Here is a 115343-nt window from a genome sequence, read left to right as displayed (position 1 = left end):
GTTGCCTTTCGTCTGAAGGAAACCTTGCCGCAGGAGAGAAGAACGCCAAGCTCGCTGGGCCATTCCGTCCGTACGATGGGAAGTTTGTTCAAGGATCGTTCCTTTATCGGGTACGCCCTGACGGTGGGTTTCATTCACGGAGGCAGCTTTGCTTACGTTTCGGGAACGCCGTTTGTGTATCAGGGAATTTACGGTGCTTCACCGCAAATGTTTAGCGTACTGTTCGGGATTAACGGGATCGCTATTATTACGGGGAGTTTCATTATTGGACGGTTTGGCGGCATCGTTCATGAACGAAGCTTGCTCCGGGTCGGAGTCATCATGGCGGTGAGCGCAACGTTCCTGTTATTGGTGATGACGATGTTGAAAGGGCCTCTGGCCATCGTTGTTATATTGATATTCATCTACATGATCACCATTGGAATGGTAGCAACAAGCACATTTACGCTGGCCATGGAGAAGCAAGGACACCGCGCAGGAAGTGCAAGTGCTGTCATAGGTTTGCTTCCACTCCTGCTGGGATCCATCGTATCACCGCTTGTCGGTATGGATGAGTCTACAGCCGTGCCGATGGGAGCCATCCTGTTCATCACGTCCGTACTCGGCTCGTTGGCTTTTTTCAAATGGACCAGGAAACATGAAACCGAATCAAAAGACGACATGAGAGGAGCGGGATTGACATGACATCAAACCGAATGGTTCACTCCGTTATTTTTTCATTGAAGCATGAGAAGGGCTCTGCAGAGGAGCTGCGTTTTCTGGAGGATGGGCGATCTGCCCTTAGTACGATTGAAGTGGTTCAGGAGTTCAAGGTGTTCAAGCAGATCAGCCACAAGAATACATACGATTTCGGATTCTCCATGGTATTTGATAGCGAAGCTGATTATGAAGCATACCATGTGCATCCGCAGCATGTTGCCTTTGTAAAGGGTCGCTGGGAGAAGGAAGTCGTACAGTTTTTGGAGATCGACTACAGCGAGGTTTGATATTCGCATCTCGGTGGGTACCGCCGAGGAGAATCAAAATACGGCTTGAGGCATTGGATGGAATTTCACTGCTTATGAAATAAGAGGAAAGTAAAAAAAGGACCGCAAAGGGTCCTTTTTTTATATCTATCATAAATTTTTGAGATTGCCCCGGTTCTCGATTTTGGTCGTGACCTTAAGCTCGAAGTCCAGCTCCGGGTAATATTCGGATCGCCATCTGGACAATTGCTCACGGGTCAGATCGTTTCTGAAAAATTGGCCTAATGCTAATATATCCGCTTCGTCCTGCTGGGTTTGCTTAAATAAGTGCTCTAATCGAGAGGTGAGCAGTTGCTCCAATTTATCTTTAATCTCTTGTTCCGTGGGATGGCCCTTTGAATCCAGAATGGTGACATTCAGCTTCAGATTACTCCTCAAAAAAGCCTGGTCATTCTTCATCCAGCTCTTATGGGTAAGCTTGTTGCTGATAATCTGTACTGTCGCACTGTCCATAACTTCGAGCTTGCCATAGGCGCTTTTTCCATAAAAAGTGTTAGCGACCAGCGTTTCCTCCGGACTGATCTGTCCCGTCATCTTCCCATTCTTGATAATGGCCGAGCCAATGCATTCAATATTCGTTGTCTTTCCTGATCGAATAAGCGGAACGATGACATCATGCGTATAGGAATTAATGCTTCGAAACATTTCCCATACCCGTGTATCGGCTAATTGGGGATTCCATCCGGCGTTTTTTTCGAAAAAATCATAAATGATATTCCCGCTGTTCAGAGTCTTTGCCTTTATCTCGGAGAAGAATTGCTCCAACGGCTGGACACTGATTGCAAACAGCGTTTTGGATGAAATATCACGGGAACGATTAAAGGCCGACACAACGTCCTGCATTCCGCTTTGCGCAAAGTTCTTATCCACAATAACAATTTTCAGATGAAGCAAATCAACTTGAGATTCCATATTCATGCTCATATGATCGATGATCTCGTTAATGGTGTCTCCGGTATCCGATACAATCGTAATGTTGTTGGAATCATCCGCTGACGGGATATCCAAGAAGATTTTGTACTGATTATGCTCGGTCAGGGATATCCCCATGATGACAGGGAGGGCTCGATGGTTAATATCTTTGTTGTCCCAGCAGCCGCTTAATAAAGGGAGAAGGATTATCGAAACCATCAGAAGTTTCATCCTCCAACGAAAAGGGGTTCGTATGATCATCATCAAGATACCTCCGCTTTACGATTGGCTTTGTTCTTGAGCCGCCATCCCATAATGAAAGTGAGCACGGGGATGACAATGAAAATGTATAACCTGAGCGGGATGATCCCGATCTGCAGCTGTTTCAGGAAGTCCCAGTCCGGAATGGCCAATGAGATAACAAATAGGAGAATCGTCAACCCGATTAGCCCGTAAGGATCGGGGATAAAGGGCAGTGCTTTTTTCGTTAAGGTCATTAAAGTCCATAGGGTGACTGCCATGTATAGCAGAGCAAAAGCCATCAAACTGAGCAGGAAGAATATGGTGATCCGGTCAAACATCAGCCAGGTCACGTTCACCGTATCGATTGTCATCAGCATGGGGAATTCATACAGCTCAGCGGTCGATTGGCCAAAGGTCAGCAGGGGAAGATATACCGACAGCAGGTACATTGGGAGCAGCAGCAGTCCGCCGATGGCCATCTTTTTCATGTTGATAGGAATAGAGACGGGGAGTAGTCCCAGAAAAAAGAATCCCCCCGCATACACAAACAGACTGACTTGAAATTCTACATCCGTTATGAAGGTAAACGTTTGTTTATGGCCGACGAACGGCAAAGCGTAATACCAATCGACATTCTGAAAGGATAGATACAGGACAAACAGGAGTGGACCCGAGAACAAGATAGCAAGTAATAAGCCTGTTCTGGCCATACTGCCAATTCCCTGCCAAGCCATTACAAAGGCGACAAGGAACAGGAGCAGCAGGATGGCCCACAGGGGTGTGTTGGATAAGAAAATCAGCGTGAGCATTTCAGAGTAGGCACGAATAGTTACGATAAACGCAACGACCAGGTACAGGAAGGCAGGCAGCAGGACAATCCATGGAACAACCCTGCCTGCACTTCGGAATATATCAATGACCGTTTGATTTTTGGCAAATCGCAAGCCCATGATATATAAGAAAACAACGGTCATCTGTACAGCGTAGCTGAATACAATGCCTATCCAGTGCCCGGTTTGCATAGCAGAAAAAAACCTCGAGGGATATAGAAAAAAGATAAGCCCCATATGACAGACCACGTACATCACGGCTGATTGAAGTCCGCCTTTAGCCATTGGGTTCATCCTTCTGGGTCAATGAGGGCATGGACAAGTAAGGAACACCCATGCTGCTCTGGTTGCCCATGTAGGCGCAGATAAGCACAATCCCCGCGAGCAGACCCAATACCCCGTAAATAGCAGATAAAATAATGAGCAGATACTTGAAGACCCTGATCGGCACAGAGTTCTGAAATCCGACTACCGTCGAAGAGGCAATGGTGGTGCCCGCCAGCACGATGATTAACAGATTGCTGACGAGTTTCGCCGCAACTGCGGCTTGCCCGAGGATAATGCCTCCGACCATCGTAACGGTCGGTCCTATGCTCTTGGGCAGGCGAATGCTGGCTTCCAGTATGAGCTCCAGCACAACCAGAAGCAGTAAAGTTTCCACCATGGCGGGATACGGGACGTCTTGACGGCTGTGGGCAATGGAAAGCGCCAATTGCAGCCTCAATACTTCTGGGTTTACGGACACCAGGGCAACATAGAGACCCGGAATGATGGTGGCAATCAGCGCACCCAGAATGCGAAGTAAGCGGATAAGATACATGAAGGGCAGCGGGAAATTGTGATCATCCTTCATGCAGAACATATCCCAGATCAGACTTGGGATGATGACCGCAAACGGCAGTCGATCAATCATTAACACGACTTTCCCTTGCTGCAGGGAATGTGCCGCATTCTGCGGGAGCTCGGTTGCGTTAAACCGGGCTACCAGCGTCCAGGGGTTTGATCCCAGAATTTTCTCAAGCTGCTGCAGATGCTGGATATCCTTATCCAAACCGGCTTCAATTTTCTTCCGGAGGTTGTCGATAAGCGCGGGCTTAACCCGATCCTCAACGTAGATTAACAAAACGGCTTTGGGATTGCTCTTTCCGACCTTGTAAGTTTCTACTTTCAAGTTGGCGCTTGTGCAGTGTTTCCGAAGGATGCCGATATTGGTGTTGAGATCTTCAAGAAAAGAGCTGCTGGACCCATACAGGGTGTTCTCCGTTTCAGCCGGTCCGATCGATCGGGTAACAACTTTGGATATAGGAAGGACAGCGCAGCATGTTCCTGACAGAGGTTCCAGCACAATCAAGTTGCCCTTTATGATGTCAGGCACAATTGCACCCAGATCGGGGTCCACAAGCTGTCCAATAATCTTGAGCAATGAATCCGGTGACAGCGAGTCATCGACCATGTTTGTTGTCTGCGTCTGGAGCATAGCAATGCTCTGAGGAAGATCGACCAAAGAATCCAAGCCGATCACCTGAACTCGATATTGCAGCAATTGAATTTCTACATTGAAATAATCGGCATTTGCCCTGAAATAATCAGCCAAACGCTGTTTGAGATCCATACACTCACTCCCTAGTCCATGCAATACATGATTTAGTTATCATTTCCATTCTATGTTTTAATTTATGCATGAAAGGAGAATGGGGAGGAGAAGCAACAGTCAAGTACAAGGATTCAACGTCCGGTATTGTTAACACCGATGAGCGATTGTATCTGCTGAAGGACTCGAGACAACACGGGTATCTGCGGCGGCCTTTATCCTGTGTCTCATTCCCTTATGGTTCGAAAATCCGGCAGCTTCCCTTGCTGCAATTGGAATGCAAGAATGGCTTGCGCTCGTATGGTACGTTCCGATCGTAACGGCGCTGGCATTCATTTGGTGGTACGCGGGTATTAAACGATGTCAAGTTGCGACGGCGGCTGCTTTTTCCGGCATGATGCCCTTTACCGCCATAAAAAAAAGGAAACAGCACAGGAGCTGCTTCCTTTTGTAGGAGGAATGCTTTATTGTCGCTTGAGATTAAGGTGCCAGCTGTCAGAACGACTGAGCGAACGCTTGTTACGGGACGTATTGACGGCACTTACCAGTAAGAAGATCAAAACGGATGACCCCGTATTATTATTGAACAATACTTTGTTCGGGTGCAAATCACCAGCGCCACCTCTGGCAATATATACGCCGGGGGATGGCTGTGCCTCAATTTTGATTGCAAAAGCATCATTGTTAAACAAAAAGTTAATATCTTTGAGAACCAGTTTTCTGCCGTTTCTCACGTTGATTACAATTTGCTGCAACAAAATGGTCTTTCCAGCACCTACATCAATAGGATTCTTCCCACCTACAATCCCATTCAACTGTAACGGAGTCATATGCTCACCTCTTTTAATTAAGTCTTACATTCTATTCATCAAAGAGAGAAAAGGATATAGACAGATAGAATAGTTTCAGGAGGTATATTTCCATGAGAGGTTATGGGGACTATAATTATTAGTAAACATAAAGGCAGGGATGACGATGAAAAGAGTGCTGTTGCTGCTGGCCGATGGATTCGAGGCAGTGGAAGCAAGCGTCTTTACCGACGTATTAGGATGGAACATGCTTGAGGGAGACGGCACCACGCAGGTGGTAACGACCGGATTGCACGACCGATTAAAGTGTACCTGGAACTTCACCGTGATTCCTGAAGTGACACTGGATTCAGTCCGGGTTGATGACTATGATGCGCTTGCGATTCCAGGCGGATTTGAGGAAGCCGGGTTTTACAAGGATGCATACGATCCCAGGTTCTCCTCCGTCATTCAGGCATTCCATGCACAAGACAAGTGGATCGCCGCCATATGTGTTGCAGCCCTGACGCTTGGCAAGGCCGGGCTGCTGGAGGGGCGCAGGGCAACAACCTACGATCATCCAACGAGCATCAGAAAGAAACAGCTGCGCGAGTTTGGCGCCATCGTGGTGGACGAACAAGTCGTTGTCGATGGGAATCTGATCACTTCATGTAACCCGGCAACAGCCTTTGAAGTGGCCTTCACTTTGCTGGAAAAGCTGACAACGCGAGAAAATACGTTACATGTGAAAGATTTGATGGGTTTTGCGGAAAAGTAACGGACTAACACGCATATTAAGCAATGAGCATGTCTGAGCTGGACAGTGCTCGTTGCTTTTTTTATTGCGGCCGACGTCAGTATATAAAAGTTAATTATACTCATACCTCCTCTATTTATGGTTTTGGGACGATGTTACGCTTACGTTGAAGCCGTTAAATATCTGAATTAATAGGGCAAGATGCGGTATTTCAAAGGTTTCGAGATAGCCGACAGAATGGGGGAGAACGGATGAGAGTCACGGTGGAGTTAAGTGATGCCTCGACTAAATTTATCATTAATAATATGTATCCGCTGTACCTGCACGATTTGTCAGGAATATGGGGATGGAAGCCGAATCGATATGGCGTGTTTGAAGATGATGATACCAGAACCTTGAATGATCAAATCCAAGTGTTCGATATATGGTGGGATAAGCCAGAGGTGTTATTCTCGTATCTTATTTGGGCCGATGACATTCCAGCGGGCTTTGCATTGGTTGCAACCGCGCCGTATACCTTTGGCAGTGAATTCTACATGAACGAGTTTTTTGTGATGAAGCCCTTCCGTGGCCAGAATATCGCAGAGGCGGCTGCGGCACAGGTATTCAACGAGCATTCAGGCAGCTGGGAGATCCAAACGAACGCCACGGACAGCAATAAGAGGGCACAAGCCTTCTGGAGAAAGACGCTTCATAGTTATAGAGCGGAACGGGGGTTTCAGGAGACTGTCGACGAAATCAAGAATGATCATGTAAAGATCGTCTTTCGATTTTGATCATCATAAAGCAGGGAAATGAAATGGATGTTGAAGGAGCAGATCTCTCTGCTCCTTTTCTATGTATGCAATCATGGGTTTTCGGAAACAAATCCGCTATTTAAGTTCTATACAGGCGGACAGATCCTTGTTCTTCGAGAGGCTTAACAACATGTCATAGAAAACCCTGCGGTCACTCTCGGTAAGGCTGCCGAGGATTTTCTCGGCGATTTCCGTTTGATAGTCCAGTACGGGCCTAATGGTCGCTTGTGCCTGTTCCGTGAGCTGAATCAGGATAGCCCGGCGGTCTTGCGGATCCTGGACACGGACAAGCAGTTGTTCCTTCTCAAGAGCATCCACTAAATCGGTAAGCGTGCGGGCTTTAATGCCCAGCCTTGCTGCTAATTCATTCATTCGAATGCTTCCGGTTTCCAGGACGACAGAGAGCACGCGAAGTCTCGGTCCGGACACTTGATATGGGGTTGGGAACATACCTAGTTGAGCGTCGAATTCTTTTTGGATGGCATGAGTAGTTCTTACAAGCATGTGAATGATATCGATGGATGAGGGTACAGCGTCGTTTGGTTTCATAAGTTCCTCCTTGACAAAAGCAGACTTTATACTTAAGCTCATAATTAGTGAGGTTACTCACTATATAATAAACATATAATGAGTAAACTCATTAAATTATACACTCATTTCCATGCTGCAGCTAGGTGTTTATTATGGACGATTTTATCTTTCAAACACGAGGGAAGGGATAACCATGAAAAATGATACGTATAACAACGGGGACAAACTGCTCCGCGTCCTCGTTGTAACACTCATATTCTCCGTCATGAACGGTACGATGTTCAATGTGGCTTTACCGGCCATCGGTAAAGAATTTGAATTGCTCCCATCTGAAGTAAGCTGGATTATGACCAGTTATATGGCTCTCTATGCAATCGGTTCGGTTGTCTTTGGTAAACTTGCAGACAGCTATAGCCTGAAGAGTCTGATTACGTACGGGCTGCTCTTATTTGCTGTCGGATCGGTTGTCGGGATGCTGGCCGTTGATTTTTGGATGATTATTCTCGGCCGAGTGCTTCAAGCAGCAGGTGCTGCCGTATTGCCAGCCATAGCCATGATTATTCCAATCCGATATTTTGAACCTGAGAGACGCGGGAGAGCGCTCGGTACATCGGCTATTGGCTTGGCACTTGGAGGTGCTCTGGGTCCGATCGTGTCCGGGATGATTATGAGTTTTGGCAGCTGGCGCATCTTGTTCTTGTTCTCATTACTGCCGCTGCTGACCATACCTTTCTTCAGAAGATATCTGAACGATGGGAGAGGGGCAGCCAAGCCGCTGGATGTGATAGGCGGAGGATTCCTTGCGGCAGCGGTGGGCTTGTTCCTGCTAGCCATCACGCAGAGCAGTTGGGCGGCTGCTGTTATCGGGGGGCTATTCCTACTGATGTTTGCGATCCGCATTCGAAAAGCGGTCCATCCGTTTATTCAGCCGGAGCTGTTCATGAATGCCAGATATACCGGTGCGTTGGTCATCGCTTTTATATCGACCTCCATGAATTTTAGCATTACCTTTATTACGCCCCAGTATTTGACGGCACTGAACAATCTGTCTGCAGGGAGCATTGGCTTTGTCCTGGTGCCTGCTGCCATTGCAGCGGCCACGCTTGGCCGTGTCGGGGGTAAACTTGCGGATGAACGCGGGAATTCAACTCTATTTTCCATTGCGGCTGCACTGCTGGTTCTATGCTTCATTCTGACCTCCACTTTCGTTGGCATTTCACCATATGTCATTGCACTGCTGTTAATCATGGGTCAAGTAGGACAAACCTTTATGCAGATTGCGATGTCCAACACGATCTCAAGAACGCTTTCCAAAGAACAGGTCGGTGTCGGCATGGGATTGTTCTCCATGCTGAACTTTATATCCGGCGCGATGGCAATGAGCATTATAGGCAAGGTATTGGATCAGTCGGCAACCTGGCGGTTGAATCCGCTGACAGGTAACGAGTCGGCTTATGTTTACAGCAATATTTTCTTTATAATGACCGCTTTAAGCATCCTGGTATGGGGGCTGTATCAAATGCAGTTTGGTCCCAAGACGGACCGGAGACCGTTCAGGAATACCTGATGACATATGGTCTGATGAATCAGGCTTTTTCGTATGATCGGGTCAGCCAGAATCTACTGGCTGGCCTTTTTTTCGACCGTTTTTATTTTCTTTTTTTCAGAATTCATGTAGCGGAATCGAGAGTTACCCCGTCTATAGGGTATGGAGGTGGTCAACAGATGGCAAGGCCGGCCGGCCCTAACGACAAATCCAGATACCCGTCTGAGCCCTCCCTGGCACTGGAGCAATTCATGACCGAGTATGGCACCTCCATACTGCGTACAGCCTACTTCTATTTGGGCGATCGACATCTAGCAGAGGACGTCAGCCAGGAGGTATTCCTGCGAGCTTTTCGCCACTGGACATCGTTTCGTGGAGATAGCAGCGTGAAGACGTGGCTCACCAAGATTGCAATCCATGCATGCCGGGATAAACAGGGATTAAAAATGATGAAAGAGCAGCCAACAGATCCGCTGCTAATGGAGAATTCCGTTCTCCGCAGCGTGGAGGAGGAGGCTTTAGAGCGCTTGGATCAAACAACCATTCTTAAATATATTGCTGCACTGCCGGTTCATTATCATGAGGTTATCTACTTGTATTACTACCTGGATTTGGGAACCCGTGATATCGCTGAAGCAACCGGCGCACCGGAAGGAACCGTTCGCGGAAGGCTTCACCGGGCAAGGGCGCTTCTGGGCGAATACCTGGCAAAGGAGGGACTCGCGTTATGACATCTCAGGAGGACAAACTTCGAGACCTTGTGAAAAGCGAAGCGGATGAAATGCTGTTCAGCAGCCTTCACTTTGATTCGCATATGTGCGAAAAGGTGAAGCAGCGTATCCAGCATGAAGCGAACCTGCAGGAGGAGAGCCCGGTGCGTAGAACAAGAATGAGAATGAGAAATCATCGGTGGTTCGCCGGAACAACAGTGGCCGCGATATTCATCGGACTATGTCTGTTCCTTGCTGAACCCGATTTCTCCAATTCTCCGGGATCTCCTCCATTAGATCAGGATCCGCCTGTAACCCTAATGGACCCTGACTCTCCAATCGATGATCCGCCAGTTGGCTATAATGATGAGCCGCGAATCCTTGGCAGTTATGAAGAGGCGGGCCAGGCATTTGGCGATAAGCTCCGCGTCCCGTCCTATCTTCCGGAGGGTTTCTCCCTTCAGCAAATTTCAGTGACGGGACCGAACGAAGCGGTAAGAGCGGCCGTATTCAGTTATACAGCAGGCGAGCGTTCCTTCGGTTTATTTGCTGACAAAAGCGCGAATTCAAGCATGCCGCAGCATTTCGATGAAACCGTCGATGTGAACGGTGCCGCTGGTTACCTGATCGCAGGTGAACCGCTGCAGGATGACGGATTAACCACACCGAATGTTGAGCTTCACTGGTACACGGATGATATTCACTTCATGATATCAGGGCTTGTGAGCGCTGAGGAAGCTCTTCGCATTGCACGATCCATGGAGCCTGTTAAGCAGAAAGATCATAGGCCATAAACCAGAGATAATCAGGAGGTAGTGAAAAATGAATAAGGATTATATAAAACAATGGGTTAAGCTCATGATGCTGGGGTGTGTCTTGCTCATGGCAGGGGCAGGCAATGCTGCGGCTGCGCCGAATGGCGTGATGTCCGCGTCCATGCATATCGTGTCCGCCGCTGATGAGAGCCTGGATGATAAACAAGCGGAAATCGATGATTATATTGCCGGAGCAGGCCAAGAGGAGCTTTCACGGGAGGGCTTTACTGTAACCCACACGGTTGCAGCAGGAGATAAGGTGGAAGTTGGCATTACGCCTTACAATGAAGAGCATGCCAACTTCCTCTACGAGAAATTTGGACGTGATCAAGTTCAAGTGGTGGAAGGAGAGCAAGCGATACTCTATGGAGCGAATACGGCCGAAGCCGACGTGGTCGCAGCGGAGGAAGCGGGCATGAATCTGTGGATCTGGATCGGCGCAGCGGTGGTCATCGTGGCTGGTGGACTGGTGCTCGTACGCAGGAAGCTCTTTTCACGGAGTTGATTGTACCTTGAAAAAGGGACCGGGGGCCTGCCGCTGGCGGGTATTTCCGATTAAAAAGAAAATATCGACATTATATGAAAACAATTCATACTTAAGGTATGGATTGTTTTTTATTTTTTGATTGCAGATGTCCCTTTTTCGGCAGGAGGGGTGTTATATAACGTAAATATGGTGTACGCGGGGGTGCGGCTTCGAATTGGATTACATCGAGGAGTGTGTGAGACGCGTTAAGGCCGGTGAGGTAGATTGCTTTGAGCCCATCGTCGAAACGTACAAAAAACAGATCTACATATACTGCTGCCGAATGCTTGGCTGCAAACAGGATGCGCAGGATGCCGTCCAGGATATATTCATCAAGGCTTTCACCAAGCTTCATCTTTATGAAGCGAAGGTATCGTTCTCGTCATGGTTGTACAAAATTGCCTATCATCATTGCCTCAACCTGATTCGCAAGCGACGCGTGCGTTTACGGGTAAGTCGGCTTATGAAACCGGCAGGGCATGCTGATAGCGTGGAGCAAACATTGGAGCGCCGATGGTTCAGCGAACCGCTGGAGTATGCTATGAACAAGCTGTCGGTTGAAGAACGGAATCTGCTGGTGCTGCGGGTGTTTGAAGATAAACCGTTCTCAGAGATCGCTCAGATTCTGGATAAGAATCTTAGTGCAGTGAAGAAAAAATATGCACGCATGAAACAGAAAGTCATCAAGTTGATGGAGGAGAAGGGGGGCACGGAGTTATGCGAGATTACGGACAGTCGGACGAAGATCGAATGCTGAGAAGTTTGGAATTGCAATCGGTAGAGGATGAGATTGACGTAACCCCTGCCATCATGCGCCAGGTTCGTCAAATTCATCAGAAGAAACAGGGAAGGGTATTCCGTAATCGGAGGAAATACTTCATGATGGCCTCACTATCTGCCATATTGATTCTTTCGTCGATGAGTGTCTACGCCAGTCAATACTTCATACAGATCAAAAACAAGGAAGGCGAAATCATACTGACTACCATGAAGCCATGGAAATACACCGAATCGGAATATAATGCCAAACGTGAAAGGGAAACGGAAGAAGAACTGAGCAAGAGGTTAAAGCCGGGAGAACAGGCCGTGTATTATATCAAGGACAGGCACATGACTTCATCCGCCAAGAAATATCCTCTGAACTATTTTTACAAAACGATTCAGCATCCGAATTATAACGATCTGGCCAAGGAAATCGAGGAGAAGGGAGCTCCCCTGTTACAAGAACCGGAATATGTCCCGTCAGGGTACTTCTTTGACCGGGGGCAAATCCAAATTAGGAACGAACCTGTATGGGGCACGCCAGAGTATGAGAGCCTTCTGAATGAACTCAAGGAGCAAGCTGCAAGGTCTGATGAAGAACAGGGGCTGTTTTATAAAAGGGTCTCTTGGTCGAAGATTGCGTCTACGGTGATGGAATACCGAAAAGACGAAAGCCGGATTATTTTCATCGCATTTGCCAGAGAAAAGGGCTCAAAGGCGGGTGTTCCTACAGAGCAAGCTGTAAAACTAACGGTGAATGGAAAAGAAATGATCCTGTCCTCCAACTCTGTTTCCGCGAACCGTAAGTTAACATGGCTCAGCGACAATGAAGAAGTGATGTATGTGATTACGGACGACCCGAAGGATCCGCTGTCCAACGATGATTTTGCGAAAATTGCCGCCGGTCTCCTGCCGGAATAAAGAATCCCCCCTGATTTTTTAACAAAATGTCCCTTTTATTCGCGGCTGGGCGTTATACGAAATGTATTTAAAAACTTAGAAGGCCTAGCCGCCGAAAGGAGCACGAATTGTACCATGATGAAAAACAAGATGAAAGTTGCCTTATTTCTCGCCGCTACGATGATGATCGGATCCGCTAATGCTTATGCAGCAAGCACAACGGTACCGCAGACCAAGATCAAGCCTGCAGCAGCCTCTTCCGTGAAATCAGAGAAGTTGACGTCTTCGCTCGATGATCAAATTTATGAGCTGACCAAAGGACTTAAGCCGGGTCAGATGGTTGCATACTATGCTGCCGACAAAGAATATAATCCATTGGATCAAATTTACTTTGCAAGCAAGGGTTTTGTTTACGATACGTATTCTGATTACTTGAAGAAGGCGAAGGCCATGGACGCCCCCGCGCTGACAAAACCGAATGTATTGCCCAAGGGCTATGTCTTCCAAAATGCCGTTCTATACTTAAAGAGCCCGGAAAAAACATCCGATCTCTATAAAAAGTTAGAGAAGGAACTGAAAGCAGAGGCCGCGAAAGGAAATAAAACGTTATACACCCAAGCAATACCTGACGTGAATGAAGCAACAGCAGTTGTTCTCAATTATGAGAAAGGCAGCGTGAAATTGGATGTCATTGCAAATTATATTCATCCGGCTCCGCCAATGAACGGAACTCCTGTACCGGCTGAGAAGCCAAACGAGAAAACAGAGACCATCGTCATCAACGGAGTGGAGTGCGTGTATACAGATGACTCCAAAGGGAGAGATCATTTGGATTGGGTAGATGAGGAAAGTCAGATTCGCTACACCATCTGGGCAGAAAGCGCCAAGTCGAACGTACTCAGTTTCGCGAAGAAAATGCTGGCGGATTAAGGTTTTTTCATGACATCGGATTTCCTGCCGCTTCCAAAAGCCCGTTTGCTTTATTTTTTTCTCGAGAGTCTAGTCTCTTTGAATTATTGAGCATAGGATATGGTGTTCGGAAAAATAAAGGAGGTTAGACAAATGGGTGAAGTTGCTGGATATGGAGTTGGCGGTTACGGCGGAGGTTACGGATCCGTTGGTGCAGTACTGGTTCTCTTTATTCTCTTGGTAATCATTGTATCTGCATTCGGATTCGGATTCGGCGTTTAATGATTGAATACGGAAACCCACACCGGTTGCTCGGTGTGGGTTTCTTTTGTTATTGTACGGGCTTACATAGCAAGCTGTTTTGGCGTGGCAAACTATTTGGTTCTGTTACAGGAAAACGTTTACGCACCGACGAATATGATTTCTACATGACTTGAATTAGTCAGCTTAAGCTGAAGAACGGGGGCATGCATGAAATATGACGTGATTGTGGTGGGAGCCGGTCTATCCGGTCTGGTAGCAACCGCAGAGATGGCTGAGGCCGGGAAGAAAGTGCTGCTGCTTGATCAGGAGCCGGAAAGCTTCATTGGCGGGCAGGCATGGTGGTCTTTTGGCGGACTATTTCTCGTTGATTCACCAGAACAGCGAAGATTGGGAATCAAGGATTCCCGCGACCTTGCATGGCAGGATTGGGTTGGTTCCGCTGGTTTTGATCAGGATGAAGACGAAGATCTATGGGGTCGAAGGTGGGCGGAGGCTTATGTTCACTTTGCGGCAGGTGAGAAGCGGGCATGGCTTCACTCCCTGGGCGTACGATTCTTTCCGGTTGTAGGATGGGCAGAGCGCGGGGGATATTTGGCAGAGGGACACGGCAACTCCGTTCCCCGTTTTCATATTGTGTGGGGGACCGGTCCGGGAATTGTCAAGCCTTTTGAGTTCAGGGTTCGAGAGGCTATAAGCTCAGGACTGGTTGAATATCGGCCCCGGCATCAGGTGGATGAGCTTATGACGCATGATGGAGCGGTGATGGGTGTCAAAGGCTCGGTGTTAGCCCCAAGCCCGGTGTTGCGTGGCGAAAAAAGCTCGCGGGATGTAATTGGTGAATATGAGTGTTATGCAGAGGCCGTTGTTGTATCCAGTGGAGGAATTGGGGCCAACCATGAGTTGATCAGACAATTATGGCCGTCACGGCTTGGGAAGGCACCTCAAAATATGCTCTCCGGTGTCCCGGCTCATGTTGACGGACGCATGCTGGGAATCGCCGAGCAAGCAGGTGGCCGGATGGTCAACCGGGATCGAATGTGGCATTACACGGAAGGGATCCAGAATTGGGATCCAGTCTGGCCGATGCACGGAATTCGGATCTTGCCGGGTCCTTCATCTCTCTGGCTGGATGCAAGGGGGCAGCGGTTCCCGGCACCGAATTTTCCGGGCTTTGATACACTGGGAACGCTCAAAGCGATCCAGGATACAGGATATGATTACTCCTGGTTCATCTTAACCCGAAAAGTGATTGAGAAAGAATTCGCTCTGTCCGGCTCAGAGCAGAATCCCGATTTGACGGGGAAGAGCATACGTCAAGTGTTGGGAAGAGCAGGGGCCGGTACGCCGGGGCCGGTGCAGGCCTTCCTGGATCGGGGAGAGGATTTTGTCCAAGCGGGAACGTTGCCTGAGCTTGTAAGCAAGATGAACGAGCTTACGGGTCACGGACTCATTCAATTGGCAGATATGGAGAGACAGGTTCTTGCGCGAGATCGGGAGATGGACAATAAATTCACAAAGGATTTGCAGATTACAGCCTTGCGGGGAGCAAGGAACTACATAGGGGATCGTCTGATCCGCGTTGCCAAGCCTCACAAATTTCTGGATCCTGCCAACGGTCCGTTGATTGCGGTGCGTCTGAACATTCTAAGCCGTAAAACCTTAGGTGGACTGCAGACGGATTTATCCGGTCGAGTGTTGAACGCCTCCGGCAAGCCTGTGCCAGGGCTTTATGCGGTCGGAGAAGCGGCGGGATTCGGAGGGGGAGGCTTGCACGGATACCGGGCGCTGGAGGGAACTTTCCTCGGAGGCTGTCTCTTTACGGGCAGACAGGCCGGAAGATCGATTGCGAGGCTGTGATTCGCTCAGAAGATGAAGAACAAGAGGATGGATGCAGTTGATGTAAACAACATGCCGTATTCCGAAGATTGTTCATCTGATTTATTTTAATAAAGCTGTTTGTTCCCTTGAATTGTGATTCAATTGCTTATAGGTTATAGAAAGGAAAGAATACATTAAACTAAAATCAGCTTAGGAGAGGTAGCGTTATCACCATGATACATGAACTTGAACCAGCACAGTTTCATCGATGCCGAAATTTAGTGAATCGGGGGATGAACTTAGAGAGTAAGGCCATCATAGCAGGCATGAATCCGGGGAGGGTATTCGTTGATGACGTGGATCATCCACGGTCAGGCATGATATGGCAGGGTAATTTAGACGGTTTTCATTTTGTTGGGGATTCCGGAAATCCGGCATTCAATTACGAAATTCGGGCTTATATCGATACCATCATTACACCCCAAGCCGTAGAACTCGGTGTCGAGTGGTTTGAATGTCTCGGTGACCATCCGAGCTGGTACCGAGTTTTTCAAGAAGAGCTTTTTGCGGATCGGCATCTGGCGGGCTGGAATCAATATGTGTATAATCTGAATCCTGCAGACTTTCGCTCCATTCGTAGACCCGAGCTCGGAGCGGACTATGAAGTTCAGCAAGTGACTATGGAATTGCTCCGGAATCATCCAATGCAGCATCTTGAGATGATTGAGGCAACCATCGGGGAGTTTTGGCAGAGCCAGGAAGATTTTTTGGAAAACGGCCTGGGTTTCTGTGTGCTTTATCATGGGCAGGTCGTAAGCTTGTGTATGACCGGTTTCAGATATCGGAATATACACGCCCTTGATATCAAGACCATGGAATCACATCGAGGGAACAAACTTGCGCAATGTGCGGTTTATGCTATGGTAGAGCATTGTTTGAGACATGATTTCATCCCTTATTGGGATTGCTCGGAAGGGAACCTGCCTTCAAACGGGATTGCACGTCGCATCGGTTTTCAAATAGAATTTGCTTATGAGGGATATGAATTTAACCTGGTTCCATCATGATTACTTACTAAAGGAGAAATGGGATGACACAAGAATCTTCATCTTCCGAAGCGGGAAATAAGCGAACACCAACGATTCAACGTTATGTGGGTTCTCCGAAGCTGCAGGAGCAGCTATATAAAAAGACACTTATTGTTGTCATTCTATCGCAAATATTCGGTGGTGCAGGGCTTGCGGCAGGCTTAACCGTCGGTGCCCTGCTGGCACAGGATATGCTGAAGACGGACAGCTACGCAGGAATCCCCGTTGCTCTCATTACAGTAGGCTCGGCACTTGGAGCGTGGTTTGTCGGACGCCTAACCCAGCGATGGGGCAGGGGGCCGGCCTTGGCTAGCGGTTTCCTCGCCGGTGGTGTTGCAGCTATCGGCATCATTATCGCGGCTGTTCATCAGAATATTTATCTGCTGTTCGCTTCGCTGCTGATTTATGGAGCAGGTACCGCTACGAATATGCAGGCCCGCTATGCAGGGACTGACCTGGCCAAACCTTCACAGCGGGCTGCAGCAGTCAGTATGGCGATGGTATCGACCACCTTCGGCGCCGTTGCAGGTCCCAATCTGGTCGGCGTCATGGGCAGAGTTGCGGAATCTATCGGTGTCCCTGCATTGGCAGGGCCGTTTATTCTTGCTGCGGGAGCCTTTATTCTTGCAGGTTTGATTCTTCTGTTATTCCTGCGTCCGGACCCGTATGGAATTGCCCAAGCGATAGAAGAGGCGAACATCCGCAACGTCGTTGATTCTTCGAATGAAGCTATGAACAGATCCGAGCGAAATACACGGGGGATCTTGGTTGGAGCCTGTGTGATGATACTGACTCAAGTGGTGATGGTCTCCATTATGACCATGACGCCCGTTCATATGAAACATCACGGCCATGATTTGAATGCCGTCGGGTTAGTGATTGGAATCCATATCGGGGCAATGTATCTGCCCTCGCTGTTCACGGGTTTCCTTGTGGACAAAATCGGCCGGATTGCCATGTCCGTCACTGCCGGAATCGTGATGTTATGTTCGGGGATCCTCGCAGCAGTAGCTCCTGCGGAATCCATGGGACTCATCATAACGGCACTTGCCCTGCTTGGTCTAGGCTGGAACCTTGGCTTCATTAGCGGTACAGCGATGCTCATCGATGCAACGCCTGCTTCCACCCGTGCCAAGACACAAGGAACGGTGGATGTCTTGATTGCCTTAGCCGGAGCATCGGGTGGAGCTTTATCCGGCATGGTGGTAGCGAGCACCAGCTATGGGACACTCTCGATAGCAGGAGGATTGCTTGCGCTAGTGCTGATACCTGTATGTTTAAGCTCGATCAAAGCTCGCAAGGCTGCATCATCCCATAACGCGGCATCATAATAGAAACAGCCTCCTATCGCAGTCGATAGGAGGCTGTTTGGCAATGAATTTATGGCAGAATATTGCCTGCTGCACGGTAAATGGCATACCATTCTTCACGGGTCAATGTCACATCGCCGGCTTTAATGCAGTCCTTTAAACGGTTGATGTTCATTGTACCGATAATGGGCTGCATATGTGCAGGATGGCGGAGCAGCCATGCAATGGCAATCGTTGTGTTGCTTACGCTGTATTTTTCCGCAATTTCATCGATTTTCTGATTAAGCTCAGGGAATTTGTCGCTTCCAAGGAATACACCTTCAAAGAAACCATATTGGAAAGGCGACCAAGGCTGAATCGTTATATCATGAAGTCTGCAGAACTCGAGAATGCTGCCATCGCGGTTTACAGCGGCATCATTCTCCATATTGACGTTGATACCGCTTTGAATCATGGTTGTGTTCGTGATGCTGAGCTGCAGCTGGTTCGCCACGAGCGGCTGCTTCACGGCTTTTTTCAGTAACTGAATTTGCATCGGGTTCTGGTTGGATACACCAAAATGGCGCACTTTGCCGGAGCTTTCGAGTTTGTCAAAGGCTTCAGCAACCTCTTCGGGCTCAACAAGTGTATCCGGACGGTGAAGGAGAAGCACATCAAGATAATCGGTCTTCAGTCTCTTCAAAATTCCATCCACGGAGTCCAGGATATGCTCCTTGGAGAAATCGAACATGCCCTGACGAATCCCGCATTTGGATTGAAGAATGATCTTCTCGCGGATCTCTGCGTTCATATGTATGGCATCTGCAAAAATCTCTTCGCAAGCACCGCTGCCATAGATATCGGCATGATCGAAGAAGTTGGCTCCTTCCTCCAGCGCGCTTTGCACGAAGCGCTCGGCTTCTGCTTTGTCCAATGAATTTATTCGCATGCAACCAACGGCTACAACAGGTACTTCGAGTGAACTGCTTCCAAGCTTAATCGTTTTCATGATGAAATGCCTCCCATTCCTAATCGGTTTGAATATGCTTACACTGCTTATTGTGACATGCTTTGCGGGAAGTGTTCAAGCTTTATTTCAGTGAGTGTTGAGTTTGCGCCCAGGATGTGCAGGATTTCCTTCGATGCTCCCGAATTACATAGTTAATGTCAGAGGGAAACCAAATTCAGGAGGTAGAGGACAGTGGCAGCAGAAGTGACCAGGGTGTACAAAGAACATGTTCCATCAGCACGCTTGATCGGCAAACGGTATGGCGATGAGGACCGAGATGCAGCAGGAAGCTTTGCGGGGCGATGGGCGGAGTGGTTCCTCAATGTCTGGTTCGAAGAAATCGGAAAGCTCGGGGCGCTGCCGGAATCCGAGGGCTCTTCTTACGGCCTTATGCGTATGAATGGGGATCGGTTTGAGTATTGGATCGGCATGCTCTTCCCGACCAACACGGCGGCTCCTGACGGGTACCAGTATGAGGATCTGGCAGAAGGCGATGTAGGCGTGTGCTGGTTATACGGCAATGCAGATAACGGAGAGCTGTACGGCATGGACCCTCATAACTTATGCATGGCCAAAATCGCGGAACAAGGCTGGCAGCAGGGGGCGAATGCATGGTTCTTCGAGCGTTATCATCATCCCCGCTTCACGACACCCGATGAGAAGGGGAATGTGGTATTGGACTATGGTGTTTACGTGAAATAAGGGAAGAAACCCTTGTCCAGAAAAATCACTTGTATTGCGGATCTTTATTGTCTATAATAGACGCTGTGGGTCTATAATTGTCGAACCCAGCATGGCAAGATTCAGAAACAAGCAAGAAGTGGTGACTTCTTGCACTCTAATTATGGATATTAAGAATCCAGGAAGGTGGCGTTACTAGATGAGTGAACCCATGTATGATGCAGTTATTATTGGAGGCGGACCAGCCGGATTAAGCGCGGCATTAGTATTGGGAAGAGCAAGAAAACAGGTGGTAGTGATTGATGAAGGCAGGCCGCGAAACAAGGTTACTCGTGAGACGCATGGTTTTTTGACCCGGGACGGTATTAGTCCAAGCGAGTTTCGGAGAATTGCCAAGGAACAGATTAGCGTTTATCCTTCGGTCCGGTTTGTTGAGGATACAGCTGCAGCCGTTACTGGCGTTGACGGTGATTTTCAGATTACAACGGGACAGGGAACGATATACCGCAGTAAAAAGCTGCTCTTCGCCGTTGGCAAAAAAGATTCCCCACTCGACATCAACGGGTTGGCTGACGTATATGGAAAAAGCGCATTTGTCTGCCCCTATTGTGATGGCTGGGAGCTGCGAGATCAGCCGCTGGTCGTGATTTCCAATGGTGCGGGAGCCTTTCACTTTGCCAAATTGATCGCAGGATGGAGCGAAAGATATACAATTTGCACCAACGGTCCCGATGAATGGACGGAAGAGCAGCGTGAAGAGCTTAAGCAGCATAACATTCCCGTATTCAACGCCCCGATCGAGTCTATTGAATCGAGCGGCGGAATGGTGGAGCAGGTTGTGCTGGAGGACGGAACCCGCATCCCTTGCACAGGCATCTTCTTTGCGCCGAAGCTGGTGTCCGGCTCGGATCTCCCTGCATCCATCGGCTGCGAATTCAATGAAGCCGGAAGCATCGTCGTTGATGCATATGGTAAAACCAGCGTGCCTGGTGTCTATAGTGCCGGAGATGCAGCAACGGAGATGTACCAGGCCATTGCAGCTGCCTCGTCGGGCTCAATAGCCGCCGCTGGCCTGAACGGAGAGCTGCTTGCGGAGCGCTGGAATCGATAGAATTTGAACATACTGAAGCAGGCTTGGGCAGGGATCCAAGCCTGCTTTTTTCTTCCCAGAGGGGATTTTTTAATTATAAATGATTCTTACACTCCGGATTACGGCCGCTTCGGAGTAAGATGGAACTATCAAGTAAAAGGAAGGGTGTTATCGATGAGAAAAACAAAGGACGTCACCATGAATCACATTTGGAGGGGCATGAATAAGTAACCCTCCACTATAATGGAGGAGATGTATTTGAATTCTCGAACCAAGAAATTTTTGTCCTACTATAAACCCTATCTGGGGTTATTGTGTGTTGATTTGGCATGCGCCTTTGTTGTCTCAGCCATAACATTGATGCTTCCACTATGTATAAGATACATCACCATCAACGTGTTAGAAGGAAATTCGCCCCATCCGCTGAACCAAATCTATACGGTGGGGGCTGTCATGCTGGCCATGGTCATCATCCATACCTTATGCGATATGTTCATTTCCTATAAAGGGCATATGATGGGGGCTTATATGGAGAGTGACATGAGAAGGGAACTGTTTGACCATTTTCAGAAGTTGTCGTTTAGCTTTTACGACGAGAACAAAACAGGACAGCTCATGACCCGCACCACCAATGACATTCTGTCGCTTACGGAACTGTACCATCATGGACCTGAAGATATCGTGATCTCCATTCTGAAGTTCCTTGGGGCATTCATCATTCTAATGTATATTGATGTGAAGCTTACCCTGATCGTATTTCTTTTTCTGCCGTTCATGGCTGTGTTTGCTTTTTATTTCAACAAGAAGATGAATATTGCGCTGCGTGTAAGCAAGGATCGTATCGGTGATATCAATGAACAGGTGGAGGATTCCTTATCCGGCATCCGCGTGGTGAAGTCGTTTACGAATGAACTGGTGGAGAAGAAGAAGTTTGCCTATGCGAACGGGCGTTTTGTCGACAGCCGAAGGGAAGGATACAAGAGTGAAACGTACTTTCACGAAGGGTTGGTCGGTTTTACCCAACTCATTACGATAGCTGTCATTGTGTTTGGTGGAGCAGCGATTGTTGATGCCAAGCTAGCGCTTGCCGATTTGCTGACTTTTTTCCTCTGTATCGGCATCCTGATCGAGCCGATCCAGAGATTGGTTAATTTCGCAAGGCTGTATCAGGAGGGAATCACCGGATTTGACCGGTTTATGGAGATTCTGGAGGTGGAGCCGGATATTGAGGATTCCGTTGATGCCGCGGAGATTACGCAAGTTCGGGGGCGTGTGACGTTTCAGGACGTCAGCTTCAAGTACAAAGAGGACTATGGGTACGTGCTGAATCATGTGTCCCTGGATATCGAAGCCGGGGAATACGTTGCATTAGTAGGCCCCTCGGGAGTCGGAAAAACGACGTTATGTTCCTTAATTCCCCGTTTCTATGAAGTGAATGAAGGCCGTATCTTACTGGACGGACGAGATATCCGGGATATCACGCAGCGTTCATTAAGGAAGCATATCGGCATGGTCCAGCAGGATGTGTACTTGTTTGCCGGGTCCGTTTCCGATAATATCCGTTATGGCAGCATGGAGGCCGGCATGGATGAGATCATCGAAGCGGCGAAAAAAGCGAATGCCCATGATTTTATCATGGCATTGCCTGACGGGTATCATACGGATATCGGACAGCGCGGCGTTAAATTGTCCGGCGGACAGAAGCAGCGGCTGAGCATCGCCCGCGTGTTCTTGAAGAACCCGCCGATCCTTATCTTTGATGAAGCGACCAGTTCTCTGGATAATGAAAGCGAGAGAGCGGTTCAGGATTCACTGGAACGACTGAGTGATAACCGAACAACGCTTGTGATTGCACATCGCTTGTCAACTGTCCGGAATGCACAGCGAATCGTGGTATTGTCCCAGAATGGGATTGAAGAGGTGGGCACACATGAAGAGTTAATTGCCCGCAAGGGCGTTTATGCGAGTTTGTCTCATATGCAATTAACCATCTAGGCATGAAAAAAAGGCGATTTGTGAACGGTCAGCACCGTTTGCAAATCGCCTTTTAGGTTTTTCGGGTCTATAATCTTTGGGTTCCTATACTGTAAACGAATTATCCTTGAAATGTTTTTCCAGGTTGTTGGTCTTCCACTTCTTTAATTGCATTATCCTCATCCTGTACTTCTTGTTTCGATGAACCAAACCATCCGATGACGGCAATCAGAACAAGAACAATATAGAACGATGCTTTCCAAATTGAGCTCTCTGGGAAGTGATGATCGATGAGGGCGACATCAGGGTGGGCAAGGGTGATGACAGCCAGCTTGACTCCGACCCAGCCTACAATGAGAAATGCTGCAACTTCAAGTCCCGGGCGCTGCTGAAGCAGCTTGACGAAGTAGGAGGCAGCAAAACGCATAATGATCAAACCGATAAATCCGCCCAGGAAGATGACGATGAATTGACCTCCGTCCAGACCTCCGATATTCGGCAGTCCGCTTGCCGGCAATGCTACAGCCAGTGCGACAGCTGCGAGGATTGAATCGACGGCAAACGCGATATCTGCCACTTCAACCTTGAATACGGTCATCCAGAATCCGGATTGTTTCTTAGGCTTGTCCGGCTTCGGCTTAGCATCTTCTGTCGGTTTCTTACCTTTGATAAAGTGCTTCAGGGTGTGATTGATCGAGATGTAGAGAAGATAAAGTGCGCCGATGGCCTGTACCTGCCATACGTCTACCAGGAACGAGATTAAGAACAGCGATCCTATACGGAATACAAAAGCTCCGAGCAATCCGTAAAACAATGCTTTCTTACGCTGGTCTTCTGGCAAGTGTTTTACCATAATGGCAAGGACAAGCGCATTATCTGCCGCCAGCAATCCTTCCAGTGCGATGAGTACTAACAGTACCCACCCATACTCCAATAAAAGCTCCATGCAACTTCCTCCTTGTTGTAGTATTGAAGGCATAAAAAGACCTCCACCGGCAGGTGAAGGTCTCTAATAATAAAGAGACCTTCACCACAGTGTGTGTGGTAAAGGTCTCGCAAACAACGTAAAGTTGCCAACAAAGCCGGGGAATTATCCCGTAATGACGACTCTGCTGTGACAGCTACTCCCCTTTAATCACGTTCCTGCATAACTGATATCGTCATCAGTTAAGCCGTGATATAAAGATATAGATTTTTGCGTAAGAAGTCAAGGTTTTTTTGCTATTCTATCATGATTGCAACATAAATCAAGAGAGGTCCTTGCTTAAGCGGCAGTGTTTTCTTTCTTAATACGGGGTCTGTTCCTCATGTTGGAACGCTTCAACGTGTTCACTTCAACACTCGCTATGACAACACTAAGAAACACAAGCGCTGCGCCAAAGTACTGAACGGAGTTCATGATCTCATGAGCAAACCAGAATCCGAACATGGCTGCGAACACAGGCTCCAATGAGAATACGAGTCCGGTTCGTGTAGCGGTTGTGTACTTCTGGGCGATAGTCTGGAGGATAAAGCCTAAGGCGCTGCAGACCACACTGAGCACAAGGATAGCGATCCATCCATGGGTTGTGCTTGGCAATACCGGAGTTTCCAAGATAAACGACATGACAAACGCATACAAGCCGGTAAATCCGAGCTGCAGAATGCCAAGGCTAAGTGTATCGACCTTCTGTGCGGCCGAGCTTACCACATTGATGTGAAGGGCATAACATAATGCCGCCGCTATGCAGAACAGGTCTCCGATTTTAAACGTAAAAGGAAGCTGTATCGTCAGGAGGGCAATACCTGTTAAAGCCAACAGGATACTTGCGATCAGTTTCTTCTCTATTTTCTTCTTAAATAGGAACGTATGTATTAAGGGTACAAACACTACCGTTAAGCTGATCAGGAATCCAGCATTGGATGTTGTCGTTGTCTTCAAGCCAAAGGTAAGCGCTGTGAACATAATAAACAAGATAGAGCCCAGAAGCATGGCATAACGAATGGTCCTCAAGTTAACCTGGCGCAAGCGGGGGTAAAAAATGGCTGCTGCAAGTATAAAGGCCAATCCAAATCGCAGGGCAATCAAGTTAAATTCTCCTAGTGTATCCAGTCCCATTTTCATAAAAAGATAGGACGAGCCCCAACAAATGGTGATAAACAAAATCATAAGATCGGCCTTCAGCGGTTTCAAGTCTATTTCCTCCTTCTAATGATTGAACAGAATCAGTATACTCACGTACAATAGACAAGTAAAACGAATGTTTCTTATGATAAACATGAGTAAATCTAATGGAATATCCATCTGGAGGAATCCCCCTTGAGCATGAATAAATTTAAAGTATTGATGAAGGTTGTCGAGCTGGGAAGCCTGACAAAAGCCGCCGAAGCGATGGGATTTACGCAGTCCGGTGTCAGTCATATGATCAACAGCCTGGAGGATGAGTTTGGTTTCACGCTGTTGATTCGCAGCCGTTCTGGAACGAAGCTGACGACCAATGGCGAGGAGATTGTAAAGACGATACGAGAAATATTGAAGTGGAATGAGCATCTGGATCAAAAAGTGGCCTCTATTCATGGAATCGAACTGGGTACCATTCATATAGGAACCTTCACAAGTGTTGCTGTGCACTGGCTGCCGAGTATTATTAAGGATTTTCAACAGGATTATCCCCATATCGAGATTCGTTTGGCAGAAGGAGACTATCGGGAGATTGAGGATTGGATCGCAGAGGGCAGGATTGACTGCGGCTTTCTCTCGCTTCCAACGTGGGATGTATTCGATGCGATGCCGCTGCATCAAGATCCGATGCTGGTGCTGCTGCCCATGGAGCACCCTCTTAGCTCACAGGCCTCGATTCGTTTATCTCAGATTGAGAATGAGCCGTTTATCATGCCCAGCAAAGGCTCCGACGATGATGTGAATCGCGTATTGGAGAGAGCCTCAACGAAGCCGGATATTAAATATACCGTTGGAGATGATTATGCCATTATGGCCATGGTGGAGAAGGGGCTTGGCATCAGTATTCTTCCGGAACTGGTCCTGCGCGGGCAACGACGCAATATACGCCTAGTTGAGCTGCAGGAGCCCTATTTTCGCTCACTGGGGATTGCGGTTAGCTCTATGAGAGAAATGTCCCCGGCTACGAAACGATTCTTAAATTATGTTAAGAATTATCCAAAGCTGTAGCTGTGCTGTCATGCAGAATATGCCCAAAATAGGCTCTAATCCGGCAGGCCCCGTCCATCATATGATGGCGGGTTCATTTTATTGTGACGGATGAATCTATGATCATGCAGCTCATGAATATAAAGTCGTGTCACAAAATAGCAAGTTGGGATTGTTATATAGGTAAACAAAGAAGGAGGTGAGCTCGCTTGCAGCCAACCATCCCCGGGGAAGCGGAAGGAAAACGGAACGCCATTGAAGCGGTCATAGAACAGATCCAAGCAGGAGATAAACAATCCTATCATGCGATCATTATCCAGTTTGAACGGCAGATGTACACATACTGCTACTATATTCTGAAGAATCATGCGGAGACTGAGGATGCCGTACAGGAAATTTTCATTCGTGCCTATGAACATCTTCATCAGTACAAGAGGCAAGTATCCTTCTCTGCATGGCTGTACAAAATGGCCTATCATCATCTAATCAATATCAAGAAGAAGCAGAGCCGTTTTCTCAACCTGATCGAGCATTGTAAAGAGCAGCAGCCGGTTATGCAAATATCTCAGCACGAGTCGGTTGTGTACGAGCTGTTGACTTACCTTACAGCCGAAGAGCGCCATATCTTGCTATTGAAGGCCGTAGAACAGTATACCTTCGAGGAAATAAGCGAGATTATGGGACTCAAATCAGCAACGGTACGGAAGAAGTATGAACGCTTACGCCATAAACTGATGGACCGAATAAGCCAAAAAGGAGCGGTGGCACATGAGACAGTTGCCGGAACAAACGGAATTCGCTGAGATGGATGCAATTGAACAAATGGTTCGTGAATCCAATTTTCCGAAGCAGAGTATGAGTTATCAAATTATGAATCAGATTGGAGATCGTGACATGACAAGAGTATCAACCAAACAAAAACCGAATGTATTAAGAAAGACATTACTCGTTGCATCTGTTACAGCTGTACTAGGGGGGACCGTGATTGGCACGGGGTTCGTATCGCCGGCGATGGCGGCAACCCTTAAGCAAATTCCTATGATTGGCCTGCTTTTTGAAGGAACGAGCCATGAGGCTGTCGATGCAGCTATACAACAAGGGATCATATCGGAGCCTAACCTGAGTGTTACTCACGAGGGTGTAACATTGAAGGTAGCTGACTTACTGTATGATGGCACCCGTCTATCCTTTGTTCTGGAGCGTGATGGGGTAGATTTGCCGAATACAGCTTCGCCGTACTTAGATGAGGGTGCAAAGATCATTGGAAATCCCGATAGCGATTATATCAAGTCGAGGCAGGTTGCTAAGGAAGATCAGATGAAAGGATACATTGAAACACCCAAAATTCTGGTCAACGGACAGGAAGTGAAATCGGGCGAAGGAGTCTTCGGAGACCACCCGAGACTGGAGAATACGTATGTCGTTGAGCTTACTAAAGATCTGCAGCTGCCGGATCAGTTTGAGTTGACCATTCAGACCCGTGTTACCCGGGTAGACGAGAGCTTTGACTTCACAATTCCTGTGAGTGTCACTAATAAATCTGTTGTCCTGAAGCCGAATGTTTCGAAATCAGATGGGCAGTTCAGTTATACCGTCAAGCAGCTGGATATGTCCCCCGTGTCGACTCGCCTGGTGCTGGACAGTAAGGGCGCCGTGCCGGCATCTTCACAGCAGGAGGGCAATTACAGTGCAAGCATGGTCTATTATGAGCTGGTAGATGACCAAGGCAACGTTCTGACTCCTAGAAAATTCGATTACTTTAACAGCAAACCACTAACCGAGTACCATATCGATCAGCTGTTCAGCCCGGTTAAGGGAACTCCTAAATCCATTACCATCAAGCCGTTTACGCTCACCGTAAACAACAAGGACTGGAGCGTTATCGGCCAAGGAGAGAACAGCTATGGCGATAAAACCTATCTGAAGGATCTGGAAATGACAATTCCTCTTAAGCCATAACAACAAAAAGCGAGGCCCGATAAATCCGGGTCTCGCTTTTTACTTCAGGATTAAAGATTAACGCAACGTTTTCAGTGCTCCGCTCCAAGCAAGCACTTGATCCAGCATACCGTTAAGGTTTACGAGATGCAGATCAGCTGGCTTAAAGGCCATTTCAGGTGTAAATGGATTTTCGAAATCAGTGAAGAGGGACAGAGCAGGGTGAACGCGAACATCCGCTACAGACAGCTCGCCCAGGATTCCACGCAAATGTTCGGCAGCACGAGCGCCACCAACAGATCCATAACTTACGATACCTGCAGCCTTGTCGTTCCATGCCTCACGAGCGTAATCGAGCGCATTTTTCAAAGAGGCTGAAATACTGTGATTATATTCTTGGACGATAAATACAAAGCCGTCCAAGCTGGCAAGTTTCGTATTCCAAGCCGTTGCTTGTTCAGTAGCATCCTCTTCGCCCAACAAAGGAAGTTTGTAGTCAGCGATATCCACGATCTCATAATTGGCGTCTCCACGCTGATCCGCGATGTTTTTTACCCACTCACCCACTTGTGGACTTAAACGTCCTTGACGAGTACTACCTAGAATAATACCGATATTTAATTTTGACAATGATCTTACCTCCCGAATTGTTCTTGATTTATTTTTTCGTGATGTGTTTGCTTTTTTGCATGAGCTAATAATAATCTTAGTCGGTTAACTTTGTCAAGTAGCTTACAAAAAGTTTGTTCGAAAAATGATTACTTTAGCTGTCATGAGTATCTTGAAGTAATTCACGATGCTATATTAGTATTATAGAGAATAAGTTTTAAACATATCCACATTATGGATATTATTGCATTTTATTTATACGAAGTTTAGGAGTGGGCCCATGGTAATAAAAGTCGATGATCTTACAGGATCCGCAATTATCCAATTGGTGAGTGAACATCTGCAGGGAATGACAGAGCATTCCCCACCGGAAAGCATACATGCTCTGAATCTTGAGGAATTGAAGCAGCCGGAAATTACGTTCTGGAGCCTGTGGGAGCACGATGAATTAATGGGCTGCGGAGCACTTAAAGAGCTTAATGGTACACATGGCGAAGTCAAATCCATGCGGACGTCAACCTCCCATTTGCGAAAGGGTGTTGCCAGACGACTCCTTGAGCACATCATAGAAGAGGCGGAGCGCCGCGGGTATAAGAGGATCAGTTTGGAAACGGGGTCCATGGATGCATTTGAACCGGCAAGAAGACTTTATGCCAGCTTCGGATTTCAATATGGCGAGCCTTTCTCGGATTATACAGAAGACCCGAACAGTGTGTTTATGACCAAAGAATTGCAAGGCAGGTAGACTGCTAACCAGATTACATAAAATATAATCGGTTGAGGTGAAACTGTGATGGAACTTAGACAATTGAGATCTGACGAATTTGAAATCAGTATGAAATTATCCGAATATGCCTTTCAATATACGCTGACGCCTGAGCAAAGAGAGTCCTCTCTGAAGCATTTTAAGCCTGAACGATTCTGGGGGATCTTTGATGGGGAAGAACTGCAAGCGAAGCTGACCATCATTCCGCTGCAGGTTTATATGCAAGGGAAGATTCTTGATATGGGCGGTATTGCCGGTGTGGCTACATGGCCGGAGAACCGCAGACAGGGACATGTATCTACATTGCTCAAGCATGCATTGCAGGAGATGAAGAACAACGGCCAGACTCTGTCCTTCCTGCATCCGTTCTCAATCCCGTTTTATCGTAAATTCGGATGGGAACTTTTCGCAGAGTATAAGAAGTATGTCATCCCGGCAGCTAAATTCCCGCGCAAAGCGGAGATGCCTGGCCGGATTGTCAGAGGCGTAGACGATATCCCTACGCTGGATGGCATATATCAAGCCTATGTCAGCCGATATCACGGTACCCTTGTGCGCGATGAAGGTTGGTGGAAAAGATTTGTCCTGCAGGGTGATGGACACAGCGTTGTGTATTACTCTGCCGAAGGCAAGCCGACGGGATATGCGTTATATGAGTTAAAAGACAAAGAACTTGTGTGTGACGAGTTTGTTTACCTGAATGAAGAAGCGCGAACCGCGTTATGGACTTTTTTTGCCAACCATGATTCCAGGATTGAACAAGTCAACATGGTGATGGTGCCCATGGATGATCAGCTGCCGTTCATGCTGCCAGATCCGCGGATTACGCAGGAGATTATCCCTTACTTCATGGCGCGTATCGTGGATTTGAAATCCTTCGTGGAGCAGTACGCTTTCGAAGCGCAAGCTCATCATGCAGCTGAGTTGACCGTGGAGGTGGAAGATCCTGCAGCACCTTGGAATGCGGGTCTGTGGAAGCTGTCGGTCAATGAAGAGGGGAGAGCGAAGCTGTTGGAGCTTCCTTCAGATTACGAGGGTCCGGTTGATCTGTCCACTGATATTCAGAGTCTGTCTGCACTCTTTATGGGATACAAAAGGCCACAGGCTTTACATGCCATTCATCGGCTAACTGGAAACCCAGCAGCAGCAGCCCAATTGGAATCGATGATTCCTGCAGGGCAAACCTATCTCCTGGACTTCTTTTGAGACAGGGAGACGACTCAATGATTCGCAGACTTTTCCCTGAAGAACTGGAAATTATCCTGGCATCTATAAATAGAGAACGGCATTTTTTGTATTATTCTTACCTTACGTTCCGGAAAAAGCATACGGTTCATTACGGGCATTTCTCGGAACATGGGGAGCTGCTGGGAGTGGCAGCCTATCTGAAAGGACTGCCTTTCAATGCCTTTTCGGTTTATCCAGTACAGAAATCGTTCCGGCCTCAGCCAGTGTTGGCCCTAATGAAGCAAGAATTGGGTATTCCCGACGGTGCAGTTGGAAGTTTTATTGTGAGTAAGGACAGATGGGCGCTTCTTAGCTTAAAGATGGATGTTACGAAACCTCCCAAGGGAATTTGGTTGATGAAACACCAGCATCCCGGAGATTTGCCGTCACAGGACGAGGCTGTGTTTCGTTTAGGGCCGTCATATTTTGAGCAGATCGAGTCGATAATGACAGAGCTGGACACAATGGCTTTTGCAAGAGAGGAATTGCAGAATCCTTTTTACGGCGTAGTGCATGATCAGGAGCTGATCGCGGTTGGCGGGTACCATATCTACAGCGAGGATTATGTCGAACTGGGAAATATAGGAACGGAACCTGCGTGGAGAAGGCAAGGATACGGGAAAAAGGTATCTGCAGCCTTGACCCGCGAAGGGAGAGCAGTCACCTCAGACGTGTATCTGAATGTTCTGGAGGACAACCTAAACGCGGTGCGGCTATATCGGTCGCTGGGATATGAAGCCATTTGTGAGCAGTACCTTGTTGAATTCGCTTTGTAGCGGGATGGATACAGAGTCGTGGAGGTGCGAGAAAGTCGCTGGATGCAGCGGCTTTTTTTTCATCTAGAGTTACGGCTTCATTTAGGATGAAATTCATTTTTTTCATAAAATTAAGGCTTGAAAGCGACGCGGCGTCATCTTGTAAACTGTATTTGGTTCAAGGAATATGAGGGATCAAATACTTACAAGAGGGAGCTGGAAAGATTGAACAAGGGAGATATCATCATTTACGCATGTGTCATTATCGGGGCTGGTATTGGATTAGCGCTGAGCAGTGCGTTGCCCGGGGTTCTTGTCGGTTTAGGTATTGGATATCTGGTTAAATGGTCAATGAAAAGTGAAAAGTGAATGATTGACAATTGGAAAGAACTGACTTATAGTACTTTACTATCAGCAACCATCAAAGACATGATTCTTGAAACGACCTGCCCAGAGAGAGAAGTGATTGGTGAAAGCTTCTTCCGTGCTTGCTTCATGAATTACCCCTTTGTAGCTGTGTTTTTGAACCCTTAAGTTATAGGTTTACTTATGGACAGGGCAGTAGAAAACACCGAATCATCCCCGTTACCGGATGTCTTAATGAGGATCCGATGAGCACGCGGCCACACAGCGCTGCAGGTCTGGATCAAATGAGGGTGGAACCACGAGCCGAACGCACTCGTCCCTTTGGGGATCGTGTGTTTTTTTGCGTTCAATCTAAATTTGATGGAGGGATAACCATGTCAATCACAGTAACATTAGCAGACGGAAGTAAAAAGGAGTATCCCGCACAAACGACGATGAAACAAATCGCGGAATCCATTCATTCCGGGCTGAGGAAAAGTGCAGTCGCAGGAAAAGTAAATGGCAGGCTCGTGGATTTGAATTACGAACTTTGTGAGGATGCGGAAGTACGTATTGTGACGCTGGATTCAGAGGACGGACTGAACATTTACCGGCACAGCACAGCTCATCTGATGGCTCAGGCGGTTAAACGTTTGTATGGCAGCAAGCCCGTTTACCTCGGAGTGGGACCGGTTGTCGAAGACGGCTTCTATTACGATATGGATCTGGAGCATTCGATCTCAACCGATGATTTGATTGCCATCGAGCGGGAGATTCAGCAGATTGTCCAGGAAGATTTACCGATTATTCGAAGAGAAATTAGCCGTGAAGAAGCGGAACAACTATTCAGTGACGACCCTTACAAACGGGAGCTCATCCTTGGCTTGCCGGAGGAGGAAATCATTTCGGTTTATGAGCAGGGAGAGTTCATTGATCTATGCAGAGGGCCGCATCTGCCCTCGACTGGCAGAATCAAGGCTTTCAAATTGATGAGTGTTGCCGGAGCTTATTGGCGGGGGAACTCGGATCATAAGATGCTGCAGCGAATATATGGAACGGCGTTCCCCAAGCAGGCGCAGCTCGAAGAGCATCTCTTCTTGCTTGAAGAGGCTAAGAAGAGGGATCATCGCAAGCTTGGCAAAGAGCTGGGACTGTTTATGTTCTCGGATGATGCGCCGGGAATGCCCTTCTTTTTACCGAAAGGAACGATTATCCGTAACGAGCTGGAACAATTTGCAAGAGAGCTTCAATTCCACCGCGGTTATGACGAAGTTCGCACTCCGCTGATGATGAACAAGCGCCTGTGGGAGATGTCCGGTCACTGGGACCACTACAAGGATAATATGTACTTTTCGAAGGTGGATGAGCAGGAGTATGTAATGAAACCCATGAACTGTCCGGGTCATATGCTGGTTTACCAAAACTCGCTGCATTCCTACAGAGAGCTTCCCATTCGATTGTCCGAGTTCGGTCAGGTGCATCGCCATGAATATTCAGGAGCGCTGAGTGGCATGATGCGGGTCCGTACGTTCTGTCAGGATGATGCGCATATATTTGTAAGACCTGATCAAATCCATGATGAAATTGGACAGGTGATCGACTTTATTAGTCAGGTATACCGAGTCTTTGGCTTTGATTATACGATTGAACTGTCCACTAGACCGGAAGACTCCATGGGCTCTGATGAGTTATGGGAGCAGGCGGAATCATCCCTGCAGGAGGTATTGGATCAACAGAAGCTGCCTTATCGGATAAATGAAGGGGATGGCGCTTTTTATGGACCGAAGATAGATTTTCACATCCTCGACTCCCTGAAGCGAAGCTGGCAATGCGGCACCATCCAGTTGGATTTTCAATTCCCTGAGAAGTTCGATCTGTCCTACATCGCAGAGGATAACCAGAAGCATCGGCCGGTTGTCATTCACCGCGCGGTATTCGGCTCCATCGAGCGGTTTATCGGGATTCTTACAGAGCATTACGGCGGGGCATTTCCGCTATGGCTCGCTCCCGTGCATGTGATGCTTATTCCGGTGTCAGACCACTATATCGATTTCTCCCTTAAGGTGAAGAAGCGTCTGGAGCATACAGGCGTACGGGTGGAGGTTGACATCAGGAACGAAAAGCTGGGGTATAAAATCCGTGAAGCCGGTCTGCTGAAAACGCCCTACACGTTTGTCCTGGGGGAGAAAGAAATGAACTCGGACCTGGTAGCGGTACGCAAGCGCGGCGAGGGTGAGCTTGGGGAGAGCGCTATCGATGACATGATTGCACGCCTCCGGAAAGAGATTGAATCCAGGGAGTAAGAAACCTGACAGATTGCGTTTAGAACGATTCGAGTCATACATACTCGGATCGTTTTTTTTGTTATGGCCTATAACGATCGGATGTTAAAGCGGCAAAAAGTATAATATATCCAACTCCGGGAACAGTAGAGAAAAAGATTCATGATGGTCGTACGGTCCGAGGTAAGGCAGAGCTCATCTTGAGTACCAAACGAGGAGTCGTGTATAGGATGCAGAACATAACCCGCAAGGAAGGTTTACAAGAAGCGCTGCCGATTCTCATCTCAGAGTTCATAGAAAACATGAAGATCCGGTTCGGGCAGAGCGGGGATATCATCTACCGGGAGCTGATGCTGGGTACTATACCTGCGGTCATCGTTTACATTGAAGGGATGGGAGACCCCCGTTTTTTAATAGAAGCTCTTCATATGGATTCGCCGTTGTTTAAGGAATTGCCGAATCAGTCCCCGGACGATCGCGTGAGGATGCTGAAGGAACTCACGATTACGATGGGGAAGGTGGGGGAAGCCACAACCTATCCTGAGGTTGAGGAGAACGTGTTGTCAGGGAATACGGTGGTTTTTATTGAGGGAACGTCTACCTCACTCTACGTGGGTACTGAAAAGCTGAAGCAGCGCGGGGTTGAAGAAGCCAGCTCGCAATCGGTTGTCAGGGGACCGAGAGAGGGCTTTACGGAATCGCTTCGCGAGAACACGGCTTTGGTTCGGCGGAGAATTCAAAGTCCCAAGCTGCGCATCGAAGAGAGCAAGGTAGGCGAGCATACCCATACTCAGCTGGCTGTCATGTACATGGATGGTTTGGCCGACACCAAGGTACTCGACGAGCTGCGCACACGGCTGAATGGGATCAAGCTGGATAGCGTACTGGAGAGCAACTATATCGAGGAGATGATTCAGGATCATCGATACAGCCCCTTTCCGACGGTGTACAACTCGGAGCGTCCCGATGTCATTGCTTCAGCTATATTGGAAGGTCGAATAGCGATTCTTGTGGAAGGAACCCCATTTGTTCTGGTCGTTCCGGCATTGTTTGTGCAATTTTTTCAATCGAGCGAGGATTATTACCAGCGATGGGATTTTGCCAGCCTGGTTCGCCTGCTCCGATATTTATGTTTCGGTATTGCCCTTCTTACACCCTCGTTGTATATTGCAATCTCCACTTTTCATCAGGAAATGCTGCCGACCAATTTGTTGACTAGCTTGATTGGACAGCGGGAAGGAGTTCCCTTTCCAGCCTTTGTTGAAGCGGTAATTATGGAAATCACATTTGAGATTTTGCGCGAGGCCGGCATTCGGTTACCCAAATCAATCGGCCAGTCTGTCTCGATCGTAGGGACATTGGTTATCGGACAAGCTGCTGTGGAAGCAGGTTTGGTATCGGCCGCCATGGTTATTGTAGTATCCATTACGGCCATAGCCAACTTTGCGCTGCCGGCCTTTAATGTAGGGATTTCTGTCCGGATTTTGCGATTTGGCCTGATGGCGATTGCGGCGTCTTTTGGATTGTATGGCATGATTATCGGCCTGATTGTCCTGGCACTGCACCTGTGCAGCCTGCAGTCGATGGGAGTTCCGTACATGACCTCCTTTGCACCCATACGATGGAGGAGCCAGAAGGATGCACTGCTCCGATTATCCCGTCACAATATGAAGAAGTATATGGGCAAAGCCAAATCTTGATCTGCAGTTAAGAAATGGGCATGGGGATTCTACTTTAAACAGATGGGACAGGTTGTGGATGCTGGGAAGAACAATACTATCAGTCCTGCTTATGACAAGCCTGATCATCACATCGGGATGCTGGAGCCGAAAGGAACTGAATGAGCTGGCTGTTGTTATGGCACTTGGAATCGACACGCATAAGGACGGTTACGCTGTATCCGCGCAAGTGCTCAATTCCAGCGAGCTGGCAACGAAGAGTGGGGGATCCATTGGAAGTCTTCCTGTGGTCACTTACAAGTCTGTAGGAAAAACGGTACCTGACGCCCTTCAGCGGATGTTAAGCATGGCGCCCCGCATGCTGTATCTGTCCCATGTCCGCGTATTGGTCTTGGGGGAAGATCTGGCGCGGCAAGGGGTCAGCGATGTGCTTGATTACATATCCCGAAATCATCAACTGCGAACAGACTTCTTCATGCTGATAGCCAAGAATGGAAATGCCTCTGAGATTTTGGAGGTGGTGACGCCATTCGAATATATCCCTGCGAACTCGCTCTATTCCTCCATTCTGATATCGGAAAAAAAATGGGCGGCCACGGGGAAAGTTACATTGCAGCAGTTTGTTACCGAATTAAAGCAAAGCGGTTCAGATCCGATATTGTCCGGGGTTCAATTAAACGGAAGTTCGGCGGAAGGCCAGTCCGTGGAGAATGTAAAAAAAATCAGTCCCTCTACACTCCTTCAGCATGCGGGATTAGGTGTATTCAAAGGGGATCGGCTGGTGGGATGGCTTGGGGAGCCACCAAGCAAAACGGTGAATTACGTTCTTAACAGAGTCGAGTCCACCGTTGGATATGTGTCATGTCCGAGCGGCGGGATTGTTGGCTTCACGGTAAACCGGGCAGACACATCGCTTGATGTTATGCTGAGCGCTGAGAATATTCCTCGATTTTCCGTCAAAATGGAGATAGAAGCGGATATCAACTCCGTTCAATGTCCAATTGATATCTATCAGCCTTCGGCCATAGAAGCATTGGAGAGGAGCATCGAGGATAAATATAACGAAAACATCGAGAAACATGTTAAGGATGTTCAACAGCGTTATGGAGCCGATATTTTTGCACTTGGTGAAGTCCTGCACCGGAAATATCCCCAGGTATGGAAAACGTACAGAAGTCACTGGGGAGAGAGCTTCCAATCGATGAGCATCGATGTGCACTCCCATGTCGCGATCCGGCGGATCGGGTCCATCATTCAACCCTTAAATCAGGAGGTCGATGAGAAGTGAATTGGCATTTTGTATTGATAACGTTTCTGTTGATTGTTGTGGTCACGGAAACAAGGCATCTGATTCGGCTGCGTTCTCTTCGGGATATGATCGTATTTTATGCCGTATGGGGATTGACGCTGCTTGCGATAATCGGGGACATGCTGGAGCTCACTGAGCTTCGGCCGCTGGATTGGATCAGCATCATGATGCAACCATTGAACAGGCTGATTTCATAACAAGAAGGGTATGGTCGCACGTGATAAAATACAAGGGAATCGCGGCACGGCAGTTTTTTATATTAACCTTCGGCTTGACCATTGGCACCTCGATTCTGGTCACACCCTCTGGTTTAGCGCATACTGCACGGGAGGATGCGTGGATCGCCTCCTTGTGCAGTTTGTTGATAAATATCCTTATGGTTGTGCTGTATATTGCTATCGCAAGGCTATACCCTGGTAAAACGATTTTTCAAATGAATGAGCTGGTTCTGGGCAAAATCCTGGGCAAGGCCATGTCACTGATTTATCTTTTTTATTTTTTGATACTTACGGGAACATTGCTTGGCAATTTAGGTTTTTTTATAACCAGCGAAATGATGCCGGAGACACCAATCGAAGCTATTCAGATTCTGTTCTTGATTGCGGCCATCATGTGCGCCAGAATGGGCATCATCATCCTAGCGCGGGTGGGTGAATTGATGTTTCCGTGGATTGTGTTTCTGTTTATGGTCCTTCTGCTCTCACTTATTCCCCAGATTGATTGGAATCATATCAAGCCTATACTTGAGGATGGATGGATTCCCGTTGCCAATGCCGGATTTCACTCCTCTATGTTTCAGGAGCTGATTGTACTGATGGTGTTCCTCCCTCTGGTCAAGGGTGAGCGGAAGGGGGAGAAGGCATTGCTGTGGGGAGCTGTTGCAGGCGGCATCGTGTTAAGTGTCACGGTCCTGCTCAGCGTGCTCATTCTTGGGATCGAACAAACGGAGAACAGCACGTTCCCGGCCTTTGCATTAGCGAAGACGATTAACGTCGGGAATTTCTTTCAACGCGTGGAAGGTATCTTGATTACGCTTTGGGTGCTTACGTTTTTTATCAAAATCTCGCTGCTGTTCCTCTCCATCCTTCATGGAATAAAAACCGTATTCAGGCTGAAGGAGCAGAACCACTTAATCTATCCGTTATCTGTTCTCTTTATCATTGTGGCCTGGAATACGTATATCAACACCGTTTATGTTGCTAACATCATTCAGCAAGTGTGGGCAAGCTATGCATTTCTTCATTTGCTGGTGATTCCCTTCGGACTCTATTTAATCGGACTGAGCAGAACGAAAATATTAAAATCGAAATAAATATTCCATCTTCCATCGGATGCACTGGATGAGTTAAGCCTGACGAATCAGGCTTTTTTTGTGTATAAAGATAACTTTTTTTGAGAATTTGCTTGAAAGTGACGCAGCGTCATCTTATATAGTTAAGTTCATAAGATGAATGGAGGAAAGCAGGTGTTGAGGTTGAATTCGATTCCTATTCAGGAGTTATCAAAACAGACGGGAATTACGGTGAGAACACTGCGCTATTATGATCAGATTGGTTTATTGATTCCTGCTTCCAAAACACCGGGCAAGCACCGGATATATAGCGATGCGGAGCTGCGGAAACTGCAGCAAATTCAGTTTCTGAAGAAGCTGGGCTTCAGCTTGCAGGAAATATCAGATATGATCTCGAGCCGGGAGTGGAATTGGTCTACCAGTCTCATGAATCAGTTAGACTTTGTTCATAAGGAACAAAGGAAGCTGAGTCAGATGGAATCGGCTTTACGAGCAGTACTCCACAGCATTGCGGTGGAAGGCGAGACGAGCTGGGCGGTTATTCAGAAATTAATCCAGCTATCAGGACAAGATCCATCGCTAAAACAATCGTTCCGCAATCAAATGTTTGATGAACGTGAGGTGGAAATGCTGAGTCTGCTTCCTAACATGAACAGTGCAGATCCCGACTCGCTGGAATGGATCGCTCTGTTAGGTCAGCTCAAAAGGCTGATGGAGGATTCTCCGGATTCGCCCGATGTGCAAAGAATTGTACGGCGCATGGATGAGAAACGCTTGGAGCATTTTGAAGAAGAGGACTCTTTCGTGGACAAGTTGTGGGAGATTCGTAAATCACCGGATCAGTCCGAGCAGATGGGGTTATACCCAATAGAACAAGAGCTTCTTGCATTTATGGAACGGGCATTTGATATTTATGTAACGCGCAAGGAAGAACAACAAACGGAGAGGGGGGAGACATCATGACACTGGAGCTGCTGCTATCCATTGGGGTATTGTCACTATTGGATATGCTAAGCCCGGCCGCGCTGGGGGTAACGGTGTATTTGCTTCTGACCGAGCGCGATCGACTCATCTCCCGTTTAGGTGTTTACTTGGTTACGGTGGCCGGTTTCTACTTCCTGGTTGGAGCTGCGCTCATGCTCGGCTTGGGTGCTGTCATGAAATCGATATCCGATATCTTTCAGAATCGAACGGTCAGCTGGATGATGGCCATTCTCGGTGGAGTCCTGTTTGTTGCGAGTTTTTATGTTCCTACGAAAAAGAAATCCGAACCGCGCCGCCCGAAATCAAAAAGCTTCGGCGCCATGATCGGGCTAGGTTTCACCACTTCACTCATTGAGGTGGCCACCGCGCTTCCTTATTTTGCAGCGATCGGGCTAATGACTACCGCCCAATTGAACACGGTTCAATGGGTTCCGATCCTGGCTGCTTATAATATGGTGATGGTGCTTCCTCCATTGATCTTGCTCGGATTACACCTTGTATTAGGCCGCGTGATGCAGAGACCGCTGGAGAAGCTGCGTGTGAAGATTGCCGAAAGCTCCGGTTCCCTGTTATCGTGGGTATTGTGTATTGCCGGAGTGATTTTGGTGTTAAACAGTATCGATTATTTGTAAATGCTTATGCTTGAAACGAAAGTAACAGAAAGAAAATAACAGAAGGACCTGTCCATAACAGACAGGTCCTTCGATGTTATGCGAGTATAACTAAATCTCGGTGTGATTCAGGATGCGGGGGGAGCGATTATTTGCCGAGGAAATGTTGGGTGAAGAAATCCAGTTGATATTCGAGGCTTAACGGGTCATTGAAGTAGAATGTTTTGGCATCGACTTCGAATACACGGTTGTTTTTGACTGCCGGAATGTTCTTGTACATATCCGTATTTTGGAAGGAAGTGTCTTCCTCTGCGTTTTTACTGAAGATGACATAGTCAGCGAAGTAATCTTTCAGTACTTCGGACGACAAAGTGAAATAGCCGTCTTTTGCTGTAGCTTCCTTTACTTTCTCCGGCATGGCAAGCTTGAATTCGTTATACAGGATCTCTGTTCCGCGACCATAATTAAATCCATAAACGTAGAGCTGTTTATTGAACGTCTCCACGACGGAAACTGTTGCATCTTCACCGATTTTGGCTTTGATTTCTTCTCCGGCTTTTTGAGCACGGACTTTGAAATCGTCAACCCAGGCTTGTGCTTCTTTTTCCTTGTTCAACAGCTTGCCGATTTCGACCTGCTGTGTCAAATAATCAACTTTTCCATAGGTATAGGTTACGGTAGGAGCTATTTCTTGGAATTTATCGATATTTTTAATGCTGGATAGACCGATAATCAGATCCGGCTCCAGTTCGATGATTTTCTCCAGACTTTCGTCGGATACCACCTCAATATCCTTCAGCTTTTCCTCGAACTGAGGATTTGTTTTGGACATTTCGTCTACGCCTACGAGGGGTACTCCAAGGGCCATCACATTCCCCGTCAAGAATCGGGTAAGCACAACGACACGCTGTGGATTGGTTGGAACCTCTACGGGCCCGTTCTCCGATTGATAAGTAAAGGTATCGGATTTCGAAGAGGAGATTTCTTCGGAGGGCTTACTTTCATTACTTTCTGTATTGGTGCTGTTTGCTTGACCGCCACAAGCGCTTAAAAGCAGAAGGGCTAGCAGGATGGACAGTGTGAAATATTTTTTCAAAATGATTCTCCCCCAAAAAAGCTATGTATTTTGAACAATCATCATTTCAATCGAGTGTGTTGGATATAAAATCGATAATGATTATCATTCTCAGGTTATTGTAAGGCTACTCGCGATGCCTGTCAATAGCATTTATATGAATTATGACTCGGGAGATCGGCACAGCACAGAAAACCGCCTATGCTGGACATGGCGGTTTTCTGTCAAAATATATATTGTGCGTAGGAGCTCAGTTCAGTACAGAAGAGCGGCTCGCTTGAATATAGATGGACTCACCGGTAAAACCGGAGACAGCACCGGTCTTATCGCTTCGCACCAAGAAGTAGTGCCGTGCCTCCTCGGAAGCATGAAGCAGCTTCTGCTCCAGTAGAATCTTCTCCTCCTCAGCCAGCCCGGATCGCTCGCACCAGTCGTGGAATTGAAAGGGCTTCTGGAAAGTCACGGCCATTTCTGTGCGGAAGCCAGTGAGCTCCAGAAGATGAATCCATTCCGATTTCTTCCATGCACGGACGTGGCTGTAATCTCTTTGTTTTTCTATTTCATTATAGAATTCATCCAAATTCTCTTTTTCCGGAGCGACATTATCGATAAGCAGGATTTTACCACCGGGTTTGAGCACGCGAAGGGACTCGCGCACGAAAGCAGGTACATCCGGAAAATGATGGGCCGCAATCCTGCAGGTTACCAGATCAAAAGAAGCATCCTCGAAAGGCAGCTGTTCCGCATCCCCTTGCACGAAATCAACGTTGGTATGGCCGTTTCCATGAATGAAAGCAGCGGCGGTTGTCAGCATTTCCTCCGTCAAGTCAAAGGCCGTTACGCGGCGGACAAGTGGAGCGAGGGCATTAGCCACATGTCCACCTCCGGTTGCGATGTCCAGCACCTCCATCGTCTGATCCGCCTGGGAACAAGAGACCAGCAGGGACAGGTCTTCACCTTTGGCATGCCCTTGACTTGTTACATATTTTCCAGCGTTCTTGGCAAATTGCTGCTGCACTTGGCTTTTTATTGAATCTTCGATGGTTATTCCTCCTACATTCAAAATGAGTTCAGAGATTAAAAACAAAGATTAAATTTAGTTTCACTAGATGAAACTATATATTGCTTGGTGAGATATAACTTAATTTATCATACATTTTTTCTGCTGTAAACGGCAGCAACCACTAAATAACCACCGGAGCCCAAACGTCGATCCTTCTATGCACGTTGAGATATACCCGCCTCAGGGGCAGCTACCTAGGGCGGCACCTTAAGCACGATAAATAAAAAGCTAAAGCCTGGTCATATCGACCAGGCTTTAGCTTCTGAAGTGTTAACCGGTAAATTCCTGAACCCATTCGTTATTGTAAAAAGCAATGCCAATCTTGGTATAGCTTTTGTTCAAGATATTGGCTTTATGGCCCGGGCTGTTCATCCAATCTTTCATGACTTGAGAAGGGCTGGTCTGTCCCTTGGCAATATTTTCGCCAGCGGAGTTATAGGTGATTCCATATTCCTTCATCATGTCCATAGGCGACCCGTGCGTCGGGGAATTGTGGTCAAAGTAATTGTTATCATACATGTCCTCAGCCTTCGCCATAGCCATCTTGGACAGCTCTTCATCCATGGTTAAAGAGCCAAGTCCTGCTTTGGATCGTTCTTTGTTAACCAGGTCCAATACCTGCTGAGCGAATTGGGAGGAGTCTTTCTGATTTCCCTTATTGTTTCCTGCACCACTCCTGTCTGACGTTTGTTCTCCATTGTTATTTGCCGGAGCCGGAGCTTGTCCTGCTGGATTATTGGTTCCTGGCTGGAGCAGATCAAGCAGCTCCGATGGGAGCTCGTCCTGGGTTCCTTTAGCCGACAACCTTGAAGCATTCATCCAAAAAGTCGAAGTGGAAGATGCTTGTGTGGTGGTGGAGAGTGGCTTTGGTTGAGCATTGCGTGTATGGGACGATATTTGGACCGGAGCAGGATTCACTTGCTTCTGTGTTAAGGGTTTGTGGCTAACTTGCTGCTGATTTACCTGGTTATTTGGCGTACAGCCTGCAATCAGGATTAAGACAGCCAGTCCGAGCCCGATATCCTTCAAATGTTTGATCATGAACAGATCTCCTCAGTGTTATTTTAATGAAGTTGCCGCGAATTAGGATTTCCTGCCTGGCACTGAATTATTCGTTTTCAGCCAGAATTTATTACCATATATAAACATATGATCCCTAATGTCCTGATCGCCTTAATCGGGTAAGAAAGGGGGATCGCTGAATGCAACTCTTTTTAAGGGTGATTTGAGAACGCTATCATTTGGTTGTGAAGGAGGAATACTCAGGATGCTCGTCAATCGCTTTATGCATCGCAAATCATCATGGATTAAGGCACTGATGGTTATGGTGGTCTTATCGCTTCTTCAGGTAACGGCGATTCATATCCCCAAAGCACACGCGGCTGTGGCAAGTAAAACCCTTGTCGGCTATTGGCATAACTTCGATAACGGATCCGGTTTCATCAAGCTTAGGGACGTATCTCCCAAATTCGACATCATCAACGTATCTTTTGCTGAACCAACATCCGGTGTAACCAACGGAACTATCGGCTTCATTCCTTACAACTATACGGAGGCAGACTTCAAAGCAGATGTTGCATATCTTCAAAGTCAGGGGAAGAAGGTCATCATTTCCATAGGAGGTGCAAACGGGCAGGTACAGCTTCCCAGCACTTCGGCCAGGGATAATTTCGTGAACTCCGTTATCGCAATCATCGAAAAATACGGATTTGATGGACTGGACGTGGACTTCGAAGGCCATTCGCTTTATTTTAATTCGGGGGATAGCGACTTCAAGAACCCGACCACGCCGGTCATCGTCAACTTGATCTCCGCCCTGCGCACAATTAATAACCATTTTGGAACGGGACCGTTTTATTTAACGATGGCGCCTGAAACGTTTTTTGTACAGCTTGGCTATAGCTTCTACGGAGGCAGCTGCATCAGCTGTGACAACCGCGCAGGAGCTTATCTGCCGGTTATTTATGCCACGCGCGATATCCTTGATTGGCTGCAGGTTCAGAACTATAACTCGGGTCCGATTACGGGGCTGGACGATCAGTATCATAATATGGGAAATGCCGATTTTCACGTTGCCATGGCAGATATGATCTTAACCGGATTCCCTGTTGCCAAAAACCCGAATCAGATGTTTCCACCGCTGCGTCCGGACCAAGTCGTGCTCGGGCTGCCGGCCAACGTCAATGCAGGCGGGGGTTTTACTTCGGTTGCGGAAGTACACAAGGCGCTGGATGCACTGATTAAAGGCGTCCAGCTGCCGAGCTATAAAACCCGGGGAAGCGTAAGCGGCTATCCGAATTTCCGCGGTCTTATGACCTGGTCCGTCAACTGGGATAAATTCAACAATTTTGAATTCTCGAACAGTCATCGCGCTTATCTGGATGCTTTAAGTCCGCCGTTGCCGGACACGCAGCCGCCAACGGCTCCGACCCATGTGACCTCCATGTCCAAATCTGCAACGAGCGTAAGCTTAAGCTGGACGGCATCCACGGATAATGTGGGAGTGACAGGTTATATCGTGTACTACGGTTCCCAATCCGTCAGCGTGACCGGGACCAGTACAGTGATTTCAGGTTTAACACCGGACACATCCTATACCTTCACGGTCAAGGCGGTTGACGCGAGAGGCAACCAATCCGCAGCCAGCACGCCGCTTACCGTGACAACCGATCCCCCAAGTACGGGGGGAGATACAACACCTCCGACGGCCCCGGGCAATGTTCAAGTGACAGCCAAGACGGCAACAAGCGTTTCCTTAAGCTGGAATGCTTCCACTGACAATGTCAGTGTAACAGGCTACATAGTCACCTACGGAACCAGCTCCGTTAATACAGCGGGAACGTCCGCTACGATTAACGGGTTGACGGCTAATACGAGCTACTCATTCACCGTGACGGCTAAGGATGCAGCCGGAAATGTGTCGGCAGGTACCATCATCAGTGTGACAACTGCTCCGCAAAGCGGTGCGCAGCCCTGGGCGGCAAATGTCAGCTACAAAGTCAACGACGAAGTGGCCTACGGAGGGAAAACCTACATCTGTCGTCAGCCGCATACATCGCTGACTGGCTGGGAACCGCCCAATGTGCCGGCACTGTGGTTATTGAAATAATGTGTATACACTCTGAATGAACAAAAGAAAGCATCCAGAGGGCAGGAACTGGATGCTTCTTTATCGTGGATCCAGGAAGTTAGCCGAAAGGTTTGGATTAAATTCTATAGAACTGTTCTTGATTGTCCGATATACTGTATAGGCGTTTTAGACAACTAAGGTATTGAATGCGTCAAATTGCCTAACAGCTAAATTGAACGTTGATGCAGCGCTAATGCAGTTCATCGTGGGAGGTACAACATATTGACGATTATTGGAATTGATTTGGGTACAACGAACAGTGTGGTAGCAGTTTATTCTCCGGAAGGTGCCAAAATCTTACCGAACGCACTCGGGCAGCATTTGACCCCCTCCGTAATCAGCGTGGACGAAGATGGACAAATTCTCGTCGGGGAAGCGGCACAGCAGCGAATGATAACCCATCCGCAATTGACTGCCTCGGTGTTTAAGCGGTATATGGGAACAAATAAAACGTTTCTCTTGGGCGAACACCAATTTAGTCCGGAGGATTTGTCATCTTTTGTATTGCGGGCCTTGAAGGAGGATGCAGAGGCGTATCTTGGAACGCCCGTTACGGAAGCCGTTATCAGTGTACCCGCTTATTTTAACGATGCACAGCGCAAAGCGACGAAGCGAGCGGGCCAGTTAGCGGGATTGAAAGTCGAGCGTCTCATTAATGAGCCTACAGCTGCAGCTGTTGCTTATGGCCTCCATTTAGAAGAACCGAGCACACGATTTCTTGTCTTTGACCTGGGTGGAGGGACTTTCGACGTATCGATATTGGAGCGATTCGAAGACCTGATGGAAGTTCAGGCGGTAGCAGGCGATAATTTTCTTGGCGGGGAAGATTTCACGGAACTGCTGATGCAAGAATTCATGATCCGGCAAAAGGAAGGCATGCTTGACCTGGAGGATCCCAAGCTGGCAAACCTGATCCGAAAACAGGCGGAAAAGGCCAAGCATTCCTTATCCAGGGGAAAAGCTGCGGATATGGAAATTGTGAGCAATGAGGAGCTTCTGCGATGCACGATTACTGCGGAGCGATTTGAGCTTTTGGCTAAACCTTTATTAGCCCGTCTTCGTCAGCCGATGGAACGAGCGATAAGAGATGCCGCAATACGTCCCTCTGATTTGGATGCGATTATTTTGGTGGGTGGAGCGACTCGCATGCCTATCATTACTGGATTTGCTGCCAGACTGTTTGGCAGACTGCCATCGGCTCATATCGATCCAGACGAGACAGTGGCTCTTGGTGCAGCCATCCAGGCTGGAATGAAGGCAAGAGATGCCGCTTTACATGATATCGTATTAACCGATGTGTGTCCCTATACATTAGGCATAGGCGTTTCAGTAGAGAATGCCTCCGGGTATTTTGAATCGGGTCATTTCAGTCCAATCATAGATCGTAATACGGTTGTGCCCGTCAGCAGAACAGAGAGCTATAGCACGATCCGTGAGAGTCAGAAAGATATGAGCATTGTTGTATATCAAGGGGAAAGCAGGCTAACGCAAAACAATATCAGACTAGGTGAATTTTCGGTCAAACTTCCAGCTTCGCCTAAAGGGGAAGAGGTGGTCGAGGTACGTTTTACATATGATATTAACGGCATTTTAGAAGTGGAAGCCACCGTAGTAAGTACCGGAGAACAATCCCGAATTGTGATTGAGGAGAATCCTGGCCAGTTCTCCAAGGAGCAGATTGAGCAGCGGTTTAAAGAGCTTTCGGACATTAAAATCCACCCTAGAGACCGAATGGAGAACAGGCTTCTGCTAGCACGCGGGGAACGGCTTTATGAAGAATCGCTCGGATCATCACGTGAACAGATTGCCTCCGTGCTTCGCCAATTCGAGGATATTCTCCGCCGTCAGAACGACAGGGAGATTCGTAAAGCAGCGGAGCATTGCAAGGCCTGGTTGGACGAACTCGAAAGGATGACGGATTTCTAATGACAGATATATGGAGTTTTCTTGGCATCCAGCCTACTGAGGATGCGGTACTTATTAAACGCGCTTATATGGCCCGGCTTAAATTTCATCATCCCGAAGAGGACCCTGAAGGCTTTCAGAAGCTTCGAACAGCCTATGATGCCGCTTTAAAAGAAGCTAAGGACATACAAAGACAAACTCAAGCACCTTCGGCAGTAAACGCAGACACAGATCATCCAGGAGTGTTTGATGATTGGACGGAGGACTCGGTTCATGAGCGGGATTTACCCGATATACAAGAGCAGAATTCCTCTAACAGCCTGCCGGCTGCTTTAGCTAACGAGTTTTTACTTCAAGCTGTCGATCTGTATGATGACATTCAAACGCGAGTGGACGAGGATCGCTGGATTACCCTGCTGGAGGATGAGAAATTCTCGGGCTTCGAAACCAGACAGCGGCTTCAATTCGAGGTATTGCGGCTGTTTGCGGATAGAGCTTGGGCTCCAGGTCCGGTCTGGAGATTGCTGGATGAGACATTCGCGTGGAGCAGCATGGAAATAGAGATGCAGGAGCTGTTTCCCAAGACATATGTGGATTATGTGATGATGCAGCTTGAAGGCTTCTGGGATCTTCGCTATGACTATGTAACAGACAGCATGACCCCGCTGGATGAACTGGAGCAATTTCTGGCTGCCCGATCAAATGCACAGATTTGCTTAGTCCAAGGGAATGTGGAAGGTGCGGAGCACTGGCTTCGGGAAGCCGCTCAGATCATGCCGGAAGAACCTGATCTCAATCGGATGATTGGGGAGCTTTGCTTGCAGTACAGCAATTGGGAGGAAGCCTTCCAAGCCTTCAAGAGGATGGAAGCTTCCGGGAATGCGGAAGTCCATCACAACAGCGACCTGGCTTACTGTATGCTTCAATTAGGAATGCTGGAAGATGCCTATTCCATGTACCAAAAAGTTCTTGTGCATACCCCGGATCATGCCCAGGCTTTGACCGGGGCAGCTCAATGTCTTGAGCAGCTGGGGCGGATCAAGGAGTCAAGAGAGTTATACCTTCGAATCAAGCAGCTATGTCCCTGGGACCTGCATGCTCACACTCAGATAGACACGCTGAATCAGCGACTTGAGCAGCAAATGAAGATGCGCTTGGAGGTTGAAGATCGACCGGATCAAATGAAAACGTTGGATGAATTGGCCGGTCTGTATATGGAGCAGCAGCAGTATGATCAGGCTGTCGGCGTATGGCTTCAGCTCGTGCAGTTCGGCGAGCTTACAGCTAGGCAGAACTATCAACTTGGCTATTCGCTCCATCAAGAGGAACAATACGAGAAAGCAACCCGATACTACGCTGCTGCCGGCAACGCAGAGAATAAGGACGAAGCGTTTCTGTTGGAATTACGCTACCAAACAGGGATAAACGCGTACCAGCAGTCGGATTATCCCGCTGCTATTCAGCAGTTTGAACTGGTGCTGGCACTGGATCCCGGTCATCTGTTATCGCTTCGCTACTTGGCAGTCATGTCAAAAGAAGCTCAGCGGTTTGAAGAAGCGGTTCTTTATTATAAAAAAGCTCTGGACATCGAAGACCTTTGGTTTCTTCATGCAGATCTGGGCAGCTGCTATTATCATCTGGATCAGTATGAGGAAAGTGTGTTTCATTTCGGAAAGGCCAAGCTGGATGATGACAAGGGACAAGAACACTATTTCGAATACGGATCTGCGCTTCGTCTGAACGGCCAGTACCGGGAAGCCGTTCAAATATTCGATGCGGATATAGAGCGGAATAACCATCCCTATGCATATTACAACAGGGCGTTTGCGAGATTCATGCTGAAAGAATTCGAGCTTTGCCGCGCCGATCTGCGGATATTTATGGAGCTTGTTCCTGGTGATTCGCAATTTGATGCCAACTTAATCAGCGGAATCAGCAGCTTTTACCTGAAGGATTGGAATGCTGCGGTCTCTTTTTTTAATGAAATGCTTAAGTATCTGCCATCGGATATGGACAGGGCCCAATACATCAAGCTTTTTGCAGCCGCTCTGCTGGCAGCTCGCAGATTTAAGGAGGTCATCCAGCCATTGGAAGAAGTGCTGCGTCTGGATGATCAGAACGAATGGGCGATGCTGCATACTGTAAGGGTTCATGCCGAATTGCAGAATTGGGACAAGATTGAAGGTAGTCTGGAAATGTATTTTGAGACTTTTGATCTGCAATCCCGCAATCCCTATATCTGGTTTTACGGCGGAGTCTTTTTGTACTATGTCAATAACTATAAGGAAGCAGCGAAGTTTTTTAAACTGGCTTACCAAGGGGGACTCCGCGGAGACACCTGCAGCTATTACAGTCTGGTTCTTTATCAGCTCGGGGAATCGCATGATGCCCTTTCGATGGCTCGCGAAGCGCTTCAGGATCGTCCGGGGCATGGGGAGTACGAGGAGCGTTTGAAGCAAATGGAGGAGCAAATGAATAAACGCAAAAATCTGTTCGCAAGGTTAGGTCTTCTTCCAACGGCAGCAAATAAACCGGTCGTGCAGAATTTGGATTACCCGGATATTCTGGGAGATCCGCAGCTTCAGAATGAATATCCGGGAGTCGTGATAAAACAATGAGCAGTCATTTAAGTAAAAGCCAGCTTTGGGCGCTAGCGCTGGGAGACGTTCTGCTTCATAACAACAGGGTCCATTTTACATGCCAATATGATCTGGCGCGAAGCGGAGCCGAAGGGGATCGGATTAATCAAGAGGTATTGGTCGACGCATGGGACATAAGGGACGAAAGCTCGGCTTGGCGCGTGTTGAATTGGCTCACGGTAGAGGGTGGGCATCGCGTGAAATTTGATCGTCTCCGTAGTGGTTTGCCACTCATGACGCCACAGCAGCAGAACCGTTATATTTCATCCATACAAGATGAATTCAGTGCAGTCGAATTACTCATCATTCAACGTTATCACAGATACCTGCCAACTGCCGGCATTCTGGCCTGGGATTTGGGACGAGCCGCTTTTATTTGTCATTTATGCATGACGTTTGGTCATATTCAGCAGGAAGAAGCTTGGCATTATCTGATGCAAAACGCACAATTGATTCAGCAATCGTACGCGAGCTGGGAGGAATATGGTATGGCTTATATCATCGGCCGCCAGTTCTGGGCCAAAGAGCTTGAGGATGAGGTAACAGCAGGACATATTCGTCATATCCGCCATTCGCTTAATCAGTCAGACAGTCCTTGGAGGATACTGTCATGGAATATGGAGCTGGAGTTTCAAGCTGCTAAAATAGGCCACTAACCGATTCAGAGGGTCAAGTTATATATGTTTACAAGAGCTTGGCTTATCGCCAAGCTCTTTGCATTGGATAACAAAAAATATAAGAACGAAGGCGAATCTGAACCAGGGCCTCTAGACTCTGTCCATGATTCCCATGAGCTAAACCCGCAAAACACACTTGTTATAGCCTTAAGCTATAACTGGATATAGCTTATTCGAGTTACACTATACCGATCAATACATGATATCTTCTTTGTAACAATTTGTATGGGAGTGTTACATAGATGACAAGAAGCAGCGTTTTGGGGTATCCACGAATTGGTGCGGATCGTGAATGGAAGAAAGCGTTAGAAGCGTTCTGGGCGGGGAAGCTTGAAGAATCGGAGTTCCACCAGCAGCTGCAGGAGATTCGACTGAATCATTTACGCAAGCAGCAGGAGAAGGGAATTGATCTCATTGCGGTCAATGACTTCAGTTATTACGATCATGTACTGGATACGGCAACAATGTTTGGCATTATACCGAAGCGTTTTCCCTATAAGGGCGGCGAGGTGCCTTTGTCCGTTTATTATGGCATTGCACGCGGAACCAAGGATGCTACGGCAAGTGAAATGACCAAGTGGTTTAACACCAATTATCATTATATCGTGCCTGAATTGGATGGAGCGACGCCAGTTCTTACGGAGAACAGACCGCTTGCTGCCTATAAAGAGGCGAAGGAAAAGCTCGGGATTGAAGGCAAGCCGGTAATTGTTGGCCCGTTAACCTTCCTGAAATTGTCGAAGGGATATCAGCCCTCGGAGACGGATGCTTGGCTCAAGAAATTGTTACCCCTTTATGTGCAGATTCTTCAGGAATTGGCACAAGAAGGCGTTCAATGGGTACAGATCGACGAGCCGATTCTTGTCACGAAATTAAGCGATGGCGATCTGCAGCGGTTAAGAACGATCTACGAAACATTTGCAGCCTCGGCTCCTGGCTTGAACATCATGCTGCAAACCTATTTTGAAGCTGTAGAAAACTACCAGGACATCATTCAGCTGCCTGTCAGTGGCATAGGCCTTGACTTTGTGCATGGGCAGACTGGTAATGTCCAAGCCATCAAAGAATCAGGATTTCCTTCGAACAAAGTTCTGGGAGCGGGTGTCATCGATGGACGCGGTATCTGGAAGGCGTCACTGCGCGAGAAACTGACACAATTGGAGGAATTGACCAAATACGTGGTTGCTGAGCGTCTCATCGTTCAATCCTCATGCAGTTTGCTCCATGTACCAGTGACAGTGAACAACGAAACGAAACTTCTTCCCGAACTGAAGGGTGCTCTTGCCTTTGCGGATGAGAAGCTGAATGAACTGGTCCTGTTAACTAAAGCGGTCTCTACAGGCGCAGCCCGGATCGCTGAAGAACTGGAGCAGTCCGAGCTTGCAATTCAGGCGCTTAAGCAATCGGGTGAGCGTAACCGCCATGACGTTCAGCAGGCTGTTGCTGCGGTGAGTGCACAGGAGCCGGCTCGCAGTCTGCCGTTCGCTGAGCGTCACGTCGTCCAGCAGAACAAATGGCAGCTGCCGATTTTTCCGACAACTACCATTGGAAGCTTCCCGCAGTCAGCCGAAGTGCGCAAGGCTCGCCAGCAGTGGCGCAAGGGCGAGTGGAATAATGAACAGTACGAGGGCTTTATTCAGGAGCAGATCGATATTTGGATCAAGCTGCAGGAAGAGATCGGTCTGGACGTGCTTGTGCACGGTGAATTTGAACGCACGGACATGGTTGAATTCTTCGGTGAGAAGCTTGAGGGCTTTGCCTTCACACAGTATGGATGGGTTCAATCCTATGGCTCCCGCTGCGTAAAACCACCTGTTATCTTCGGGGATGTTGCCTTCGAGAAAGCGATGACCGTTGAGGAAACGAAGTATGCACAGTCCAAGACCAACCGTCCTGTTAAAGGGATGCTGACCGGACCGATTACGATCATGAACTGGTCGTTCGTCCGTGAAGATATCACTCGCGAACAGATTGCATATCAACTGGCTTATGCCCTAAGACAAGAGGTCGAGGCGCTGGAGCAAGCAGGCATCGGAATGATTCAGGTGGATGAGCCTGCGGTGCGCGAAGGACTTCCGCTTAAGGAAGAAGATCAGGCGGAGTATCTGGCATGGGCCGTTAAAGCCTTCCGCATGACCACATGCACGGTTCAGCCAACGACGCAAATTCATACGCATATGTGTTATTGCGAGTTCCATGACATGATTGATTCGATTGAATCCATGGATGCCGATGTGATCTCCATCGAGACTTCGCGCAGCCATGGCGAACTGATCCATAGCTTTGAAGTCAACACCTACAAGCTGGGAATTGGACTCGGTGTATACGATATCCACAGTCCACGGGTACCGCGAGTCGAAGAGATGACAAGTATGATTGATCGGGCATTGCGTGTGCTGGATCCGAAGCTGTTCTGGATTAATCCGGACTGCGGTCTCAAGACACGCGGTAAGGAAGAGACAGTGGAATCCTTGCGCAACATGGTTCAAGCGACAGAAATCGCTCGCTCGGCTTATTCATTGAACGTATAGTAGTAGAAATGTAGAAACATTCCTGCGATAGCGCAGGAGATACTCGTATAGTTGCGATAGAAGCAGGCTGCCACGGCAGCCTGCTTTTTTTTGTTGTGTCGGAACGTGCGGACTTTAGATGGGATGAAAGGAAACCCAGCCGGACGGCGGAACGATAGATTTGTTTTGGATTTACATCGAGCAGCGCTTTGACACAAGTTGTTGACATCTCGGTAAAATCGTTGTCACATCCAGCGATTATATTCTTCTTATGGAACAAGTCTAGCAAATAAAAAGAGAGGTGTTTCCTGCCATAGTTCCATTAACAAAATATGAACCGATCACCCAGAAGGAGGAGCCATGATCCATCACAAGAAACGTAAAAAACCAGCGAAAGTCTTCTATATTATACTAATCGGAATCATCTTTAGCCTTGGATTCAAATTGGCATGGCACACCGGCTCAGCCACGGTGAAGTTAATACCGGCATCATCAGCTAAACATGGAGAGACCTATAAGACTCTTCCTGATTCACCTAACAATAATCAGACGTATCGAATCGCTATCGATCCTGGTCATGGGGGTAAAGATCCCGGTGCTACCGGTGTAAGCGGCGCATATGAGAAGGAATTCAACCTATCCCTTGCCGGGCGGGTGTTTGATATTCTGGAAGAAGACCCCTTGTTTGAGCCATTTATGACACGTATAGATGATCAATTTGTAGAATTGGAAGACCGGGCAGCTATCGCGAATGATTGGAATGCGGATGTTATGATTTCAATCCATGGCAACACGTATACAGATCCCACAACTTCGGGAACGGAAACCCTATATCGGCACGAGGACAGCATTCCGTTGGCTCAAACCCTTCAGAAGCAGGTAGTGAAGGGGCTTGGACTCCGGGATCGCGGCATAAAAGAGGAACAATTAAAAGTGCTCGCTACCCCCAAGATGCCGGCAGTACTTGTGGAAGTTGGATATCTCACCAATGCGGACGACGAACATTTGCTCCTGAGCAATGAAGGGCTGGAGCGAGCCGCTCAATCTATTGTAGACGGACTCCGAGACTATTTTATGGGAGAGCAGGGACACTCGGCTGGTCAGCAAACAGATGGCAGCCCACACGAGATAAGCTCATCCGGCACGAATCAGAATCAGAATCAGTCGATGGAGAAGAAGGTGTATTTTAACGGATCGGCAAAAGACGGTAAGCAGGTCGCATTAACGTTCGATGATGGTCCGGATGCCATCGTTACGCCGCAGATTTTGGATATATTGAGAGAGAACGATATTAAAGCTACTTTCTTTATTCTGGGAGATCGGGCTGCGTCCCATCCTGAGACCGTGCGGCGGATTGTGGAGGAAGGTCATGCCATAGGGAATCATTCCTGGTCCCATCCCAACTTCAAGGAGATAACCATGGAAGAAGCGATGAAGCAAATCAATGATACGCAGGACAAGCTGAATGATATTATAGGCTACCGCCCCTCCTTGTTTAGACCTCCGTATGGCGCTTTGGATGAGGAAAAAGTAGAGGCCATACAAAGTTTGGATTTAGCCATCGTGAACTGGTCCGTGGACACGATGGACTGGTCAGGCTTGCCTGCCCAGGGGATCATGCAGCGAATACACACGCAGTTAAAGCCGGGAGGCATTATTCTGCAGCATACGGCTAATGGTAAGAATCATCTTGCCAACACAATCGAAGCCCTTAAACAGTTGATTCCTGATTTGAAGGACCAAGGTTATTCATTTGTCACTGTACCAGAGCTGCTGCATTTACCGGATACACAGTAGACTCACAACGCTTGCAGCTTATCTAATTTATCATTTGCAGAAGGTATATGCTAAAATCGATTCATTAACAGGTTTAAGGATTAAGAATGGAGACCTCATGAAAAAAACGAAAATTCTCATTATCGAAGACGAGGGACCGATCGCCGATTTGCTTGCGTATGGGCTGGCTATGGAGGGGTTCGAGACCCGAACGGCAGCCAGCGGAGCCGCAGGTTTTAGGGAACTGGAGGATTTCAGCCCTGACCTGCTCTTGCTGGATTGGATGCTGCCGGATCAAAGCGGACTCGATATTTGCAAAAAAGTAACTGCAGATTACAACATCCCCATATTCATGATTACGGCTAAATCGGATATTACGGATAAAGTGCTTGGGCTTGAGTTTGGTGCGGATGATTATATCACGAAGCCTTTTGATTTGCGGGAGGTCGTTGCGCGAATTCGCACCATCCTTAGGCGGCTGGATCAGGCGAACCATGTTGAGAGAGAAGAGGCACAAGAGGTTGTTATCCGGTTTAAATGCATCGAGATCGTAATGGAGGAGCGTCTGGTCAAGAAAGACGGCAGTTTGATTGATCTCACACCGAAGGAATTCGATCTGCTCATGACCCTGTATCGCCACCGAGGGAAGATTTATACGCGCTCGGAGCTGCTTGATTTGGTTTGGGGTTATGATTTTATGGGGGATACGCGGACGGTGGATACTCATATTCAAAGGCTCCGCAAAAAGCTGGATGCCAGCGATCTCATCACAACCGTATTCGGCATCGGGTACAAATTCGAGAAAGTGGCGGAATAAGGGATGCTTCGGACCATCAGAGCCAAATTTATCGTTGGTTTTTTTCTGATCTTCAGCCTTTCTTTCCTTGTGCTCAATCAGACCGTTAAAGAAGTCATACGGACCAGCAATCAGAAGATTGTAACATCCGATCTGGTCGGGCTTAAAAACAACAGTAATGTCTATGTACGGCAAGCTTTCCTCATCAACCATTTCACAAACAACACACTTTATTTCGGGCAGATGGCCGAGGAAATGGTAAAAGACTTGAACCACGCCACTTCAAGTCATGTCAGTGCATATACCGTTGATGGCACGTTATTGTTCTCATCGGACGAGAAGGAATTCATCGGACAATCGAATGAGGATCTCCAGCAAGCCATTGAGGGTAAAACGGCTGTATACCATCACGTACGGCCGCGACAGCGGAAGTGTTCTTTATTCCTATCCAGTAATTATTGATGGGGTTAAGGTGGGCATTTTGCGCTTTACTAAAGATTTCACCCTCCTCTACGAACAAAGCGGACGCATCATGGATATCATTTTTTACATCGCGCTCGCCATATTCACTGCTGCATTTCTATTCTCCTACATGCTCTCCAGGCATATCACAATTCCGTTGGTGAAGTTAACGCGGGCTTCTACAGATGTTAAGAACGGCAATCTGGATGTCCGAATCCAGTTCCAGCGAAGAGATGAAATTGGCGAACTGGCGTTGAATTTTAATGACATGATAGACCGGATCGGCAGTCAAATTTCCACAATTGAACGAGATCGGGACCGACTGAAGAGTCTGAACGAACAGGAGAAGCGTTTTTTTGACAATGTGACACATGAACTCAAAACACCGCTGACCTCCATTCTTGGTTATGCCGAGATCATCAGGGAAAAGGGGGACGACGACAGAGAGTTCTTTGATAAAGGAATGACGCACATTGTCGAAGAGAGTCGCCGACTGCACAGCATGGTGCTAAAGCTGCTTGAGGTGTCCCAGCACAACGCTCATGATGGCGACCTGGAACTTGTAGATACGGGGGAAATACTCCGCGATGTGATTGACTCGATGTCATTCCGAGCCAAGCGTTACAAGAAGAGCATTACCTGTGAGACGGAAGAAGAGCTGTTTGTGCTTGGTCAGCCGGACAGGCTGCGCCAGCTCTTTATCAATCTTCTGGACAATGCAATCAAATACAGCGCATCTCATTCCGAAATCTCTGTCAAGGCCAAGCATATCAACGGGGGCGTTCACTTCCTATTCGATAACCCGGGAGAACCCATCCCCCCGGACCAGCTTGCGAATTTGTTTCAGCCGTTTTTCTCGGGGCCACAAAGTTCCAAGGAAGAAGGGAGCGTCGGTCTGGGACTCAGCATCGTTAAATCCATCGTTGATGACCACAAGGGAACCATACGCATTGTCAGCGAGAAGTCCCATACCGTCGTCTATGTGGAAATTCCTTATGTAAGGGTGGAGAGATCATGATGACATACAATCGAACCGGGTTATGGTGTGTGACTCTCGCCATCCTGCTCTTGACCGGCTGTGCGAATGGACCGAGATCGGAGACCATCATTATACCGAGCAAGGAAGAGAATCATACGGTGGACGAAGAGAGGCGGCCATTTCAGGTGAAGACGATATACCGTCTTCCCGATTCCATCACAGATCAAGGCGAACTGCTCGGCTGGGCAACACCGGAGTCTGTGATCGGTCTCTTTGAGGAGGCTAGTCGGTCAGAGGGATTAAGTCTGCAGTTTCAGCGTCTCTCCGCCCCGTATGAAAGTGTCGAAACGCTTCAAGCCGTGGGCAACAATGCGATGTATCACCATTTATCTCCGGATGGCAAGACCATTTCAGGGGTAGCCAAATCAGCTGAAGGTGCTTCGTTGAAGTTGATTACGTATCCGAGTGGCGAAGAAGAGATGGTGGAAGCTACGACGGATTCTACGCAGCAGCTATTGTTTGAACAACCCACCTGGTCTGCTGATAGCCAATACGTGAGTTATCTCGTCATGGAAGAAGGCAGAAGGCTGGCGAGCATCGGCGTTTATGATACACAAGCCGAGAAGGCCAAGGTTTATCGATTGAAAGGGTTTGACATGGCAGGGATTCCGATTAAAGCCAAGATTTCGGATGATGGCCGGATGATGCTCATTGTGCTGGATCAGTCCAGCAATGGGCGCATCGTTGCGATGGGGACAATCAATGGAAGCGTGATTGAGTTTCAGTATGAGCATGAAATAGGAAGTGATCAGATCGACTGGCTGAATCATGACCAATTTGTATTCCAGGGAATGGAAGGAACGCTGTACGAATATGATCGCAGAAATCAGGAGCTGTCCATCCTGTTAGAGAGAGCAGACAGTTTCGAGTTCTCCCAGGATCGCAAGTATATTGCCTATTCCCTGAACGGAAAGGATACGCTTTATGCAGGCAAGCTTCAGGGTAAAAACATCCTGCACGCTGAACCCATTTATCATGGGATCATCCCGTCGGACATGTACTGGAGTCCAGACCATAACCGTCTTCTTGTGAATGGCCGGAAGACCTATGTGAAACCACGAGTGGTCAAGGAGGCAAAACCTATGGATCTTCGTCCTTTTATAATAGAATTCGAGTAAGGCAAAGACGGATAGGAATGTAATAGCATCTTCTCCATGCTGCGGAAGACCGAACGATATCGTTCGGTTTTTCGCTTTTTTTCGTTGACAAATTGTTTACAAGTAGATGAAGTTTTGGCGACATGATCGTCCTATATTGATAGGAGTCCGAAGGATTGGGGATTGGGTATGCCATTTGTGGAGTGGAGGAGCGGTCAGTACCTTAGGACAAAGATGGCTTCGATTTATTAAATGAAGAGGGAGAGTTGAGAAGATGAAACAATTTGGATTATGGTTGACGGTATGCTGCATGATTGTTTTCACATTAGCAGCATGCGGAAACGGCGGTTCAAGCCATGGCGGGACAAGTATCGGAAGTAAAACATCAAAGGAATCGAAAGAGACTGTACCAGGTGCCGGAGAAGAGAAAGATTCCGATACAGGAGGCAAGAAGACCATTGTGTTCTCGACTTTTTTTCCGGATGAACGGTTTCAAGCTGCTAAGAAGAAATATGAGAAACTTCATCCGAAGATTGAAATTAAACTGGAATATGTGCAAATCGATGATGCCCATTTGGAAGCTGAGATGGAGAAGTATGTAACAGCGACCAATACGGCGATGCTGGCCGGGAAAGGACCCGATTTAATCCAAATGGATATGCTGCCTACGGACAGTTACGTGAAGAATAAGCTGCTGGCGGATCTTGGTACGATGTTGGATCAAGATCCAACCTTTAAGAAGGAAGAATACTTTATGAATATCCTCGATGCCACTCGGATAGGGGACGGACTTTACAGCATGCCGCTTGCGTATTTTTTAATGGGTTTTGCTGGCGACGGGGAAGCGATAGCCGAATCCGGCATAAAGGTAGACGACAAGACATGGTCATGGGAAGAGTTTACGGAAACCGCGAATCAGCTGGTGGCTGCAAAAACAAACGGTTTTTCAACGGCATTGGTGTATGAGGGCCCTGAATATTTGCTCGCCGATATGATATTGGATAACTACTCCTTATACATAAACCGGGTTACCGGTGAAGCTCATTTTGAGGACGACGCTTTTACATCGCTTATGGATCAGGTCAAGACGATGTTTGATGACAGGATTGTGAATACAGACTTTCGCAGCAAATCTTATTTTAGAAACATCCAAATCAATTCACCGTGGGACTACCTTGTAACCTTACGGGAATATGGCGAAAACATGAAACTGTTCATCAAACCGCATGCCTCGGATACACCGGCGGGAGGTTATTTCCGAACCTATCGGGATGTTGCTATCAACGCGAACTCCAAGGTGCAAGCAGAGGCATGGGATTTCATCAAATTCATGATGTCGGAGCCAACACAGACACCACTGGAGGCGGCAGGTTTTCCAATTAACAAAAAAGCATTCACCCAACGGATCAGCCAGTTGAAGGAACAAGGAAAGGTGCAGGCATACAAGGAAGGGCCTCTGCAAGGAGAAATCTTCGAAGTTGACGGAGCTATGCTCGATCGACTGGAGAGCTTTGTTAACGGCGCCATCCACCAAGTGGATTTCAAGTCGGATAAAGTACGCGATATCATCGTTCAGGATGCCGTTGCCTACTTCACCGGTCAGAAATCGGCCGATGATGTTGCCAGACTTATTCAGAATAAAGTGACTACGTATTTGAATGAATAAGAAAACGGTACGAACGCTGCTGCGGAGCGATGGTTTCAAGGCGATCGGGTTCCTGGCTCCAAGCCTGATCGGCTTCGCGATTTTCTATCTCCTTCCGTTCCTGATGGGCATCTATGAATCCTTTACGGATGGAACGCACGGCGGTGCTTTTGTTGGACTCGATAATTATAAGGAGGTAACGGGAAGCCTTTCTTCTCGCAAAGCCTCCATGAATACGCTGCTCTTTACCGGCGTTGGCGTCCCGCTGCTCATCATGTCCTCACTGGTTCTGGCTTTGCTGTTGAATAAGTCCCTGTACTTGCGCAATTGGCTCCGCAGTTCGTTTATCCTGCCCTTGGTTGTACCGGTCGCCTCCATCGTCATGTTCTGGCAAATTTTCTTCGACTGGAATGGGACGCTGAATGCCTGGCTGCATCATTTCCATAAAGAACGGATCGATTGGATGCAATCGGATGGGGCTATGAGCATCATTGTCCTGATGTATGTATGGAAAAATATCGGCTATAACATGATTTTATTCTTGGCAGGACTCCAAGCCATTCCCAAAGATTACTACGAGACGGCGCAAATCGAAGGTGCAGGAAAATTACGTCAATTGTTCCATATTACGCTTATCTATTTGACGCCAACGATGTTTTTCGTTGTTCTTATCTCAATCATCAATTCTTTTAAAGTCTTTCGAGAGATTTATCTGCTTGCAGGTGAATATCCATATGACCGCATCTATATGATGCAGCATTACATGAACAACATGTTCTTCTCTCTGGATATTCAGAAGCTGACAACTGCTGCTACAGTTATGGTTGCTTGCATCGTGATTCTGGTAACAGGGCTGCTTAGCATAGAACGACGATTTCGCAATAATTTGGGTTGAGCGGGGAGGATCATCATGAATAAAATACAGTGGATGTCCAAGCTGCTGCTGACGCTGCTGCTCGGTGGGACAGCCATCCTGATGCTTGTGCCAATCCAGCTTACCTTGACAAACTCCCTGATGACGGAGCAAGAAATCGGGCGGAATTACGACCTGATCGGTCAGATGATTGACGTTGGCCAAGGCGGCAGAGATCGATTCATCAATCTGAAAATCGTTCCGGATTGGATCTCTCTCGGCCAGTATGCCGAAGTACTGATCTTATCTGCGAAGTTTCTGAACATGTTCTGGAATTCTGTCGGCTTGGTGGTACCGATCGTGGTCGGACAGACAATGGTTGGCTCACTTGCCGCATATGCCTTTGCCAGGCTCCGATTTCCTGGCAGGGACAAGCTGTTCATGATCTATCTGATGACGATGCTCATGCCGTTTCAGGTGACTTTGGTTCCGAATTATATGGTTATAGACAAGCTGGGGCTGATGAATCATACTTCTGCGATCATATTGCCGGGCATCTTTGGAGCGTTTGCTGTCTTTATGATGAGGCAATTTATGGCGCATATCCCGGGAGCTTATTCCGAGGCTGCCATGATGGACGGAGCGGGACAATGGGTTATCTTTTGGCGGATCATTCTGCCACTTGCGAGGCCTGGACTGGCAGCGCTGCTGGTTCTATTATTTGTGGATTACTGGAATATGATCGAGCAGCCGCTTATTTTTCTGCAAGATGCTTATAAACAGCCGCTGTCGCTATATCTTGCACAGATTAATAAAGAGGCGCTTGGCATCGGATTTGCGGCATCGGCATTGTACATGGCCCCCGTGATCCTGCTATTCCTGCATGCGGAGTCCTATTTTATTGAAGGCGTTCAATTGTCTGGCATCAAAGGTTAGTTTAAGTGGCAGGAGTGATTCATATTGGAAAAAGGAACGACTCAAGCGAGAAAACGCAAACTCAGCCTGATTGCCGGTTTGTTTACAGGTCTGCTGCTTGTGCTTACTTTTGCGGGTAACACCATACAGAACTTAACGCTTCCTCATGTAGTGACTGCGGTGATAACCAAGGGCTCGCTGGATCATTCTTATAACAGCCGATCAACGGTACATCCGAAGGAGGTGAGAGAACTCGTAAACCCGTCCGGTTGGAAAGTTGAGAAGGTGCTTGTTACAAAAGGGGAAACCGTGCGCAAAGGCCAGATTCTTGTGCAATATGACGGCAGTGAGGTTAAGCAGCAGCTTGCTGTGGAGCAGTCCGCTCTGAAGAAGCTGGAACTGTCTATCGAACTGCTTGAATACAATATCATGCATGCGATGCAGGAGGAAGATGAAGCTCTTCGTATTAGCGCCTCTACCGCGTTCGAAACAGCAAAGATCGATATAGCAGCGCAAGAGCAGCATATCGAGAACCTTAAGCATACCCTTTCCGTCAATCAGCAGATGGAGGCTCCGTTTGACGGCATTGTTGTAGAAGTCGGTGCAATGGATGGTTTAAATTCCACCGGAGCACCCGATATAACAATGACCAACCTGGCAAAAGGATATGGGCTCGAACTGTCGATCCCGTCGCAAATCGCTTCCTTGTTTGACGTCGGTGATGTTCTGGATCATATCGTGTTGGATAATAAGGAAGAGAGAAGGATTACAGGGGAGATTGAAAGGATAGAGGAGGGGATCAACTCACCACTTGCGAATGCAGACGATGCTGCTGAGGATTCAACCAGTACGATGTCCCGAATGTGGATTAAGCTTGAAGAAGAGGGGTTAACCGGAGGGGAACAAGTGAACGTGAATTTAACGACAACGAGTACGGATCAGTTCCTCATACCGAATCAAGCGGTGCATAAAGATAGCGAAGGCGCTTATGTATTCACCCTAAACGAATCGCAGGGCCCTCTCGGAAATACTTATTATGCTGTACGTACGCCGATTCAGATCTCTGATTACAATGACCATACAACGGCCGTCAGCGAAGGGTTGTTTGATCAGCAGGAAATCGTAGTGGATAGCAGCGGACTCATCATAGATGGGACTCGTGTCAACATGTATAACCAGCCCTAAGAATGGGGGCCTTGCCTATCAATCATAAAAAAAATAAGATTGACAGCGTTACACAGAGATGATAAATTATCCGGCAAAAAGATGGAAAACAGGAGGCTGACGCGCGAATGTCCTTTGATCCGTTGTACCATCCCTATCCCACCTATCGCCTGCCCGTGTATGCTAACCGGGGCATGGTCGCTACTTCACAGCCGCTCGCCGCCGGCGCGGGGCTCGACATTCTTAAGCGCGGCGGCAATGCCATTGACGCAGCTATTGCAACCGCGGCAGCCTTAACGGTCGTTGAGCCATGCTCGAACGGGATTGGCGGAGACGCCTTCGCCCTAGTATGGACGGAAGGCAAGCTGCACGGTTTGAATGGCAGCGGTCCATCGCCTGCCGGGATTTCGATTGATGCCGTGAAGGCGCTTGGACATACCGAAATGCCGCGCTATGGGGCGATTCCTGTCACGGTTCCGGGCGCGCCTGCAGCCTGGGCAGAGCTTTCCCGTACATTCGGCAGGCTGCCGCTGTCCGAGACGCTGGAGCCAGCTATCCGCTATGCGGAGGAAGGGTATCCGGTATCGCCGACGGCAGCCGGCAACTGGAATTCCGCTTTTCGGCGGTACAGCACCGCATTAACTGGTACGGAATTTAAACCTTGGTTTGACTTGTTTGCTCCGAATGGAAGAGCGCCTGAGGCAGGGGAAGTATGGCGTTCGCCTGACCATGCCAACACCTTGCGTCTCATCGGCTCGTCAGAAGCAGAGGAGTTCTATCGGGGCGTGCTGGCTGATACGATCAGCGAGTGCATCTTACGTTCCGGCGGCTTTCTGACAAAGGAAGACCTGGCTGGATATAGACCGGAGTGGGTGGAGCCAATATCGGTATCCTATCGCGGCTACGATGTGTGGGAGATTCCCCCGAACGGCCAAGGACTTATTGCACTTATCGCTTTAAACATGTTGAAAGGCTATCCCGCTAGTTCCCAGGAATCGCCTGAAGCCTATCATCGGCAGATCGAAGCGATGAAGCTGGCGTTTGCTGACGGCAGCCGCTACATTACGGATCCATCCAGGATGTCCTGCGATCCATATGCATTTCTCACCGAGGAATACGCAGAACAGCGCCGCAGGCTGATTGGCAGCGAGGCCTTATGGCCGGAAGCCGGGGAACCCCGAGGCAGTGGAACCGTCTATTTGGCGACTGCGGATGGAGAGGGAAACATGGTTTCCTTCATTCAGAGCAATTATACAGGGTTCGGTTCAGGCTTGGTTGTCCCTGGAACCGGAATTTCATTGCAGAACCGGGGACTGGAGTTCTCTCTGGATGATACCCACGCAAACCGGCTGGAGCCGGGCAAACGTACGTATCATACCATCATCCCGGGGTTTCTTACGAAGAACAGCCAAGCCATTGGAGCATTTGGGGTCATGGGTGGTTATATGCAGCCCCAGGGACATGTGCAGGTTGCCATGAACTTGATTGATTACGGGCTCCATCCGCAGGCGGCATTGGATGCTCCGAGATGGCAGTGGGTGAAGGGGAAGACCGTCATGGTTGAGCCGCATTTTCCGATGCATATGGCTAGAAGGCTTGAGCGGATGGGGCATGAGGTGCAGGTCGCTGCTGATTTCAGTTCTTTTGGCAGAGGACAAATCATCTGGCGAGACGAGAAAACCGGTGTTCTTTGCGGAGGAAGCGACGCCCGAACGGATGGCTTTGTTGCAGGATGGTAGTAAGCTTCATGAACATCGGCGCATGATTGCTTCATTTTACATACCTTAACAATTATGGGCGTTCCTGCTCCTGGATTATGATACAATGATGGAAACAAATGATCCGTATCATGGAGGGAGACATGAGGGATAGATTAAGTGACAGACCACAATGGCTGAGCCATTCAGCAGGGGCTCGTGATGAGTGACAAATCTTGGCGTATTTTTATTATGGTTGTTGCTCTGATTATTTTATCGGGGGTTCTCTACTCAGCACTTCAATCGGTAACTTCTTTTCGGGAGCTGGTGCCTGACCGGTACAGCGATACCCAGAAGATCAGGGATATCAGTATTGAGAAATTCGGTGACCGCTGGGATGACATCCAGAGGGTGGAAATTACGGATCCTGACATGATTGATCGCATCATGAACAATTTTTCCGAAGTGAAATTAATAAGAACAGAGAATTACACGATAGGTACGTATTACTATATCAGGATTAATTACGAACACACTCTCCTTACTATAATGTATACGGAACCTGATAATATGCGGATCGACCTTAATCAAGGCACCCAGCATAAAAGATACTCCTGGACCTATAAGATCGCAAGCCCATTCGATCGTTCCATCATTGAAGACCTGTTCAACTAGCTGAAGAAAGTGCATAGGAACCGCGTAGAATTCGCGGTTTCTCTGTTTGTATACCCAATCTGTCGCTCTATCAAAAAGAAGGGAGCATGTGTGTACGCAGGTTGGTTATCTCTTGGTAAACGAATCACCGAATGGACGTGCCCAAAATTTCGAGGAGGGGTTCAGAACCATGAAGGAGAAGGTTATGCAGGCGTACGAGAAGCTGGCAGGAGATTACGAGAGACATGTCGATAAGCAGAGTGGGCATAATGCATATTATGAGCGGCCCGCGATGATTGAGCTGCTGCCGGGGGACATGAGTCAGATGACGGTTCTTGATGCGGGATGTGCAGCAGGCTGGTATACGGAGCATATGCTCCAGCAAGGGGCCAGGGTGACTGCGATTGATCTGAGCCCGGCCATGGTCGAAGCCTGCAAAAGGCGTGTCGGTGATCAAGCGACGGTATTGACGTGCGATCTAACAGAAGCACTGCCGTTTGAGTTTGAAACCTTTGATCTTATTGTCAGTTCATTGACGCTTCACTATATCGACGATTGGGCACCGACATTTCGTGAATTTGAGCGTGTGTTAAAGCCAGGAGGGACTTTGATTTTCTCCGTCCATCACCCCTTCATGGACTTTCAACATTTTAATCGTCCGGATTACTTTGCCCATGAATTACTGTCAGAGGTTTGGAACAAGCAGGAATCCGGCCCTGTAGAGGTCACTTTCTATAGAAGACCCATGCAGGAAATTATAAACGCTACCTCCTCCAGGTTTGGAATAAAACAAATCGTCGAGCCGCAGCCGAGTCCCGTGTATAAGGATCACCCGGAAGCGAGGGAATGGTATGGCAAATGGTATGATCGCCTTATGGCTAATCCTCATTTTCTAATTGTGAAGGCTGAGAAATCGTCATAGTGCATGAATTGAACCATGATCCTAACGGCTTACCATTCATGGTCATGTAACATACTTGTGTTGCGAGTTTGCGATCGTTTGATTTTGAGTACTGGGTTAACATCGACGCGCTGGATCAAGCGGACAGCAAAATAAATATTTATTTACCCTTGGATGAAGCATGAGTCAGAATTCATCTGAAAACAGCTCCAGATGGGGAGAAACACATATAGATTAATCAGGAACCGCGTAAATCGCGGTTTCTTTTGTTCGAAATATTTTAAACGGAGTCCGTTTTGCATGTGCTGCTTTGTTATATAGGTATTCATGAAAAGAGAGGGGGAAGGGACAATCGACGCGGCCGTATTAGAGGAGTATGTTCACCAGGTTCAGGATGGGGATGCGGAAGCATTTATTCCCATTGCGAGGGAGTACCAACGTCAGTTGTACATATATTGCTGTCGGCTGCTTGGAAGTGAACAGGATGCAGAGGACGCTGTACAGGAGATTTTTCTAAAGGCCTATCAATCAATTTCCGGTTATAAGGCCACTGTCAGCTTTAATGCTTGGTTGTACAAAATCGCGTATCATCATTGTTTAAATCTGCTTCATAGACGGCAGTTATCGGAGAAGCTGGGGAGATTGCTGAAGGGACAAATTTTCGCGGAAAGCGCCGAACAGGAATTTTTAAGAGGGGCATTTAGCGAACCCTTATCCCGAGCGCTTGTCAGTCTGCCCGCAGAAGAAAGAAGTTTATTGGTTCTGTATGTATTTCATGATAAGACCTATGCGGAACTGAGTGAAATCATCGGCAAAACGCCGGAAGCCGTTCGCAAAAAGCTGACCCGAATCAGGAGAAAAGTAAAAGAAACTATGATGAAATGGCAGGGGGAAGAACAATGGGAGCCATCCTTGATCCAATCGAAGAGCTGAAGCAGCATTCTGTAACAGATGATCATTTTCGCGAGATAGATATTACGTCCAGGCTTCAGCAAAATATGGAGATAAACCCGTACAAGAATACTTCAGGTCACCGATCCTTTACACGCAAAACGGTAATGTCGATCGTTATTCCGTGCCTATTATTAGCCTCCTTCACTGCGTATGCAGCATCTGGGCATATCCAGATATTGAACAATAAAGGGGAAGTAGTGGTCAAAACCATCGATCCGCCGGCGAGCCTCCCTGCCAAACTAAGCGGTTTGCTTGAGGAATACAGAGTTCGCGTCATGTCCAATCTGCAGCAAGGAGAGCTCGCTGCCTACTATATCAAGGATGACTACATCAATGAAGGCAATGGCTATGACACCTTGAATCCCGTCAAATTCGAGTATCGACCGACGGACTACCACTCCTATGAAGCTTTTCAAAAAGAGCAGGCTCGAACTTCGGCGCCTCCCATTAAGAAACCCGACAATCTGCCCGACGGGGTGAAGTTTGCATATGGACAAGTCTTTCCTCTAGGGCCGCAGCTTTACGGAGAAGAGCGTGCGCAGTACGATGCCCTGAAGCAAAGATTGATGCATCAAGCCCAGTCATCGACCAGCCAAGAGAAGTTGTTTGTGGAGAAGCTGGCATGGTCCAAGGCTTCCAATTCTGTTGTTTATCTATCTGATGGCAAGAGCAGTACAGCTATTACAATTACCGCGGGTTACGGGAAAAAGGCAAGTTTCACGAAATTACCGGATACCTCCCCCGAGAAGGTCCAATTGAAACATATGGAGGGCATTTACCTTCAACACGAGGCAAACGGCGACCTGGTCTCATGGTATGATCCTAATCGGAGTATTGTATATGCCATTATGGTCAACGTCAAAGGGCTTGTGAATAAAGATGAGCTTCTTCAATTGGCCGAGAGTCTCATTGACGAGTAGGGTGAATGCCGCGGCTGATTATAAAAGGGGTTAGGATGTACCCAAAATTGCAGGTATGATATCAAGCTGCTAATGGAAGGAATATTGTTCCGATAGGTACACTATGGTAACATCGGATTAAGAGTCGATCGGTTGTCATCTGGCCGGTTAACCACATGCAGATTTGGAGCCTACATAAATGGGAACACCTTACTCGGCTATCATTACCCTTATTGTCGCTGCAGGCGTATTGAATATTATTATGAGTCTGTACGCGCTGTCGGGACGTTCGAAGCTGGCAACAGTCAAAACCTTCTTTGTCTTCAGTATGATGGCGGCGATTTATACGTTTGGTGCTGCTCTGGAGTTGGCAAGCGATTCGCTTCAGGAAATTCAATTCTGGATCAAGATTGAATACTTGGGCATGCCATTTCTGCCACCCCTTAATCTGTTAATCATTCTGTCCTATCTGGGCATGGAACGATATTTGAGGCGTGATCTGCAGATTGCCATGTTTGCCATTCCCGTCGTGACGATGCTGCTGGTCATGACAAACGAATGGCATCATCTTTATTACCGAGATATCGTGCTCCGCACAGGTATCTCCGGCCTGAAGGTGGATGTGATCGCAGGGCCTTGGTATATCATCCAGGGCGCATATACTTTCGCTTGTTTGATCGGTGGAGTGATACTGCTGCTGCGCAGCTGGCGCAGGATGCCATCCTACCGGTTACAGCTTGGCACCATGCTCATCGGTCTTATCCTGCCCTTGATCGGCGATTTCCTCTACCTTGGTGGTCTTACGCCAGATGGAATAGACCCGATTCCGGTCATCATGACCATAACTTCCGCACTGTATCTCTGGGCGCTCACCTCTAAAGGTTTGTTTCATGTAGCGCCGATTGCAAGGGACAATCTTTTTGCGAGTATGCGTGACGGTGTGCTCGTATTGGATCTGGACAGCAGATTGGTTGATTTCAATCCTGCGGCAGCATCCATGATGCCTGAACTTAGTGCATCAGCAATCGGCGAGCCTTTACATGATTTATGGCAGCATCACGCAACCGTGGAGCCGGTCTTCTGTTTGGAGGACAGCAGAGTCAGCGACAATGGAGATGCGGATATTCAGGAAATCCAGTGGCAGGTCGGGGGCAAAATGTTCAAGTACCAGATCAGGTCTTCCACTGTACGCAATCAGCGGGGACGGGAGGCAGGACGACTCATTGTCCTCATCGACGTCACGGAAAGGGCGCGGCTCCAGGAGGAGCTCCTGCAGATGGCATATTATGATGGACTAACCCAAATTTATAATCGGGCACACTTCATGAAGCTGAGTCGAGCGATCCTGAGCCGTGCTGTCCTCCATCGGGAGCCATTGGCTTTCCTGCTGTTTGATATCGATTATTTTAAGCGGATTAACGATGTGTTTGGCCATGATATTGGCGATCAGGCGCTGCTGCATGTAGTTATGGTGACCCGGAAGGCACTTCGTCCTGAGGATTTATTCGCCCGTTATGGCGGAGAGGAGTTTGCTATCGCAATGCCGGATATGACACCGTCTGAGGCTGAAGCGGCAGCACAGCGTATTCGTACTAAACTCGTGGCGCAGCCGTTGGTTACACCGGAAGGTCCGCTGCAGATTACAGCCAGCTTTGGCATCGCCTCGGTGAACTCAAGCTCTAGGAGCCGCTCTGGGACCGAGAATGAAGAAGACGGCGGTTCAGAAGCGGTAAGAACGGTTGCTCCATTTAACCTGCAGCGGTCCGTGGAGCTTGAACCTATAGCGACTGATGGCGAAGCAGAGATATGGTGGGATTCAGAGTTGAAGAGACTTTTGAAAATGGCCGACCGGGCGCTCTATGAAGCGAAGCGTTCCGGCCGTGACACGATTCGGGTAGCGGATGAAGAATCATAGCGGATAAGAGTTGTAATTCTGGACAAGAGAGACTGGGCGGTTTATGTTTATAATAGCTTTGGCTATATAATAGAAGAAATACTTGCAAGAATATCATCAAAGGGGAGAATAATACATGCAATGGAATGAAATCACGACACTGGAAGAATGGAATGCGATTCTGGAGAAATCCTCAGAGCGCGGTCAAGTTATTTTGAAGCACAGTACAACTTGTCCGGTTAGCTCCAATGCTCTTGCGGAATACGATTCTTATTTGAAAAAGACACCGAATGGTGATGTCGATTATACTCTGGTTAAAGTCATCGAATCCCGCCCGGTTTCCAATAAAATTGCCGAAGATCTGAACGTAAAGCACGAGTCGCCACAAATTATCTGTGTGAAGGACAAGGCCAAGTATTGGACGGCTTCGCACTGGGCGATTACGACCGAGCATATAACCGCTGTATTGGACTAAATAAGAAGGGCGATACTCCAGAGTCACCATGACTTTGTCGGAGTATCGCCCTTCTTGTTGCCTCATGCGCTCAGGAAGAAGATTTGCTGCGTGCGGTGGAACTGAGATGTTGGATCTGCTCTTCCAATACCGTGCTTGCTTTGCCTAGGAATTGTGTAATGAGGTCAAGCTCCTCTTCCGTATAACTGGAAGCCAGATCCATCATGGACGCATAAAGCTTCAGATAAGTTTCGCTGACGTCTTCTTTATCTTCATATAAGGGAACAATAATCACTTTACGGCGGTCTTTGGGATCATTTTCCCTGCGAACATACCCGCTTTTTTCTAGCCTGTCAATTAATGCAGTTACGCTGCCTGTCGTAAGCCCGGTTAGTTTGGAGAGTTCCCCGGCTGTAATGGGGCCTTTTTCATGAAGGATATCGATGGAGATAAAGTCATTATTGTATAACCCGAGGGAGGAAGCTACCTGCTGCTGGTACAGTACCGTTCGGGTTCCGAGTCTCCGCATGCGCAAGGTGAGATTTTCCTGCAGATCTGTTGGTTGATCTTGCTGTTTGCTTGACAAAAGCCCGAGACCTCCTTCTTAAATGTGGGTATCTTGATTATAAAGATATTCGTTAGGTTACTCAATATGTAAACTTTAAGATATTAATCCCATATGTATACAACCACCACATACCCATGGTTTTTGTGGTGGTTTTTTGTATGCAGGAATTGCGATTGAAGCTTTGTTAGCACAGATTTGCAGGTAGGGTAAACGTTTTAACGATATTGGAGTTTAGAGAATCGGTAGGGTTTGTGATATTAATGATAATGACAATGAATCCGATCATTAGTAATAAGAGTCTCAGATATATATCTAAATAATATTGACCATTGGTATATTTATACATTAAATTATAGATCTGGGGGGATCTTATTGGAACCTACAGACAACAAGACGATTAGTGCAGAATTATTAAGATATTTAAAGCAAGAGAATCTGACAATCTCCTTCTTTGCAGATAAATCGGGAATCAACTCGGGAACACTCAGCAGAATCATAAATGGACAGCAAAAGATTTCTGTATCAAGTCTTGATTTAATAACCAAGGCTATGAATCTTGAAAAAGGATATTTTTATTCATTATATGCGACAGAAAGCTGCAGCTTGTCTTCACTTGACTGGCGACGGCTTGGGCCTTTTATCCAGAGTTGTGCCGAGCTCGGGAAATTACAAATTGTAGACCAAGTCGTCAGCCTCATGATGGACAGTCTTAGTTATGCATCGCATCTTTTTGATTGTGCAGAACATTTATTTGAAGAAGGTTATAAAGATGCTGCAGTGATTATCTACCGGAAAGTGGCTGAAAGTGAAAGGTACCAGCATGCTGAGAGATTAGCCTTATGCCAGTACAGAATCTTTACATGCTCATTAACTAAGAATCAAGAGCATAATTTAGAGTGCGCTTTACAACTTGAATCTTACATTTTACGCTTAGGAGAAGCTGAGCAACTTGATGCCTTAAAGGATCTCGCGAATTTATTTTTATCTTTACGAAAATGGACAAAAGCAAGATATTATGCAAAATTGATGGGTCATGTTTCAAAAAATCTATATGAACAGAAAGTAAACCGAAAGAGCCAGAGAAAGAAGACCATAGAGCCTGCAAAGCCACTATTTGGTTACATTTTATATGCAAACTTAATGCTAGGGGCTATCTCAGCCGAAGAAGCTGATTATGAAAAAGCTCTGTATTACGTTTCCTCTTATGAAGATCTTAGCTGGGTTGTAGAAACGGATGAAGAATCTGAGCAAACCAAGAAACAATTCAAGGACTGGGCCATTGGAAACAAGTATCTCTACCAGTTAATGTCTGGGAATACGGATGTATTGGAAGAGTACGTAGATTATGTTTCGGTTCGCAAGAACGAGGTGCTGATGGCCTTATTTAAAATTGTTCAAGCCGCAAATATTTATCGATTCGATATCGATAAATATCTTGAAGGGTTCAAGAACATCATCATGGATCAGCTCGAAAGAAGTGAGAATGTTGGAAGTTATACGACTCAATTTTTTGATGATCGCTTTGCAAACTTTTTGACAGATGTAGGTTTATATTATCTCCGAAGAAATAATATTCATAATGGCGTTCGATATATATTGGATAGTTTGGCAGTTTCATATAAAATCAATAATACAGCAAATATCGTAAGGTGCTGCAGCACAATCGAGAAAATTCGATCCCAAATAGATTATTCTGATCTTCAAAAATACGCTGCATTCATGAAGGAGGTCTACGATCAAGATGAAGAAAAAGTTAGTGTCACTGTTGTTAATTGCTAGTCTGGTCATTGTTACATTACCCAATGTTATGATTTCAGGGAATGAAGCGAGTCCGATTATTAAGAAGCCTTATACTGCTGCAAGTCCACAGCATGGTGAAGGCGGCTGGTAATACTTAATATTCGTCTATCGAGCATATGCAGGCTATAAAAGGAAAATTGAAAAGAGGATTCCATTCCAAGATTGTAATCCAACACCCGGGACCGCGTATATCGCGGTCTTTTTCTGTTTGCCAGGCAGACGGAGACAGCATGGTTATTTTGAAATAGGAATATCTATAAAATTCGAACCGTTGTCGAGAATAACACTTTTTTTGTAAGTTTATATTACTAAAGTATTAAGATTTTACGCATATAAGCCGATTATTATAGTACAAAAGATGTAAGGTTTATGAGTTTATACGGTAGTACTGTCTATTGAACGGATTTTTCACTTAACACAAATAATGAGTGAAATGTGCAAAGCCAGAAGAACATTGGAGGGAAGTGATCTTTACATATGGCCTTTTATGAAAAATGTAATCAATTCATGAAAAGCACCGAAATTATTCACGATGTCTAGGAAAGTAGGTGGTGAAAAAGCCTGATAGAGAAAGCCCTAGCCAAAATGAAATACATAAGAGATATCAAAGGAGAGACACCGAGTGAGCAAGCCTAAAACGTTCTCAAAAGGATTGAGATTTAAGAATCTTAGTATCGTTACAAGAAATATGTTATGGACGAGTCTCTATATTATTATCACGGGTGCAATCGTTATTGGTTCCAGCTTTTATATTCAGGACAACGTGCTGACTAAGCAGCTCCAGTCAGATTCGGGTAAAATCATGGGCACCTTGGTCAATAAGGTTTCAGTTGAGGATGCAGTGGCGGTAAAAGGGGCAACGGACCGTAATGCCGATATCCAGAAGAAATTAATTAGCATTTTCGACGAATTATCTATACTTTACCCGAACGTTGCGCAGGGCTATATTTTTGGACCGGAGTTAGAGGATGGCAACAAAACTTCGATAGTGGCTATGCCGACAGCGGTTCTCGACATGTTTGCCGAAGAGAATCTGAACCTTGGTGATTTATACGAACAGCCTAAAATCCATGCTGATGCCGTCAGAGAAATGCTGGAGACGAAAAAGCTCGTTCATACCAAAGCGTACACAGACAATTACGGTACCTGGATCACCGTGCTCCATCCTTTCCTGAGCGCCGACGGCGAGGTTTTCGCTTACATGGGTATCGACGTGGATGCAAGCCTGATCTCATCCGGTAAACAGGAATTAATAACGAGAACGGTCATGGCTTTGCTTATTACCTTGCTTGTTGTGTTAGCTTTGCAGTATTTCACGATCAGACGCACCTTCGCTCCGATTCAAGCGCTGATGGGGGCGTTGGACAAGCTGAGCAAAGGCGATTTTACCGTCAAACTGCAAGCCGGAGACGATGAATTGGGGCAAGTGAATGCCAAGTTCAACACCACGGTCAGTCATATCAACGAACTCGTGACAACGATCAAATCCGTATCTGAGCAATCCGCCGAGCAATCCAAGTTCCTCTTCTCTGCTGTGGAGGTCAATAATAACAACTCTTCCGTCATCACCAAGAATATGGAGGAGATGTCTGAACGAGTAGCGCTGCAGAGCACGTCCATTACCGAGAGCGTGGTTTCGCTCGAAGAAATTTCGTCCGGGGTGTCGACCATTGCCGGCAATACGTCGGATCTCTCCGAAATCTCCTTGCAGATGAAGGAACAGTCGGAGCGAGGCAATCAAAATGTAGAGCAGGTTATCGAGCAGATGAATTCGATCGATCATTCGGTCAAAAATTCAGTCCAAATCATTGAGAAGCTGCAAAACCGCTCACATGAGATTGGTCAGATCGTTCAGGTTATCACCGAAATATCTTCGCAGACGAATTTGCTATCACTCAATGCAGGTATTGAGGCGGCAAGAGCGGGTGAAGAGGGGCGCGGCTTTGCGGTTGTAGCGAACGAAGTGAAGAAGCTGTCAGAAGAATCCAGAAAATCGGCAGACCAGATCATCGAGCTGGTCCGTTACATTCAGGAGGAAACGGCATTTGCGGTAGAAGCCATCAGCGAAGGCGAGCATAACGTCGCCAAGGGAATTGAAGTTGTTAAAGAAACCGGCGAGCTGTTTAAAGGAATGCTGCTTGCAACCGATACGGTGACCAGCCAGATCCAAGAGGTGTCTGCCGCTACCCAAGAGATGGTTGCCGAGACCGAACAGATAACCGCTGCCATTAAACAGTTGGCTGAGCTCGCAGAGCGAAACTCGTCTGTGTCCGGCGAGATCCGGATCAGTGCTCAAGAACAGCAGGCGTCCTTTACTAAAATCTTCGAGTCTGCCGAGCAGATCAATCAGGTATCCGCTGAGCTGGAGGTCCTTGTTAACAAATTGCGTGTATAGTGTGATGTAACAGAAAATGTAGAGAAAAAGATGGAGCTGAAACCTTTTGAATACAACATTGATGATCGAACAAGGCAAAGAATATTGGTTGAACGAACTGCAGCTACCTTTACCGGGATTCTATCTGTACACTGATGGTCCAGCGCATCTTCAGCAGCATGAGCTCAATCGCATGGCGATTCATCTTCATATCGAGACCGATAAGATGAGGCTGCTTCGTGATTCTTACAACATCAACACATGGATGCTGACAAGCTATGCGGTTTTTCTATATCGAATGACCCACGATACCGATTTACTGATCGGTGTAAACAATCGGAAGGGGAATCTGCTTCCGCTCAGGATCAACCTAAGCGGGAATGATACATTTACACAAGTTTATAAACAGATCTCAGCCAAAATGGAGCAGATTGAGCTTTCCGATCTATCGCTTCAGGAAATAGAAGGGCTGCACGGTCAGCCGATCAGCCTACAAACGGTTTATGGCCATGCTCATACTCAGGGCCACAGCTGGCTGAACTGGATGGTTCATGAGGAGACCATGAATCAGTGGATACTGCATGTTTCCTATGCTCGGGCATTGTATCAAGAAGAGACGATCCTAAAATTCAGCAGGCATTTCGAGCAGCTTGCCAGCGCTGTTATTGATGACATGGATATGCCGATAAGTCAATTGCCTATGCTGACTGAAGAGGATTGGAACGCCTATACCATTCTCAATGATACGAAGAGGGATCTTCCGGATAACCCGACCATTGTAGCCATGCTGGCTTCCATTGTGGAGAGATTTCCGAAGAGGATCGCATTGTCTTCCGATCAGGATCAAATGACGTATGAACGGCTTGACCATGTCTCCAATCAACTCGCCCATATGCTCATAAGCAAGGGTCTGCGTAAAGGCCAGTTTGTGTCCATCTTTATGAAAAGAGGGCTGGATACGATCGTCAGCATGCTTGGCGTTCTCAAAGCCGGCGGCGCCTACATCCCGCTTGATCCTTCGCATCCTGATGAAAGAAATGCTTATATTATCGAAGATACCAAGTCGGCTATCATTCTGACGCATCAGAACTTTACAGCCAAGCTGGATGGATTATTGGCTGGATTTAATTCGAAGCCGGAATTCTTCTGTTTGGATGACCAGTTCCTTCAGTATCCAACCGATTCCTGCGGCGTCCAGGTTGAAGCTGAAGATTTGGCGTACATCATCTATACATCGGGTTCTACAGGCAAACCGAAGGGCGCACTAATCGCCCACCAGGGCGTTGTGAACCTGGCGCTGGCCAATCAAGAGAAATTACAGATGGATGAACGGGACGTTATTCTGCAGTATTCTACATTCAGCTTTGACGCGTCGGTATATGATATTTTTGGGTCGCTGGCTTGTGGTTCCAGACTGCACCTGCTGTCCGATGAGCAGCGTTTCTCCATCGATGCCTTCACAGAGGCAGTGGAAAATACGAGTGCCACGCGTGTAGCGATACTGCCTACCGTATTTTTCAATCAATTGGCGGCCTATTTGCCTCTGGAGGAGATTCAGAAGTATCGTAACATTAAGAGCATCGTGGTCGGCGGCGAGGCTTTGGCCGGGGAAACCGTCAGGATGTTCCAGAAGAAACTCCAGATTCCTATTGTGAATCTTTACGGTCCTACTGAAATTACGGTAGTGGCAACAGGACATATCGTGGATTATCCGGTCCCTGATGATTTGGCCACGGTGTATATCGGGACGCCGTTTGCGAACTATGAATTGTATATCGTGAATGAACACAACGCATTATGTCCAACCTGTGTAACCGGCGAACTGCTTATCAGCTCGGTAGGTGTAGCCAAAGGGTATTTAAATCAGCCCGAGAAGACAAAGGAAGCCTTCATTCAGGATCCGATAATGCCGGAATCCGGAAAGCAGTTTTACCGTTCTGGCGATTTGGTCCGCCTGCTGCCGAATGGACAAGTGGAATACCGGGGAAGAAAAGATTCCCAGGTGAAGATCAGAGGTTTCCGTATTGAGATCGGTGAAATCGAGGATAACCTGGCTAAACACGAATCGGTGAAGGACATCGCGGTTATCCCGAGAACGGATGAAGACGGAACTAAGATATTGGCGGCTTTCTATACATCGAATGATGGACAGGCAGCTTCCGCTAAAGAGCTGGCGCAGTTCTTAGGTCAGAAGGTGCCAAGTTATATGGTTCCTAAGTATATGTGTTTTCTGGATGAGATGCCGTTATCCCCGACAGGTAAAATCGACCGTAAGAAACTTGCGTTATACGAGTTGTCGATGGATCTGGAAGCGGATGATTCCCAGTATGAAGCACCGGTTAATGAAATACAGCTGAACGTGAGTGCTGCCTGGGAAAAAGCGCTCGGCCAAACCAAAATCAGCATCCACGACGATTTCTTCGATATTGGCGGATATTCATTGAAAATACTGGAGATTCTGGTGCAACTCAAACCGCATTATCCCCATTTAAAAATCAATGACTTCTTTGTCTATCCGACGATTGCTAAATTATCGGAGAGAATTGAGGAATTGGGCAGCGCAGAGACCCCAGCTGAACTTATGGACATTTCAGGTCAGCCCATTCAGGATTTGGCTGAGTATCCGCTCGCTTTCCCTATTCGTAATGCTTCCATAGGCTGCGAGTACACCCAGCAGCACATACTGCTGACCGGCGCGACAGGATATTTGGGCTCACATCTACTGCATGAGTTATTGCGTCAATCCACTGCAACCGTGTATTGCCTGGTTCGTCCTTCGCAGCATATGGAACCTTACGCCCGCCTTGAGCAGATCATGACCGGCTATTTCGGAGAAGGCGTTAAGTCATTGATGGATAAACGGGTTGTGGCTATTCAGGGAGATTTGGAACAAGAACATCTTGGCCTGCGCATAGAAGATTGGGTATGGGCACAGCAGCACATCGATTCCATTATCCACTGCGGAGCAGAAGTGAAGCATTTTGGCGACTCCGACTATTTTGCCAGAGTCAATGTAGAGAGTACGGATCGTCTATTGACATTAGCTCAGAGCAGACCTCACATCCGCTTCCATTTTATATCTACGCTCGGTATCCCTGAGGATTTGGCACTTGGTGGCCAGTGGGATGCTATCGTTGCAGGATCAGGATATGAAGAGTCGTATATCGAGAATGTCTACACGAACAGCAAACTCGAAGCAGAGAAGCTGGTCATTAAAGCGGGTATGGAGAGAGGGATTGCGGCAGCCGTTTATAGAGTCGGTAACTTGTCCTGTAACTCCGAGAGCGGTATGTTCCAAAAGAATATCGATAACAATGCTTTTTACCGAATGCTCAAAGGTATGCTGCTCTTAAAGAAAGCACCTGACGTGCAGTGGCAAGTGGATATTACGCCGATTAATTATGCAGGAGAAGCCATTACCGCGTTGGTTCTGCAGCAGGAAACCGTCGGGCGAGTATTCCATATCTGCAATCCGGTCGCTATCCCTTATGAGGAGATGGTGGAGCACTTTAAGGCCATTGGCTATGATATTTCCCTGATGCATTGGAAGGAATATGAGACATGGCTATTGGATCCACAGCAGCCGAAAAACAAGGAAGGCCTGGAACTGGCAATGGCACAGTTTGAAGGTGATGGGGCGAAGAATTCTGTTTATCGGTATACTTGTCCTCAAACGACGGAGTTCCTGTTACAATCCGGAGTGAAATGCGCTGTGCCAGATCAGCAGTTCTTCAGAAAAATGGTGAATTATGCTTCTGATATCGGATATTTTGTTAAGCCCTAGTATGTAGATACATCCAAGAAAGGAACCGCGAATCCTCTTCGCGGTTCCTTTCTTGATAATATACAAACAGATTGAACGTTTCGACATTTTCCGTGATAATGGAGCTATGTAAACGATGCCACGAAATAAAGGAATGATTCGATGAACTCTTCGTCACAGCCTAATCTCATTACCAAGTTGATCCAGCATACTGCGAAGCTACCAGAACGGCACGGATCGGCAGCCAGTTAGAAATTTTACTTCTCTTGGGACAGGCCTACGCATTACAAGAACTTCCGGATTCTTCCTTGAGTGCTATCGGGAGGGCCATATTGATCGGGCAACCGAGGATTATGTCCGTATCTTTATAGATGAAGGCCGCCCCATGCTCCAATTGCTTCAGTAGTGGACAAAACAGTTTCAGGGAGATCATAAATCGTATGAGTTTGGTTACGCCAATCATTTGCTGGATACGTTTAAACGTGATCCGGAATGCGATGATTTCAAGTCAGTCCATGACCCGGGAGCGGTTATTTCCGAGATTCACTTCACCAAGCGGGAACTGGAATTGCTAGTCCTCATAATGGAAGGAAGCTCCAATGAGGAAATTGCCCAAATGCTCATGATCTCAACCGAAACCGTGAAACGATACATTCATAATATTTATCAAAAGTTAGAGGTTAAAAACAGGGTGCAGGCTGTCAAGAAAATTAAGGAGAACCACTTGATCCGAAGATGTCTTTTATGATGCGAGTATGGTACGATCATACTGATTTTATCCAGTAACGATGAGGTGGCTCATGAGTAACGAACAATGGAAGCAGGCTGAAACCGCATTATCTCGAATGGAGGTTATTAAAAGCGGAGACAATGATCCTGTGACGATTGAAGGAGAATCGGACGATCTGCGCTGTATCGGAATAGGTACAGATGCCGCTGTATTTGTCTACGAACCCTTGCCTTCTTACGCATACAAATTGTATGCAAGTCAGGCGCTTCCCAAGAAGGAAGCGGAGATTGAAGTTTATCATAAGCTTACGGGCAACCCCTATTTTCCGGTGTTTTATGGAGCAGGTGAGCGCTATGTCGTGATTAGCCATGAATCGGGGTTAACCCTGTATGACTGTTTGCTCTATGGTGTATCTATCCCTAAGCAGGCAATTGATGACGTCGAAGCAGCTCGAGCTTTTGTCCGGGACAAAGGTCTTAACCCACGCGATATTCACTTAAAGAATGTATTGCTGCAGGAGGGGAGAGGCAAAGTGCTCGACGTGTCAGAGTATATTCAGGACGGGAACGACAAGAGGTGGGAGCATCTCGTATGGGCGTACGACAATGTCTACCCGCTGCTGGAAGGCAAGAAGCTGCCGCTTTGGGTACTGGAGGCTGTAAAAAACGGATATTACCGTCTGGATCCATCCAGCGTAAATATGCAGGAATTTGCGGATCGAATTGGCAGATTGTTTTTCAGAAAATAACCATGCTAATTCTTATTGTTCATATGGAAACAAACGAATGGGGAGTCGTGTATTTAACGGCTCCCATTCATTTTCTACTAAAGCCATTTAGATGAAGATCATATATTTTGCATATATTTTAAGAAAGCATAGGTTTGATATTCAGTAACCCTAAATCAACGGATGTCTCGATATAACCAATGATCTGATCAAGCGTAAAGACCTGAAGGCTTTCGTTTAAAACTTCTATATCGTACTCCATATCGCCTAATACATAGGGAATGAATTCTTCCACATCACTCGACTTGACTTCTTCCAAATCAAGTATGGCAGAAGGATACCGGAGTATGCTGCCCAATATATCAGTAAAACCGTAATATTCTAATAATTTTCCATTCAGCACATGAAAATCATGATGGTATAAACGATATAATTCCGTATTGGCTTCCATTCGGTTTCTCAACCAGGGGAGATTAAAGCCCTTCAGCCAGATATCATCCGCAATTAAATGTGTAAAATATCCGAGTATATAGGGGCTGTCTGCTTGCGAGCGATATTTATGCAGAAACCCTTTATAATCAATGTGTCTTGAATGATCCAGTACCTCACCTCGAAAGAAATGCGACAAGTCTTTGGGTGAGACGGCGTCCGGAGCAACGCTTCCAAGTAAGAATGCTGTTCTCTCTCCTATCGAAAGGATATCTGCCATTCGATTAGCAATGATCAAGTGCATGATTCTCGAACCCATAGCACTCTCACCCTTTCACAATCTTTTTACTGTGCGGCTCTCTTAGCTAGGACATCCGAGCGTTGAAGATACAAGTTAGAACATACTCCAATCGAGCTCTCGGGAGATCGTCTGCAGCAGGTGGACACCGGCGTAGCTGTTGCCCTTATCGTTAAGTGCCGGGCCTACAACGCCAATGCCATAACGTTCTGGAACCAGGGTTAATATACCGCCCGAGACACCGCTCTTGGCCGGCAATCCGACCTGGATGGCGAACTCCCCGGATGCGTTGTACATTCCGCACGTTGTCATGAACGTCTTGGCGATTTGGACGTATCTTCGAGGGATTAGTTGCTTGCCCGTCAGCGGATCCGTACCATTGGAAGCCAGCACCAACGCCATTCTGGCCAAATCGGCGCAATCGACAACAATCGAGCAGTGACGAAAGTACACATCCAGCACCTCTTCAACATCCCCACTGAGAACCCCGTTCTCCTTCAAGAAAAATGAGATGGAACGGTTCAGATTGCCGGTATCCGATTCCGAACGGTATACCCCCATGTCATAGTCCAGGCGGTCGTTTCCCGCAAGGTCCTTAAAAAAATGAAGGATCCTCTCGGATTTCTCCTCCGGACTGCTTCCGCGGATCAAGGAAGAAACCGTAATCGCACCCGCGTTAATCATCGGATTGAATGGAATGCCTGGTCTCACTAACTCCAGCTTCAGCATGGAATTGAAGTTATCTCCTGTCGGCTCCATGCCGACCTTGCTGAACACTTCATCTTCGCCATTGTCCATCAGAGCCAATATCAGCGTAAACACTTTGGAGATGCTCTGCATCGTAAAGCGCAGCCCGCAATCTCCAGCGGAGGCGGATTCTCCAGTTGCACTCAACAGGGTAATGCCTAAGGCGTTATGGGGAGCTTTAGACAGCTCCGGGATATAGGAGGCGACGTTGCCTCTCGTAGCACAGGGCAAGCTTGTCTCCAGCCAGCGGGGCAGCTGCTGCCGGATGGATTTCATTTCGGGCGATGCCATAAAGTAAGCTCCTTCCTGGAATTCAGAATCAAACCAATTTGTTTCTAACGCTCATTTTTCGGAGCTCGTGCAATCATCACCCGATTCACAGCTGTTCAGGATTAGTCGAGATTATTCTATCCGATCGATTCATCATTCATCAACTGTTTTATTATTCGATTTTCAATGTAGAACATTATGATAAAATGAGACTTAGAAAGAAGAGGTGCAGTAAGCTTAACGTGCCTCTAGAGGACGCTTCCTTTAAGGATCTCGAGCAGGATCATGAGCTACTCCAAGCTGTTGATTACTTATATCAAAGGTTTCAGGATATCGCTCCAGATAGCTTGAAGCGAATCAGTATGTTCATCCGATCGAATCATGAGGACTTTGTCTTGATCGTAGAAGAGTAACGCTGATGTTAGGCATACAGAATTCATATAACGCTGCAACCCGCACAGAACCATACCCTGTGCGGGTTTTTTCGTTTGGTCTGAAGCCTTATATCGTTGAAAGTGTTTGCCCTCACTTTGTTAAGCTTTATGTAAGGTTCGTATAAATATAGTGTAAGGTTCGCCATCTATAATTACATCTGTGCTTAACAATCCACGACTTGAAGGAGAACGTTAGATGACAACTATTTTACAAGCCAAACATGTAGGAAAAACATTCGGATTAAAAGGAAATCAATATACAGCATTGCAGGATATTAATCTTGAGATTCAAGAAGGCGAGTTTGTTGGCATTATGGGTCCTTCCGGGGCAGGCAAATCGACGCTGCTGAATATTTTTTCAACCATTGATACGCCGTCAGCGGGCGAGATCACGATTGCCGGTCAGAATATCGTGACGATGAACGAAGAGCAGCTATCAGATTTTCGCCGGAATAAACTCGGATTTATCTTTCAGGATTATAACTTGCTGGATACACTCACGGTCAAAGAAAATATATTGCTGCCCTTGGCCTTGTCCAAGGTACCCGCAGCCGAGATTGAACGGAGGGTGAACGAAATCGCCGATACGTTCGGCATTCGCGAGATATTAAATAAGTACCCGTACCATATATCAGGCGGTCAGAAGCAGCGAACCGCAGCTTCGCGCGCCATCGTTGCAAATCCTAGCTTAATATTGGCAGACGAACCGACAGGGGCGCTTGATTCCAAATCGGCAACGAGCTTGCTGCAAAGCTTAAGCAAGCTTAATGAGCTTCATCATTCCACGATCATGATGGTCACTCATGATGCTTATGCGGCAAGCTACTGCAAACGCGTCATTTTCATTAAGGACGGTCAATTGTATCAGGAACTTCATAAAGAGAATCCACTGCGCAAAGTGTTTTTTGAACAGATTCTGGAGGTACTGGCTGAACTCGGGGGTGAGCATGATGACGTTGTTTAGCATCGCGAGAAAAAACATCCGCAAGAACTTCACCCATTATTTTCTGTACTTCGCATCGATGATCTTTAGTATAGTCATCTACTTCACATTTGTTTCATTAAAATACGACCATACGATTCAATCCGCATCGGAGGCCTCCACGAAAATCAGCTCAGCCTTTAGCGCAGCCGCAGTGGTGCTTATTATTTTCGTGGCCATCTTTATCTGGTATTCAAACTCATTCTTTACGCGCAAGCGCAAGAAGGAGGTAGGGCTGTATTCTTTGCTCGGTGTGCGCAAGAAACAGATCGGGCGCATGTTATTTTATGAAAATTTTCTGATGGGTGCTCTGGCGTTATTAATAGGAATTGCACTTGGTTCCGTGCTCGCTAGGTTCTTCGTATCACTCTTGATGAAGATAATGGGTTACGATGCGGTTTCGAATTTCTCGATCTCGCCTGCCGCGATCCTCAACACAGCCATTGTGTTCATGATCATAACACTCATTACTTCACTGCAAGGTTACCGCTTGATTTACCGCTTCAAGTTAATTGAATTGTTTCATGCGGATCAGCAAGGGGAGCAAGAACCGAAAGCGTCATGGATCACGGCATTGCTGTCTCTGGTGTTAATCGGTACCGGATACTGGCTTGCCCTGCAGAACCTGCTGCAATCCAGCGTTTGGGCTAAACTCGGATACATGCTCACCCCGCTCGTGATTCTGGTCACGGTCATTATTGGAACGTATTTCTTGTTCAGTACCTTGACCGTTACGCTGTTGAGACTATCCAGAAGAAATAAGAAGCGGTACTGGAACGGGATGAATATCATCGGCATATCCCAGCTTCTATACCGGATTAAAGGCAATGCACGTACGCTTACGATTATAGCGGTGCTCAGTGCTACAACACTGACTGCTGTAGGAACGGCCTACAGCTTCTATTACAGCAATGCAAGCAACGCGCTGCAAGCGAACCCAAACAGCATGATGTTTATCAGTGGGGACAACAGTACAACGAAGCGGGTTGACGAGATGATATCTTCGTCCCCGGACCATAAGCTGTTGTATCACACTACCGTTCCGGTCATTGAAGTGGATGCGGATGTCAGCGGTCTTGGTGATCTGTTTGCTGGTGATATGCAGACATATACCGTGATTTCTAACCGTGATTTTAATGAGCTCGCGAAATTGCAGGGCAGTGAAGACACCATCGAATTAAAGGGGAATGAGGCTGCTGCACTGGAGCCTGTTTATTATGAAGGCATCTCACCCAAGTATGTGGGAGCGGAAGTTCAACTTGAGCAGAACAAGCTCCGGGAGAATATCACCTTTACGGAATTGAAGAAATACAGTGTGCTGAATCCGGCTACTGTCTATTCCAGCATTGTGGTAAGTGATGAGCTGTTCTCCCAATTGGAACGGCAGACCCAATCCATTCAGTTAGAAGCTTACGGGATCACGAATCAGGATAAAACGAAGCAGTTGACGGCGGATATCGAGGCGATATTGCCGGATAGCGCATCACTGTCCAGCTATTATCGCGATTATGCCAGAGGCATGGAGTCTACGGGACTGTTGATTTTTATGGGAGGATTCCTTGGACTCGTCTTCTTGACGGCGACGGGCAGCATCATTTACTTCAAGCAGTTAACGGAAGCGAATTCGGATAAGGCGAGGTATCAGATTCTGAACAAAATCGGTGTGCATAAACGAGAGGTCAGAAAAACGATTGCCCAGCAGGTGATGTTTATTTTTGCTCTGCCGCTGATAGCCGGCATAACCCACTGTGCTGTCGCGCTGTCCGCATTGTCCAAGCTGCTCCATATGGATATTGTGATTCCGGTTGTGATTTGCATGGGCGTGTATACGTGTATTTATCTGGTCTACTACGTTATCACTGTGAATGCCTACTATAAAATCGTAACCAAAAATAAATAAACTTAAATTGCAGAGGAGAATAACCATGAAAAAAGTGATGATTTTCGGAGGCATTTTAGCAGCACTTCTCATTGGATTTATCATTTTTATTCAAAATGTGAACATCAACCGTCTGGGTACGGACCAATATTATGTGCAAATCCAAGAGGGCACCCGAGTGGAAGATAAGTCAGATGATGGTAAAAAGTATATTTATTATGAATATACCCTGGAAGGATTCGATAAAGAGGGAGCAGCCAAAACGCTAACCTTTACGGCGCAAAAAGAGCTCCGCAAGGAAGCTTATCTGCGAGTGTATGTTAAAAAATCGGGTGTTGGCTCCTATCAGGAAGTTCAGGCTAACGAGCTGCCGGAACAAGCCAGGGCAAAGCTTGAAATGTTAGAGAAATAAGACCGTAAAGAATTCAAAACTCAGAGGAGAGAATCATATGAACCCATCCAGAGAAGCTATATCAACCTTATTCAAAAAAACAGTTTTCAGCTCGCTTGCACTGATCTTGACAGCATGCCCACTCATCAATGCGGGCAGCGCTGCGGCGGGCGCAGCGCTTGTTCCGACGATTTCACAGCGTGCAGCGAATGTGGAGGCTCAAGCGCCTGTTCAATACCAAATTCAAGCCCGGTTGAATGAGAAGAAAATGACGATGCAGGGGAGTGAATGGATTACTTATCTGAACACAAGCAAGGATACATTGAAGCAATTGGTTTTTCATACTTATGCCGATGCCAACCGCTCGAAGTCTACTCAGACAACCATGTTCAAGCGATCCAATGAAGAAATCAGCAGTAACAACCCGGACAAGAAGCCGGAAGACTTTCTTGGTGGCATTGATATTGAAGGAGTGACGGCAAACGGCCAAGCTCTTGAGTTTAGGAACAAAGACCAGGCCCTGACGGTGCAATTGAAGCATCCCATTCAGCCGGGAGAATCGGTCTCGGTTCAGATTGACTTCAATCTGAAAATACCTTACGGTTCACAGCGCTTATCGTATTATAAAGATATCATTAACGGAGCCCACGGGTTCCCGGTCATGTCTGTCTATGACGAGGACAAGCATCAGTGGAATACAGCTCCTTACAGCCGTACATTCGAGACGGATTATTACACCTCGGCAGACTATGAGGTTTCGCTAAACGTTCCCGACGATTATCAGGTAGCAATGCCCGGCACGATCTCGGTACGAAATGATGTGGTGAACGGACGCAAAGTGGTGTCCACTGAGGCCCGGAATACAAGAGAGTTCGTATTTTTTGCCAGTCCGAATTTCAAAGTGGACAGTGTTACCCGTGATGGTCTTACGGTGGAATATTATTATTTTGACAATCAGCCAGGGAAGAATAAGCTTGTTGAACGATACATGGATGAGGCATTCAAAGCCATTGATTTTTTCAGTGATAAATACGGTGTTTATCCCTACCCTGAGTTTCGGATTGTCGAATCGTACGTGGAGGGTGTGGCAGTCGAGTACGCACGGGTGATTCAAATGGGGCAGATCAAACGTAATGCCGATCCCGCACAAGACACCGTCTTCGTTCATGAAATCGCACATCAATGGTTCCATGCGTTGATCGGAAATGATTCCGAGACCGAATCCTTCCTGGACGAAGGATTTGCGGACTTTTCCAAGGTATATTTCGCCGAGAAGCAGGGAGATAAGATGAATGGCTTTAAATCCATTCAATTTGACGACTCCTCCATCGATCGCGCCATAGCGTCAACCAATGAAGAGGTGGGAGACTGGGCCAGTCCGGTTTATTATGATAAAGGCCGTCAAGCGATATATCAATTGTACCGAACCGTCGGAGAAGCGAAGTTTGATGAATTTATGAGAGAATATTTCACGCGCTATGTGTATCAGAATGCTACAATGGACGGACTGCTTCAAACCATTGGAGATGTGCTTGGCGAAGAAGCGCGTAATGAAATGAGAACGGCCCTGTATGAACCGAATTTTAAACTGAAGACCGAATATCAAATGTCGGATAAGGAGAAATCTGCATATCTGCACGATCAGTTCCAACTGTTGTATCAATCATCCTTAACCCAGATTCCGGGTTTGGCTTACGAGACCATGAGCCGCGTGATCGACAAAGCGCTTCAGGGTGAAGCGTTAACCATTGTTCTCAGCGATCAAGCAAACAAGTCAGCAAGCAAGCAGCAGGAAGATATGGTAAACCAATTGACGATGTTTCTGGATTTAAGCGGAGTCGACTATGACGTAATCAGGGATCGTCAGATGCTGAAGAGGAAAATGAAGAAGGAACTGGGGACCAGCAACCTGATTGTGATCGGCAATGAGAAGACAAACGGTTTTGTGCAGGCTTTAAGATCCAGCATCATCGAACGGGCCAACAAAATAGGGTTTGCATGGAAAGCGAATATGAATCAACCTTCAGCCGCCGGTGCCTACATTATCAAACATCCATATAATCAGAATCGCTTGATGCTGCACTTCTTCTGGAATGGAGATCAGGTAGCCGACGGAGGATTTGAATCTTACCTGATGAAGATGCAGGAATCCATCGGATTCACGAGTGCTTATTATCAGTATTACGTGTTGGACAAGACGGGCAAGGTGACGTCGGATAAAAAAGTGGAGAACCCTCTTTCCCAATTTTTCGCGGAGGAGTAAGCTGGAGGTTCGGGATCGATTTCTTGGAGCCGCCGCTTGGGTATAGCGGCTTTTAAGGTGGGAAAGATGTTGTTTATAGCAGGGGGTGAACGAAATGGGATTTGATCAGAAGGTACTGATCGTTGATGATGAAGCCGATATTGTCGGACTGCTTCAGACTGTCTTGGTCAAGGAAGGCATAGATCAGGTATATACAGCAGCTACTGCGGAAGCGGCGTGGGATGAGTTCCAGAGATGCCAGCCCGACATCGTCATTTTGGATATCATGCTTCCGGACGGAGAAGGTTACGAGGTATGCAAGAAAATCCGTGCTGTCTCCAATGTCCCCATATTTTTCTTATCGGCCAAGGCGGAGGAGATTGATAAAATCTTGGGTTTTGCCATCGGTGGCGACGATTATATCACCAAACCGTTTAGTCCTAAGGAAGTGGCTTATCGGATTAAGGCACGTTTCCGAAGGGCTGATCCTGTTCAACTGGAGGATAAGGCTAATCGTCTCATTAAAGTAGGCCCTTTTGAGTTAGATGAGGAGAAGGTGGAGCTGAGGAAGAATGGCAAGGTCATTCCGCTTAAACCGAAGGAGCTGGGATTGTTGACACTGCTGCTTAAACATCCGGGTCAGATCATCAGTAAGGAAAGCCTGTATGATCAGGTATGGGGCGAGGAATTCTTCGGATTTGATAATACGGTCATGGTGCACGTAAGGAGGCTGCGGGAGAAGATAGAAGATGATCCTTCAGCACCCCGATATTTGCTGACGGTAAAGGGTCTCGGATATAAGCTTGTCGCAGAGGATGAATAGGGTATGAAATGGAGGTTGACCGGCAGGTATCTGTTCTCCGTTGTTCTGATTGTCGTTATCGTCATTATTATGAATATCATGGTGGTACTCGGGTTATTTGTCTTGCAGGCGATGAACGAGGATTTCCCGCTAGCTGAGAGTGAAACCTCTGCAGAGGCAATAGCCCGATCCTTTAAGGAACATATCCTTATAGCAGAATCAGGTCCGTCAGTTACCGAAAGAGGCAAGGAGATTCTTCGGGATAATCAGGCGTGGGTACAAATATTAGATGAGAACGGCAGGGAAATCTATCGGTATCTCGCACCCGAAGCGGCCAGAACAAAATATACCCCCATCGATATCGTGCAGATCTATAAGTATGTCGAGAAGGAAGTTCTCTCCACCGTCTTCATTGGCGAGAAAACAGTGCCGAACCATCGATACAGCTACTTGGTAGGTTTCACGACTCCATACCTGGAGCGGCAAGTATTAACCTTCGATTCCCGTAATCTAGGACAGGTGCTGAAGGTGTTTAGCCTGACAATCATCGCGGTTGATGGAATTATCGCCTTATGCATCGCCTATATTTTTAGCAAGCGGTTGACCAAACCACTGCATATTCTGATAGACAGCATCAAGAGCCTGGCTAACAAGAATTACAACGTCTACCATAGACCTAAAGGGGTATACAAGGACGTCTTCTCCAACATCAATCATCTATCTCAGGAACTGAAGTCAAGCGAAATGGAAAGAAAGAAATTGGATGCCATGAAGGAAGAATGGATTGGTAATATCTCGCATGATATCAAAACACCTCTCGCTTCGATACAAGGGTATGCCGAGATGATGAAGGATCCGGAGTATCAGTTCTCCGTTGATGAGATGAGGGATTACGCCGAGATCATTGAACGCAAATCCATCTACTTGAAAGACGTCATTGAGGATTTGAATCTGTCCACGCGATTAAAGAATAGGGAGCTGACGTTGAACAAAAACAATATCAATATCGTTCGTCTGGTTCGAAATGTTGTAATTGATACACTCAATGATGCTCGATATTCCAATCGAACCATCGATTTTCAGTGCAGTGACGAGTTCATATCCATCGAGGTTGATGGTATTCTGATTCGCAGAGCCATAAGCAACCTGATCTACAATGCTATCGTCCACAATGAAGAACATATCGTCATTAAGGTCCGGGTGGAGAAGAATGGGCTTCATACCCTGATCCGTGTTGAAGACAATGGGAAGGGCATTAAGCAGGAGGAGCTTGGGCGAATATTCGATCGGTATTTCCGGGGAACGAATACAGGTGAATTGCACAAAGGATCAGGCCTCGGCATGGCGATAACGCATGATATTATTATTGCGCATGGAGGAGATATCCAGGTCAAGAGTGAGGTCGGTCAAGGCACCACGATTGAAATCCGGCTATAGGAATTAATTAGATGCAAGCGGGTTATCCTAACAACAAGGATAGGCAGCGAATCGCGAAGCGAGCGCAAAGAGCGCTGGTAAAGGATTCATGAACGGCATATTAACTAACCGCGAGAATTCGCGGTTTTTTTGTGTTGGTGAACTTAAGGAATTTTTAATATTTTTCACACTTTTTCTTAACAAATGGTCTCTAATCTCTAATCAATGGGAGGAACAGACAGCAGAGGGAGATAGAAATTAAGAGGCTTCACAACTGGTTGATCTTTCGTGAGGGCAAATAACATTGGGTATTGTCAAACTGTACGACTTAGACCAGAATTATAATGGTATCAGCTTTATGATGGAGGCGTTGAAGTTAGCAGCACACTATGCTTGTTATTGTTTGAGTTAATAAATACGTATTGAACGTCAGGTCAGGAGAAATAAGAAAATGAATAAGAAGATATTGATCGTCGAAGACGATATTCACATTTCCAATATCATTAAAATGAATCTCAACATCGTGAACTATGCGACCACGGAGGTATATGATGGATTGGCGGCGCTGGAGGCAATAGAACGTGAGACGTTTGATCTCATTCTGTTAGACGTTATGATTCCCAAGATAGATGGTTTTGAATTGATGTCAAAAATCCAACGCCATCGTATACCCGTTATTTTCCTTACCGCAAAAAACTCGGTATACGACAAAGTCACCGGACTCAAATTAGGGGCGGATGATTACATGGTCAAGCCTTTTGAGGCGATCGAGCTCTTGGCCCGTATTGAAACTGTGCTACGCAGATACGGCAAAGAAGAATCCATGATGCAATTTCAAGACGTTCAAGTCAACATGGACAAAAGGGAAGTGACCATCCATAGCCAACCCGTAGAGCTGACACCGAAGGAATACGATTTGTTAGTTGTGTTGCTGAAAAATAAGAATATCGCCCTCTCACGAGAGCAATTTCTCGATAAAGTATGGGGCGGCGACTATTTCGGTGAAACAAGAACGGTCGATATGCATATCAAATCGCTGCGCAAAAAGCTTCATTTGCAGGAAAATATCAAAACCATATACAAAATCGGCTACCGGCTGGAGGATTGATCGATGAAGTTTTGGCATAAAATTTATTTGTCTTCGATTCTATCCTTCGTTTTTATCTTTAATGCTGCCTGTATCATGGTCATTGAGAGAAATCATAGCAAGATGCTGCAGCAGGAAATCAACAGCGGTATCAGCCAGAACATGAACATTCACTCTAGTGTCAACGCGATCGTTCCGACTCTTCGCATCTATGATTCCATTGATTACGAGAAAACCGTGTTAACGAATATTGCCAAAGAATTTGTCGAGAAAAACGTTGATCAGCACACATACATGGATATTATGAATGACAAGGGGCAGTCTATCTTCAGCAATACGGACTTTAAGATGCCATCGCAGCGCGAGGAATTGGACAAACTGGCCGCGGATGAAATCAAATATATTTTGAGGGATATCGACGGACGTACTTTATTGTTTACAACGAATATTACGGATATCAATCATAAAAATTATGTGTTCACCTATATCAAAGACATTTCTCTTGTGTATCAGGAGCGCCTGGCTCAGTATAGCTTTTTCATTAGAGTGGATATGGCCGCAGTTTTACTCTATATGATTATTATGTTTTTCATAAGCAGAGGACTGACAAAACCGATCAAACAACTTAACCAAACGGCTCAAATCATTGCAAAAGGAAATTTTTCGGAACGTGTGCAGCTGAAATCAAAGGATGAGATTGGCGTTCTGGCACGTAATTTCAATGATATGGCCGCCGTTGTCGAGGATAAAATCAATGAGTTGGAGCTGCATAATCAAGAGAAGCAACGATTCATTAACAATTTTACTCATGAATTAAAAACACCGTTGACATCAATAATCGGATATGCGAATTTTCTTCGGATATCCAAGTACAACAAAGAGCAGCTTCTAGACGGACTGAATGTGATTTACTCTGAAGGAAAACGGTTGGAGTCACTTTCGTTGAAACTGATGGATTTGATCCTGCTTCAGGAGGATCAATATCAATTAGAAAAACATGATCTGGTAGCAATCATTGCTGAGATTAAATCTACGATGGAGTTGAAAGCTAGGGAGAAGCACGTTACGATTGCTATCGATTGCGAAAAAGGCAGTCTGTTGTTGGAAAAGGATTTGATAAAAATCGTGATCTTCAATCTCGTGGACAATGCACTCAAGGCATCTGCTGCAGAACAAATCATTACGATTCGTGCATACTGGCGCGGCAGTCGATACGTGCTGGAAGTCATCGACCAGGGTATCGGGATTCCCAAAGAGCATCAAGACAAAATCTTTGAACCGTTCTATGTGGCGGATAAAAGCAGAACGAGAGGAAACAATGGAGCGGGCTTAGGCCTTTCTATATGTCAAAGCATAGCTCGTATACATCATGCCATCTTTGAAGTGAGTAGTGAAGAGAATCAGGGTACGACATTCAGACTCATCTTCGATCAAGGAGAACGAGAAGGCGGGGGGATACAATGAACAAGCTCAGCTTTCTTATTATTTTCGCTGTGTTCATGATCTTAACGACGGGTTGCGGTGGATTCTATAACAGCATCGAGAAGGACAAGGTCATGGTTAAAAAAATAAGCAATGAGCGAGAAAGCAATGAAGTGAATTACGAAGGCGTGCTTTCACAAGAGGCCGTGAAAACATTAAGCATAAATGCGGTCAACAAGTATTTCAATGAACAATTAACGTTGAACCAAGTTCAATTTGAGCTAATGGCGGCAGATCAAAACAAGTTGAAAGAGCTGGTCGAACAAAACATTGCCTCGCGTGCATCTCAGAAGGATAGGGAGGATGCCAAAACAGAGTTGAATAATATTCCCGATGGCCTGTACTATGTTACGATGACCATAACTCCCACTCGCAAAAAAGGATACGATATCGTATTGAATGCAAGAGATGGCAATGTCCTGAAAATCTCTAATTTCCAGAAATCGGACTATCAAACAACAGTAGATATAAATAAAAATATACCTTCTTCTAAAATAACTGAAACCTCGGGCAAGTTTATTCAAGATAAGGAAGGTTACTCTTTATCAGATTTGAGTGCGGATTTTGGCTCGTTTAGCTCGGCAGATGAAGCAGAGATATATTACAGGAGTAAGAAAGACAATTCATTGAAATATCAAATTACAGTTAATTTAACCAGCATGAAAGTTACAGGCTTCAACAAAGATCTGATGGTAATGCTCAAGAATTATCCGAGATCGCCTGTCAACCTTCAAAACCAAGACTAGCTGCATAAAGCAGCTAGTCTTTTTTTGTGCGTGCGGACTATTTTCAACAATTACAACTTCATTACAACTCCATCTCACTTATCATATATCGCAGTTTTATACTGTCCATATAAGCGAAGTAGTGATAGAGAGGAGATTTAAAAAGTTGTTTAACCTACGGAGAAGTTTTAACCTTCCTCAGACAGCGCTCACCAATGTCAGACTATAAACAATGCTATATGACGGGGATTTGATGTAATCACAAGGACGGTTCTGAGGAAGACGCATCCGCAGATTGCTTCCAGCCATAGGGATCGTTGCTGCCTGCCTATATTTCTTGCATTGACAGGTACCGGGGGATCGACTGCATTTAGTGGAGATATCTGGTCAATTTTAACTTATGGTCCGCAAAGAACAGCGTTCATCTGTAACGAGATGGGCCCAGGCCTATGCTTCATATCTTGCTCAATCTATTCGTAATAGCGATAGATGAGCAAGGGCAGAAACTCACAATATTTTGGAATTTGAAAGGAAGTTTACCCTATGCCCAACTGGATTCGAAAATCGCTGACGGAAATTACTATAATCGGCAGGGTTCAGCGGTCTGATCCGCTCGTTTCATACAACAACATGGCAACACCGACTCCGTTATGGATGAAGAGCGACGTTCGATGTGCTGATTTGGACTATTCAGGGCAACAAGATGGGGTTGCATCTAGGATCACGCTGCCGGAGGAGGAATCATCCGATGGATGGGATTAATTTCGGTCGTCGTCTCCTTCGAGTCTTCCGTTCCGACGGATCATATGCCGCTTTGTTTTTGATTCCGAGCGTAGCGGGAGTGACCTTGTTTTTTTTCCTGCCCTTTGGAATCGGCTTTTATTACTCGCTAGTGGATACGCCGATCGACGGTAAGCTCGTCGGTATCCGCAATTATATCGATCTGCTCAGCAACAATTCGTTCAAACGAGCGTTATGGAATTCGTTTTTATTCACCGCATTATGCGTACCGATCAATATGATGCTCTCCCTTCTGTTGGCAGGCTTGCTGAACGGCAAGGTGTACGGGCAGCGCTGGTTCCGCTTGTCGTTCATCTCGCCGCTCGTCATTCCGGTCGCTTCCGTTGTGCTGATCTGGCAAATTTTTTTCGAACGGAACGGGACGCTGAACGGCTGGCTGGAGGCTTGGGGGATGGAGCCGGTTGATTGGATGGACAGCGAGTCGGCAATGTTCATCGTCATCTTGATCTATATTTGGAAAAATGTCGGTTACAACATGCTGCTGTTTTTGGCGGGCCTGCAGAACATACCGGAGCATCTTTATGAAGCGGCCCGCATCGATGGAGCGGGGCGATGGCGCCAATGGCGCTCGATCACCATCGTTTATCTTACCCCGACGACCTTCTTCGTGTTCGTTATGTCCATCATAAACTCGTTTAAGGTATTCCGAGAAACGTATATGCTTGCAGGGCCTTATCCGCATCAAAGCCTGTACATGCTCCAGCATTTTATGAACAACATGTTCCAGCAGCTAGATTATCAGAAAATGACTTCTGCGGCGTTTCTGATGGCAAGCGCAATTGTTTTGATGGTTCTTGTTTTGTTTACCGTAGAACGCCGATTCAATCGGTGGTTATAAAAGGGCGACTCGATGCCTTGGAAGGAGAGTGGAGCCGAATGAAGTCAGGCGGAATTATGCTGCGCGGGAAATTTGGCAGCAAATTATATAAAGGAGTGTTAACCGCATTCCTGGCGCTGCTTGTCGTCGTCTTTGTTTTCCCAATCGTGATGACAACGATCCATTCCTTCAAAACGCCTAGTGAAATAAAAAGCGAGCTGAAGCCGATTATCAAGAGTTCCGATGAAGAGGAGCAAAACAATCAGCAGTCAATCGGGGAAGAGAACAAGTACGTCCAGCTTAAGCTGATCCCGTCAAAAGCGACGTTGAACGCCTACTACGACATTCTGTTAGCTCAGCCGCAGTTTTTGATGCTGTTCTGGAATTCCATGAGGCTGACGGCGCCGATTGTGGCCGGGCAGGTCATCCTATCGGTGCTAGCCGCATACGCCTTCTCCCAGCTCCGCTTCCGCCTTAGGGAGCCGCTGTTTTTCGCTTATATTGTCGTCATGCTGATGCCGTTCCAGGTTACGCTTGTGCCGAACTATATTATGGCGAATTCACTTGGTTTGCTCAATTCGGAATGGTCGATTATTCTGCCGGGCATGTTCAACGCATTCGGGGTGTTTCTCATGCGGCAGTTCATGCAGGTTGTTCCCTACAGCTACATTGAAGCAGCCCGCATGGACGGAGCCGGGCATTTGAGAATTCTGCTTACGATTGTGCTGCCCATGTGCCGATCCGGAATAGCCGCGCTTGCAGTTCTGGCCTTCATCGACAACTGGAACATGGTCGAACAGCCGCTTATTTTTCTGAAAGATGCCATTAAACAGCCCTTGTCCGTATATCTCGCTTATATCAGCGAGGACGATATAGGCCTCGCGTTCGCGGCATCAGTCATCTACATGCTGCCTGCGATTTTGCTTATGCTTCATGCGGAGAAGGAGCTCGTCGAGGGTGTACAGCTTTCAGGCGTTAAAGGATAGAAAGGAGAATCGATATGGAAGCTGCAGTTTTAACCGAAGAGAGATCCTCCGGCAAATCAAAAAAAAGAAAAACGGGTGGAATCATGGTCGCATTTATTTTAATGATGCTCGTGCTTACGTTATTTTCCAATACGATCCTTGAATACTCTCTACCCCGGGTTTCAGCTGCTAGCCCGACCTTTGGCAGCCTCATCTTCACCGTAAACGGCTCCGGCTCGGTTGAGGCGGCGGAAGAGGTCAAGGTGATATCCGAGAATGGCGCTTGGCCGGTGAAGAAAGTGGAGGTGGAGGTCGGAGACAAGGTCAAAAAGGGCCAGGTGATTGTCCGATTCGATACGTCGGATACGGAAGAGCAGATCGAGACGGAGCATCTGAACTACGAGAAACAGCAGATCACTCTAGAAAAGCTGCAGACCAGCTATAAGGAAGCGAAGCAGGCTGCGGATGACAAGCTGGCAGCCGGATTTGCCCGCGATATCGAGAGCGCCAAGCTCGATCTGGACGCCCAGAAGCGCAAAGTCGACCGCCTGAGAGAGGAAATCAGCAACTACGCGGTGCTGACCTCCTCGCAGGAAGGCGTTGTCTCCGAGGTTCTCGCCACAGTTGGCGCGCTTGTCTCTCCCGGGACTGCTGTTGTTAATCTCCAAGTAGCAACGACAAGCTTCGAGTTCAAAGCCGATGTAACCAATGAACAGGCGAAACGCTTGAAGGCTGGAGATCTCGTTAAAATTACGATTCCAAGTCTGGACGATGCCGAATTCGAGGTCAAAATCCAGTCCATTCAAACAAAAAAGCTCGACCAGCCGGAAGGCCCGCAGAACAACACTCCAGGCGGAGGCCTGCAGCAGACCGCGGATCAGAAGGAAATGGTGGCTGTTATTAAGGACAAGCGACTTGAAGGGGGTGAGGCCGGGGATTTCGAATGGACAAAAAAAGCAGGTTCAGAGGAGGATGGTAAAACACTCGTTCCAAACAGCGCAATTCGGGAGAGCAATGAAGATGGGAAATTTGTCTACCTCGTTTCCGAAAGAAAGGGCTCTCTCGGCAAGGAGTATTTCATTCGCAAGGTCAAGCTGACCATTGAGGAGTCTGATGCGGAATACACCGTGGTCAAGGACGGGATCGGTCCGTCCGATAGGGTAGTCACTTCCAGCAATAAGCCGATTGAGGAAGGCAAGAGGGTGCTGGTATCCAACGGAGACGGAACGGAGTGAGGATAATGCGTTTAGCTACTTTTCTGGTGGCCATCGGCATGTTTCTGATGTGTTTCAGCAGCGTGTTCTCCGAAGCCGCCGTCATGGCATGGCAGCAGTCGGGCGGGACGATCGGCTCCGAGCGGATTAATCTGCAGGTGCAGGCAAGCTCTGTTCCGGGTCAAATCGGGATTGCCGGCTACACCGACCAAGAGGTGAATAAGCTGATCGAGTCCTGGAATGGAAAAGCGGCTTACTCCATAAAAGGAAGTTTCCCTTTGAAGGCGGATAACCGCCAGAAAGAGGTTAACACTGCCGGAATCGGCGGGGATTATAGCGACTTTACGTCCATCTTGCTGGATAGGGGCAGCATGATTTCAAAAGCGTCTATTGAACGCAGGGATCAGGTCGTTGTCATTAGCGACAGCCTGGCCGACTACCTGTTCGGCTCTGCGGATGTTTTGGGCAAAGAGCTTTTTATCCGAGACAAGAAGTTTCGAATCATTGGCATTTACCGTTCCGAAAATAACCTGATGGAATGGATGACCAAGGGTGTCAGGCCGGAGGCGCTGCTGCCGTCAACCGTATTTGCCGATTTAAGCCCGGAATCTCGGGTAGGAACCATTTTGCTTGAAGCGTCCGGGGATGCACTGCTGAACGGGGAGGCGGAAGTCCATAAAGCGTTGATGGATAACAACCTGTCCGTTGAAACTTACAAAATTCGTATCGGCGAAAAAAGCTTAAGGCTGATTCAGCAGCTTCCGCGCTTGCTTCCGGCGCTGACGGGTATTCTCACTCTTGTACTAGGTCTGATGTGGATGCGGAGAATCGCCGGTGGCACATACAGCCGAATGAAGCTGGCGCTGCAGATCGGCGACTCCAACGAGGTAATGAAACGGGAAAGGTTTTATATGCTGAAGCAGATGCTGTCATTTTTTGCAATTGGCGTCAGCACAGCCGTGTTAGTGCTGCTTGCTCGATTTTCTTTTTTCATCCCTGCTGAGTATATTCCCGGCCGATGGATTGATCTGAGCTTTTTCAAAACAAAGCTCTTCCAGCATTGGCAGGAGCAGCCCGCTTTATTCGGACATATGCTTCCCTATCAATTGATGGAGGACCGGCTTAATTCCTATATCCCGGTTGTGGCAGCAATCGGCTTGCTGCTTGGCTTACCCTTATTCCTGCTTGGAATTCGAGAATGGAGAATGATCGCCCTCCCCTCTTCGGATCGATTTATCCGTTTGTTTTACTGCATCGCTGCATGTTATTTGGTGGTGGGTCTAGCCCTGCTGCTGCTTGGCTTGCCACAGCTTATTTCGCCCGGCTTATGGGGTTCACTGTTCGGATTTAGTTTATTCATGGCAGCTTATAGGCAGCCGAATCGAGAGGATGATTATGTTGAGCATTAGATGGAAGATTGGCAAAAAAGGTATAGTCTTATGTATTCTGGCAAGTGCAGTTGCCTTATCGGCCTGCAGCTCGGGATCCAATACCCCGGCAGCGGGCTCTGCCAGCGGTTCTCAAAGCGCGGAGCAGGGTTCAGGCGAGAGCAGCTCGGGATCCAATGTCATTACCGTATCGGTCGTTACGTCCAACCGATTACTGGAGCTGGCGAAAGAGAAATATGAAGCGGCCAATCCCGGCGTTACGATTGAATTGAAACAATCCTACGAAACTCCCAAACCACAAGGCGGGGCTATGGCGCCCTCGCGTCCGGTCGGATACGATCCGGCTGCAGTGGAGAAGCATGTCACTACCGTCAATACGGAGCTGATGAACGGCAATGCTGCCGATCTTATTATGGTTGATTCGCTGGCGTATACCAAATACGCTGATAAAAATCTGCTGGTTGATTTGCAGTCTTATATGACAGAAGAAAAGGGTTTTAACGACGAAGATTATTACATGAACATTTTTGACGCGCTTAAATATAAGGATGGCTTGTATGCGATTGCTCCAAACGTCGTTCCGGATATATGGTTTGGGAATAAAAAACGGATTATTGACTTGGACCTTGATCCGAATTCATGGACCTGGGCTCAATTTTCCGAAAAGCTGGGAGAGCTTGCCAAGCAAGGCAAAGATCCAGTTGTACAATACGTTGTGCCTGAATATTTCACCAGTGAAAGAGTTGGTGAAAATATCGACAAGTTCATGAACCTGAACGAGAAAAAAGCCAGTTTTGACAGCCCTGAATTCATCGGTTTGCTGAACGAAATCAAATCCTATTACGACAACGGGATTCTTCAGGAACCTGAATCATACGGAACCAGATCGGGCAAAGCGGGCGAGAGTCTGAATTTGAAGGAAGCTTTCGTTAAATCCAAGCTGCAACGATTCGAGTCGCTTAACTTTGGGAAAATGCTGTTCGCCGACCCACAGGTGTTCATGCCGCCTATAGAGGACGGCGGCAAAGGTAATTCATTTCGAGTAGGCATGCTGCTTGCGATGAATGAAAAGTCGAATAATAAGGACAAGGCATGGGACTTCCTTAAATTTCTTCTATCGGAAGAGATGCAATCAGAGCAGGATTTGCAAGGTCTGCCGGTCAACAAAAAAACCGCCGAGACGCAAATCAGAGCGCTTGAGACAGCGGGAGAGAATAAGCTGTCAACGGAAGAAGTCGCAAAAGCGAAGGAGATTATACCTCAGTTGGCGCGTTATGGCGGAATCGAACCCAAAATCAACGACCTTGTGATGGAAGAAACAGTACTATTCTTTAAAGGCGAAAAAACTGCTGAGGACGTAGCCAAAACACTACAAAACAAAATTACACTGTACATGGAAGAATAATCATATTGGCCAATGACTTCAATGGGTCACGGGCAAGTCAACACCGGACGGCAATCTATTTAAACGAACAGGTTGATGAATGATGAAGCAGCCCACATCGTGCGCTGCTTCATGTTTCAAGAAGAGGGAAATCGAAAATTGATTTCATTCATTGTTTTCAACTGGAGGTATCTTTATGTACAAGCCAAGAAAGACGTATGTGGCCATTCTGTTTAGCGCTGCGGTATTAATTCCATTCACGGCCAATGGAGTTTACGGGGCATCCATGTCAGCTTCGTCCGTTTCCAAGTCTATTACAGCAGCGTCATTGTTCACGCTGGATGAACTCGCCCCGGTCAGTTTAAAGCGCAATGTCACCGTGAAACTGATGGATATGGACATTTTTGCACAGCCGAGTGGGAATATCCTCATATATACACTTCGTTACAGTAACAGTAGCGGAAGTAATGTGGATCTCATTGATTATTTCTCGGAGGTTACCACGACAGGCGGATCGACCATGCAAGGCAAACCTGTTTCGAGTGACTCAACCCCAAAGATAGTGCCTGCAAAGAGGAGCATATCCATAACGTACTATGTGAATATCGGCAAGTCCACAAAGACAAGCGGAGTGGAGGTGTCCCTATTCGGGTGGGATTTCAGCAGCAGCAATTACCAGAAAAGATTGGGGAGTTTTACGATCCCTAACCAATATTCATCCATCGTTCCAATAGGCCAAAGCAAGAAAATTTCCATGAATAACCTGCCTGTCCTGATCAGGGCGGAAAGTCTGCAGAAAATGGAATACAATGGGAAGGTATACATGAAGGTAGGGGTCAGTCTCACGAACGGGGGGACGAAGGTACTGGAAGATCTCGGTTATAAGGCATACTTGAAATCAGCTGGAGGTTCGGTATTTGAGCTCTTGCCAGATGAAACCAGCAGCCGTTACCAAATTAAGCCTCGGGAGAAGAGAATGATGTACTATTGGACGGAGATTCCTTCCTATGTGAAAACGGATCGTATGATCCTTCAATTTGCCCAGGAAGAGGCAGCCTTGAATATAAATCTCCCGGTCGGATCCTTCAAGCTTCCTGCGGCAGCCCCTGACAATCCTGTAGCCAAAGGCCAGGGCATTAAGATCATGATGGATCAGTTGCCTGTAATGACCAGGGCAGAGAGTTTACAGAGACTGAAACTGAATGGGAAGGTGTACCTGAAGGTAGGGGTTAATCTCTCTAACAGGGGGACGAAGGTGCTCGGTGATCCCGGTCATAAAGCATACCTGAGATCGGCAGGAGGTTCGGTATTCGAACTATTGCCTGAGGATGAAGTTGATACGGAAGGTCTTTATAAGATACAGCCGCAACAAACGAAAACCATCTACTACGTGGCAGAGGTGCCCTCCAATCTGAAAACCGACAATATGATGCTGCAATATACCCGTCAAGACGAAGTCTTGAAGATGAATCTTCCAGTAAAAACCTTTAAGCTCCCGGCAGCAGCATCTTATGTTCCCGTAAACGAATATGGCGTCAAGAAAATTACGATCAACCATCATTCAATCGAAACACAGCTGAAAAACGCCTCGGTCTATACAGAGAACGATTCTGCAAAATGGAGTCTTCAATTCCGTATGAAAAACATCGGTGAAAAATCCATAACGATTCCCGCTTATGAGTTGTCCATCAATGCTTCCGAAGGGTACAGCATTCCAGTAAATAGCAAGGCACTTGCTAACCTTACCTTGAAGCCACTGGAGGAGAAGATCGTTGAATTAAGTGCCGATGTGCCCTTACATCTGAAACAAAATGCGCTGCAGCTGCAATTATCAGAACCTGCTGTGACGGATAAGATTATATTTCCTACTGCGTATTATAAAATTCCTTATGCCCAGGAAGGAAAAAACCATTTAGGATTAGAGAGCATTGTCGAGAACCAGTATGGCACGTTCGGGGTAAAGCTCAGTTCCTATCACCGGCTGCCATGGACGGATGAAGATCAAATTGCAGCTAAAATCAGAATTCGAAATACGACATCATCGTCTGTGCAACTGCCAGTCCTTAAAGCCCAGGTGAACGCGGGAATGCGGGATCTCAGCGGCACTACCCAAATCGTCGCTCCGAACGATATAACGGTACTTGCTCCTAATGAAACGGTGGAACTATATGTGCTGACCAAAGTCCCGTACTCTTACCATTTCAATCAGCTAAGGATTGTACTGCAGGAAAATACGGGAGAGGATGCTGTTAAATTTCTTACTTTGAATGCGAGCGCACTTGATTATGAAATGGCTCAAGTTGCTGCAGGCGAGTCATATCAAATCGATACGATAGGCAGGAAAGCGGAAGTCCGCGAACGTCTAACGACCGTCTACCGTGACGGCAGCTCAAATCTGATATATACGGAATTGGCCATGACCAGCGTAGAAACACGTCAATCCAAGCCATCGCAGCTGGTGGCTTACTACAAAACAACTGAGAATCAATACTATGAAGCCGAAGTTACTCAATCGTCCAACTTAGTAAGCCCTGGCGGAAAAAATTTGGTCACCGTGTGGAGTGAAATTCCGCTGGATGTGAACACTTCACAGCTTGTCTTGCATATTGGGGAAGGCATAGCCGACGGCAAGCTGACGGAACCAGGCAAGGAGTCAACGGGATCTATTAATACGATTGGATTAGCCCTTAGTCCTGGAACGATTCAGCCTGCGACAAATTTAAGGAATGTGGAATTGTTCCCGTATAACCTATCCATTACGAGAGCAGAGGGGACCCTTAGCGAAAGTAAGGTTGCTCTTGATTTTATTTACGACCTGACTCTAAATCGCGAATATAACGTGGGATCGTACGACCATAAACTTATCCTGGAGATGATAGACCCGCTAGGGAAAGCCATGGAAACATCATTAACGCTGGGAACCGACCTTACGATAGGCAACCATAAATCATATTCCATAACGTTCAACAATAGCTTCCACAAGGTGTTGAGCGGAGGGACGATTCGAATGAATCTCTACGATGAGTTCCAAGGCCGTAGAGTACTGCTGGGAAGCCAGTCGTATCCACTAATTACGGAAGCAAATCAAGCCGATAACGATGGGGGTGAGGGACGATTCTAAAAGAGTTATAACATATGCCATAAAAAAATAGCCCCGCTGTTCAATAAGAGCAGCAGGGCTATTATCCATTTAATTAATCAGGGTTTAGCATTCTTCCAATACGTATAAGCATGAACAATGCTTCCGGTATAGGAGGAAGAATCCTTTAATAATTCAGGCAGCTTCGCAAGTTCTGCCTCCATGTAGGCTGCGCCTTCCTCATAGAAGGTAATATGGTCGCCCTCATGGCTCTCTTTGATCTCCACTGAGATCAGGAGCGGCTTGCCGAGTTCATCCGCAAACGCGATTTCTTCTCTGGATACCGCGACGATACCGTTAGACCCTTCGGCTGAATCCCGGAAGGCCATAAGGGATACATGATCCATACGATTTATCATCCATTTGCTGAGGGATATGTCTTGGCCCGTCACTTTATACTTATCCAGCCAAACGGCCATATCCATGCTGGCTTCCAGATTGGAGTCCTTCCTCAATTCCGTAACAAAGGCGTCCAGATTCGCGGTCCATTCGGATATGACCTGCTGCGAATCTTCCTTCCATGCTGGCAGCACATAGGGCTCAATGTCCAGATGAATGCCGTGAAAACGTTCATTGCCTTCCACGGCACGATTATAATTCTTCACGTAATTGACCAGTCTGAGCATTCTGGGCCTGTTCTCTTCAAGCGCCCATATCGGATGGCCGCCCATAGCATGAACCTCGATGCCGGCCTCTGCCGCTTCTTTGACAAAAGAGGAATAAGAGCTGTAGGGCTGCTCCAGATCCAATCGGACATAGAGCCAGTTCAAATTCTTTTCTTTGGCAAAATCAAGAATCTCCCGGCTGTTCTGCACCACTTCATGGGCTTCCCATATGTAAGTGCCTCTTACCACCGGATCCCGGGTAACAGGATCCGCATCCGGGACGCGTTCGCCTTCTCCCGGGTCAGGATCCGGATCAGGTGTTGGGTTTCCTCCTCCAGGGGGGATAACCTCTCCATCCGACATGCTCTGCCAGTTCCGTATATCGTGAATAGCGATTCCACCAAAGGACTCGTAGGAATCGAGCACGCTGGACAGATGCTCCAGCTTTTGATTCATTCTCTCTTTTCCATGTCCATAAAAGGTAGTATGGGCCTGACCGGGCATCTCTTTGGTATTAACCCCAATGAGAAGCTGCTTCCCAAGCCTGCCGGCAAGCTCAAGCTCCTCCCGCGTCAGGTCGAGGATACCGTGCTCGGATTCCACCTGATTCCGGTACGCCATCACTGTCACATGGTCAAATGCACCGATCAGCCATTCATTAAAGCCGACTCCGTTTGGCAAAGTATAATGATCAAACCAGAAGGGGATATCGATTCCAAGCTCTAATCCCATTCCGGAAGCCTGGCTTAGGAACAGCGTTAAGTTTTGTTCCCAGGCCGCGATAATCTGATCCTGCGCGGTTCCCCACTCAGCAAGCACATAGGGTTCGATATCCAGATGAATTCCGTCAAATCGGGCGCTGGTTGAAACTTTATTATTATAGTCGTTAACCCAAGTAACAAGACCGAGCATATCGTTGCGATATTCGGTCAATGCCCATCGGGGGTCTCCTCCCAAGGCATGCACCGCAATCTGCGCGTCATGCGCACGCTGTATAAACGCTTCATATGTTTCTGCTGGCATCTGACGATTGATCTGCAGGTATATCAGATTTATTCCTTCTTCACGGGAAAAATCCAGCAGTTCTTCTCCGCCATCCTTGATCAGATCGGTTTGCCATATCCAAGTTGCTTTTACCGTAGTACTATCTCCGTATGCCGGGGTTTGAAGCCCCACCAGAAGCATGACAACCAACAGGCCGGCAAGATTCTGGTAACCTTTCACCTTCATGTTTTCCCTCCGTTTCTCTGTGAGAACTCCACCCATTCTCTATTTAGTAAACGGAGTTATTATAGCATTGATGTTTCAAAAAAAGATGAGCCCTTGTTCTTACGGGACAAGCTGAATTCCACGCATCGAACGGATGATCGGTATAAAAGGAACTACTTCTTATTTGGAATTATCTTACTAAATGATATAAATTATATGAATATTAACGATTTTAAGGCTAACTGCTCAGGAATAAAGTTGCGGTTTGCAGTCTTGGTCTGCCCTGGTATCACAATTTGCAGTAAAAAATTTCATGCTGCCTTGAATATTATGGTTTACGATCGATTCCATAGAATTTGGCTTGTAATAAAAGGGAGACGACAATCCTGCTTTATAAGATTGTGCCCTGCTTACCGAAGTAATGTCCTTGGCGTTTCACATAGATGATGATGGTGATGAGCATGACGAATTCCGAGATCGGAACAGCCAGCCACGCCGCTTGAATCCCGAATAAGGCGGGAAGGATCGATAAGAAGATAAGCAGGAAAAAGATTTCTCTGCCCGCCGTGATCCATGCTGCCATTTTCACCTTGCCGATCGATTGGAAATAGGTCATCATAATAAAGTTTATTCCCATAACAAGATAAGCAATGAAGAAAATACGAATCCCTGAAGTGGCCATATTTTGAATATCGGCTGAGAAATCGCCGAAGATATTCACAATGGGGGCTGCGGCTATTTGACCGATCATCGTAAAGGCTGCCCCCGTACCTATGGCAGTCCAGGTCGCAATTCGAACCGTTTCCCGCTTTCGATCATGCTTCTGACCACCATGATAATAACTGACAAGCGGCTGAATGGCAGAACCCATGCCAAGGAACAGCAGAAGCATAATTCCGTGCACATAATTAACAATCGAGAAAGCGGCAACACCCTCGGTTCCGGCAAGTCTGGAGAAAACAATGTTGTGGGCTATGGTGAAGACGGAAATACCCAATTCCGCAAGAAAACTCGGGAAACCGAAAGTGAGCGTTAGGATAAACAGCTTTTTATCGAAGCGGAATTTCTGGAGCTTCAAATTGCTGCTCTTTTTGAAAAAATGAGTGCCTAACACCAAAAGCCCCAAGAAGGCTGCGGCGATGGTGCCGAAAGCAATCTCGCGAATGCCAAGCTCAAGCACGTACAGAATGACAAAGTTAAAGATAACATTGGAGACGGCCGTAACGATAAGGGCCAGCATGGCGAGTGTTGGATTCCCGTCGTTACGGATGAAAATGCTCAAGGCATTTTCCAATGTGAAGATAAATCCGAGTGTAAGAAAGACATTCATATAGTCCGATGCGAATGGAGCCGTTTCCGCGTTGGCTCCCAGTAGATAAACGAGCTGACCATGGAATAAAAACGCGATGCCACCAACAACGATGGTAAACAATAAGATGAGCGTAACGGAATGGGTAAAAATGAAGCGGGCCCGATCCGGGTTCCTTGCGCCCATGCTCTGGGAATAAAGGGTTGCTCCCCCGATCCCGATCAATATCGACATCGCGACGAAGATTGTATATACCGGCCCGGAAATATTGACTCCTGCAAGAGCCGCGGCACCAAGCTTGTTTCCAACCATGATGCCGTCCACAACGATGTTAACGGCCATTAATACCATCCCGACTAAAGAGGGGATCAGATAACGCAGGAATACCTTCCCTGTTGACTGTGTATCAAGAATATTCTGTTGCTGTTGCTCCGTGGTTGACATGATGTACTCTCCTAATTCATTGCGAATAACAATTTGATTTATTTTGAAATGCCCCGCCAAAAGACGGTCCAAGCCGATTCTAGCTTCTCATTAATTCGCTCCGGGCTTGAATCATATACCAATTCAATCATCAGAGCGTCGACAATGCCCATAAATGCACTGGCGGGAATGCGGGGTTTCTCCACAAATATTTGCTCTTTGCTCATCCATTCTGCGAACTTCGCCTCCAGCATCTTCCGCACTTGATCCTCAATGGCGAGGACTTCATTTCCGATCAGGTGATAGAGGTGTTCCGGAGGAAAGAAGGAGATGCGCAGCCAGAATTTCATGCGCTCATCCAGCTGAAACAGCTCCTTGACCATAACCAAAAACGCATACAACGATTTTTCTGGTGACGGGTCCTGCCGATTGTTGAAAAACGTTAGCTTTGTTTGCAGTTCAACTTCGCCCGCATCTCGCAGAACCTGCAGAAACAAATCATCCTTGTTTTTAAAATGAGAATACAGGGACTGTTTTTTCAGTCCAACTTCCTCAGCTATTTTTGAGAGAGAAGCTCCTTCATAACCGTGAGTCGAGAAATGCTTGAGCGCTGCTTGCTTAATATCGTCACTTTTCAATCGTATCACCTTCCCTTACGAACGTTCGTCAGTAATCATAACAAGTGTGGGATGAAAAAGCAAGAATGACCCAGGGGCGCTCCGTATAAAGCCTGGAATTCACGTCCATCCTAGAACTAAAACCGGAAGGTGAGGTAAGCGATTTGATTAATTTGGAATCGAGGCTTGAGAATATCGAAGACCGTTTTGTGAATATCGACACCTATTTATGCAAGCATGATTTTACATTGGCCGGGAATTGGGATTACAAGCATGGCTATCTGGACAAGAGGCTGGATCAGGACCGGATGGTGTGGCTTCGGATTCCATTTCGCGTAACGAAGGGGAGTCTGGATGGTGAATGCGGAGGATGTCACGCGACCATCAAACTCGGACGACCGTTCGTATTCCGTCATATTTACAATAAAGGCACCGATAAGCATGCAGCACCTCATCTGTTAGGTGCTCTATTTGATCAATTCCAATCACCGATCGACCCTGACGCGACTGTGGATGATATGTGGGTGGAGCAGGCTCGAAATGTGCTGAACGAGGTAGAAACAGGGTATCTGCATTAATGTAAGGTTATGCTAAGAGATCAAACTTGCTTGGTCTCTTTTGTTCGTTTGAAGCTGTTGCCGGTGACTTCGATCTTCAAATATGATAAACTCCGTACAGATAAGTTCGATTATCCGTTCGTATATATAAGGATTTAGTGATAAGGTGAGGCTTATTATACAGAGGTGGTGGGAGCTTGAATTATCGGAAAGCAAGCATGGATGAAATCCATCAATTGATCGAATTAAGGAAAAAGCAGTTAATTGATGAGGGGATAGAGCCTTATCAGAATATCGATGCAGAATTGCTATCTTTTTTTAACCATAAAATGAGTGATGGTTCTTTGATAGAGTGGGTCGTAGAGGATAACGAAGAGATCATTGCTACGGGGGCCGTCATGTTCTATGACTTCCCGCCTTCATACTCGAATAAGAGCGGCAAGAAGGCTTATATTACGAATATGTATACGAGAGAAGATTACCGCGGACAGGGGATTGCAACCAGGATGTTATCTATACTAGTGGATGAGGCGAGAACAGCGGGGATTTCGAAAATATGGCTTGGCGCTTCCAAATTAGGTAGGCCGGTATATAAGAAGTTTGGTTTTCAAGATACGGATGAATGGCTGGAACTCAATCTGCAGCCTGATAATTCTTCGAGATCATAACCGCCATCATGTACATTATAGGCCTTTCTCTTTGCAGTTATGGGAAAACCGCTCCATGGTCATGGAGTGGTTTTTTTGCGTTCCATGAATGGGTACAGTCTGCATCTCTTCGATAGAGGAATTCATTGACTTACTAAAGGCCTGGAACTACAATGAACATATAAATGATAACGATTCTCAGTCAAAAATGTTGGAGAAATAGGGATATGAAATCATCAGGTCATCATAAAGAACGATTGCAAGTTCCAATCCTTAAAAAAGATCATGTACATATTCGGTAGATAGTTTACAATGATAATGATTATTATTATCATAGTGGGTACGAATCGATCAATGTGGACGGAGAGAAGGGGTTCAAATCTATTGTTATGAGTGGAAGTAGACATATCATCTTTATCTTGCTGTTATTCGCTGCATTGCTGGGCTTGGGGCTTACCCTGTTCATGTCTGTCTCCTATGGCGCTAAAGATCTCACCATGGGCACGGTATGGTCTGCCGTCATGCATTACGATGCGGAATTGACGGCGCATCAGATCGTTCATGAGATCCGATTGCCACGCGTATTAGGCGCAGCAATAACCGGAATGGCATTCGCCGTGGCTGGAGCAATCATGCAGGGGGTAACCCGCAATCCCATGGCCGACACCGGCATTCTGGGCATCAACGCGGGTTCTACCTTCATGGTGGCGTTATGCTTTGCATTTTTACCGAATTTGTCTTATTCGGCCTTGATGGCTATTTCATTTGCAGGGGCAGCTATGACTACTGTTTTTATCGTGCTGCTGGGTTCGCTAACGCCAGGCGGCCTGAACTCTATTCGGTTAACGATAGCGGGAGCTGTCGTTGCCGCTATACTCCAGTCGTTAAGCACGGGCATTGCGATTTATTTCGCTTTGAGTCAGGACCTGGCTTTCTGGTATGCAGGAGGTGTAGCCGGTGTAACCTGGTCCCATCTCAAGCTGCTGGTACCTATCATTTTGATTGCAACGATATGGGCCTGCATGATGGGGCGATCCATCAGCTTTTTGTCACTAGGGGATGAATCCGCGACCAATTTGGGCGTACGAGCCAGCAGGGTTCGTTTTCTCGGAATGACTGCTGCAGTTGTACTAGCAGGAGCTTCTGTGTCAGTCGCGGGATCGATCGGATTCGTGGGCTTAATTGTCCCCCATATCGCCCGCAGGCTTGTGGGAGCGGATTACAGGAAGATCATCATGCTCTCGGCCATTCTGGGCTCCATATTGCTGGTATGGGCTGATTTTGCCGCACGTATGGTCAATCCGCCAAGAGAATTCGCAATCGGGGCCATGGTGGCCATGGTCGGCGTTCCTTTCTTTCTTTATCTTGCGCGTAAAGAGAGGAGTGATCTGTAGTCATGGATGAAAAGACCATATTCCTCTTAAGAAGAAAAAGAACAATCCGTGTTGCGATTGTCTTGCTTGGTGTAGCCTTAACCGTCATCTTGATCAGCTTGAACACGGGGACCATCCGGCTGTCGCCTACCAGTGTTCTGAAGGCTTTAATTGGTTATGGCACGGCGGAGGAGAGCATGATTCTGTACGAATACCGTCTGCCTCGAATTATCATTACGATGCTGGGTGGAGCCGGTCTTGGCATTGCCGGTGCGGTATTTCAAGGTGTTTCGCGGAATACGCTGGCTGATCCGGGTATTCTAGGGATTAATGCCGGGGCGGCATTTGGTTTGATTGCCTATATCTCATTCTTCCGTTCACTGGATGGACCTGCCGCACTGATGATTCCGCTGTTTACGTTTGCGGGAGGAGCCGTCATTGCACTGGTAATATTTTTATTTGCATACGACCGCTATAGGGGGCTGCTGCCCATTCGGCTGATACTGGTCGGAATCGCCGTGTCTGCAGGTGTTAGTGCGATGACGCTGCTGCTCTCTCTTCGATTAGATGAAGATACATATGCCTTTGCTGCCCGCTGGCTGGCAGGCAGCGTCTGGAGCAGAGATTGGGTAAACGTCTGGGGATTATTTCCATGGATCGTTGTACTAATTCCAATCATATATTATCGTTCCGCGACGCTTGATCTGTTTACATTGGGCGATGAAACGGCAGCAAGCCTCGGAAGTGCCGTTACCCGAAGCCGGTTGATCCTGCTTGCGCTTGCCGTGGCTTTGTCCTGTGCCAGCGTATCGATGGCCGGTGGCATTGGCTTTATCGGTTTAGCAGCGCCGCATATAGCCAAGCGGCTCGTAGGTCCGCAGCACCGACATTTTCTGCCCATAGCGGCCATGACAGGGCTTGTGATCTTGGTCGCTGCTGATACGATCGGCCGCTCCCTGTTTCAGCCTAATGCGGTGCCGGCAGGGGTTGTCGTAGCCGCAGTCGGGGGACCTTATTTTCTATATTTATTGTTCACAACAAAATAAGTACAACTATAACTAACATTGCATACGGAGGTATAGATTGATGATGAAGAAATGGTGCGGGACCCTTGCTATTATACTGTGTATAGGAATATTGTCTGCCTGCGGCGGACAAGCGTCAGAGGCAGTGAATACCTCAGCCAGCTCATCTTCGGCGCAAGAAACTGGGGATAGCGGTAAAGCCGGGGAGAAGGATTCGGTCACGCAGGTTGATCCGAATGCCAAAATCGCTTCGATGTCGATACACATGACGAATAATTTGCTGGCGTTAGGAATTAAGCCTGCCGGATCTGCCATTGGAGGCGGAGTAGGGGGCTTTCTGCCGCATGTGGCGCATCTTCTTGAAGGCAGTGCGAAGCTTGGCGTAGTCGGGGATTCCGATATGGAGGCTGTGCTGGGATTGAAACCGGATTACATCTTTATCGATGAGCATTTCGGCGGTGAGGAACGCTCGAAGCTGGAGAAAATCGCGCCGGTGGTTAGCACCAATCTGGATGAAGGGACATGGCGGAATCATCTGAAGCGCGTTGCGGCCGTTGTTGGGCGTGATAAAGAAGCGGAAGCTTTCATTAAAGAATACGAAGAGAAGGCGGATCGGGTTAGTAAATTGATAGCAAGCGAATTGGGAGAAGGTGCTACAGCGATGGCAATCCGGGTATCTGCCAAGGAGATCCGGGTGCAAAGTGCGGGCAGGCCGGTTGGACCTATTATGTTCCAGGATTTGAAGCTGAAGCCAGCCAACGGCGTTGAGAAGATTTCTGCCTCAGAGCCGTACGCTGTCATATCCAAGGAAGTGCTCCCCGACTTTGATGCCGATGCGATTTTCCTTATCGTAAACAATGATGATAATGCCAAAAAGGTTTATGCCGAGCTGGAAAATAACCCGCTCTGGAAAAATCTGAAGGCCGTAAAAAACAATCATGTGTATACGCTTGACGGTCAAAAATGGTTGGACTACTCTTCACTAGGTCAGAGCATGGCCATGGACGATGCAGAGCAATTGTTTACGAAGTAATAATTCCAGTGGAACCTATACTTTACGGGGGTAATGAATTCGTATAAGCTTTTATAGGTAGATAGAAATGACACGTGTAGCGCAGAGCGCGGGAGCCATCCCGCTCTCTTTTTGTTGTTGCGAGGGGCAAATGAGTGATTATGAGAGGAGTTACTAGATTTTGGCGGCTATTCTGGAAATTCAACGGTTAGCAAAACATTCCTGGAACCAAGACAACAGGGAATCCCCTTATCTGTTTGAAGAAGTGTCTGCTGTCATTCAGCAGCCGGAGTGCATCTCTGTCATCGGCCCATCAGGGCAAGGAAAAAGCACCTTGCTGCGGACGTTAGCACTGCTGGATATGCCGAATCAGGGCGATATATCTTATGCGGGGATCTCCTATCGGGAGAAGGATCCCAGGTTGTGGAGAAAAGAAATTTGTTACGTTGCTCAGCAAGCGGTTATGCTGCCAGGCAGCGTCGAGGATAATTTGCGAACGGCAAGTCGTCTTCATGGAGAGGTGTATGATGTGCAGCTTGCCGAGCAATTGCTGGAAGAGACATTACTTGCTGGACTGGATCGCAAGAAGAATGCCAGCGAGCTGTCCGGTGGAGAAAAGCAGCGGATTGCGCTCATTCGATCGCTGCTGCTGCGGCCAGCCGTGCTGCTTCTTGATGAGGTTACCGCATCGCTGGATAATATTAGCGCAAGAGCAGTGGAGCACATGCTGCAACAATGGCAGGCGAGGGAAGGAACAACCATGATCTGGGTTACGCATGATTTGGAGCAGGCAGCACGGACCAGCAGCAGGACCTGGTTCATGTCCGGGGGCACATTATTGGAAGATCAGCAAACGATTGATTTTTTTCGTCAGCCGGCAACAGAAGCGGGAAGGCAATTTGTGCGTTTCCTGGCTAGCGAGGCTGCACTATGACATTACTGGCGCTTAGTTTTACACTTCTCTTTGTCATCGCGACCATGCTCATTTCCGTATGGCAGAAGCTTGGTTTGGAGAAAGAGATTGCGACGGGTACGATACGTTCAGCCATTCAGCTCCTGGCTATCGGATATGTGCTTCAGTATATTTTCCGGACGGAGCATGTGATTTATTTGGTTATGATCATCTCGGTGATGATTGGGGTGGCGGCATGGAATGCGGCTCGGCGGGCTCCGGGGATGCGAGGGATCGTGTGGAGGATTGCACTGTCGATACTGACAACCGAACTGCTGATGATGGGGATGCTGCTTGGCTTGAACATTATTGAACCGACACCCCAGTACATCATTCCGCTTAGCGGGATGACGATCGGGAACGCCATGGTCGTAGCCGGGTTATACGTGAATCAGATGCGGCGGGAGGTTCAATCCTCCAAGGGTGAGATTGAAGTCCTGCTCTCGCTTGGAGCCACAGCGTCGCAGGCCATGCAGGATGTGAGGAAGCGGGCTGTTAAATTCAGCATGATTCCAACAATCGACAGTATGAAAACAGTCGGACTCGTCCAATTACCGGGTATGATGACAGGTATGATTGTAGCCGGGGCAGATCCGGTGGAAGCCGTTCGCTATCAAATTCTGATCGTATTCTCCTTCACGGGTTCAGCTGCCATAACGAGTATGCTCTTGAGCATATTAAGTTATCGATTGATGCTTACAAAAGAATTGCAGTTGAGGCCGATACCTGAAGGAACCCGATGAGTCAACTGCACTGATTCCTATTGGGAAGCAATACATAGGAACAACCATGGAGCTCTGCTGCTGATTGCAGCGGGGTTTCTTTTGTTGCGTTAAAGGCCAGGAATATTCTTGCTTAAAGAAAATCCTTTGAAAACTTTAGAACTTATCAGATACGGGTTCTGATAATAGAACAACATGATATAGTAGAATCAACTGCCTTAATTAGCTAATATGTTTTCTCATCATCACAATAAATGAAGAAAGTGAGTACAGCATCCATGAATAAAAAAGCCTTGTTCAATGACGGATGGACGTTTGCCAAAAGCGGTCTGGACGTAACGGATTCGGATAATCTGATCTTTAAACCTGTGGATGTACCCCACGACTGGCTGATCTATAACACCATGGATTTATATGAGAACAGCATCGGGTGGTACCGGAAGTTATGGTCGTGGGATAGCAAAGAGAACCAGCAGGTGCTATTGTGTTTTGATGGCGTTTACATGGATTCTTCCGTCTATGTTAATGGTCAATTGGTGGGAGAATGGAAGTACGGATATTCTTCCTTCGAACACGAGATCACGGAGGCGCTCGTTGAAGGGGAGAACGTCATTACCGTGAAGGTTGTGCATCAAAGCCCGAACAGCCGTTGGTATTCAGGAGCGGGCATCTATCGTAACGTGTGGCTCAAAACCAGGGATCAGAGCCATATCGTGACGGACGGCATTTATATCACGACCAAGCAGCACGAAAGCGGATGGCAGGTCGAAGTCGACACGGAAGTGAACACCATGGCTGATGTGTTTATCAAGCATACCATCATAAAGGAAGGTCAGAAGATAGCTGAGGGATCCGAGAAGGTTGCAGCGGCCGTCCATTGCATATCGACGAACCGGCAATCCTTAGTCGTGGAGAATCCGCTGTTATGGAGCCCGGATGAACCCAGCCTGTATCAATTGATTACCGAAATGAGGCTTGCTGGAACAGATCAGGAATCAGAATCAGAACCAGATTGTCAGCATGAAGTTATTGAAAGCATATCCCACAACATCGGATTTCGGCATATTCAGCTTGATCCGAATCAAGGCTTTCTTCTAAACGGCCGTAAATTGAAATTGAACGGGGTTTGCGAGCATCATGATCTAGGAGCCTTGGGAGCCGCGTTTAACAAAACGGCCTTAGCCAGAAGGCTTGTCATTCTGAAAGACATGGGCGCTAACGCGATACGCACAGCACACAACATGCCTGCAAAGGAACTGATGGACCTGGCGGATGAGATGGGGATGCTCATCGTCTCGGAAGCTTTTGATATGTGGGAACGCTCGAAAACGTCTTATGACTATGCCCGGTTCTTCCAAGAATGGTTTCCACGCGATGTGAAGAGCTGGGTTCAACGTGATCGGAACCATCCAAGCCTCATCATGTGGAGCATTGGCAACGAAATCTATGATACCCACGCAGGCGAGAGAGGGCAGGAAGTAACAAGGATGCTGATGGAGGAAGTTCTGAAATATGATCCCAAGCAAAATGCAAGCGTTACCATTGGTTCGAATTATATGCCTTGGGAGAATGCTCGGAAATGCGCCGATATCGTGAAGGTGGCAGGTTACAATTATGCCGAGAAATATTACGAGAAGCATCATGAGGAGCATCCGGATTGGATCATCTATGGAAGTGAGACCGCGTCTGTTGTACAAAGCAGGGGCATCTATCATTTCCCGTTCGAAAAATCCATCCTGGCAGACGATGACGAGCAGTGTTCTTCCCTGGGTAACAGCTCAACGAGCTGGGGAGCAAAATCGGCTGAGGCGTGCATCCTGGCTGAGCGGGACATGCCGTTCTCACTCGGACAATTTCTATGGACCGGATTCGACTATATCGGTGAACCTACGCCGTATCATACCAAAAACTCTTATTTCGGGCAGATCGATACAGCGACTTTCAAGAAGGACTCCTATTATATCTATCAAGCGGCATGGACGGATTACAGGACTAAACCGATGGTACATCTGTTACCTTATTGGGATTTTAACAACGGTC

At 47.2% G+C, this 115343-nt stretch carries 99 protein-coding genes and 1 pseudogene (2 of these 100 cut by a window edge); 82 read left to right on the top strand and 18 right to left on the bottom strand.

The window, feature by feature from the left end:
* Both M2277_RS14100 and M2277_RS14095 read left to right on the top strand, forming a co-directional pair.
* Positions 1-684, top strand: partial view of a Bcr/CflA family efflux MFS transporter gene (locus tag M2277_RS14100; protein WP_280754999.1) — the 3' portion only. Its footprint begins 552 nt before the window's first position; only the last 684 of its 1236 coding nucleotides appear in the window; its start codon lies beyond the left edge, outside the window; it ends in the stop codon at positions 682-684.
* Positions 681-986 (top strand): Dabb family protein, encoded by a 306-nt coding sequence (locus M2277_RS14095; RefSeq protein WP_280754998.1) that lies wholly within the window; start codon positions 681-683, stop codon positions 984-986. The genes M2277_RS14100 and M2277_RS14095 overlap by 4 nt, the downstream gene beginning before the upstream one ends.
* A 129-nt stretch (positions 987-1115) precedes the next feature.
* Here the strand turns inward: M2277_RS14095 and M2277_RS14090 are convergent, their stop codons facing one another.
* From M2277_RS14090 to M2277_RS14075, 4 genes are all read right to left on the bottom strand, one after another.
* Positions 1116-2156 carry a Ger(x)C family spore germination protein gene (locus tag M2277_RS14090; protein ID WP_280754997.1) on the bottom strand — a complete coding sequence of 347 codons (1041 nt, stop codon included), beginning with the start codon at positions 2154-2156 and terminating at the stop codon, positions 1116-1118.
* Positions 2157-2200: 44 nt separating this feature from the next.
* Positions 2201-3295: a GerAB/ArcD/ProY family transporter gene (locus M2277_RS14085; protein ID WP_280754996.1), complete on the bottom strand. Its 1095-nt coding sequence runs from the start codon at positions 3293-3295 to the stop codon at positions 2201-2203.
* Positions 3288-4622, bottom strand: a complete 1335-nt coding sequence (locus tag M2277_RS14080) for a spore germination protein (protein WP_280754995.1) — start codon at positions 4620-4622, stop codon at positions 3288-3290. The genes M2277_RS14085 and M2277_RS14080 overlap by 8 nt, the downstream gene beginning before the upstream one ends.
* A 443-nt stretch (positions 4623-5065) precedes the next feature.
* On the bottom strand, positions 5066-5431 hold the full coding sequence (locus M2277_RS14075) for a hypothetical protein (protein ID WP_006209915.1): 366 nt from the start codon (positions 5429-5431) through the stop codon (positions 5066-5068).
* Positions 5432-5576: 145 nt separating this feature from the next.
* Between M2277_RS14075 and M2277_RS14070 the strand changes: the two genes are divergently transcribed.
* Positions 5577-6167 (top strand): DJ-1/PfpI family protein, encoded by a 591-nt coding sequence (locus tag M2277_RS14070; protein ID WP_280754994.1) that lies wholly within the window; start codon positions 5577-5579, stop codon positions 6165-6167.
* A 230-nt stretch (positions 6168-6397) separates the two neighbouring features.
* Positions 6398-6922 carry a GNAT family N-acetyltransferase gene (locus tag M2277_RS14065; protein WP_280754993.1) on the top strand — a complete coding sequence of 175 codons (525 nt, stop codon included), beginning with the start codon at positions 6398-6400 and terminating at the stop codon, positions 6920-6922.
* A gap of 96 nt (positions 6923-7018) precedes the next feature.
* Here M2277_RS14065 and M2277_RS14060 read toward each other — a convergent pair whose 3' ends face one another.
* The gene (locus M2277_RS14060; protein ID WP_006209919.1) at positions 7019-7492 is read right to left on the bottom strand and encodes a MarR family winged helix-turn-helix transcriptional regulator; all 474 of its coding nucleotides are present in this window, start codon (positions 7490-7492) and stop codon (positions 7019-7021) included.
* A gap of 175 nt (positions 7493-7667) precedes the next feature.
* Between M2277_RS14060 and M2277_RS14055 the strand changes: the two genes are divergently transcribed.
* From M2277_RS14055 to M2277_RS14005, 11 genes are all read left to right on the top strand, one after another.
* Positions 7668-9041, top strand: a complete 1374-nt coding sequence (locus tag M2277_RS14055) for an MFS transporter (protein WP_280754992.1) — start codon at positions 7668-7670, stop codon at positions 9039-9041.
* Positions 9042-9199: 158 nt separating this feature from the next.
* Positions 9200-9751 carry a sigma-70 family RNA polymerase sigma factor gene (locus tag M2277_RS14050; RefSeq protein WP_006209921.1) on the top strand — a complete coding sequence of 184 codons (552 nt, stop codon included), beginning with the start codon at positions 9200-9202 and terminating at the stop codon, positions 9749-9751.
* On the top strand, positions 9748-10524 hold the full coding sequence (locus tag M2277_RS14045) for a DUF4367 domain-containing protein (RefSeq protein ID WP_280754991.1): 777 nt from the start codon (positions 9748-9750) through the stop codon (positions 10522-10524). The genes M2277_RS14050 and M2277_RS14045 overlap by 4 nt, the downstream gene beginning before the upstream one ends.
* A 28-nt stretch (positions 10525-10552) precedes the next feature.
* Complete coding sequence (locus M2277_RS14040; RefSeq protein ID WP_280754990.1) at positions 10553-11050, top strand: hypothetical protein; 498 nt, start codon at positions 10553-10555, stop codon at positions 11048-11050.
* A gap of 217 nt (positions 11051-11267) precedes the next feature.
* Complete coding sequence (locus tag M2277_RS14035; protein WP_387800745.1) at positions 11268-11828, top strand: RNA polymerase sigma factor; 561 nt, start codon at positions 11268-11270, stop codon at positions 11826-11828.
* A complete protein-coding gene (locus M2277_RS14030; RefSeq protein WP_280754989.1) occupies positions 11789-12754 on the top strand; it encodes a hypothetical protein in 966 nt (321 codons plus the stop codon). Before M2277_RS14035 ends, M2277_RS14030 begins: the two co-directional genes overlap by 40 nt.
* A gap of 114 nt (positions 12755-12868) precedes the next feature.
* Complete coding sequence (locus M2277_RS14025) at positions 12869-13663, top strand: hypothetical protein (protein WP_006209927.1); 795 nt, start codon at positions 12869-12871, stop codon at positions 13661-13663.
* 132 nt (positions 13664-13795) lie between these two features.
* Complete coding sequence (locus M2277_RS14020) at positions 13796-13924, top strand: hypothetical protein (RefSeq protein ID WP_006209929.1); 129 nt, start codon at positions 13796-13798, stop codon at positions 13922-13924.
* A gap of 189 nt (positions 13925-14113) precedes the next feature.
* Entirely contained in the window at positions 14114-15763 is a 1650-nt protein-coding gene (locus tag M2277_RS14015; RefSeq protein WP_280754988.1) for an FAD-binding dehydrogenase, read from the top strand.
* A 254-nt stretch (positions 15764-16017) separates the two neighbouring features.
* On the top strand, positions 16018-16791 hold the full coding sequence (locus M2277_RS14010; RefSeq protein ID WP_197477117.1) for a GNAT family N-acetyltransferase: 774 nt from the start codon (positions 16018-16020) through the stop codon (positions 16789-16791).
* A 23-nt stretch (positions 16792-16814) separates the two neighbouring features.
* A complete protein-coding gene (locus tag M2277_RS14005; RefSeq protein ID WP_006209934.1) occupies positions 16815-18143 on the top strand; it encodes an MFS transporter in 1329 nt (442 codons plus the stop codon).
* A gap of 49 nt (positions 18144-18192) precedes the next feature.
* On the opposite strand, the gene M2277_RS14000 is transcribed toward M2277_RS14005, so the two are convergent.
* On the bottom strand, positions 18193-19110 hold the full coding sequence (locus M2277_RS14000; protein ID WP_280754987.1) for an aldo/keto reductase: 918 nt from the start codon (positions 19108-19110) through the stop codon (positions 18193-18195).
* A gap of 192 nt (positions 19111-19302) precedes the next feature.
* Between M2277_RS14000 and M2277_RS13995 the strand changes: the two genes are divergently transcribed.
* The 3 genes from M2277_RS13995 (at position 19303) to M2277_RS13985 (ending at position 22876) form a co-directional block, all read left to right on the top strand.
* On the top strand, positions 19303-19812 hold the full coding sequence (locus M2277_RS13995; protein ID WP_280754986.1) for an AraC family transcriptional regulator: 510 nt from the start codon (positions 19303-19305) through the stop codon (positions 19810-19812).
* A gap of 178 nt (positions 19813-19990) precedes the next feature.
* Complete coding sequence (locus tag M2277_RS13990; RefSeq protein ID WP_063479359.1) at positions 19991-20902, top strand: NAD(P)/FAD-dependent oxidoreductase; 912 nt, start codon at positions 19991-19993, stop codon at positions 20900-20902.
* A 237-nt stretch (positions 20903-21139) separates the two neighbouring features.
* Positions 21140-22876, top strand: coding sequence for an ABC transporter ATP-binding protein (locus M2277_RS13985; RefSeq protein WP_148247485.1), 1737 nt, complete (start codon positions 21140-21142; stop codon positions 22874-22876).
* A 100-nt stretch (positions 22877-22976) separates the two neighbouring features.
* On the opposite strand, the gene M2277_RS13980 is transcribed toward M2277_RS13985, so the two are convergent.
* The gene (locus M2277_RS13980; protein ID WP_006209941.1) at positions 22977-23801 is read right to left on the bottom strand and encodes a TerC family protein; all 825 of its coding nucleotides are present in this window, start codon (positions 23799-23801) and stop codon (positions 22977-22979) included.
* Positions 23802-24119: 318 nt separating this feature from the next.
* Positions 24120-25028 carry a DMT family transporter gene (locus tag M2277_RS13975; RefSeq protein ID WP_063479360.1) on the bottom strand — a complete coding sequence of 303 codons (909 nt, stop codon included), beginning with the start codon at positions 25026-25028 and terminating at the stop codon, positions 24120-24122.
* Between the two features lie 126 nt (positions 25029-25154).
* Here M2277_RS13975 and M2277_RS13970 point away from each other — a divergent pair, with 126 nt between their 5' ends.
* From M2277_RS13970 to M2277_RS13960, 3 genes are all read left to right on the top strand, one after another.
* Entirely contained in the window at positions 25155-26024 is an 870-nt protein-coding gene (locus tag M2277_RS13970; protein ID WP_036638272.1) for a LysR family transcriptional regulator, read from the top strand.
* A 188-nt stretch (positions 26025-26212) separates the two neighbouring features.
* Positions 26213-26806, top strand: coding sequence for an RNA polymerase sigma factor (locus tag M2277_RS13965; protein ID WP_006209946.1), 594 nt, complete (start codon positions 26213-26215; stop codon positions 26804-26806).
* Positions 26772-27962 (top strand): DUF4179 domain-containing protein, encoded by a 1191-nt coding sequence (locus M2277_RS13960; RefSeq protein ID WP_063479362.1) that lies wholly within the window; start codon positions 26772-26774, stop codon positions 27960-27962. The genes M2277_RS13965 and M2277_RS13960 overlap by 35 nt, the downstream gene beginning before the upstream one ends.
* A gap of 57 nt (positions 27963-28019) precedes the next feature.
* Here the strand turns inward: M2277_RS13960 and M2277_RS13955 are convergent, their stop codons facing one another.
* On the bottom strand, positions 28020-28571 hold the full coding sequence (locus M2277_RS13955) for an NADPH-dependent FMN reductase (protein ID WP_036638265.1): 552 nt from the start codon (positions 28569-28571) through the stop codon (positions 28020-28022).
* Between the two features lie 259 nt (positions 28572-28830).
* On the opposite strand from M2277_RS13955, the gene M2277_RS13950 reads away from it, so the two are divergent.
* From M2277_RS13950 to M2277_RS13900, 11 genes are all read left to right on the top strand, one after another.
* Positions 28831-29295: a GNAT family N-acetyltransferase gene (locus tag M2277_RS13950; RefSeq protein WP_063479363.1), complete on the top strand. Its 465-nt coding sequence runs from the start codon at positions 28831-28833 to the stop codon at positions 29293-29295.
* 48 nt (positions 29296-29343) lie between these two features.
* A complete protein-coding gene (locus M2277_RS13945) occupies positions 29344-30522 on the top strand; it encodes a GNAT family N-acetyltransferase (protein WP_280754985.1) in 1179 nt (392 codons plus the stop codon).
* A gap of 17 nt (positions 30523-30539) precedes the next feature.
* On the top strand, positions 30540-31319 hold the full coding sequence (locus M2277_RS13940; protein ID WP_280754984.1) for a GNAT family N-acetyltransferase: 780 nt from the start codon (positions 30540-30542) through the stop codon (positions 31317-31319).
* A gap of 204 nt (positions 31320-31523) precedes the next feature.
* Complete coding sequence (locus M2277_RS13935) at positions 31524-31667, top strand: hypothetical protein (RefSeq protein WP_280754983.1); 144 nt, start codon at positions 31524-31526, stop codon at positions 31665-31667.
* Positions 31668-32038: 371 nt separating this feature from the next.
* Entirely contained in the window at positions 32039-33946 is a 1908-nt protein-coding gene (gene thrS, locus M2277_RS13930) for a threonine--tRNA ligase (RefSeq protein WP_280754982.1), read from the top strand.
* A gap of 209 nt (positions 33947-34155) precedes the next feature.
* Complete coding sequence (locus tag M2277_RS13925; RefSeq protein WP_280754981.1) at positions 34156-35625, top strand: spore germination protein; 1470 nt, start codon at positions 34156-34158, stop codon at positions 35623-35625.
* Positions 35626-35683: 58 nt separating this feature from the next.
* Positions 35684-36892: a Ger(x)C family spore germination protein gene (locus M2277_RS13920; protein WP_280754980.1), complete on the top strand. Its 1209-nt coding sequence runs from the start codon at positions 35684-35686 to the stop codon at positions 36890-36892.
* Positions 36889-37110 carry a hypothetical protein gene (locus M2277_RS13915; protein ID WP_006209956.1) on the top strand — a complete coding sequence of 74 codons (222 nt, stop codon included), beginning with the start codon at positions 36889-36891 and terminating at the stop codon, positions 37108-37110. The genes M2277_RS13920 and M2277_RS13915 overlap by 4 nt, the downstream gene beginning before the upstream one ends.
* A 20-nt stretch (positions 37111-37130) precedes the next feature.
* Complete coding sequence (locus M2277_RS13910; protein WP_006209957.1) at positions 37131-38225, top strand: GerAB/ArcD/ProY family transporter; 1095 nt, start codon at positions 37131-37133, stop codon at positions 38223-38225.
* 156 nt (positions 38226-38381) lie between these two features.
* Complete coding sequence (locus tag M2277_RS13905; RefSeq protein ID WP_006209958.1) at positions 38382-39167, top strand: MerR family transcriptional regulator; 786 nt, start codon at positions 38382-38384, stop codon at positions 39165-39167.
* On the top strand, positions 39164-39820 hold the full coding sequence (locus M2277_RS13900; RefSeq protein WP_006209959.1) for a GAP family protein: 657 nt from the start codon (positions 39164-39166) through the stop codon (positions 39818-39820). The genes M2277_RS13905 and M2277_RS13900 overlap by 4 nt, the downstream gene beginning before the upstream one ends.
* Before the next feature lie 127 nt (positions 39821-39947).
* Here M2277_RS13900 and M2277_RS13895 read toward each other — a convergent pair whose 3' ends face one another.
* From M2277_RS13895 to M2277_RS13885, 3 genes are all read right to left on the bottom strand, one after another.
* The gene (locus M2277_RS13895; protein WP_006209960.1) at positions 39948-40895 is read right to left on the bottom strand and encodes an iron-hydroxamate ABC transporter substrate-binding protein; all 948 of its coding nucleotides are present in this window, start codon (positions 40893-40895) and stop codon (positions 39948-39950) included.
* 229 nt (positions 40896-41124) lie between these two features.
* Positions 41125-41916 carry a class I SAM-dependent methyltransferase gene (locus tag M2277_RS13890; protein ID WP_040680642.1) on the bottom strand — a complete coding sequence of 264 codons (792 nt, stop codon included), beginning with the start codon at positions 41914-41916 and terminating at the stop codon, positions 41125-41127.
* A gap of 291 nt (positions 41917-42207) precedes the next feature.
* Positions 42208-42978 (bottom strand): CAP domain-containing protein, encoded by a 771-nt coding sequence (locus M2277_RS13885; RefSeq protein ID WP_006209962.1) that lies wholly within the window; start codon positions 42976-42978, stop codon positions 42208-42210.
* 226 nt (positions 42979-43204) lie between these two features.
* Here M2277_RS13885 and M2277_RS13880 point away from each other — a divergent pair, with 226 nt between their 5' ends.
* From M2277_RS13880 to ytxJ, 20 genes and pseudogenes are all read left to right on the top strand, one after another.
* A complete protein-coding gene (locus M2277_RS13880) occupies positions 43205-45046 on the top strand; it encodes a fibronectin type III domain-containing protein (RefSeq protein ID WP_280754979.1) in 1842 nt (613 codons plus the stop codon).
* A gap of 243 nt (positions 45047-45289) precedes the next feature.
* On the top strand, positions 45290-46993 hold the full coding sequence (locus M2277_RS13875; RefSeq protein WP_036638247.1) for a molecular chaperone HscC: 1704 nt from the start codon (positions 45290-45292) through the stop codon (positions 46991-46993).
* Entirely contained in the window at positions 46993-49590 is a 2598-nt protein-coding gene (locus tag M2277_RS13870; protein ID WP_280754978.1) for a tetratricopeptide repeat protein, read from the top strand. The genes M2277_RS13875 and M2277_RS13870 overlap by 1 nt, the downstream gene beginning before the upstream one ends.
* The gene (locus M2277_RS13865; RefSeq protein ID WP_006209968.1) at positions 49587-50267 is read left to right on the top strand and encodes a DUF1266 domain-containing protein; all 681 of its coding nucleotides are present in this window, start codon (positions 49587-49589) and stop codon (positions 50265-50267) included. The genes M2277_RS13870 and M2277_RS13865 overlap by 4 nt, the downstream gene beginning before the upstream one ends.
* A gap of 263 nt (positions 50268-50530) precedes the next feature.
* On the top strand, positions 50531-52819 hold the full coding sequence (gene metE / locus M2277_RS13860) for a 5-methyltetrahydropteroyltriglutamate--homocysteine S-methyltransferase (RefSeq protein ID WP_280754977.1): 2289 nt from the start codon (positions 50531-50533) through the stop codon (positions 52817-52819).
* A 339-nt stretch (positions 52820-53158) separates the two neighbouring features.
* Complete coding sequence (locus M2277_RS13855; RefSeq protein WP_280754976.1) at positions 53159-54595, top strand: N-acetylmuramoyl-L-alanine amidase; 1437 nt, start codon at positions 53159-53161, stop codon at positions 54593-54595.
* Positions 54596-54692: 97 nt separating this feature from the next.
* A complete protein-coding gene (locus M2277_RS13850; protein WP_036642760.1) occupies positions 54693-55391 on the top strand; it encodes a response regulator transcription factor in 699 nt (232 codons plus the stop codon).
* Between the two features lie 3 nt (positions 55392-55394).
* Positions 55395-56850 (top strand): annotated as a pseudogene (locus tag M2277_RS13845) (sensor histidine kinase).
* Positions 56847-57989, top strand: coding sequence for a hypothetical protein (locus tag M2277_RS13840; protein WP_040680615.1), 1143 nt, complete (start codon positions 56847-56849; stop codon positions 57987-57989). The pseudogene M2277_RS13845 and the gene M2277_RS13840 overlap by 4 nt, the downstream one beginning before the upstream one ends.
* Positions 57990-58242: 253 nt before the next feature.
* A complete protein-coding gene (locus M2277_RS13835) occupies positions 58243-59634 on the top strand; it encodes an ABC transporter substrate-binding protein (protein ID WP_280754975.1) in 1392 nt (463 codons plus the stop codon).
* Positions 59627-60508 carry a carbohydrate ABC transporter permease gene (locus tag M2277_RS13830; protein ID WP_280754974.1) on the top strand — a complete coding sequence of 294 codons (882 nt, stop codon included), beginning with the start codon at positions 59627-59629 and terminating at the stop codon, positions 60506-60508. Before M2277_RS13835 ends, M2277_RS13830 begins: the two co-directional genes overlap by 8 nt.
* 15 nt (positions 60509-60523) lie before the next feature.
* The gene (locus M2277_RS13825) at positions 60524-61402 is read left to right on the top strand and encodes a carbohydrate ABC transporter permease (RefSeq protein WP_280754973.1); all 879 of its coding nucleotides are present in this window, start codon (positions 60524-60526) and stop codon (positions 61400-61402) included.
* A 24-nt stretch (positions 61403-61426) separates the two neighbouring features.
* Entirely contained in the window at positions 61427-62566 is a 1140-nt protein-coding gene (locus M2277_RS13820) for an efflux RND transporter periplasmic adaptor subunit (protein ID WP_280754972.1), read from the top strand.
* A gap of 107 nt (positions 62567-62673) precedes the next feature.
* Positions 62674-64284, top strand: coding sequence for a gamma-glutamyltransferase family protein (locus M2277_RS13815; RefSeq protein ID WP_006209983.1), 1611 nt, complete (start codon positions 62674-62676; stop codon positions 64282-64284).
* Positions 64285-64464: 180 nt separating this feature from the next.
* Complete coding sequence (locus tag M2277_RS13810) at positions 64465-64917, top strand: hypothetical protein (RefSeq protein ID WP_063479383.1); 453 nt, start codon at positions 64465-64467, stop codon at positions 64915-64917.
* A gap of 169 nt (positions 64918-65086) precedes the next feature.
* Complete coding sequence (locus M2277_RS13805) at positions 65087-65818, top strand: class I SAM-dependent methyltransferase (protein WP_036642747.1); 732 nt, start codon at positions 65087-65089, stop codon at positions 65816-65818.
* Between the two features lie 306 nt (positions 65819-66124).
* A complete protein-coding gene (locus tag M2277_RS13800) occupies positions 66125-66730 on the top strand; it encodes an RNA polymerase sigma factor (protein ID WP_006209989.1) in 606 nt (201 codons plus the stop codon).
* Positions 66697-67671, top strand: a complete 975-nt coding sequence (locus M2277_RS13795; RefSeq protein ID WP_280754971.1) for a hypothetical protein — start codon at positions 66697-66699, stop codon at positions 67669-67671. The genes M2277_RS13800 and M2277_RS13795 overlap by 34 nt, the downstream gene beginning before the upstream one ends.
* Before the next feature lie 178 nt (positions 67672-67849).
* Positions 67850-69565, top strand: a complete 1716-nt coding sequence (locus M2277_RS13790; RefSeq protein WP_006209991.1) for a histidine kinase N-terminal 7TM domain-containing diguanylate cyclase — start codon at positions 67850-67852, stop codon at positions 69563-69565.
* Positions 69566-69680: 115 nt separating this feature from the next.
* Positions 69681-70019, top strand: coding sequence for a bacillithiol system redox-active protein YtxJ (gene ytxJ / locus M2277_RS13785; RefSeq protein WP_006209993.1), 339 nt, complete (start codon positions 69681-69683; stop codon positions 70017-70019).
* A 70-nt stretch (positions 70020-70089) separates the two neighbouring features.
* On the opposite strand, the gene M2277_RS13780 is transcribed toward ytxJ, so the two are convergent.
* Positions 70090-70527, bottom strand: a complete 438-nt coding sequence (locus M2277_RS13780) for a MarR family winged helix-turn-helix transcriptional regulator (protein WP_200860827.1) — start codon at positions 70525-70527, stop codon at positions 70090-70092.
* Positions 70528-70938: 411 nt separating this feature from the next.
* Between M2277_RS13780 and M2277_RS13775 the strand changes: the two genes are divergently transcribed.
* The 6 genes from M2277_RS13775 (at position 70939) to M2277_RS13755 (ending at position 79981) form a co-directional block, all read left to right on the top strand.
* On the top strand, positions 70939-72345 hold the full coding sequence (locus M2277_RS13775) for a helix-turn-helix domain-containing protein (RefSeq protein WP_280754970.1): 1407 nt from the start codon (positions 70939-70941) through the stop codon (positions 72343-72345).
* A complete protein-coding gene (locus M2277_RS13770) occupies positions 72308-72457 on the top strand; it encodes a hypothetical protein (RefSeq protein ID WP_155984630.1) in 150 nt (49 codons plus the stop codon). The genes M2277_RS13775 and M2277_RS13770 overlap by 38 nt, the downstream gene beginning before the upstream one ends.
* Before the next feature lie 531 nt (positions 72458-72988).
* Positions 72989-74761: a methyl-accepting chemotaxis protein gene (locus M2277_RS13765; protein WP_280754969.1), complete on the top strand. Its 1773-nt coding sequence runs from the start codon at positions 72989-72991 to the stop codon at positions 74759-74761.
* Positions 74762-74807: 46 nt separating this feature from the next.
* Complete coding sequence (locus tag M2277_RS13760) at positions 74808-78524, top strand: non-ribosomal peptide synthetase family protein (RefSeq protein ID WP_280754968.1); 3717 nt, start codon at positions 74808-74810, stop codon at positions 78522-78524.
* Positions 78525-78966: 442 nt separating this feature from the next.
* On the top strand, positions 78967-79251 hold the full coding sequence (locus tag M2277_RS31740; protein ID WP_148247463.1) for a response regulator transcription factor: 285 nt from the start codon (positions 78967-78969) through the stop codon (positions 79249-79251).
* A gap of 52 nt (positions 79252-79303) precedes the next feature.
* Positions 79304-79981: a protein kinase family protein gene (locus M2277_RS13755; protein ID WP_148247462.1), complete on the top strand. Its 678-nt coding sequence runs from the start codon at positions 79304-79306 to the stop codon at positions 79979-79981.
* Positions 79982-80099: 118 nt separating this feature from the next.
* Here M2277_RS13755 and M2277_RS13750 read toward each other — a convergent pair whose 3' ends face one another.
* Together M2277_RS13750 and glsA are read right to left on the bottom strand one after the other, a co-directional pair.
* Positions 80100-80708, bottom strand: coding sequence for a zinc dependent phospholipase C family protein (locus M2277_RS13750; protein ID WP_036642737.1), 609 nt, complete (start codon positions 80706-80708; stop codon positions 80100-80102).
* Positions 80709-80783: 75 nt separating this feature from the next.
* The gene (gene glsA, locus M2277_RS13745; RefSeq protein ID WP_036642734.1) at positions 80784-81725 is read right to left on the bottom strand and encodes a glutaminase A; all 942 of its coding nucleotides are present in this window, start codon (positions 81723-81725) and stop codon (positions 80784-80786) included.
* Between the two features lie 609 nt (positions 81726-82334).
* On the opposite strand from glsA, the gene M2277_RS13740 reads away from it, so the two are divergent.
* The 16 genes from M2277_RS13740 (at position 82335) to M2277_RS13665 (ending at position 102834) form a co-directional block, all read left to right on the top strand.
* Complete coding sequence (locus tag M2277_RS13740) at positions 82335-83102, top strand: ABC transporter ATP-binding protein (RefSeq protein ID WP_280754967.1); 768 nt, start codon at positions 82335-82337, stop codon at positions 83100-83102.
* Positions 83089-85020 carry an ABC transporter permease gene (locus tag M2277_RS13735; protein ID WP_280755059.1) on the top strand — a complete coding sequence of 644 codons (1932 nt, stop codon included), beginning with the start codon at positions 83089-83091 and terminating at the stop codon, positions 85018-85020. The genes M2277_RS13740 and M2277_RS13735 overlap by 14 nt, the downstream gene beginning before the upstream one ends.
* 25 nt (positions 85021-85045) lie before the next feature.
* Complete coding sequence (locus M2277_RS13730) at positions 85046-85411, top strand: YxeA family protein (protein ID WP_006210006.1); 366 nt, start codon at positions 85046-85048, stop codon at positions 85409-85411.
* 37 nt (positions 85412-85448) lie between these two features.
* Complete coding sequence (locus M2277_RS13725; RefSeq protein WP_280754966.1) at positions 85449-87653, top strand: M1 family metallopeptidase; 2205 nt, start codon at positions 85449-85451, stop codon at positions 87651-87653.
* Between the two features lie 94 nt (positions 87654-87747).
* The gene (locus M2277_RS13720) at positions 87748-88455 is read left to right on the top strand and encodes a response regulator transcription factor (RefSeq protein ID WP_280754965.1); all 708 of its coding nucleotides are present in this window, start codon (positions 87748-87750) and stop codon (positions 88453-88455) included.
* A 3-nt stretch (positions 88456-88458) separates the two neighbouring features.
* A complete protein-coding gene (locus M2277_RS13715) occupies positions 88459-89871 on the top strand; it encodes a sensor histidine kinase (protein ID WP_280754964.1) in 1413 nt (470 codons plus the stop codon).
* A 430-nt stretch (positions 89872-90301) separates the two neighbouring features.
* Positions 90302-90958, top strand: coding sequence for a response regulator transcription factor (locus M2277_RS13710; RefSeq protein WP_006210011.1), 657 nt, complete (start codon positions 90302-90304; stop codon positions 90956-90958).
* A gap of 3 nt (positions 90959-90961) precedes the next feature.
* Positions 90962-92401, top strand: coding sequence for a sensor histidine kinase (locus M2277_RS13705; protein ID WP_063479397.1), 1440 nt, complete (start codon positions 90962-90964; stop codon positions 92399-92401).
* Entirely contained in the window at positions 92398-93165 is a 768-nt protein-coding gene (locus M2277_RS13700; RefSeq protein WP_036642722.1) for a hypothetical protein, read from the top strand. Before M2277_RS13705 ends, M2277_RS13700 begins: the two co-directional genes overlap by 4 nt.
* A 522-nt stretch (positions 93166-93687) precedes the next feature.
* Positions 93688-93906, top strand: coding sequence for a hypothetical protein (locus tag M2277_RS13695; RefSeq protein WP_063479398.1), 219 nt, complete (start codon positions 93688-93690; stop codon positions 93904-93906).
* Positions 93893-94783, top strand: coding sequence for a carbohydrate ABC transporter permease (locus M2277_RS13690; protein ID WP_006210014.1), 891 nt, complete (start codon positions 93893-93895; stop codon positions 94781-94783). The genes M2277_RS13695 and M2277_RS13690 overlap by 14 nt, the downstream gene beginning before the upstream one ends.
* Positions 94784-94821: 38 nt before the next feature.
* Positions 94822-95748 carry a carbohydrate ABC transporter permease gene (locus tag M2277_RS13685; protein ID WP_006210015.1) on the top strand — a complete coding sequence of 309 codons (927 nt, stop codon included), beginning with the start codon at positions 94822-94824 and terminating at the stop codon, positions 95746-95748.
* A 14-nt stretch (positions 95749-95762) separates the two neighbouring features.
* Entirely contained in the window at positions 95763-96962 is a 1200-nt protein-coding gene (locus M2277_RS13680; RefSeq protein ID WP_280754963.1) for an efflux RND transporter periplasmic adaptor subunit, read from the top strand.
* A 5-nt stretch (positions 96963-96967) separates the two neighbouring features.
* Entirely contained in the window at positions 96968-98350 is a 1383-nt protein-coding gene (locus tag M2277_RS13675) for an ABC transporter permease (RefSeq protein WP_036642714.1), read from the top strand.
* Entirely contained in the window at positions 98337-99734 is a 1398-nt protein-coding gene (locus M2277_RS13670; protein ID WP_280754962.1) for an ABC transporter substrate-binding protein, read from the top strand. Before M2277_RS13675 ends, M2277_RS13670 begins: the two co-directional genes overlap by 14 nt.
* A gap of 175 nt (positions 99735-99909) precedes the next feature.
* Positions 99910-102834 (top strand): hypothetical protein, encoded by a 2925-nt coding sequence (locus M2277_RS13665; RefSeq protein WP_280754961.1) that lies wholly within the window; start codon positions 99910-99912, stop codon positions 102832-102834.
* 77 nt (positions 102835-102911) lie between these two features.
* Here the strand turns inward: M2277_RS13665 and M2277_RS13660 are convergent, their stop codons facing one another.
* The 3 genes from M2277_RS13660 to M2277_RS13650 form a co-directional block, all read right to left on the bottom strand.
* On the bottom strand, positions 102912-104687 hold the full coding sequence (locus M2277_RS13660) for a hypothetical protein (protein WP_280754960.1): 1776 nt from the start codon (positions 104685-104687) through the stop codon (positions 102912-102914).
* Positions 104688-105057: 370 nt separating this feature from the next.
* The gene (locus tag M2277_RS13655) at positions 105058-106419 is read right to left on the bottom strand and encodes an MATE family efflux transporter (RefSeq protein WP_006210022.1); all 1362 of its coding nucleotides are present in this window, start codon (positions 106417-106419) and stop codon (positions 105058-105060) included.
* 38 nt (positions 106420-106457) lie between these two features.
* Positions 106458-107045 carry a TetR/AcrR family transcriptional regulator gene (locus M2277_RS13650; RefSeq protein ID WP_268745148.1) on the bottom strand — a complete coding sequence of 196 codons (588 nt, stop codon included), beginning with the start codon at positions 107043-107045 and terminating at the stop codon, positions 106458-106460.
* Positions 107046-107179: 134 nt separating this feature from the next.
* On the opposite strand from M2277_RS13650, the gene M2277_RS13645 reads away from it, so the two are divergent.
* From M2277_RS13645 to M2277_RS13610, 8 genes are all read left to right on the top strand, one after another.
* Complete coding sequence (locus M2277_RS13645) at positions 107180-107593, top strand: YugN-like family protein (RefSeq protein ID WP_006210025.1); 414 nt, start codon at positions 107180-107182, stop codon at positions 107591-107593.
* A gap of 176 nt (positions 107594-107769) precedes the next feature.
* Complete coding sequence (locus tag M2277_RS13640) at positions 107770-108240, top strand: GNAT family N-acetyltransferase (protein WP_280754959.1); 471 nt, start codon at positions 107770-107772, stop codon at positions 108238-108240.
* Between the two features lie 368 nt (positions 108241-108608).
* Positions 108609-109613 (top strand): FecCD family ABC transporter permease, encoded by a 1005-nt coding sequence (locus tag M2277_RS13635; RefSeq protein WP_036642706.1) that lies wholly within the window; start codon positions 108609-108611, stop codon positions 109611-109613.
* Positions 109614-109615: 2 nt separating this feature from the next.
* Positions 109616-110638 (top strand): FecCD family ABC transporter permease, encoded by a 1023-nt coding sequence (locus tag M2277_RS13630; RefSeq protein WP_280754958.1) that lies wholly within the window; start codon positions 109616-109618, stop codon positions 110636-110638.
* Between the two features lie 43 nt (positions 110639-110681).
* On the top strand, positions 110682-111650 hold the full coding sequence (locus M2277_RS13625; protein ID WP_280755058.1) for an ABC transporter substrate-binding protein: 969 nt from the start codon (positions 110682-110684) through the stop codon (positions 111648-111650).
* 160 nt (positions 111651-111810) lie between these two features.
* On the top strand, positions 111811-112563 hold the full coding sequence (locus M2277_RS13620) for an ABC transporter ATP-binding protein (RefSeq protein ID WP_280754957.1): 753 nt from the start codon (positions 111811-111813) through the stop codon (positions 112561-112563).
* Positions 112560-113324 carry an ABC transporter permease gene (locus M2277_RS13615; protein ID WP_036642701.1) on the top strand — a complete coding sequence of 255 codons (765 nt, stop codon included), beginning with the start codon at positions 112560-112562 and terminating at the stop codon, positions 113322-113324. Before M2277_RS13620 ends, M2277_RS13615 begins: the two co-directional genes overlap by 4 nt.
* Positions 113325-113581: 257 nt before the next feature.
* Positions 113582-115343, top strand: the 5' portion of a protein-coding gene (locus tag M2277_RS13610; protein ID WP_280754956.1) for a glycoside hydrolase family 2 TIM barrel-domain containing protein. The gene runs 1709 nt beyond the window's last position; 1762 of the gene's 3471 nt are visible here — the first part of the coding sequence; its start codon is at positions 113582-113584; its stop codon lies off the right edge, out of view.

Source organism: Paenibacillus sp. LBL (assembly GCF_029893715.1).
In the GTDB taxonomy this organism is placed as follows: domain Bacteria; phylum Bacillota; class Bacilli; order Paenibacillales; family Paenibacillaceae; genus Paenibacillus_AQ; species Paenibacillus_AQ glucanolyticus.
Note: the sequence above shows the minus strand (reverse complement) of the source record. Positions and strands in the feature narration are given on the sequence as shown.

What these genes read in the sequence shown, in the direction of transcription:
- M2277_RS14095 (WP_280754998.1), top strand. Translation starts at nt 681, where the DNA reads ATGACATCAAACCGAATGGTTCACTCCGTTATTTTTTCATTGAAGCAT.
- M2277_RS14090 (WP_280754997.1), bottom strand. Translation starts at nt 2,156, where the DNA reads ATGGTTTCGATAATCCTTCTCCCTTTATTAAGCGGCTGCTGGGACAAC.
- M2277_RS14085 (WP_280754996.1), bottom strand. Translation starts at nt 3,295, where the DNA reads ATGGCTAAAGGCGGACTTCAATCAGCCGTGATGTACGTGGTCTGTCAT.
- M2277_RS14080 (WP_280754995.1), bottom strand. Translation starts at nt 4,622, where the DNA reads ATGGATCTCAAACAGCGTTTGGCTGATTATTTCAGGGCAAATGCCGAT.
- M2277_RS14075 (WP_006209915.1), bottom strand. Translation starts at nt 5,431, where the DNA reads ATGACTCCGTTACAGTTGAATGGGATTGTAGGTGGGAAGAATCCTATT.
- M2277_RS14070 (WP_280754994.1), top strand. Translation starts at nt 5,577, where the DNA reads ATGAAAAGAGTGCTGTTGCTGCTGGCCGATGGATTCGAGGCAGTGGAA.
- M2277_RS14065 (WP_280754993.1), top strand. Translation starts at nt 6,398, where the DNA reads ATGAGAGTCACGGTGGAGTTAAGTGATGCCTCGACTAAATTTATCATT.
- M2277_RS14060 (WP_006209919.1), bottom strand. Translation starts at nt 7,492, where the DNA reads ATGAAACCAAACGACGCTGTACCCTCATCCATCGATATCATTCACATG.
- M2277_RS14055 (WP_280754992.1), top strand. Translation starts at nt 7,668, where the DNA reads ATGAAAAATGATACGTATAACAACGGGGACAAACTGCTCCGCGTCCTC.
- M2277_RS14050 (WP_006209921.1), top strand. Translation starts at nt 9,200, where the DNA reads ATGGCAAGGCCGGCCGGCCCTAACGACAAATCCAGATACCCGTCTGAG.
- M2277_RS14045 (WP_280754991.1), top strand. Translation starts at nt 9,748, where the DNA reads ATGACATCTCAGGAGGACAAACTTCGAGACCTTGTGAAAAGCGAAGCG.
- M2277_RS14040 (WP_280754990.1), top strand. Translation starts at nt 10,553, where the DNA reads ATGAATAAGGATTATATAAAACAATGGGTTAAGCTCATGATGCTGGGG.
- M2277_RS14030 (WP_280754989.1), top strand. Translation starts at nt 11,789, where the DNA reads ATGCGAGATTACGGACAGTCGGACGAAGATCGAATGCTGAGAAGTTTG.
- M2277_RS14025 (WP_006209927.1), top strand. Translation starts at nt 12,869, where the DNA reads ATGATGAAAAACAAGATGAAAGTTGCCTTATTTCTCGCCGCTACGATG.
- M2277_RS14020 (WP_006209929.1), top strand. Translation starts at nt 13,796, where the DNA reads ATGGGTGAAGTTGCTGGATATGGAGTTGGCGGTTACGGCGGAGGTTAC.
- M2277_RS14015 (WP_280754988.1), top strand. Translation starts at nt 14,114, where the DNA reads ATGAAATATGACGTGATTGTGGTGGGAGCCGGTCTATCCGGTCTGGTA.
- M2277_RS14010 (WP_197477117.1), top strand. Translation starts at nt 16,018, where the DNA reads ATGAACTTAGAGAGTAAGGCCATCATAGCAGGCATGAATCCGGGGAGG.
- M2277_RS14005 (WP_006209934.1), top strand. Translation starts at nt 16,815, where the DNA reads ATGACACAAGAATCTTCATCTTCCGAAGCGGGAAATAAGCGAACACCA.
- M2277_RS14000 (WP_280754987.1), bottom strand. Translation starts at nt 19,110, where the DNA reads ATGAAAACGATTAAGCTTGGAAGCAGTTCACTCGAAGTACCTGTTGTA.
- M2277_RS13990 (WP_063479359.1), top strand. Translation starts at nt 19,991, where the DNA reads ATGAGTGAACCCATGTATGATGCAGTTATTATTGGAGGCGGACCAGCC.
- M2277_RS13980 (WP_006209941.1), bottom strand. Translation starts at nt 23,801, where the DNA reads ATGGAGCTTTTATTGGAGTATGGGTGGGTACTGTTAGTACTCATCGCA.
- M2277_RS13960 (WP_063479362.1), top strand. Translation starts at nt 26,772, where the DNA reads ATGAGACAGTTGCCGGAACAAACGGAATTCGCTGAGATGGATGCAATT.
- M2277_RS13950 (WP_063479363.1), top strand. Translation starts at nt 28,831, where the DNA reads ATGGTAATAAAAGTCGATGATCTTACAGGATCCGCAATTATCCAATTG.
- M2277_RS13945 (WP_280754985.1), top strand. Translation starts at nt 29,344, where the DNA reads ATGGAACTTAGACAATTGAGATCTGACGAATTTGAAATCAGTATGAAA.
- M2277_RS13940 (WP_280754984.1), top strand. Translation starts at nt 30,540, where the DNA reads ATGATTCGCAGACTTTTCCCTGAAGAACTGGAAATTATCCTGGCATCT.
- thrS (WP_280754982.1), top strand. Translation starts at nt 32,039, where the DNA reads ATGTCAATCACAGTAACATTAGCAGACGGAAGTAAAAAGGAGTATCCC.
- M2277_RS13925 (WP_280754981.1), top strand. Translation starts at nt 34,156, where the DNA reads ATGCAGAACATAACCCGCAAGGAAGGTTTACAAGAAGCGCTGCCGATT.
- M2277_RS13920 (WP_280754980.1), top strand. Translation starts at nt 35,684, where the DNA reads ATGCTGGGAAGAACAATACTATCAGTCCTGCTTATGACAAGCCTGATC.
- M2277_RS13900 (WP_006209959.1), top strand. Translation starts at nt 39,164, where the DNA reads ATGACACTGGAGCTGCTGCTATCCATTGGGGTATTGTCACTATTGGAT.
- M2277_RS13885 (WP_006209962.1), bottom strand. Translation starts at nt 42,978, where the DNA reads ATGATCAAACATTTGAAGGATATCGGGCTCGGACTGGCTGTCTTAATC.
- M2277_RS13880 (WP_280754979.1), top strand. Translation starts at nt 43,205, where the DNA reads ATGCTCGTCAATCGCTTTATGCATCGCAAATCATCATGGATTAAGGCA.
- M2277_RS13870 (WP_280754978.1), top strand. Translation starts at nt 46,993, where the DNA reads ATGACAGATATATGGAGTTTTCTTGGCATCCAGCCTACTGAGGATGCG.
- M2277_RS13865 (WP_006209968.1), top strand. Translation starts at nt 49,587, where the DNA reads ATGAGCAGTCATTTAAGTAAAAGCCAGCTTTGGGCGCTAGCGCTGGGA.
- metE (WP_280754977.1), top strand. Translation starts at nt 50,531, where the DNA reads ATGACAAGAAGCAGCGTTTTGGGGTATCCACGAATTGGTGCGGATCGT.
- M2277_RS13855 (WP_280754976.1), top strand. Translation starts at nt 53,159, where the DNA reads ATGATCCATCACAAGAAACGTAAAAAACCAGCGAAAGTCTTCTATATT.
- M2277_RS13850 (WP_036642760.1), top strand. Translation starts at nt 54,693, where the DNA reads ATGAAAAAAACGAAAATTCTCATTATCGAAGACGAGGGACCGATCGCC.
- M2277_RS13840 (WP_040680615.1), top strand. Translation starts at nt 56,847, where the DNA reads ATGATGACATACAATCGAACCGGGTTATGGTGTGTGACTCTCGCCATC.
- M2277_RS13835 (WP_280754975.1), top strand. Translation starts at nt 58,243, where the DNA reads ATGAAACAATTTGGATTATGGTTGACGGTATGCTGCATGATTGTTTTC.
- M2277_RS13830 (WP_280754974.1), top strand. Translation starts at nt 59,627, where the DNA reads ATGAATAAGAAAACGGTACGAACGCTGCTGCGGAGCGATGGTTTCAAG.
- M2277_RS13825 (WP_280754973.1), top strand. Translation starts at nt 60,524, where the DNA reads ATGAATAAAATACAGTGGATGTCCAAGCTGCTGCTGACGCTGCTGCTC.
- M2277_RS13815 (WP_006209983.1), top strand. Translation starts at nt 62,674, where the DNA reads ATGTCCTTTGATCCGTTGTACCATCCCTATCCCACCTATCGCCTGCCC.
- M2277_RS13810 (WP_063479383.1), top strand. Translation starts at nt 64,465, where the DNA reads ATGAGTGACAAATCTTGGCGTATTTTTATTATGGTTGTTGCTCTGATT.
- M2277_RS13805 (WP_036642747.1), top strand. Translation starts at nt 65,087, where the DNA reads ATGAAGGAGAAGGTTATGCAGGCGTACGAGAAGCTGGCAGGAGATTAC.
- M2277_RS13800 (WP_006209989.1), top strand. Translation starts at nt 66,125, where the DNA reads ATGAAAAGAGAGGGGGAAGGGACAATCGACGCGGCCGTATTAGAGGAG.
- M2277_RS13795 (WP_280754971.1), top strand. Translation starts at nt 66,697, where the DNA reads ATGGGAGCCATCCTTGATCCAATCGAAGAGCTGAAGCAGCATTCTGTA.
- M2277_RS13790 (WP_006209991.1), top strand. Translation starts at nt 67,850, where the DNA reads ATGGGAACACCTTACTCGGCTATCATTACCCTTATTGTCGCTGCAGGC.
- ytxJ (WP_006209993.1), top strand. Translation starts at nt 69,681, where the DNA reads ATGCAATGGAATGAAATCACGACACTGGAAGAATGGAATGCGATTCTG.
- M2277_RS13780 (WP_200860827.1), bottom strand. Translation starts at nt 70,527, where the DNA reads ATGCGGAGACTCGGAACCCGAACGGTACTGTACCAGCAGCAGGTAGCT.
- M2277_RS13770 (WP_155984630.1), top strand. Translation starts at nt 72,308, where the DNA reads ATGAAGAAAAAGTTAGTGTCACTGTTGTTAATTGCTAGTCTGGTCATT.
- M2277_RS13755 (WP_148247462.1), top strand. Translation starts at nt 79,304, where the DNA reads ATGAGTAACGAACAATGGAAGCAGGCTGAAACCGCATTATCTCGAATG.
- M2277_RS13750 (WP_036642737.1), bottom strand. Translation starts at nt 80,708, where the DNA reads ATGGGTTCGAGAATCATGCACTTGATCATTGCTAATCGAATGGCAGAT.
- glsA (WP_036642734.1), bottom strand. Translation starts at nt 81,725, where the DNA reads ATGGCATCGCCCGAAATGAAATCCATCCGGCAGCAGCTGCCCCGCTGG.
- M2277_RS13740 (WP_280754967.1), top strand. Translation starts at nt 82,335, where the DNA reads ATGACAACTATTTTACAAGCCAAACATGTAGGAAAAACATTCGGATTA.
- M2277_RS13735 (WP_280755059.1), top strand. Translation starts at nt 83,089, where the DNA reads ATGACGTTGTTTAGCATCGCGAGAAAAAACATCCGCAAGAACTTCACC.
- M2277_RS13730 (WP_006210006.1), top strand. Translation starts at nt 85,046, where the DNA reads ATGAAAAAAGTGATGATTTTCGGAGGCATTTTAGCAGCACTTCTCATT.
- M2277_RS13725 (WP_280754966.1), top strand. Translation starts at nt 85,449, where the DNA reads ATGAACCCATCCAGAGAAGCTATATCAACCTTATTCAAAAAAACAGTT.
- M2277_RS13720 (WP_280754965.1), top strand. Translation starts at nt 87,748, where the DNA reads ATGGGATTTGATCAGAAGGTACTGATCGTTGATGATGAAGCCGATATT.
- M2277_RS13715 (WP_280754964.1), top strand. Translation starts at nt 88,459, where the DNA reads ATGAAATGGAGGTTGACCGGCAGGTATCTGTTCTCCGTTGTTCTGATT.
- M2277_RS13710 (WP_006210011.1), top strand. Translation starts at nt 90,302, where the DNA reads ATGAATAAGAAGATATTGATCGTCGAAGACGATATTCACATTTCCAAT.
- M2277_RS13705 (WP_063479397.1), top strand. Translation starts at nt 90,962, where the DNA reads ATGAAGTTTTGGCATAAAATTTATTTGTCTTCGATTCTATCCTTCGTT.
- M2277_RS13700 (WP_036642722.1), top strand. Translation starts at nt 92,398, where the DNA reads ATGAACAAGCTCAGCTTTCTTATTATTTTCGCTGTGTTCATGATCTTA.
- M2277_RS13695 (WP_063479398.1), top strand. Translation starts at nt 93,688, where the DNA reads ATGCCCAACTGGATTCGAAAATCGCTGACGGAAATTACTATAATCGGC.
- M2277_RS13690 (WP_006210014.1), top strand. Translation starts at nt 93,893, where the DNA reads ATGGATGGGATTAATTTCGGTCGTCGTCTCCTTCGAGTCTTCCGTTCC.
- M2277_RS13685 (WP_006210015.1), top strand. Translation starts at nt 94,822, where the DNA reads ATGAAGTCAGGCGGAATTATGCTGCGCGGGAAATTTGGCAGCAAATTA.
- M2277_RS13680 (WP_280754963.1), top strand. Translation starts at nt 95,763, where the DNA reads ATGGAAGCTGCAGTTTTAACCGAAGAGAGATCCTCCGGCAAATCAAAA.
- M2277_RS13675 (WP_036642714.1), top strand. Translation starts at nt 96,968, where the DNA reads ATGCGTTTAGCTACTTTTCTGGTGGCCATCGGCATGTTTCTGATGTGT.
- M2277_RS13670 (WP_280754962.1), top strand. Translation starts at nt 98,337, where the DNA reads ATGTTGAGCATTAGATGGAAGATTGGCAAAAAAGGTATAGTCTTATGT.
- M2277_RS13665 (WP_280754961.1), top strand. Translation starts at nt 99,910, where the DNA reads ATGTACAAGCCAAGAAAGACGTATGTGGCCATTCTGTTTAGCGCTGCG.
- M2277_RS13660 (WP_280754960.1), bottom strand. Translation starts at nt 104,687, where the DNA reads ATGAAGGTGAAAGGTTACCAGAATCTTGCCGGCCTGTTGGTTGTCATG.
- M2277_RS13655 (WP_006210022.1), bottom strand. Translation starts at nt 106,419, where the DNA reads ATGTCAACCACGGAGCAACAGCAACAGAATATTCTTGATACACAGTCA.
- M2277_RS13635 (WP_036642706.1), top strand. Translation starts at nt 108,609, where the DNA reads ATGAGTGGAAGTAGACATATCATCTTTATCTTGCTGTTATTCGCTGCA.
- M2277_RS13630 (WP_280754958.1), top strand. Translation starts at nt 109,616, where the DNA reads ATGGATGAAAAGACCATATTCCTCTTAAGAAGAAAAAGAACAATCCGT.
- M2277_RS13625 (WP_280755058.1), top strand. Translation starts at nt 110,682, where the DNA reads ATGAAGAAATGGTGCGGGACCCTTGCTATTATACTGTGTATAGGAATA.
- M2277_RS13615 (WP_036642701.1), top strand. Translation starts at nt 112,560, where the DNA reads ATGACATTACTGGCGCTTAGTTTTACACTTCTCTTTGTCATCGCGACC.